106 protein-coding genes and 1 tRNA gene (1 of these 107 only partly in view) are annotated in these 115,343 nt (G+C 51.1%); 67 read left to right on the top strand and 40 right to left on the bottom strand.

Translation table 11 applies throughout. The features are described from left to right. Together ALIPUT_RS01280 and ALIPUT_RS01275 are read right to left on the bottom strand one after the other, a co-directional pair. A protein-coding gene (locus ALIPUT_RS01280; RefSeq protein WP_004327783.1) for a TonB-dependent receptor crosses the window boundary here: on the bottom strand, positions 1-1,470 show its 5' portion. 285 nt of this gene lie to the left of the window's left edge; the window shows 1,470 of its 1,755 coding nt (coding positions 1-1,470); it begins with the start codon at positions 1,468-1,470; its stop codon lies off the left edge, out of view. Between the two features lie 4 nt (positions 1,471-1,474). Further along, positions 1,475-4,462 carry a tetratricopeptide repeat protein gene (locus ALIPUT_RS01275; protein ID WP_004327782.1) on the bottom strand — a complete coding sequence of 996 codons (2,988 nt, stop codon included), beginning with the start codon at positions 4,460-4,462 and terminating at the stop codon, positions 1,475-1,477. Between the two features lie 570 nt (positions 4,463-5,032). Between ALIPUT_RS01275 and ALIPUT_RS01270 the strand changes: the two genes are divergently transcribed. After that, the gene (locus ALIPUT_RS01270; RefSeq protein WP_004327780.1) at positions 5,033-5,428 is read left to right on the top strand and encodes an OsmC family protein; all 396 of its coding nucleotides are present in this window, start codon (positions 5,033-5,035) and stop codon (positions 5,426-5,428) included. Between the two features lie 358 nt (positions 5,429-5,786). Here ALIPUT_RS01270 and ALIPUT_RS01265 read toward each other — a convergent pair whose 3' ends face one another. The 6 genes from ALIPUT_RS01265 to sufB all read right to left on the bottom strand — a co-directional run bounded on the left by ALIPUT_RS01265 (position 5,787) and on the right by sufB (position 12,351). Beyond that, positions 5,787-6,911, bottom strand: a complete 1,125-nt coding sequence (locus tag ALIPUT_RS01265; protein ID WP_229089913.1) for a BT_3928 family protein — start codon at positions 6,909-6,911, stop codon at positions 5,787-5,789. A gap of 419 nt (positions 6,912-7,330) precedes the next feature. Then, positions 7,331-8,008, bottom strand: a complete 678-nt coding sequence (locus ALIPUT_RS01260; protein ID WP_004327778.1) for a nucleoside/nucleotide kinase family protein — start codon at positions 8,006-8,008, stop codon at positions 7,331-7,333. A gap of 7 nt (positions 8,009-8,015) precedes the next feature. Then, positions 8,016-9,233: an aminotransferase class V-fold PLP-dependent enzyme gene (locus tag ALIPUT_RS01255; RefSeq protein WP_004327777.1), complete on the bottom strand. Its 1,218-nt coding sequence runs from the start codon at positions 9,231-9,233 to the stop codon at positions 8,016-8,018. 4 nt (positions 9,234-9,237) lie between these two features. After that, positions 9,238-10,068 (bottom strand): SufD family Fe-S cluster assembly protein, encoded by an 831-nt coding sequence (locus ALIPUT_RS01250; protein WP_004327776.1) that lies wholly within the window; start codon positions 10,066-10,068, stop codon positions 9,238-9,240. Between the two features lie 2 nt (positions 10,069-10,070). Next, a complete protein-coding gene (gene sufC, locus ALIPUT_RS01245; RefSeq protein WP_004327775.1) occupies positions 10,071-10,823 on the bottom strand; it encodes a Fe-S cluster assembly ATPase SufC in 753 nt (250 codons plus the stop codon). A gap of 82 nt (positions 10,824-10,905) precedes the next feature. Beyond that, the gene (gene sufB, locus ALIPUT_RS01240) at positions 10,906-12,351 is read right to left on the bottom strand and encodes a Fe-S cluster assembly protein SufB (protein WP_004327774.1); all 1,446 of its coding nucleotides are present in this window, start codon (positions 12,349-12,351) and stop codon (positions 10,906-10,908) included. A gap of 141 nt (positions 12,352-12,492) precedes the next feature. Here sufB and ALIPUT_RS01235 point away from each other — a divergent pair, with 141 nt between their 5' ends. From ALIPUT_RS01235 to ALIPUT_RS01090, 29 genes are all read left to right on the top strand, one after another. Then, positions 12,493-14,559 carry an LTA synthase family protein gene (locus ALIPUT_RS01235; protein ID WP_004327772.1) on the top strand — a complete coding sequence of 689 codons (2,067 nt, stop codon included), beginning with the start codon at positions 12,493-12,495 and terminating at the stop codon, positions 14,557-14,559. A 102-nt stretch (positions 14,560-14,661) separates the two neighbouring features. Further along, positions 14,662-14,749: transfer RNA gene (locus tag ALIPUT_RS01230), tRNA-Ser, on the top strand. A 1,193-nt stretch (positions 14,750-15,942) separates the two neighbouring features. Beyond that, positions 15,943-16,488 (top strand): UpxY family transcription antiterminator, encoded by a 546-nt coding sequence (locus tag ALIPUT_RS01220; RefSeq protein ID WP_004327770.1) that lies wholly within the window; start codon positions 15,943-15,945, stop codon positions 16,486-16,488. A gap of 189 nt (positions 16,489-16,677) precedes the next feature. Beyond that, positions 16,678-18,609 (top strand): polysaccharide biosynthesis protein, encoded by a 1,932-nt coding sequence (locus ALIPUT_RS01215; protein WP_004327769.1) that lies wholly within the window; start codon positions 16,678-16,680, stop codon positions 18,607-18,609. A gap of 33 nt (positions 18,610-18,642) precedes the next feature. Further along, positions 18,643-19,536 carry a glucose-1-phosphate thymidylyltransferase RfbA gene (gene rfbA / locus ALIPUT_RS01210; protein WP_004327768.1) on the top strand — a complete coding sequence of 298 codons (894 nt, stop codon included), beginning with the start codon at positions 18,643-18,645 and terminating at the stop codon, positions 19,534-19,536. Then, positions 19,536-20,108 (top strand): dTDP-4-dehydrorhamnose 3,5-epimerase, encoded by a 573-nt coding sequence (gene rfbC, locus ALIPUT_RS01205; RefSeq protein WP_004327766.1) that lies wholly within the window; start codon positions 19,536-19,538, stop codon positions 20,106-20,108. The genes rfbA and rfbC overlap by 1 nt, the downstream gene beginning before the upstream one ends. Then, a complete protein-coding gene (rfbD, locus tag ALIPUT_RS01200; RefSeq protein ID WP_004327764.1) occupies positions 20,101-20,961 on the top strand; it encodes a dTDP-4-dehydrorhamnose reductase in 861 nt (286 codons plus the stop codon). Before rfbC ends, rfbD begins: the two co-directional genes overlap by 8 nt. Positions 20,962-21,023: 62 nt before the next feature. Beyond that, a complete protein-coding gene (gene rfbB, locus ALIPUT_RS01195; protein WP_004327762.1) occupies positions 21,024-22,082 on the top strand; it encodes a dTDP-glucose 4,6-dehydratase in 1,059 nt (352 codons plus the stop codon). A gap of 78 nt (positions 22,083-22,160) precedes the next feature. Then, positions 22,161-23,471 carry a UDP-glucose dehydrogenase family protein gene (locus ALIPUT_RS01190; protein ID WP_004327760.1) on the top strand — a complete coding sequence of 437 codons (1,311 nt, stop codon included), beginning with the start codon at positions 22,161-22,163 and terminating at the stop codon, positions 23,469-23,471. Between the two features lie 133 nt (positions 23,472-23,604). Then, a complete protein-coding gene (locus ALIPUT_RS01185) occupies positions 23,605-24,639 on the top strand; it encodes an NAD-dependent epimerase (protein WP_004327759.1) in 1,035 nt (344 codons plus the stop codon). 321 nt (positions 24,640-24,960) lie between these two features. Further along, positions 24,961-25,215, top strand: a complete 255-nt coding sequence (locus tag ALIPUT_RS13340) for a hypothetical protein (RefSeq protein ID WP_004327757.1) — start codon at positions 24,961-24,963, stop codon at positions 25,213-25,215. Beyond that, on the top strand, positions 25,212-26,438 hold the full coding sequence (locus tag ALIPUT_RS01175; protein WP_004327756.1) for a lipopolysaccharide biosynthesis protein: 1,227 nt from the start codon (positions 25,212-25,214) through the stop codon (positions 26,436-26,438). Before ALIPUT_RS13340 ends, ALIPUT_RS01175 begins: the two co-directional genes overlap by 4 nt. Further along, positions 26,431-27,405: a WaaS/CpsH family glycosyltransferase gene (locus ALIPUT_RS01170; protein ID WP_004327755.1), complete on the top strand. Its 975-nt coding sequence runs from the start codon at positions 26,431-26,433 to the stop codon at positions 27,403-27,405. Before ALIPUT_RS01175 ends, ALIPUT_RS01170 begins: the two co-directional genes overlap by 8 nt. 34 nt (positions 27,406-27,439) lie before the next feature. Next, on the top strand, positions 27,440-28,279 hold the full coding sequence (locus tag ALIPUT_RS01165; protein ID WP_004327754.1) for an NAD-dependent epimerase/dehydratase family protein: 840 nt from the start codon (positions 27,440-27,442) through the stop codon (positions 28,277-28,279). A gap of 3 nt (positions 28,280-28,282) precedes the next feature. After that, positions 28,283-29,389, top strand: a complete 1,107-nt coding sequence (locus ALIPUT_RS13335; protein ID WP_004327753.1) for an EpsG family protein — start codon at positions 28,283-28,285, stop codon at positions 29,387-29,389. A gap of 3 nt (positions 29,390-29,392) precedes the next feature. Beyond that, complete coding sequence (locus ALIPUT_RS01155) at positions 29,393-30,550, top strand: acyltransferase family protein (protein WP_004327752.1); 1,158 nt, start codon at positions 29,393-29,395, stop codon at positions 30,548-30,550. 88 nt (positions 30,551-30,638) lie between these two features. Continuing rightward, complete coding sequence (locus tag ALIPUT_RS13330; RefSeq protein WP_367400423.1) at positions 30,639-31,652, top strand: acyltransferase family protein; 1,014 nt, start codon at positions 30,639-30,641, stop codon at positions 31,650-31,652. Between the two features lie 16 nt (positions 31,653-31,668). Continuing rightward, positions 31,669-32,676, top strand: coding sequence for an acyltransferase family protein (locus ALIPUT_RS13325; RefSeq protein WP_040293051.1), 1,008 nt, complete (start codon positions 31,669-31,671; stop codon positions 32,674-32,676). Continuing rightward, positions 32,673-33,806, top strand: a complete 1,134-nt coding sequence (locus ALIPUT_RS01140; RefSeq protein WP_004327749.1) for a CapA family protein — start codon at positions 32,673-32,675, stop codon at positions 33,804-33,806. Before ALIPUT_RS13325 ends, ALIPUT_RS01140 begins: the two co-directional genes overlap by 4 nt. A gap of 194 nt (positions 33,807-34,000) precedes the next feature. Continuing rightward, complete coding sequence (locus ALIPUT_RS01135) at positions 34,001-34,792, top strand: ATP-grasp fold amidoligase family protein (protein ID WP_004327748.1); 792 nt, start codon at positions 34,001-34,003, stop codon at positions 34,790-34,792. 150 nt (positions 34,793-34,942) lie between these two features. After that, the gene (locus tag ALIPUT_RS01130; protein WP_231290529.1) at positions 34,943-35,734 is read left to right on the top strand and encodes an ATP-grasp fold amidoligase family protein; all 792 of its coding nucleotides are present in this window, start codon (positions 34,943-34,945) and stop codon (positions 35,732-35,734) included. Position 35,735: 1 nt separating this feature from the next. After that, positions 35,736-36,845: a sugar-transfer associated ATP-grasp domain-containing protein gene (locus tag ALIPUT_RS01125; protein ID WP_004327746.1), complete on the top strand. Its 1,110-nt coding sequence runs from the start codon at positions 35,736-35,738 to the stop codon at positions 36,843-36,845. Between the two features lie 4 nt (positions 36,846-36,849). Continuing rightward, a complete protein-coding gene (locus ALIPUT_RS01120) occupies positions 36,850-37,947 on the top strand; it encodes a glycosyltransferase family 4 protein (RefSeq protein ID WP_004327745.1) in 1,098 nt (365 codons plus the stop codon). Positions 37,948-37,955: 8 nt separating this feature from the next. Then, positions 37,956-38,993, top strand: a complete 1,038-nt coding sequence (locus ALIPUT_RS01115; protein WP_022460537.1) for a glycosyltransferase — start codon at positions 37,956-37,958, stop codon at positions 38,991-38,993. A 5-nt stretch (positions 38,994-38,998) separates the two neighbouring features. Further along, positions 38,999-39,820: a glycosyltransferase gene (locus tag ALIPUT_RS01110; protein ID WP_004327743.1), complete on the top strand. Its 822-nt coding sequence runs from the start codon at positions 38,999-39,001 to the stop codon at positions 39,818-39,820. 11 nt (positions 39,821-39,831) lie between these two features. Beyond that, positions 39,832-40,440, top strand: a complete 609-nt coding sequence (locus ALIPUT_RS01105; protein ID WP_004327742.1) for a sugar transferase — start codon at positions 39,832-39,834, stop codon at positions 40,438-40,440. A gap of 6 nt (positions 40,441-40,446) precedes the next feature. Then, positions 40,447-41,586, top strand: coding sequence for a DegT/DnrJ/EryC1/StrS family aminotransferase (locus tag ALIPUT_RS01100; protein ID WP_004327741.1), 1,140 nt, complete (start codon positions 40,447-40,449; stop codon positions 41,584-41,586). 253 nt (positions 41,587-41,839) lie between these two features. Further along, positions 41,840-42,823: a nucleotidyltransferase domain-containing protein gene (locus ALIPUT_RS01095; protein WP_050751430.1), complete on the top strand. Its 984-nt coding sequence runs from the start codon at positions 41,840-41,842 to the stop codon at positions 42,821-42,823. Positions 42,824-43,106: 283 nt separating this feature from the next. Next, positions 43,107-44,813, top strand: coding sequence for a glycoside hydrolase family 13 protein (locus ALIPUT_RS01090; RefSeq protein ID WP_004327739.1), 1,707 nt, complete (start codon positions 43,107-43,109; stop codon positions 44,811-44,813). 152 nt (positions 44,814-44,965) lie between these two features. On the opposite strand, the gene guaA is transcribed toward ALIPUT_RS01090, so the two are convergent. From guaA to guaB, 3 genes are read right to left on the bottom strand one after another with little or no spacing between them, the layout of a single operon-like run. Then, positions 44,966-46,501 carry a glutamine-hydrolyzing GMP synthase gene (gene guaA / locus ALIPUT_RS01085; protein ID WP_004327738.1) on the bottom strand — a complete coding sequence of 512 codons (1,536 nt, stop codon included), beginning with the start codon at positions 46,499-46,501 and terminating at the stop codon, positions 44,966-44,968. After that, positions 46,502-46,744: a hypothetical protein gene (locus tag ALIPUT_RS01080; protein ID WP_004327737.1), complete on the bottom strand. Its 243-nt coding sequence runs from the start codon at positions 46,742-46,744 to the stop codon at positions 46,502-46,504. 14 nt (positions 46,745-46,758) lie between these two features. After that, on the bottom strand, positions 46,759-48,231 hold the full coding sequence (guaB, locus tag ALIPUT_RS01075) for an IMP dehydrogenase (protein WP_004327736.1): 1,473 nt from the start codon (positions 48,229-48,231) through the stop codon (positions 46,759-46,761). A gap of 387 nt (positions 48,232-48,618) precedes the next feature. Here guaB and ALIPUT_RS01070 point away from each other — a divergent pair, with 387 nt between their 5' ends. Next, entirely contained in the window at positions 48,619-49,521 is a 903-nt protein-coding gene (locus tag ALIPUT_RS01070; protein ID WP_004327734.1) for a hypothetical protein, read from the top strand. 58 nt (positions 49,522-49,579) lie between these two features. Then, positions 49,580-50,910, top strand: a protein-coding gene (locus ALIPUT_RS12270; RefSeq protein ID WP_390384717.1) for an IS3 family transposase whose coding sequence is annotated in 2 segments (ribosomal slippage) — positions 49,580-50,024 and positions 50,024-50,910 — 1,332 coding nt in all. Because the reading frame shifts where the segments join, the coding sequence is not laid out codon by codon here. A gap of 65 nt (positions 50,911-50,975) precedes the next feature. Here the strand turns inward: ALIPUT_RS12270 and ALIPUT_RS01055 are convergent. The 3 genes from ALIPUT_RS01055 to ALIPUT_RS01040 form a co-directional block, all read right to left on the bottom strand. Beyond that, complete coding sequence (locus tag ALIPUT_RS01055) at positions 50,976-52,496, bottom strand: hypothetical protein (RefSeq protein WP_004327731.1); 1,521 nt, start codon at positions 52,494-52,496, stop codon at positions 50,976-50,978. 459 nt (positions 52,497-52,955) lie between these two features. Beyond that, positions 52,956-53,771: a 3-methyl-2-oxobutanoate hydroxymethyltransferase gene (gene panB, locus ALIPUT_RS01045; protein ID WP_004327730.1), complete on the bottom strand. Its 816-nt coding sequence runs from the start codon at positions 53,769-53,771 to the stop codon at positions 52,956-52,958. Positions 53,772-53,849: 78 nt separating this feature from the next. Beyond that, positions 53,850-54,386, bottom strand: coding sequence for an RNA methyltransferase (locus tag ALIPUT_RS01040; protein WP_004327729.1), 537 nt, complete (start codon positions 54,384-54,386; stop codon positions 53,850-53,852). 160 nt (positions 54,387-54,546) lie between these two features. Here ALIPUT_RS01040 and ALIPUT_RS01035 point away from each other — a divergent pair, with 160 nt between their 5' ends. Further along, positions 54,547-55,593, top strand: coding sequence for a hypothetical protein (locus tag ALIPUT_RS01035; RefSeq protein ID WP_004327728.1), 1,047 nt, complete (start codon positions 54,547-54,549; stop codon positions 55,591-55,593). Positions 55,594-55,640: 47 nt separating this feature from the next. Then, positions 55,641-57,323 carry a glutamine--tRNA ligase/YqeY domain fusion protein gene (locus ALIPUT_RS01030; protein ID WP_004327727.1) on the top strand — a complete coding sequence of 561 codons (1,683 nt, stop codon included), beginning with the start codon at positions 55,641-55,643 and terminating at the stop codon, positions 57,321-57,323. 159 nt (positions 57,324-57,482) lie between these two features. Here ALIPUT_RS01030 and ALIPUT_RS01025 read toward each other — a convergent pair whose 3' ends face one another. The 7 genes from ALIPUT_RS01025 to ALIPUT_RS00995 form a co-directional block, all read right to left on the bottom strand. Then, positions 57,483-57,944 (bottom strand): GNAT family N-acetyltransferase, encoded by a 462-nt coding sequence (locus tag ALIPUT_RS01025; RefSeq protein ID WP_004327726.1) that lies wholly within the window; start codon positions 57,942-57,944, stop codon positions 57,483-57,485. Between the two features lie 75 nt (positions 57,945-58,019). Then, positions 58,020-58,739 carry a polyprenol monophosphomannose synthase gene (locus tag ALIPUT_RS01020; RefSeq protein WP_004327725.1) on the bottom strand — a complete coding sequence of 240 codons (720 nt, stop codon included), beginning with the start codon at positions 58,737-58,739 and terminating at the stop codon, positions 58,020-58,022. Positions 58,740-58,992: 253 nt separating this feature from the next. After that, the gene (locus ALIPUT_RS01015) at positions 58,993-60,006 is read right to left on the bottom strand and encodes a glycosyltransferase family 2 protein (RefSeq protein ID WP_004327724.1); all 1,014 of its coding nucleotides are present in this window, start codon (positions 60,004-60,006) and stop codon (positions 58,993-58,995) included. Next, a complete protein-coding gene (locus tag ALIPUT_RS01010) occupies positions 59,985-60,953 on the bottom strand; it encodes a lysophospholipid acyltransferase family protein (protein ID WP_004327723.1) in 969 nt (322 codons plus the stop codon). Before ALIPUT_RS01010 ends, ALIPUT_RS01015 begins: the two co-directional genes overlap by 22 nt. Then, on the bottom strand, positions 60,946-62,343 hold the full coding sequence (locus ALIPUT_RS01005) for a TIGR00341 family protein (protein ID WP_004327722.1): 1,398 nt from the start codon (positions 62,341-62,343) through the stop codon (positions 60,946-60,948). The genes ALIPUT_RS01010 and ALIPUT_RS01005 overlap by 8 nt, the downstream gene beginning before the upstream one ends. Beyond that, positions 62,344-63,054 (bottom strand): 16S rRNA (cytidine(1402)-2'-O)-methyltransferase, encoded by a 711-nt coding sequence (gene rsmI / locus ALIPUT_RS01000; protein WP_004327721.1) that lies wholly within the window; start codon positions 63,052-63,054, stop codon positions 62,344-62,346. 2 nt (positions 63,055-63,056) lie between these two features. Beyond that, positions 63,057-64,550: a hypothetical protein gene (locus tag ALIPUT_RS00995; RefSeq protein ID WP_004327720.1), complete on the bottom strand. Its 1,494-nt coding sequence runs from the start codon at positions 64,548-64,550 to the stop codon at positions 63,057-63,059. Between the two features lie 223 nt (positions 64,551-64,773). Between ALIPUT_RS00995 and ALIPUT_RS00990 the strand changes: the two genes are divergently transcribed. Next, positions 64,774-65,160, top strand: coding sequence for an MmcQ/YjbR family DNA-binding protein (locus tag ALIPUT_RS00990; RefSeq protein WP_022460554.1), 387 nt, complete (start codon positions 64,774-64,776; stop codon positions 65,158-65,160). A gap of 24 nt (positions 65,161-65,184) precedes the next feature. Here the strand turns inward: ALIPUT_RS00990 and pnuC are convergent, their stop codons facing one another. The 12 genes from pnuC to ALIPUT_RS00925 form a co-directional block, all read right to left on the bottom strand. Beyond that, on the bottom strand, positions 65,185-65,763 hold the full coding sequence (gene pnuC, locus ALIPUT_RS00985) for a nicotinamide riboside transporter PnuC (RefSeq protein ID WP_004327718.1): 579 nt from the start codon (positions 65,761-65,763) through the stop codon (positions 65,185-65,187). A 3-nt stretch (positions 65,764-65,766) separates the two neighbouring features. Then, a complete protein-coding gene (locus ALIPUT_RS00980; RefSeq protein WP_040293039.1) occupies positions 65,767-68,013 on the bottom strand; it encodes a TonB-dependent receptor in 2,247 nt (748 codons plus the stop codon). A 404-nt stretch (positions 68,014-68,417) separates the two neighbouring features. Further along, complete coding sequence (locus ALIPUT_RS00975; protein ID WP_004327716.1) at positions 68,418-69,473, bottom strand: aldose epimerase family protein; 1,056 nt, start codon at positions 69,471-69,473, stop codon at positions 68,418-68,420. A 2-nt stretch (positions 69,474-69,475) separates the two neighbouring features. Beyond that, positions 69,476-71,008 (bottom strand): glutamate--tRNA ligase, encoded by a 1,533-nt coding sequence (gene gltX, locus ALIPUT_RS00970; RefSeq protein ID WP_004327715.1) that lies wholly within the window; start codon positions 71,006-71,008, stop codon positions 69,476-69,478. 6 nt (positions 71,009-71,014) lie between these two features. After that, positions 71,015-71,287, bottom strand: a complete 273-nt coding sequence (locus tag ALIPUT_RS00965; RefSeq protein WP_004327714.1) for a hypothetical protein — start codon at positions 71,285-71,287, stop codon at positions 71,015-71,017. A gap of 5 nt (positions 71,288-71,292) precedes the next feature. Continuing rightward, positions 71,293-72,024 carry an SIMPL domain-containing protein gene (locus ALIPUT_RS00960; protein WP_004327713.1) on the bottom strand — a complete coding sequence of 244 codons (732 nt, stop codon included), beginning with the start codon at positions 72,022-72,024 and terminating at the stop codon, positions 71,293-71,295. A 134-nt stretch (positions 72,025-72,158) separates the two neighbouring features. After that, positions 72,159-73,259, bottom strand: coding sequence for a redox-regulated ATPase YchF (ychF, locus tag ALIPUT_RS00955; RefSeq protein ID WP_004327712.1), 1,101 nt, complete (start codon positions 73,257-73,259; stop codon positions 72,159-72,161). A gap of 585 nt (positions 73,260-73,844) precedes the next feature. Further along, the gene (locus ALIPUT_RS00945; protein ID WP_004327709.1) at positions 73,845-74,837 is read right to left on the bottom strand and encodes a diacylglycerol/lipid kinase family protein; all 993 of its coding nucleotides are present in this window, start codon (positions 74,835-74,837) and stop codon (positions 73,845-73,847) included. Positions 74,838-74,852: 15 nt separating this feature from the next. Further along, entirely contained in the window at positions 74,853-76,316 is a 1,464-nt protein-coding gene (locus tag ALIPUT_RS00940; protein ID WP_004327708.1) for an aminoacyl-histidine dipeptidase, read from the bottom strand. Positions 76,317-76,345: 29 nt separating this feature from the next. Next, entirely contained in the window at positions 76,346-77,329 is a 984-nt protein-coding gene (locus ALIPUT_RS00935) for a PhoH family protein (RefSeq protein ID WP_004327707.1), read from the bottom strand. Between the two features lie 3 nt (positions 77,330-77,332). Beyond that, positions 77,333-77,974 (bottom strand): outer membrane beta-barrel protein, encoded by a 642-nt coding sequence (locus ALIPUT_RS00930; protein WP_004327706.1) that lies wholly within the window; start codon positions 77,972-77,974, stop codon positions 77,333-77,335. A 4-nt stretch (positions 77,975-77,978) separates the two neighbouring features. Next, the gene (locus ALIPUT_RS00925) at positions 77,979-79,157 is read right to left on the bottom strand and encodes an MFS transporter (RefSeq protein WP_004327705.1); all 1,179 of its coding nucleotides are present in this window, start codon (positions 79,155-79,157) and stop codon (positions 77,979-77,981) included. 428 nt (positions 79,158-79,585) lie between these two features. On the opposite strand from ALIPUT_RS00925, the gene ALIPUT_RS00920 reads away from it, so the two are divergent. The 15 genes from ALIPUT_RS00920 (at position 79,586) to ALIPUT_RS00845 (ending at position 97,257) form a co-directional block, all read left to right on the top strand. Continuing rightward, a complete protein-coding gene (locus tag ALIPUT_RS00920) occupies positions 79,586-81,643 on the top strand; it encodes a cation:proton antiporter (RefSeq protein ID WP_004327703.1) in 2,058 nt (685 codons plus the stop codon). Positions 81,644-82,024: 381 nt separating this feature from the next. Beyond that, positions 82,025-83,329 carry a ribosome biogenesis GTPase Der gene (der, locus tag ALIPUT_RS00915; RefSeq protein ID WP_040293038.1) on the top strand — a complete coding sequence of 435 codons (1,305 nt, stop codon included), beginning with the start codon at positions 82,025-82,027 and terminating at the stop codon, positions 83,327-83,329. A 116-nt stretch (positions 83,330-83,445) separates the two neighbouring features. Further along, complete coding sequence (locus tag ALIPUT_RS00910) at positions 83,446-83,892, top strand: hypothetical protein (protein WP_004327700.1); 447 nt, start codon at positions 83,446-83,448, stop codon at positions 83,890-83,892. A 623-nt stretch (positions 83,893-84,515) separates the two neighbouring features. Then, positions 84,516-85,142 carry a terminase small subunit gene (locus ALIPUT_RS11970; RefSeq protein WP_004327699.1) on the top strand — a complete coding sequence of 209 codons (627 nt, stop codon included), beginning with the start codon at positions 84,516-84,518 and terminating at the stop codon, positions 85,140-85,142. Next, a complete protein-coding gene (locus tag ALIPUT_RS00900; protein ID WP_004327698.1) occupies positions 85,123-86,541 on the top strand; it encodes a phage terminase large subunit in 1,419 nt (472 codons plus the stop codon). The genes ALIPUT_RS11970 and ALIPUT_RS00900 overlap by 20 nt, the downstream gene beginning before the upstream one ends. Before the next feature lie 3 nt (positions 86,542-86,544). Further along, a complete protein-coding gene (locus ALIPUT_RS00895; protein WP_004327696.1) occupies positions 86,545-87,960 on the top strand; it encodes a phage portal protein in 1,416 nt (471 codons plus the stop codon). 281 nt (positions 87,961-88,241) lie between these two features. Next, complete coding sequence (locus tag ALIPUT_RS12950; RefSeq protein ID WP_004327694.1) at positions 88,242-88,925, top strand: hypothetical protein; 684 nt, start codon at positions 88,242-88,244, stop codon at positions 88,923-88,925. 12 nt (positions 88,926-88,937) lie between these two features. Beyond that, entirely contained in the window at positions 88,938-89,501 is a 564-nt protein-coding gene (locus ALIPUT_RS00885; RefSeq protein ID WP_004327693.1) for a hypothetical protein, read from the top strand. Positions 89,502-89,503: 2 nt separating this feature from the next. After that, positions 89,504-90,616, top strand: a complete 1,113-nt coding sequence (locus tag ALIPUT_RS00880) for a major capsid protein (protein WP_004327691.1) — start codon at positions 89,504-89,506, stop codon at positions 90,614-90,616. 11 nt (positions 90,617-90,627) lie between these two features. Further along, positions 90,628-90,942 carry a DUF6706 family protein gene (locus ALIPUT_RS00875; protein ID WP_004327689.1) on the top strand — a complete coding sequence of 105 codons (315 nt, stop codon included), beginning with the start codon at positions 90,628-90,630 and terminating at the stop codon, positions 90,940-90,942. Positions 90,943-91,289: 347 nt separating this feature from the next. After that, complete coding sequence (locus tag ALIPUT_RS00865) at positions 91,290-91,691, top strand: hypothetical protein (protein WP_004327687.1); 402 nt, start codon at positions 91,290-91,292, stop codon at positions 91,689-91,691. Between the two features lie 4 nt (positions 91,692-91,695). Beyond that, on the top strand, positions 91,696-92,256 hold the full coding sequence (locus tag ALIPUT_RS00860; RefSeq protein WP_004327686.1) for a hypothetical protein: 561 nt from the start codon (positions 91,696-91,698) through the stop codon (positions 92,254-92,256). Between the two features lie 75 nt (positions 92,257-92,331). Further along, on the top strand, positions 92,332-92,685 hold the full coding sequence (locus ALIPUT_RS00855; protein ID WP_004327685.1) for a hypothetical protein: 354 nt from the start codon (positions 92,332-92,334) through the stop codon (positions 92,683-92,685). Then, a complete protein-coding gene (locus ALIPUT_RS00850; protein ID WP_004327684.1) occupies positions 92,678-93,247 on the top strand; it encodes a hypothetical protein in 570 nt (189 codons plus the stop codon). Before ALIPUT_RS00855 ends, ALIPUT_RS00850 begins: the two co-directional genes overlap by 8 nt. Beyond that, positions 93,244-97,257 carry a coiled-coil domain-containing protein gene (locus ALIPUT_RS00845; RefSeq protein WP_004327683.1) on the top strand — a complete coding sequence of 1,338 codons (4,014 nt, stop codon included), beginning with the start codon at positions 93,244-93,246 and terminating at the stop codon, positions 97,255-97,257. Before ALIPUT_RS00850 ends, ALIPUT_RS00845 begins: the two co-directional genes overlap by 4 nt. Positions 97,258-97,527: 270 nt before the next feature. Here the strand turns inward: ALIPUT_RS00845 and ALIPUT_RS00840 are convergent, their stop codons facing one another. From ALIPUT_RS00840 to ALIPUT_RS11960, 3 genes are read right to left on the bottom strand one after another with little or no spacing between them, the layout of a single operon-like run. After that, on the bottom strand, positions 97,528-97,707 hold the full coding sequence (locus tag ALIPUT_RS00840; RefSeq protein WP_004327681.1) for a hypothetical protein: 180 nt from the start codon (positions 97,705-97,707) through the stop codon (positions 97,528-97,530). Positions 97,708-97,709: 2 nt separating this feature from the next. Beyond that, positions 97,710-97,985 (bottom strand): hypothetical protein, encoded by a 276-nt coding sequence (locus ALIPUT_RS00835; RefSeq protein WP_004327680.1) that lies wholly within the window; start codon positions 97,983-97,985, stop codon positions 97,710-97,712. Further along, on the bottom strand, positions 97,982-98,725 hold the full coding sequence (locus ALIPUT_RS11960) for a phage regulatory protein/antirepressor Ant (RefSeq protein ID WP_004327679.1): 744 nt from the start codon (positions 98,723-98,725) through the stop codon (positions 97,982-97,984). Before ALIPUT_RS11960 ends, ALIPUT_RS00835 begins: the two co-directional genes overlap by 4 nt. A 279-nt stretch (positions 98,726-99,004) precedes the next feature. On the opposite strand from ALIPUT_RS11960, the gene ALIPUT_RS00820 reads away from it, so the two are divergent. Then, positions 99,005-99,256, top strand: coding sequence for a type II toxin-antitoxin system HicA family toxin (locus tag ALIPUT_RS00820; protein WP_004327678.1), 252 nt, complete (start codon positions 99,005-99,007; stop codon positions 99,254-99,256). Beyond that, positions 99,253-99,597 carry a type II toxin-antitoxin system HicB family antitoxin gene (locus tag ALIPUT_RS00815; RefSeq protein ID WP_004327677.1) on the top strand — a complete coding sequence of 115 codons (345 nt, stop codon included), beginning with the start codon at positions 99,253-99,255 and terminating at the stop codon, positions 99,595-99,597. The genes ALIPUT_RS00820 and ALIPUT_RS00815 overlap by 4 nt, the downstream gene beginning before the upstream one ends. A 99-nt stretch (positions 99,598-99,696) precedes the next feature. On the opposite strand, the gene ALIPUT_RS00810 is transcribed toward ALIPUT_RS00815, so the two are convergent. After that, positions 99,697-100,269, bottom strand: a complete 573-nt coding sequence (locus tag ALIPUT_RS00810; RefSeq protein WP_004327676.1) for a hypothetical protein — start codon at positions 100,267-100,269, stop codon at positions 99,697-99,699. 112 nt (positions 100,270-100,381) lie between these two features. On the opposite strand from ALIPUT_RS00810, the gene ALIPUT_RS00805 reads away from it, so the two are divergent. The 15 genes from ALIPUT_RS00805 to ALIPUT_RS00735 all read left to right on the top strand — a co-directional run bounded on the left by ALIPUT_RS00805 (position 100,382) and on the right by ALIPUT_RS00735 (position 113,114). Further along, on the top strand, positions 100,382-100,777 hold the full coding sequence (locus tag ALIPUT_RS00805) for a hypothetical protein (RefSeq protein WP_004327675.1): 396 nt from the start codon (positions 100,382-100,384) through the stop codon (positions 100,775-100,777). Further along, positions 100,774-101,202 (top strand): hypothetical protein, encoded by a 429-nt coding sequence (locus tag ALIPUT_RS00800; protein WP_004327674.1) that lies wholly within the window; start codon positions 100,774-100,776, stop codon positions 101,200-101,202. Before ALIPUT_RS00805 ends, ALIPUT_RS00800 begins: the two co-directional genes overlap by 4 nt. 368 nt (positions 101,203-101,570) lie before the next feature. Continuing rightward, complete coding sequence (locus tag ALIPUT_RS00795) at positions 101,571-102,365, top strand: DUF3825 domain-containing protein (RefSeq protein WP_004327672.1); 795 nt, start codon at positions 101,571-101,573, stop codon at positions 102,363-102,365. Positions 102,366-102,589: 224 nt separating this feature from the next. Continuing rightward, positions 102,590-107,749 carry a hypothetical protein gene (locus ALIPUT_RS11955; protein ID WP_004327671.1) on the top strand — a complete coding sequence of 1,720 codons (5,160 nt, stop codon included), beginning with the start codon at positions 102,590-102,592 and terminating at the stop codon, positions 107,747-107,749. 5 nt (positions 107,750-107,754) lie between these two features. Then, a complete protein-coding gene (locus tag ALIPUT_RS00785) occupies positions 107,755-108,276 on the top strand; it encodes a phage holin family protein (protein WP_004327670.1) in 522 nt (173 codons plus the stop codon). Further along, complete coding sequence (locus tag ALIPUT_RS00780; protein WP_004327669.1) at positions 108,273-108,677, top strand: hypothetical protein; 405 nt, start codon at positions 108,273-108,275, stop codon at positions 108,675-108,677. The genes ALIPUT_RS00785 and ALIPUT_RS00780 overlap by 4 nt, the downstream gene beginning before the upstream one ends. Positions 108,678-108,692: 15 nt before the next feature. Further along, positions 108,693-109,280 (top strand): DUF6808 domain-containing protein, encoded by a 588-nt coding sequence (locus ALIPUT_RS00775; protein WP_004327668.1) that lies wholly within the window; start codon positions 108,693-108,695, stop codon positions 109,278-109,280. A 20-nt stretch (positions 109,281-109,300) separates the two neighbouring features. Then, a complete protein-coding gene (locus ALIPUT_RS00770; protein ID WP_004327667.1) occupies positions 109,301-109,489 on the top strand; it encodes a hypothetical protein in 189 nt (62 codons plus the stop codon). Between the two features lie 182 nt (positions 109,490-109,671). Further along, entirely contained in the window at positions 109,672-109,974 is a 303-nt protein-coding gene (locus ALIPUT_RS00765) for a hypothetical protein (protein WP_004327666.1), read from the top strand. A gap of 96 nt (positions 109,975-110,070) precedes the next feature. Then, complete coding sequence (locus tag ALIPUT_RS00760) at positions 110,071-110,967, top strand: hypothetical protein (RefSeq protein ID WP_004327665.1); 897 nt, start codon at positions 110,071-110,073, stop codon at positions 110,965-110,967. 19 nt (positions 110,968-110,986) lie between these two features. After that, on the top strand, positions 110,987-111,328 hold the full coding sequence (locus tag ALIPUT_RS00755) for a hypothetical protein (protein WP_004327664.1): 342 nt from the start codon (positions 110,987-110,989) through the stop codon (positions 111,326-111,328). 71 nt (positions 111,329-111,399) lie between these two features. Next, a complete protein-coding gene (locus tag ALIPUT_RS00750) occupies positions 111,400-111,906 on the top strand; it encodes a hypothetical protein (RefSeq protein ID WP_004327663.1) in 507 nt (168 codons plus the stop codon). Then, complete coding sequence (locus tag ALIPUT_RS00745) at positions 111,903-112,163, top strand: hypothetical protein (protein WP_004327662.1); 261 nt, start codon at positions 111,903-111,905, stop codon at positions 112,161-112,163. Before ALIPUT_RS00750 ends, ALIPUT_RS00745 begins: the two co-directional genes overlap by 4 nt. Before the next feature lie 48 nt (positions 112,164-112,211). Beyond that, positions 112,212-112,619, top strand: coding sequence for a DUF7841 family protein (locus ALIPUT_RS00740; RefSeq protein WP_004327661.1), 408 nt, complete (start codon positions 112,212-112,214; stop codon positions 112,617-112,619). Between the two features lie 66 nt (positions 112,620-112,685). After that, positions 112,686-113,114, top strand: coding sequence for a hypothetical protein (locus ALIPUT_RS00735; RefSeq protein WP_004327660.1), 429 nt, complete (start codon positions 112,686-112,688; stop codon positions 113,112-113,114). A 1,091-nt stretch (positions 113,115-114,205) separates the two neighbouring features. Here the strand turns inward: ALIPUT_RS00735 and ALIPUT_RS00720 are convergent. From ALIPUT_RS00720 to ALIPUT_RS00710, 3 genes are all read right to left on the bottom strand, one after another. Then, positions 114,206-114,607, bottom strand: a complete 402-nt coding sequence (locus ALIPUT_RS00720) for a mediator of RNA polymerase II transcription subunit 21 (protein ID WP_004327656.1) — start codon at positions 114,605-114,607, stop codon at positions 114,206-114,208. 47 nt (positions 114,608-114,654) lie between these two features. Further along, positions 114,655-114,990: a hypothetical protein gene (locus ALIPUT_RS00715; RefSeq protein ID WP_004327652.1), complete on the bottom strand. Its 336-nt coding sequence runs from the start codon at positions 114,988-114,990 to the stop codon at positions 114,655-114,657. Further along, on the bottom strand, positions 114,987-115,343 hold a 357-nt coding region (locus ALIPUT_RS00710; protein ID WP_004327655.1), incomplete at its 5' end, for a hypothetical protein. The genes ALIPUT_RS00715 and ALIPUT_RS00710, both read right to left, overlap by 4 nt.

Genomic DNA, 115,343 nt, shown 5'->3' with positions numbered 1-115,343 from the left:
GACCGTACCCTCGAACTCCGGCAGGCCGATGCTCAAGGTCTGATGCTCGGTATAGGTCAGTCCCCGCCCGCCGATGGAGAACGTGAAATTGCTCACCGGACGGAACTCCAGCTCACCGTTGAGCGACATGACATTCAGCCGTCCCTGTACCAGACTGAACCCCTCATACCGGGTAGTCGGCGTATAGCAATACCAAAAGTTATGATTCTCGATGAAAGAATAGCCGACGAACAATCGGTAAATCAGCTTATCCTCGACGAGACGCCCGCTCACACCGACACGGACCGAATAGTCCACCGTATTGCGGGGCATCAGGTCCGTATAACGAGGCACGTAATAAAGATTGGTTTCCATAAGCTCCCGCATATCGTTGTGCTTCAGGGTTCCGTCCAACTCGACATAAGGTACGAAACCGCCGCCGCCCAGATCGAAACGCAAGTGAGCGTAGGGAATGAAATAATTCGCCGCATCGCGCCCCGCCACATCGTCCCGGTAGTAATCCAAACCGAACTCCATATCGACCGACCGGGCACGATAGGCATAACGGAACGCTCCCGAATAGGTCCGGTTGTAATAGTCAGAAGGAGCGGCCCAAACCGATTCGCCCTTGCGGTCGCCACCCCACCGGCCCTCGAATCCGGCCCGGAAGACGAGCGTATGGCGGCCGAAACGTCGTCCAACGGCGGCATCTACCCCCAAATTCCACTCGTTTTCGTACGGATAATCCAACACCGGAACGACATTATCCTCCAGATAGAGTTTCGAATCCAGCGGATTCCACCAGTTGCCCGCCGTGACCTCGACATTGAAATTCGTCCGCGAGAGGTCGTTGAAATCGTCGCCGATCCGTATCTTTCCCTGCAAATCGCCGATCACGCGGCGATTTCCGTTGTCGAAAGTCGGAAAGTCCGGATCGGGGAAAAGGCCGTAACGGTCGATGATCCGGTTCCGGTAGCTCACCTCGCCCTCCAGCACATGACGCCCGATGTATTTCCCGGCGGCGACACCCACCCGATTGTCCATCCACAGGGCGCTATGGTCCCCGTCGGGCGTATAGGGAATCCGTCCGTACCGTCCGTCGTGGTTGATATAGCCCAACGCATAGCCGATGTCGGGGTTCTGTGTCGATACATACAGATCGAGCGCCGAATTGAGCGGATAACCCGCTCCGGCCTTCAGGTAAAAAGGCAGCGGACGGTCGAACTCCCAATAGGTGATCGTCGCAGGACGGATCGGGCGCGTGGCGAGCTGCGTTTCGAGCGTGAGCGGCGTGATCGAATAGTCGATTTCCGGCTGTATGGCCGCCGTATCGACCATATTGGGGCGCACGGCAAGTTTCGTCGCATGCTCCACGCTCGGCACATAGGCTTTGGATACTTCGACACGCTTCTCGACCTGGGCGTTGAGCACCCCGGGCACCGCAAGCATCCCGGCGATAAACATCAGGGACAGAATAGCTGATCGCTTCATATCGTTAATTGAGTTTCTTGATTTTCTCTTTCGCTTCCGCAACGATTCCGTCATCGGCGGGGGTATAGCCGTCCACGATACTCTGGTAGGTCGCCCGGGCCTGGAACATGTCGCCCTTCTGCACATAAATATCACCCAGCACAAGGAAGGACTTGGCCAGCCAGAAGGCATGAGGCGTTCCCTTGTCCGAGAAATCGAGCACCAGTTTTTCGGCACGAGCCGTATCACCGGCCCGGAACGCGGACTCGATCACCCGGTAGGCCGACTCGGCTCCCTCGGATGTTTTCACATTGGCGCTCAAAACCTTGTAGATCTTTTGCGCGGCAGCAGCATCTCCCCGGCGATCCAGAATCCCGGCCTTCGCAAACTGGGACTCTCGCCATGCCAGGTCCCCCGCAGCGGTGTAGGATGCCACATCGTCGGCCATGGACAGAATCCGCTCCTCGTCCCCCGCCGCGATCGTCGCACGGACGTAGCCGTTCATGGCCTCGGCTTTTCCGGCAGCGGTGCTTTCGGCATCGGCCAATTTGCGGTAAGCCGCCGCAGCTTCCGTAAAGCGTTCATCGGCAAAAGTCATTCCAGCCAGCGTCTTCAAAGCCCGATGCGTGTACTGATTCTGTCCCGCACCGGCCAGAGCCGCGAGCGTTTCGATCGCACGGGATCGTTCGCCCGTCTTCAGGTAGCAATCGCTCAGACAATAGAGCGCATCGGCCGTATAATATCCCTTGGGATAACTTTCGAGATAACTGCGCAGCGACTTGGCCGCCGACGCAGGCTCGCCCGAAAGATAGATCCGGCGGGCGGCAGCGAACGAAAGCGAATCGCGCGACATGGCCGTAAGGTCCCCTTCGACACCGCTCTTCCGGGCATAATCGAAATAACCGCCGGCATCTCCTTCGGAGACGTAAATATCCCGAATCCCCTGCAAGGCATCCTTGGCATCGGAGGATTGGGGAGCGGTCTTCACCACCATATCATAGTAGGAAAGCGACTTTTTCTTGTCGCCCAGGTTCAGGTAAGCCAGTCCCAACTCGGACAACGCGGCACTCCGGTAGGGCGAATAAACATAGGTTTCGACGAAAGGTTCGAGCACTGCAGCCCCCTCGCGGTAGCGCTCCTGCGCTACGAAAGTACGGCCCAGTTCGTAAGTCGCATCGTCGAGGTAATCTCCCCTGCCGTCGCGGATAATCTGCTGCAACGCCTTGATTTTTTCAGATGTACGTCCCAGAATACCGAGCGTAACGGCCCGCTGGTAGCGGGCGTAATCCGCTCCGTCGTCGGACGCGGCCGCAGCCTGTCCGTAATACTTCAACGCCTCGTCGAACTGGCGATCCGAATAGTAGGTGTCGCCCAGACGATTGCGGGCATCCGTGCGGTAACCGTCCTGAGTGGGATACAATTCGATGAAGCGAACGAACGACTCCCGCGCCCGGGGCATATTCTCCTTCGAGAAGTGGCAATACCCCGTATTGTAGAAAGCCATCGCATATTCGGGCTCGGTTTTCGGCGCCCGCTTCAGGTAGGACTCGTAATCGCGCAGAGCAACGTCGTAATTTCCCCTGCCGTAAGCGATTTCACCCTGCCAAAAGGTTGCCAGCGCATTGTATTTGGGACTGATTCCGATACGGGCGGACTCCGCCAGATAACGCCCGGCCCCCTGCGTATCGCCCTTTTCCAGTGCGCTCAAGCCGCGGAAATAGGCGATCTTCTGCTTGGCGGCCAGCAGGTCGCCGTCGGGATCGGGATAGGAGGCGATGATCTCGTACGCTTCGTCGTAATTGTGCGAATTGTAATAGGCCGCCGCCAACAGCTCTTTGGCCGTGCGTACACGGGGCGACGACGGATACTGGGCGACATAGCGGTTGAGTACCTGAATCGCTTCGTTGAAACGTCCGCCCCCCAGTTCGTATTGCAATTTTCCATAGTTGAACAGCGCGTCTTCGGCAATCGCGGAATCGAATTCGGCATTCGAAGCCATGGCGAACGACTGCATCGCCTGCTGCTTGTCCCCGCCGCGCAAGTAACAGTCGGCCAGGTGGTAGGAGGCGTTCTGCGTCAGAGCGTCGTCGGCTCCGCACGCCTTGCGCAGATACTCTGCGGCATCGTCGTAGCGGGCCGTACGGTAGAGGGAGAATCCGTAGAGATAATTTTCATCCCGGCCCATTTCTCCGCCGGCCTGCACGAAAGCGTCGAGGTAATCCAGCGGTTTGGAATATTCGCCCAAGCGAAACCACGCTTCGGCCATGACCCGCGAGAGTTCGGCCCGCTGGCGGGGCGATGCCCGGCGGATCAACTCTTCGCCGTTCTCGACCACGTAGCGGTAATTCCCCTGCTTGAACTCGATTTGCAGCAGGTAATAGGGCGCTACCTCGCCGTAAGCCTCGCTTTTAAGCAATCGTTCGAACCCGCTTCTGGCCCAGTCGTACTGTTCCCGCGCATAGGCGATGTAGGACTTATAATAGAGAGCGTGATCGTAAAATTCGCTTTGGGGATTGATCCGGTCGAAATAGGTCATCGCCCGGTCATAGTCATCCCGGCCGAATTCGATATATCCCATGCGCAGGTCGTACTGCTCGCGCCGGGTTCTGTCCAAAGCCCGGTAGTTCACCCGTCCGAAACATGCGAGCGCCTTGTCATACTCCGACCGGCTGCAATAAAGCAACCCCTGGGCGAACCGCAGGTCGTTGTTGTAAACCGACTCGGGATAACGCTTGGAAAAGTCGGCGAGCATCGCCTCGGCATCCCGGCTGCCGAGCTTCAAGGCACAAACCGCCAACTGATAATCGATCTGCTGGAGCGTAAGCCGGTCGTCCCGGTCCGCTCCCTCGCGGGCCTTCAGCAATTCATAACGGGCATCTGTCCAGCGCCCGTGATCGAAAAGCGAACGCCCCCGCTCCAGATGCGCCCGGGTTTCCGGTGCCGCAGCATGGCTCCCGACACAAGTGAACAGGCAAATGCCTATCGACAATAAATACAGGATGTTTCTCTTCATAACGCACACACAATAATTCGAACGCAGATAGCGAACACCCGGTGGTAAGTCCGACCTGTTCAGCGCTGCCCGAGGCGCTTCCTGCCCGAATCAAAATATTTTTTCGGTAAAGATAGTGAAAGCCGAGAGAAAAATGGAAACTTGTTCCCAATTTTCCGAGGCGCATCCTATCTAAGACTATGTCAAAGATCGTGAAAGGTGAGGGCAATCGTGCGGGCTTGCACGCAAAGATTGCCGAACCGCCTCCGATCTTTTGCAAAGATAGTGAAAAGCGAGGGTAACCGAGAGAACTTGCTCTCGAAAATTGCCGAACCGAATCCTATCTTCTACAAAGATAGCGAAAGCCGGGCCCAGCGCCAAATTTATTTAGCCCCAGTCCCGTGCATTCGTTCAAATCGGAGTCATTTCCCGTAAAGATAACGATTTCCCGGGGCAGACGCACCATTTGGGAACGATTGTTGCCCGACAGAAAAGAAAAAAGAATCTTTTCGACGAACGAAGGCAAAACCGCCCGCATATTCTGCCGGATAAAAACAAAAAAAAGAAAATTCAACCTAAAAATTTATCGTTATGATCCAACAGGTAACTATACAGATGACTTCGGCACGGACCTATGTCCTCGAAGGAAACAAGAAATGCGACCAACTAAATCCCAAAGAGCTGATGTTGCTGGCCGGCGTAACTTGCGCAGGCATGACCGCGATGGCGATCATGGAAAAGGAGCGCGTATCTCCGACCCGCTTCGAACTCAGCATATCGGGTGAACTCGACACGGAAACCGTACAATCGAGCAGCGTCTTCAAATCTTTCCGCATCGTCTATAACGTACAATGCGAATGCGAAAACGACCAGATGAAAGTAAGCCGGGCCATCAACCTGGCCCACGACAAACATTGCGGCGGCGTGCAGATGCTGCGCAAGATCGCTCCGGTAGCCGACGAAATCGCGATCGTCAATACGAAATAGGCCGAAGCACTACAAATTACGAAAAAGCAACGAAAGGGCTGTGTCGAAATGAAAGTTCCAGGCACAGCCCTTAAGGTTGTCAGAATGGATGCAATGCAAGGCATTGAAGGTAAAGGCGACAGGAATTTACTGCCGTAAATGACTCGCCCGCTCCCGATAATGACACAACAGTGCGCCTTTATGACACACGGTCTTTTATCGGAAGGAATCGCCCTTCCGCATATTCTCTACTTCCGACAATACCCGGAACGTCTGTCCCGGTACTCCGTCAGGCAGGAAACCGGAACTCACCCCTCGCCTCCGCAGCCCGGAGCAACCCCGGCTTCCGCGCATAGCACCGGAAATACTGACGCCCGATTCAGTCTATGTCCCGACAGTTCCGCTTGTCGGCGATTACCCCGTCGTCGAGCACGACAATACCCGTATGAGCCCGCAACATGGTCTTGAGCGTCGATCCATCGATGTTGTAGCAAGGAACCGGCGTGCTTTTCCCGAACGAATGGATGCCGTTTCCCTGCAAGGGTTCGGGCGTGATGCAGACGACATGCGCCCCTTCCTGCAACGCACGCTCCACGAGCCGCTCCAAACGATCCTCGCACCTGCGGCCGATGCGGTCGAAACGCGTCACACAGATCAAATAGAGCCGTCCCGGAGTAGCGAGCACCCGGTCGGTCACATCTTCCGCGCCATTGCGCAGAGCGAACTCCTCGATCATCGGATTCATCTCCGGTACCTCTCCCAGAATTTTCGTATCGACCCACTCCCAGACCGTATCGTCCTGCCACTCCGTATCATCGAGCGCAAACTCCCGCTCCTCCCCCGTCATGCGATTGCGATAAACCAGTACGGTCTGCAACTCGCCCTCGGGACCGGCCGCAGAAGAGGCGTGCATCTCCTCGCGGATATTCACCCCGATCTTATACGGCAGAAAATCGATCAACGGAAGATGACAATAGCAATAGAACCCCAGCCCCATCGTCAGAAGGAAGAAAAAAATCGTCAAAGCGACCTCCGAACGGCGGAAGGCAAGAATCTTATCGTTCCGGTAATAAGCCCACACGACGGCCGCCATCGGCAGCAAGGCCAGGTTCTTGAAGAATGTTTCCCAGGGGGAGAGTTTGATCGCCTCACCGAAACAGCCGCAATCCTCGACCGGGATGAACGTCGCACTCAAAAAGGTAAGGATCGTAAAGAAGAGCATCGACGCCAGAGCGAAGATCGATACCAGCCGGATACGCACCTTGCAAAGCAGCATGCAACCCATCATCATCTCGGCGCCGCACAGCCAAATCGAAAAGACCATGCTGGCCGGAATCAGATAATCGAACCCGTAAATCGTGAGGTATTCGTTGATCTTGATCGACGTTCCCCAGGGATCGATCACCTTCGTAAAGCCCGACACGATGAACACGACGGCCAGCACCAGGCGGCAAACTCCGGTAATCAGGCTCCGGGCCCGTTGCGACAGCATAGGTTTCATCATTTTCGAACAGGTTATATACGATCTTTTCTTCATTTTCTCCGCAGGCATCCCGCACTCGTCCGGAGTCGTTCTCATCGTTAAAACTCAAAACTTCCCGCCTTTCGGTCTGCGTCCGAGCGTCCCGCAAAGCCGTTTCGGATTGCCGACTTTTTCCGGACTCCCTTTTCGCTCAACGCTCCGCATCCGTCGGGACACGGACAAAACGACTCATCCGCTTATCGAATATACCGAACCGCCCCTCCGGGCACTTCTCCGGCATCATTCGAAAAGGCGCTCATCTCATACACTAATTCCACGCTTCGTTTTCTCCACCCGGCACAATCCACACAAATTCGGCTCTGCCCCGCTTACCGAAAACGTTGAATTGACTTCTTCGTTTTCTTCGCTCGGCAGAGACCGCTTGCGGGCTCTGCCCTCGCTTACCGAAAACGTTCTATCTCGGTGCGGATGCGGGCGAAAATCGCATTGGGAGAGTCCATCCCGCCCTGCGCATCGCTGCAATCGATAATCCGCAGGCGGTCGTCCGCAGCAGCGGCTGCACGGTAAACCTCCCGCACACGACGCTGCAAGTCGAGCGATGCCTCATGGATGTCGCGTTCCCCTTTCAGGTATTCGCGGTCGTCGCCTTCGCGTACCTCGGAGAGCTTTTTCTCCGTAAAGGCGAAAGGCACATCCAGAAACAGCGACACGTCCGGACGGGGAATTCCGTAATAGCCGAACTCCAGGTCGAGGATCCACCGCCGCAGCTCCTCCTGCCGGTCCCCGGCAGGCAATTTGGCGCACTGGAACCCCACGTTCGAATAGACATACCGGTCGAGCACGACGGCGTGGCCCGCATCGAGCCAACAGCGCAACTGCGCGGCAGCATCGGCCCGGTCACCGGCGAAAAGCAGAGCGACCAGATAAGGATCGACCTTGTCCACAGCCCCGAGTTCACCCCGCAGGAAGCGGGCGATCAGCTCGCCGTACACCGGCGCGTCGAAACGCGGAAAATGGAGAAAATGGCTCTCCACCCCCTCTTGGGCAAACATGCGGCGCACAAGTTCCACCTGGGTCGATTTCCCGGCGCCGTCCAGTCCTTCCAATACTATCAGCATATCCTTGCTATTTAAGCATCTTCACGGCCCGCTCGACCCCGGCGACCAGGGCGTCGGCTTCCGCCAGCGTATTATACATCGCGAACGAAGCCCGGCACATACCCGTAACTCCGTAATGCGTCATCACCGGCTCGGCACAGTGCTGTCCCGTACGAACGGCGATGCCGAGCTTGTCGAGGATCATGCCCATATCATAGGGATGCACCCCCTCGACATTGAACGATACGATCGCACACTTGTCCGGCGTCGTACCGTAAATCCGCAGGCCGGGGATTCGCTCCAGCCCTTCGGTAGCACGCAGCAGCAGCGCCCGTTCATGCGCCTCGACCTCCGCCGCATCGAACTGCCGGACATAGCGCACCGCTTCGCCCAGCGCGATCGCCCCCACGAAATTGGCCGTACCCGCTTCGAATTTCAACGGGACAGGTGCAAAAGTCGTCTTTTCGAACGACACCCGATCGACCATGTCGCCGCCGGAGAGAAACGGGGGCATCCGGTCAAGCAAATCCCGCTTGCCGTACAGCACGCCGATACCCGTCGGGGCATAGAGTTTATGACCGGAGAAGGCGTAAAAATCGCAGTCCAGCGCTTTCACATCCACACCGCCGTGCACGACACCCTGACATCCGTCCACCACCACGACCGCACCGACCCGGTGAGCCTCGTCGATCACCGGACGCAGATCGGGCCGCGTGCCCAGCGTATTGGAAGCCTGCGTCACCGCCACCACGCGGGTACGAGCGTCGAGCAGCGCCGGCAGGCGCTCGGTCATCAGGCGCCCCTCCTCGTCGAAAGGCAGCACGCGGATTTCGGCACCCTTGCGCTCGGCGACAAGCTGCCAGGGAACGATATTGGAATGGTGCTCCATCTCGCTGACCACGATATTGTCGCCCGCCCGGAGAAAACGTTCGCACCATGCATACGCCACCGTATTGAGCGACGCAGTAGCTCCGGCCGTGAAAACGACCTCCTCCCGGGCTTCCGCACCGATGTACTCGGCGATACGAGCCCGGGCAGCCTCGTACATCTCGGTAGCCTCCTCCGAAAGAAAATGAACCCCCCGGTGGATATTGGCATTCGACTCCCGGTGCAGGCGATCGACCGTTTCGATCACGCACTCGGGTTTCTGCGCCGTAGCGCCGCTGTCCAGATAAACCAACGGCTTGTCGTACACGCGCACCCCGAGAATCGGGAAGTCCCGCCGGACTTTTTCCACATCGAACATAACGCTATATTTTATCCAAATGCCGGACAACGGCATCGGTCAATATCTCTTTCACGGCCTCGATCCGGCAGCGCCCGACCACGTCCGCCGCGAAACCTTCGATCTGCAGACGGCGTGCCTGTTCCTCTTTCAGACCGCGCTGACGCATATAGAGGATCGCTTCATCCTCCATCTGCCCCACCGTCGCCCCGTGACTGCAACGCACGTCGTCGGCGTAAATTTCCAGTTGTGGACGCGCATCGATGCGCGAAGTGCGGCTCAACAGAATATTACGGCACTGCTGCTGGGCATCGGTATGCTGGGCATCCGGTGCCACATAAACCAATCCGCAGAATTCACCGCGGCCGGTCCCCGAAGCGACGCCCTTGATGAGCGACCGGCTCGTGCAGTCCGGGACCAGATGGTTGGTACGCAGATCGACCACACAGTGATCCTGCTCCAACGCGAGAAACAGCACGTCCAACTCATTGGAAGCCTCCCGTCCGTTCAGATCGAACCGGTAACGCACATTCGCACTGGTGAACTGGCACGCCGTCATGCGAAACTTGCTCCCGGCGGCCTGCTCGACCTGAAAATCGACGAATGCCTCGGCCGAGAAAAGCTGGACGAGCTCCGCATCCGCCCCTTCGAGCAGCTTGATACGAATCTCCGCCTGACAGGGCTTCGTATGCAGTACGACCAGCCGGAGTGCGGCTCCGCCCGCGACCTCGACGGTCAGTTTATCGGTATCCCGCACCACCAGCGGACGCGACAGGTCGCAATCCTTTCCGAGGTGCAGTTCGCGGCTCTTGACCGGCTCGAAAGCCGGACCGCTGAAAATATCGGTCCACTCCATAGCTACTCCTTATAATCGTTGATAAGCCAGTCGTACCCCTCTTTCTCCAATTTGAGCGCCAGCGAACGGTCGCCCGAATAGATGATGCGCCCCTTGTAGAGCACATGCACGAAGTCGGGCACGATGTAATCCAGCAGACGCTGGTAGTGGGTGATGACAATCGTCGCATTGTCCGACCGGTGCAACTTGGTGACGCCCGTACCGACGATGCGCAGCGCATCGATGTCCAAACCGCTGTCCGTTTCATCGAGAATCGCCAACTTCGGTTCGAGCATCGCCATCTGGAAGATCTCGTTCTTCTTCTTCTCGCCGCCCGAGAAACCTTCGTTCACCGAACGGGAAATCAATTTGGAGTCCAGTTCCACGATGGCGCTCTTCTCCCGCACCAGCTTCAGAAACTCGGCCGGCGCAAGCGGTTTCTCACCCCGGAACTTGCGCTGTTCGTTCACGGCCATCTTCATAAAGTTGGCCATCGACACGCCCGGAATCTCCACCGGGTACTGAAATCCGAGGAACAGCCCCATGCAGGCACGCTCCTCGATGGGCAGCGACAGCAGATCCTGCTCCAGGAAGGTCGCCTCGCCACCCGTGACCGTGAATTTCTCGTTCCCGGCCAGCACCGAAGCCAGCGTGCTCTTTCCCGAGCCGTTCGGTCCCATGATGGCATGCACCTCGCCGGCCTTCACCTCGAGGTCGATGCCCTTCAATATCTCTTTTCCGGCGACTTGCGCCCGTAAATTCTTGACTGAAAGCATATCTATTTTACTTTTTTTACATTCATAAACGCACCGCCGACTCCGTTTCTACCCGGAAACCGGCGGAAATTCTTCCGACAAACTACCCTACCGAACCTTCCAGACTGATGGCCAGCAACTTCTGGGCTTCGACGGCGAACTCCATCGGCAGTTTATTGAGCACCTCCCTGGCGTAACCATTGACGATCAGCCCCACGGCATCCTCGGTCGTAAGCCCCCGCTGGTTGCAATAAAAAAGCTGTTCCTCGGAGATTTTCGAGGTCGTAGCCTCGTGCTCGACCACTGCCGTCGGATTGCCGCTTTCGATCACCGGAAAAGTATGTGCCCCGCACTTGTCGCCGATCAACAGCGAATCGCATTGCGAATAGTTGCGGGCGTTCTCCGCCGCTTTCGCCACGCGCACCAGCCCCCGGTAGGAGTTCTCGCTGCGACCGGCCGAAATACCCTTCGATACGATGCGGCTGCGGGTGTTACGCCCCACGTGGATCATCTTGGTACCAGTATCGGCCTGCTGGAAATGGTTGGTCATCGCCACCGAATAAAACTCTCCGACCGAATTGTCGCCCGCCAGAATACAGCTCGGGTATTTCCAGGTGATAGCCGAACCGGTTTCGACCTGCGTCCACGACAGACGGGCGTTTTCGCGGCAAATTCCGCGTTTGGTCACGAAATTATAGACGCCTCCCTTTCCCTCCTTGTCGCCCGGATACCAGTTCTGGACGGTGGAATACTTCACCTCGGCATCCTTCTCGACGACGATTTCGACCACGGCGGCATGCAACTGGTTCTCGTCCCGGCGGGGCGCCGTGCACCCCTCCAGATAGCTGACATAAGCCCCTTCGTCGGCCACGATCAGCGTCCGCTCGAACTGGCCCGTACCCGCCGCATTGATGCGGAAATAGGTCGAAAGCTCCATCGGGCAACGCACGCCTTTGGGAATGTAACAAAACGAACCGTCGGAAAAGACCGCCGCGTTGAGCGCCGCATAAAAATTATCGGTATAGGGGACCACGCTTCCCAGATATTTCTGAATCAACTCCGGATAGTCCCGGATCGCTTCGGACATCGAACAAAAGATGATTCCCTTTTCGGCCAGCGTCTCCTTGAAGGTCGTCTTGACCGATACGGAGTCCATTACGGCATCGACGGCGACACCCGCCAGCGCCATCTGTTCCTCGAGCGGAATACCCAGCTTGTCGAACGTGCGTTTGAGTTCGGGATCGACCTCGTCCATCGACGCGAGTTTCTTGGAGGGCTTCGGCGCCGCATAATAGATGACGTCCTGAAAGTCGATCGGAGGGATCGTCAGATGCGCCCACGAAGGAGACACCATATTCAGCCAGTGACGATAAGCCTTCAGGCGGCGCTCGGTCATCCACTCCGGCTCGCCCTTCTTGGTCGAGATCAGGCGCACCACCTCCTCATTGAGGCCGCGCGGAATGGTTTCGGTTTCGATATCCGAAGTGAAACCGTACTTGTACTCCTGCTTCTCGATATTTTCTATAAGTTCTTTATCTTTCTCTGCCATTGTATGCGAAATAATTATGCAAAATTACAAAAAAAATGCAAATCCTTCCCGCCCGACCGTTTTTTTAGCCCCGCAGAAAGCCCCCGCGCATCAAAAGCGGTTAAAATATATATATTTGTGCCGACTTAACAAGCAAACTCCATGCAATCCGGCATCAAACTCATCTCGAGAATCTACCTCAAACTCGTTCTGCTGCAAGTAGCCGTCGGCACGCTGCTGCGCATCGTCCTGCTGTTCAACGAACAGACCTCCGACATCTCGTTCACTTTCGGCCAATGGCTGAAAATCTTCCTGTTGGGCGCCGTGAACGACTGGTGCGCCCTTACGATCGGATTCGCCGTACTGTGGCTCTTCGCCTTGAGTATCGCCCCGGGCAAATACGCCCGGCCGCTGGGCTACATCCTCTTCGGCATCCTTTCGGTCGCATGGATTTACGTCACGTTCTTCAATACGATCTTCGACGAATACGGCAGCGTGGTACCCCTGATCGCCTCGATCCTCTTCGGCTTCTGGGCCGTGAGTTTCGGACTCAGACTGTTCCTTCCCCAAATACGTCCGGGATGGAGACGTACCTGGCTCGCCGTTCTGACGGGACTTTACACGGGCGGCATTATCCTGAACGCCGTTTCCGAATGGTTTTTCTGGAGCGAATTCGGCGTACGGTACAACTTCATCGCCGTCGATTACCTGGTCTATACCAACGAAGTGGTCGGCAACATCATGGAGTCCTATCCGGTCGTTCCGCTCTTCGCCGGCGTGCTGCTGCTGACCGTAGGATGCACCTGGCTGCTGTTCAGACGGGAGATCCGCCGTGCCGGAGAGTTCGGCACCTGGCAATGGAAAGCGGCCGTATCGCCCGCCTACCTGCTGCTCACCCTGGGCTGCTGCCTGCTCCTGCAGTTCAACACCCGATTCCAGCAAAGCGCCAACACCTATGCCAACGAGCTGCAAGCCACCGGAGCCTACAAGTTCTACGACGCATTTATGAAGAACGAACTCAGCTATCCGCAGTTCTACCTGACCCTACCGCAGAAAGAGGCCGAAGCCAACGTACACGCGATCTACGGGAGTACCGGCGACAACCTGCGCCACATTCCCGGCAACCCGGATACGCTGCGCCGCAACATCGTGCTGATCACCATCGAGAGCATGAGCGCCTCGTTCATGCAGCATTTCGGCTATCCGGACGCGATCACGCCCCACCTGGACTCTCTCTACAAAATGGGGATCGCTTTCGAACAGTGTTTCGCCACAGGTAACCGCACGGTGCGGGGACTCGAAGCCGTTACCCTCTCGCTGCCGCCCTGCCCCGGACAGAGCATCATCAAACGTCCCCGCAACGACAACATGCACTCCACGGCGGCCGTACTCCGGGAGAAGGGTTACGATGCCTACTACTTCTACGGAGGCAACAGCTACTTCGACAACATGGAAACCTTCTTCGGCGGCAACGGCTACCGAATCATCGACCAAAAAAGCTACAAACCCGAAGAGATCACCTTCGCCAACATCTGGGGCGTTTGCGACGAAGACGCCTACGACAAAGTGATCCGCTCGCTCGGCGAGCGGGCCGATACGACCGCAGCGCCCTTCTTCGCCCACGTCATGACGGTCAGCAACCACCGGCCCTACACCTACCCGGCAGGCCGGATTCCGATTCCGAACGATGCGAAACTGCGTTCGGGAGGCGTCATGTACACCGACTACGCATTGGGACGCTTCTTCGAAGAGGCCAGCCGCCAACCCTGGTTCGATAACACGGTTTTCGTCATTACGGCCGACCATTGCGCCTCGAGTGCCGGCAAAACCGAAATCCCGCTGGAGAAATACCACATTCCCGCCCTGATCTTCGCTCCGGGACTCATCACACCTCAACAAGTAGATAAGGTGATCTCTCAAATAGACCTGATGCCTACGCTCTTCTCGCTGCTGGGGATGGATTACGACTCCCATTTCTTCGGTCAGGACGCATTGTCCGACGATTTCCGGGAACGGGCCTTCGTCGCCACCTATCAGGACCTGGGTTATCTCGAAGGCGACGTATTCACCGTACTTTCACCCGTCAACCGGGCGGAACAGTACCGGATTTCACCCACGGAGGAAGACCGCTACAACCTCGTGCTGGAGGAGGGCATCCCCTCGCAGGAGCTGCTCGACCGGGCGATCAGCCTTTATCAGACTTCGTCGGCGTGGAATACCCGGCCGTAGATAGTCGAAAGCGGGAACCTGCATGATTTTTGGGTTGTTTTATTTTGGAAGTCCGCAAAATTGTCCTATATTTGCACCACTCTTTGAGAAAAAAGAGGGTTTGGAGAGTTGGGTGAGTGGCTGAAACCACCAGTTTGCTAAACTGACGTACGGGATTACTGTACCGGGGGTTCGAATCCCCCACTCTCCGCAAATTAAGATTTTACAAATAAAAAAGGTTACGACAGATGCGTAACCTTTTTATTTTTCCAGAGCGTCTGCAAGCGAGTTCCCGCACTCCGGAAAAGTGAAAAAGTATCCGTGTAAAGAGCGGATTCCGTTTATTCATCGACTTTGCAGGGACTCTTCCATTATGGGAAGGACGAGCGGCACGTGGTAACACGAAGTCAATCCCCTTCTCTCCGCAGAACAAAAGATACCCGGATGGACCGGGAAAACGATAAAACAGGATTGAGTTTACTCCGACCCTATTTTTTTATTCGAACAACGACGTAAAGTTATCTTCTCAACCGGTGCAAAAAGCCCACGCACGCCAACGGAAAAAAAATCAAATCCGATCGTTGTCATTCATCTCCCGGCCATAGCGGATTGCCTGCGCCCGGATCCTCTATTCGAAGATACTTTCGCTACCTTCCGATAAAATCGGGAAATAGGGTTTCCAATACAAACGCAGGCTATTCAACCGAAAAACAGAGGGATAACCTCAACAAACCAGATCGGATAATTACACAGACCGTTCCAAAACCAGGCTTGTCAGGCGAAATAGCGGAGACAGAAGCCAATAGAACAAAAAACCCATTGGATTGCATATTAAGACACAACAAATGCGTTTTTCAGTCGTAAAAGCTTGAAATATAGACTTTTTTCCGGGGGGGGGAAATTGCGCTTTTTTGTTTGGTTATTACGCGAATAAACTCTACTTTTGTAATCGGAAATGACCTGCCAGGCAAGACAGGCTTCTGTTTCCAGAGGTTCGGTGTCGTTTCTGGGTCAGAAACAGAGATCCCGGGTGCCGAAAACAGAATCGCACACGATTCGTTCTGCGGCCAACCTTTAGTTGCTGCGCGGTGGAAATCACACAAAAACCGCGGGGGATTGTGGAGTATGCCCTTTTCACAAATACGGTACATACTTTTAGCACACCGCTCCTCCGAGAAAACAGACACAGGGCAGCGAATCGATACGCCACTGAATCCTCTTCCGACCTCGAAAGATCTGCAAAAGAGTTTTACGGTCGGATTCGGCAAAACCGGCGCACCTGCCTACGGCCGCAGGAGAAAAGGAATCGGACCTGCAAACAAGATCGACAGACGAAGGGCGCCCCCGGAGCGATGCAATTACGATTTCGGGACATTCGGCGGGACCTAACACCGCCTCCAAATTATGTCAGACAAAAACGGCGAAGAGTGCTGGTATGCACTGAAAGTATTTTATAACCGGGTATTCGAACTCGAAAAACAGCTCTCGCAGGAAGGAGTGCGGAGTTATATTCCCCTGCTCCACGAAGACACCGTCGCCGGGGACAAAAAGATACGGAAACGCAAACCGGCCGTTTCGTCCCTGATGTTCATCCGCCAAAGCGAACACTATCTGCTCGAATTGCAGGACCGGATGAAAGCGAGTTGTCCGTTCATGGCCTACTTCGACCGGGAAACGAAAAAACCGGCAGTCATTCCGGACCGGGAAATGGAGCTGTTCATGCAGATCACTTCCGCCGACACTTCCGACCTGGAATATTTCAGCGACGAAGCGATCGACTACCGTTCCGGCGACAAGGTCCGGGTCACGGGCGGCCCGTTCAAGGGAGCCGAGGGGTACATCAAGCGGATCCGGGGCAACCGCCGCCTGGTCGTCGCTCTGGAAGGCATCATCGCCGTAGCGACGACCTACATCCCGGGACGTTTCCTGGAAAAAATGCCCGAAAACTGACCTTCGCGCCTCGAACAATGAAAGTTGCACGGTAATTGTCGGAAAACGGGACAGCGGTCCTGCGGGTCTTAAACCCGACGCCCTGTTCCGTTCCGAATACGGCCCGCTTCGAAAATCGACAGATTACAACATACACGACAAGAGCTGACGAACAATCAGTCCTTTGCAAAATATTTATTCTAACGAACCATGTACCGTCTGATAGAAAAATTGCACTTGGAACGCTATCTGAACTCCAGATTGATCCTTGCCATCGACCTGGTCGTATCGGGGGTAGCTTCGCTATGCGCACTGGTGTTGGTGAGATTGCTGCTTCCTCCCCTCTCCAACATTTCGAAATTCGCCCTGTTATGGATTGGCTGCGCGGTCGTATATTCGTTCATCACCTTTTTCCTGCTCAAGACCTATCGGTCGGTCATCCGCCACTCCACGTTGCGGGAAATCGCAAAATTCGTCGTGGCGGTCATCGGCAAGGAACTCCTGTTGGGACTGACCATTCTGCTCTACCCGCCTACACCGCTGTTCGGTATGCATATGCTGGCTCTGCTGCTGTTCGATCTGCTGCTGACCCTTTGCGGCCTGATCCTGATCCGGGTAGCGATGATTATCGTGTACGACCTGGTCAAAAACAACCTGAAATCCCGCAAACAGCACCAGTTGGTGTTGGTTTACGGATTAAGCGAAAAATCGGTATCGCTGGTCACCCGCTTGCAAAGTTCTCCGCATTACAAGGTCGTAGGGTTCCTGACTTTCGGCCGGAGAATGAAAAACCACACCATCGCGGAGTGTCCGGTCTATTATTTCGAAAATGAATACAGCATTCGATACCTCCGGCAACGATACGACATCGATGCCGTGCTGTTCCCCACCAACGAAGAGGCACAGGCCGAGCAGGAGCGCCTGATCCGCTACTGCGTCGAAAGCAATCTGAAAATCCTGATCGCACCGCCTATCGACGAAGTCATCGACGGCAAGATCATGCGGCAGTCTATCCGCGAAATCAAGATCGAAGACCTGCTGGGCCGCCCCGAAATCAAGATCTCACTGGACGAAATCATCGCCAATTTCCGGGAAAAAACCGTCATGGTCACCGGAGCCGCCGGTTCGATCGGCTCGGAACTGTGCCGCCAACTGGCATCGTTCGGAATCGAGAAATTGATCCTGTTCGACAATGCAGAAACCCCGATGCACAACCTGCGGCTCGAACTCGAAGAGCGCTTCCCGAAGCTGGAATTCGTCCCCGTGATCGGCGACATCCGGCTGCCCAACCGCCTGGATTTCGCCTTCCGCACGTTCCATCCCCAGGTCGTATTCCACGCCGCCGCTTACAAACACGTCCCCCTGATGGAGGAAAATCCCTGCGAAGCGGTGCTGGTCAATGTCATCGGCACACGCAACGTCGCTCTGAAATGCCTGGAATACAACGTCGAAAAGATGGTGATGATCTCGACCGACAAAGCCGTGAATCCCACCAATATCATGGGCTGTACCAAACGCCTGGCCGAAATTTACGTACAGTCGCTCGGGCTGGCCATCGAACAGGGTACGATCGAGGGGGCCACGAAGTTCGTAACCACCCGTTTCGGAAACGTCCTCGGCTCGAACGGCTCGGTAATTCCGCGTTTCCGCGAGCAGATCGCCAAGGGCGGACCGGTAACGGTCACCCATCCGGACATCACCCGTTTCTTCATGACCATTCCCGAGGCCTGCCAGTTGGTCATGGAGGCCGCAACGATCTCCACAGGCAATCAGATCTGCGTTTTCGATATGGGTAAATCGGTGAAAATCGCCGACCTGGCCAAACGCATGATCGAACTGGCCGGATACGAACCCGGCGAAGAGATCAAGATCGAATACACGGGATTGCGTCCGGGTGAAAAACTGTATGAGGAGGTACTCTCGAACACCGAAAATACGATCCCCACGACACACGACCGGATCCGTATCGCCAAAGTGCGCGAATACGACTACGCCGAAGCCTGCGCTGCGACCGAACAGCTCGAACAATTCGCCAGGATGGTAAACGTCCCGGACACGGTTTGCCTGATGAAAAAGATCGTTCCGGAATTCAAATCGAAAAACTCCGAATTCGAACAGTTCGACAAAGTGCAGCCCGCATAAAACAGAAATCACCACTATCCCCGATAACCAACCATGAAAGGAATCGTTCTGGCCGGAGGCTCCGGCACCCGTTTATACCCGATCACCAAAGGAGTCAGCAAACAACTGCTGCCGATCTACGACAAGCCGATGGTTTACTACCCCATCTCCGTCCTGATGCTGGCCGGAATACGCGATATTCTCATCATCTCCACGCCGGCCGACCTTCCGGCTTTCCGGCGTCTGCTGGGCGACGGATCGGATTACGGCGTTCGGTTCGAATACGCCGAACAGCCTTCGCCCGACGGACTGGCCCAGGCGTTCCTGATCGGCGAGAAGTTCATCGGCAGCGATTCCGCCTGCCTGGTGCTGGGCGACAACATCTTCCACGGCTCGGGCTTCTCGACGATGCTCCGGGAAGCGGTCCGAACGGCCGAAGAGGAGAACAAGGCCACCGTATTCGGCTACTGGGTCGATGATCCGGAGCGTTACGGCGTGGCGGAATTCGACGGAAACGGCAACTGCCTTTCGATCGAGGAAAAGCCGGCCAATCCCAAATCCAACTATGCTGTAGTGGGACTCTACTTCTATCCCAACAAAGTGGTCGATGTGGCTAAAAAGATCAAACCTTCGGCCCGAGGCGAACTGGAAATCACGACTGTAAATCAAGTCTTTCTGCAAGACAGCCAACTGAAAGTCCAAACCCTCGGACGCGGCTTCGCATGGCTCGATACGGGCACGCACGACTCGCTGGCCCAGGCCTCGATTTTCGTCGAGGTGATCGAAAAGCGTCAGGGGCTGAAGATCGCTTGTCTGGAAGGCATCGCCTACCGCATGGGCTGGATCTCGGAGGAGAAGATGCGAGCGCTGGCACAGCCGATGATTAAAAACCAATACGGACAATATCTGCTCAAAGTAATCGACGAATTAAAACGCGAACAGAAATAATGAAAGTCATTGCCACCGCAATCAAGGACGTGGTTATCATCGAGCCGCAGGTGTTCGGCGACGACCGCGGCTATTTCTTCGAAAGCTACTCCCAGCAACAGTTCGACCAGGCCGTCCGGCCCGTACACTTCGTGCAGGACAACGAATCCAAATCCCGCCGGGGCGTACTGCGCGGACTCCATTTCCAAAAGGGGGCCGCAGCCCAATCCAAACTGGTGCGGGTCGTTCAGGGTCGGGTTCTGGACGTCGCCGTCGATATACGGCGCGGATCGCCCACGTTCGGCAAACACGTCGCAGTCGAGCTGACCGCCGAGAATCACCGCCAGCTCTTCGTACCGCGCGGATTCGCACACGGTTTTTCCGTATTGAGCGACGAGGCCGTCTTCCAATACAAATGCGATAACTTCTACGCGCCCCAGTCCGAAGGAGCGATTGCCTGGAACGACCCCGACCTGGGGATCGACTGGCAACTCCCCGCAGAAGAGGCGATCCTCTCGCCCAAAGACCGGGCACATCCCCGCCTCAAAGATGCCGACGAACTTTTCGACTATGGAATCGACTACTATGCATAACATACTCGTAACCGGTGCCGACGGACAGTTGGGCCGCGAAATGCGCACGCTCGGCGCAGCTTCGCGGCACCGCTATTTCTTTACCGACGTCGCCGACCTGGACATCACCGATGCGAACGCCGTACGACGGTTCGTCGAAAACGAGCGGATCGACGCGATCGTCAATTGTGCCGCCTACACCAATGTAGATAAAGCGGAAGAGGAGGCCGAAACGGCCGACCGAATCAACCACGAAGCCGTGCGGAACCTGGCCGAAGCCGCCAAAGCGTGCGGCGCCACGCTGTTTCACATCTCGACCGACTATGTGTTCGGCGGCATGGGAAATATTCCCTTCCGAGAGGAGGATCCGACCGCACCGCTGGGCGTGTACGGCAAAACCAAGCTCGCAGGAGAAGAGGCGATCGTGGCTTCGGGATGCAAACACCTGGTTTTCCGCACCGCCTGGCTCTATTCGCCCTACGGCAGAAATTTCCTGAAAACCATGTTGCAGCTCACGGCCGACAAACCGGAATTACAGGTCGTTTTCGATCAGGTGGGAACTCCGACCTGCGTCGCCGACCTGGCCTGCGTGATCTTCGACCGCATCGAATCCGGCGACTATGCCGGACGGGAGGGCTTCTACCACTTCTCGAACGAAGGAGTCTGCTCCTGGTTCGATTTCGCCCATGAAATCGCCGCACTGGCAGGCCATACCTCCTGTAAGATCCGTCCCTGCCACTCTGCGGAATTTCCGTCCAAGGTGCAACGACCGAACTATTCGGTACTCGACAAGACCAAAATCAAAACGACATTCGGAATCGACATCCCCCACTGGCGGGATTCGCTCGTACGCTGTATGGCAACCCTCCGGTAAGCCGAAGCGAACCGCCGGGATCATCCCGAACAACGAGAAATAAAAACAGAAAAAGCAAATACATGAAACGCAACATCCTCATTACCGGCGGCGCCGGATTCATCGGCTCGCATGTGGTGCGGCTCTTCGTAAACAAATATCCCGACTATCGGATCGTCAATCTCGATAAACTGACCTATGCCGGCAATCTGGCCAACCTGCGAGACATCGAAAATGCTCCGAACTACACCTTCGTCAAGGCCGACATCTGCGACTACGACACCATCCGCGAAGTGTTCTGCAAGTACGATATCGACGGAGTGATCCACCTGGCCGCCGAAAGCCACGTCGATCGTTCGATCAAGGATCCGTTCATCTTCGCCCGCACCAATGTCATGGGCACGCTTTCCCTGTTGCAGGCAGCCAAGGAACAATGGAACGGCAACTGGGAGGGGAAACGCTTCTATCATATTTCGACCGACGAAGTATATGGTGCGCTGCAATTCGACGGCACGCTCTTCACAGAGGAAACCCGCTACGATCCCCACTCCCCCTATTCGGCGGCCAAAGCCTCGTCCGACCATTTCGTGCGGGCCTACCACGACACCTACGGTCTGCCGACGATCGTAACCAACTGCTCGAACAACTACGGGCCCTATCAATTTCCCGAAAAGCTGATCCCGCTGTTCATCAACAACATCCGCCACGGCCGGCCGCTGCCTGTCTATGGCAAGGGCGAGAATGTCCGCGACTGGCTCTACGTCGAAGACCACGCCCGCGCCATCGACCTGATCTTCCACAAAGGCCGCATCGCCGAAACCTACAATATCGGCGGATTCAACGAATGGAAGAACATCGACCTGATTAAAGTCATCGTCCGCACCGTCGATCGGCTGCTGGGCAACCCCGAAGGCGAGAGCGAGAAGCTCATCACCTACGTCACCGACCGTGCGGGGCACGACCTGCGGTATGCCATCGATTCGCGCAAACTGAAAAACGAGCTGGGCTGGGAACCCTCGCTGCAATTCGAAGAAGGCATCGAAAAGACCGTGCGCTGGTACCTCGACAACCAGGAATGGATGGACCACATCACCTCGGGCGAATACGAGAAATACTACGAATCCATGTATAAAAACCGGTAGTAAGCCCGGCAGTGCATGATTCTGACACACAAGACAACCCCCTTTTGCAAACATCAATAAATCTAAAAAACAAAATCAATGAATATAGCAATCGTCGGCACAGGCTACGTGGGTCTCGTATCGGGAGCCTGCTTTGCCGAAATGGGAATCGATGTTACCTGCGTGGACATCAACCCGGAAAAAATCAAGTGCTTGTTAAACGGTGAAATCCCTATCTATGAACCGGGACTGGACGACCTGGTAAAACGGAACGTCGAAGCGGGCCGGCTCCATTTCACCACGGACCTGACCACCTGCCTCGACAACGTCGAAGTCGTTTTCTCGGCCGTAGGCACGCCGCCGGACGAAGACGGTTCGGCCGACCTGCAATACGTACTCGAAGTAGCTCGGACATTCGGCCGGAACATCAAAAAATACACGATTCTGGTCACCAAGTCCACCGTACCGGTAGGTACGGCAAAAAAAGTCAAGGCCGTCATCGAGGAAGAGCTGACCGAACGCGGCGAGCAAATCGATTTCGAAGTGGCTTCGAACCCCGAATTTCTCAAGGAAGGCGCAGCGATCAAGGACTTCATGTCGCCCGATCGTGTGGTCGTCGGCGTAGAGAGCGACCGGGCAAAAAAGGTCATGGAACGGCTTTACCGTCCGTTCCAAATGAACAACTACCGGCTCTACTTCATGGACATTCCCTCGGCCGAGATGACCAAATACGCGGCCAATGCCATGCTGGCCACACGCATCTCCTTCATGAACGACATCGCCAATCTGTGCGACCTGGTCGGAGCCAACGTGGACATGGTGCGCAAAGGTATCGGCGCAGACACCCGCATCGGTTCGAAATTTCTCTATCCGGGATGCGGATACGGCGGCTCCTGCTTCCCGAAAGACGTGAAAGCCCTGGCCCGTACCGCCCGCGAATACGGCTATACGATGGGAGTGATCGAAGCGGTCGAAGCGGTCAACGAACGCCAGAAAGAGATCGTAGTCAAGAAACTGCAAGATAAGCTCGGAACACTCCGGGGCAAGACGATCGCCTTGTGGGGCCTGGCCTTCAAACCCGAAACAGATGATATGCGCGAAGCACCGGCTCTGGTCGTTATCGAAAAGCTGCTCGAAGCGGGAGCCTCCGTGAAGGTATATGACCCGGTAGCGATGGACGAATGCCGCCGCCGAATCGGGGACCGGGTCGTCTATTGCAAAGATATGTACGATGTGGTGATCGACGCCGACGCTCTGGCGGTATTGACCGAATGGAAGGAGTTCCGAATTCCCTCCTGGTCGGTCATCAAACGGGTTATGAAACAATCGGTATTGGTGGACGGGCGCAACATTTACAGCAAGGACGAAGTGATTGCCGAAGGATTCGAGTACGCGGCGATCGGCAAATAGCTTTCGAACGACGAGAAGTCACAATCCGTTTTTTCGAAATTTCGGCCTCCTGTACCGTAAAATATAGAAGGTCGATTTTTGAACATACAGCCTAAAACCGAAAATCGTAAGGCCGGTAAAAAGTCCGAAAACCATGAAAATATTAGTGACCGGTTCTGCCGGATTCATCGGCTACCACCTATCCAAACGATTGCTCGAAGCGGGCAATCAGGTCGTCGGCATAGATTCTATCAATGACTATTACGATGTCCGGCTCAAATACGCCCGGCTCGAAACGGCAGGCATTCACCGGAATCTCGTTGCGAAAGGACAACCGGTGCAGAGCGATCGTTATCCCGCTTACAGGTTCATCCAAATGCACCTCGAAGACCGACAGGCCCTGCAGAACCTGTTCGGAACTGAAAAATTCGATGCCGTCGTCAATCTGGCGGCACAGGCCGGCGTACGCTATTCGATCGAAAACCCCTATGCCTACATCGACAGCAACATCGTGGGATTCCTCAACCTGCTCGAGTGCGTGCGACACAATCCGGTCCGGCATTTCGTTTACGCCTCCTCGAGTTCGGTTTACGGCGGCAATACGAAAACACCCTTTTCGGAGGAAGACCGGGTAGATAACCCCGTATCCCTCTATGCTGCCACGAAAAAATCGAACGAACTGATGGCGCACGTCTATTCCGGATTGTACGGAATTCCGACCACCGGTTTACGGTTTTTCACGGTATATGGTCCCTGGGGACGTCCCGATATGGCCCCCATGCTATTCGCCGGAGCCATCCGGGAGGGGCGACCGATCAAAGTATTCAATCACGGCAATCTTTCACGCGACTTCACCTATATAGACGACATCATCGAAGGGATGGTCCGCGTCATCGGCAAAGCCCCGGCCCCGACACAAGACCGTCCTATTCCGGCCGAAGTCTATAACATCGGATGCGGACATCCCGTTCAACTGATGGATTTCATCCATACGCTCGAACAGGCCCTCGGCAAGAACGCCCAACTGCAAATGATGCCCATGCAACAGGGAGATGTACACACGACCTACGCCGACACGACAAAACTCGAACGCGATTTCGGCTATCGGCCGCAGGTTTCTCTGGCGGAAGGGATCGCTATTTTCGCCCAATGGTACGAAAAACAACAAACAACAGGCAACAATGATTAACTCCCGAAAAGACCTCGAAAATTACATTCGAGCCGACCGGCAGCGCAATATCGGATCGATCGGCTTTCTGAAATACAGGCTCGGACTATTCATGAAATCGGAGTCCTGTATTGCCTTCCATTATCTGACCGCATTGAGACATTGCGAATATTACCACAATACACGAGCGAATCTTTGGCACCGGCTACTGGCCTGCTATTGGAAAATCCGACTTTCCCGTCGCGGAGGTAAATACCAAATCGCAATCGGCCTGAATATGGTCGGCCCCGGCCTGCGCATCCCGCATTCAAGGGGGGGGGAGTGATAGTAAATTGTCTGTCAATGGGATGTAATTGCCAGATAAACAGCGGTGTCGTCATCGGATTAAATAAGACGCCGGACAACCGCCCTATCATCGGCAACAACGTATTATTAAGTCCCGGTGTCAAGATAACCGGAAAATGTAAAATAGGCGACAATGTAGCTATACAGCCCAACTCCGTCGTATTCCGGGATATTCCCGATAATTGCATCTGCAGCGGTATTCCCGCTCAGATCATCAAAAGACGCAGCGATAGTTCCCAATCGGTTCCATGAAATTCACGAAACAGACAAAACAAGTCGTCATACTCTATGCCTCGACCCTGTCGGGCGTTCTATTGGGCGTCGTCGCCTCGATAATCAACACCCGATTTTTATCTCCGGCAGATTATGGCGACGTGAGATACGTACAAAACATCATCAATTTCATCGCTTCGCTGCTGCTATTCGGGTATTTCCTGTCCGGCAGTCGATTGTTGGCATTGAGTAATAATGAATTGCGGTCCCGCACAATCCGGGGAACAATGCTACTCATACTCATCATGGCTTGTGTCGTATTGAGCCTTTCCATGTTAGTATGTTATTTTGCCCATAGTCCTGCTAATCCCGCCATAGCACAACTATTTTTAATTTCGATTCCCGTATGTTACTACCCTCTACTTCTCAACTATATCAATACCGTTTCACAAGGAGACAACCACATAGGACGTTTATCAATAGCACGCTTGTTACCGACACTCCTGTATATTCTTACAGCCGTCTTTGTTTATCAGCAATGGGGAGCTGATTCGGAATCGGTGATATCTATTCAATGGGGAATCTATTCTGCAGTACTTTTAATTATCATCCTCTCCGCTCATCCTAAGATATCCAACGTAAAACACATATTTACAGAACTCAATGACGAAAATCATAAATACGGACTACAATTATACATAGGATCATTATTTATGGTAGCATCCAATTACCTGGCAGGAATCACATTAGGAGTGTTCAACGAAGACAATACTGAAGTTGGGTTCTACACTTTAGCACTGACCGTAACTACACCACTATCAACTCTTCCTGCCATCATTGGCACCACCTATTTCAAACAATTTGCAACACAACCACGTATTCCCTCCAAAGTTCTCAAAAATTCCATTCTGCTTACTGTCGGTACTTGTATCCTGTTTATCTTACTCATCAAACCGCTAATAGCATTCCTTTATTCCGAAGAATACCATAGCGTCGGTAATTATGCAGTATGGTTAGCGGCAGGATTCAGTATCCATGGATTCGGAGATATGATCAATCGCTATCTGGGTTCTCATGGACAAGGTAAAGCCATTCGAAACAGCAGCATTGCCAATGGAGTATTCAAAATATTCGGCTATACGACATTTGTCTATCTCTTTAATACCGAAGGGGCATTATTAACTAATGTATTATGCTCCATAATATACTGTACCACATTGATCTATTACTACCAAAAATTTATCTCTGTTCAAAATGGATAAATACAACTATGTGATATTGGGATCAGATTGGGATCTGTATAAATTTTCGTATTCTGATCTCTATCAATTCAACAACGTACAGTACATTCCAGGGCCATATCCCCCTATCAACTCATTAAAAGGGTTATTATATAGGATTCATTTTAACCCCACAATCAACCGTTTGGTCAAATTACCGTTCAAAACAGCTTGGAACGATTCTTATTTCAAACATAGGTTTCCAGTTTCAAAACCGTTCTGTTTCATCGTATTTATGAATTGGATCAAACAGGACGTAGGTATTACAACATACTTAAGAGAAAAATTTCCCAATGCAAAACTCGTATGCATTTTACAAGATCTGGCAAGCACTCATCCATTCTATTGCAACAATTTAAAGAAGCAATTCGACTTGGTTCTGTCCTTCGATCCAGGAGATTGTGCAACATACGGATTCATCTATCACCCATTGGTGTACTCATCCTATCACGGAAAAATAAAAAAAATGCCCTATAGCGACGTCTATATGTTGGCCAAAGCCAAAAATAGATTAAATGATATTTTCAAAATATACACAATTCTCAAAGACAACAACTTAAAACCCAATCTGCTATTAGCCGGCGTCGATATTCAGGACCAGAAATATAAGGATGAAATAACTTATTTAAATAAGTCGATCCCTTATGAAGAAAACTTGCAATACATCTTCCACACCCATTGTATCTTGGAAGTAATGCAAAAAAATGGCATCGGCTTTACACAAAGAGCTTGCGAAGCGGTCTGCCTTGGAAAAAAACTTTTGACCAACAACCCGCATATCAAAAATGAACCGTTTTTCAATCTGGAATATATCTCTACATTCACCTCTCCAAACGATATTGACTCCGATTTCCTCAAAAAAATCAAAGACCCGATCGATATAAATTATCATTATAAAGAAAAAATGTCCCCGATCGAGTTACTTAATTTCATCGAAAATTACTTATAATCAATTTATTGACACATTTTAATCTTCCTTCAAAATGAAAATATTAGTAACCGGAGCCAACGGATATATAGGTCTTCATATAGTAAAAACATTACTTGATAAAGGAATCCAAGTCATAGCATGTGATCTTAATACCGACGAAGTAGACAAACGCGCCGAACGGAAAAACATCGACCTTTTCACCCTTCCCGATACAAACATATATACATTATTAGGAACCCCGGACGTATGTCTACATCTGGCTTGGCGCAATGGATTCGTACACAATGCCTCAACTCACCTGGGAGATCTATCGGCCCATTACCGATTCCTTACTCGAATAATCGATGACGGATTACCTCAGCTCGCTGTTATGGGAACAATGCACGAAATAGGCTACTGGGAAGGGGCAATTGACGAAAATACACCCTGCAACCCTCTTTCCATGTATGGCATCGCCAAAGATGCTCTCCGCCGTTGTATGATGCAATACGCCCAGCAAAAAGGCTGTATTTTACAGTGGCTACGGGGATATTATATTCTCGGCGATGATAAAAAGAACAACTCCATTTTCTGCAAGTTACTCCTCGCGGACGAAGAAGGAAGAGAAACATTTCCATTCACTACGGGAAAAAACAAATACGACTTTATTACCGTGGACAAGTTGGCGGAAATAATCAGTGCCGTCATTATGCAACGCGAAGTTACCGGTATCATAAATTGCTGCACAGGTCAGCCCATAAGCCTGGCCGAGCGCGTAGAACAATTCATCCAAGAACATGGTTTGAAAATCAAATTGGAATACGGTGCATTTCCCGACCGTCCTTACGATTCACCCTGCATCTATGGGAATCCGAGTAAAATCAATCAGATACTCAACAATCTTAACCGATAATTTATGGAAGGAGCCTATCTGTTCCTGTTGATAATCATCCTGTCGGGATATCTGTTCACGAAGAACATCGGAATAAATATTCTGCAATGCGTCATCGTATGCGCTCTTTTTGGAGGTAGTCAAGATCCTTTAGACTTTTACAATTATGAAGACATCTACAATACTGTAAAACAAGGTTATGATGTTTCCTATGAAATAGGATATGTCTGGTTAAATGATATTTGCGGAAAACTTGGATGTAGTTATATAGAATTCAGATATATCGCGGGTATTTTATTTTGTTCCGCCTTATCAATAATCATAAGAAAACTGACGGTACATCCGAATGCAGTATGGAGTTCTTACCTTATTTTCTCAGCGATGTTCGATGCCTGCCTATTACGTAATTCAATGGCTTTGATCATAGCAATAATCGCCATATTACTTCTTGTCCGAGCAAGATCGACGAAAGAATATTTATTTTCAGCTGGCCTGATCGCACTCGCAGCTTTGTTCCACAGCGCATACTGGGTTCTACTATTTTTCATTCCATTATGGATCCTCATCAACAGAAAAAACGGAATCAAGCTTGTTCTCCTAATCATCGTTATTATCTATATGGTTTCTATATTTAGTGACAATCTATTATTCCGCATATATTCACATTTTCTTATACGCGAAGCAACAATCGACAAATATATGACCGGACATTATGCCAATATGACAGGCGCATTGTATAACACCGTCAAATACCTATTCATAATTTTCCCGGTATTATACTACTACAGCAGGCATTCCAACAACCAAGAAATCAGTAGTCCGAAACAGAAATCACTACGTTCTGTCTTCAATCACAAAATTCTCAAACTGAATATCATTTTCAGCCTTGTGCTGGTACCTCAATTTTTTGCCGTAAACTTCAGTCGGCTTTTTTTCATTCTCATCATATTCAATTACATTTATATAGCGAACCAAATCGGAGTATCTCGAAAAATTATCAAACCACGACTATTCAGTATCGCCTATGCAAGTTCACTATTATTACTAATGCTACTTTGGGAATCGGAAACAACTTTGGATGATGTCTTCTTTATGCATTTCGAAACGAACAAACTTCTTAATCTATTCTAAAATATGAAGCACGTAGGAAACCTGCAATACATCACATTCCTAAAAGGCTTGGCCATATTGGGGGTTATTTTAGTACATGCACCCCAACTAATTAAAGAAATAAATCCCTTAATTAGGGAATTTTTACATGCAGGTGCTTTCGGATGCCAGTTATTCTTCGTCATTTCAGGTTTTCTCGCAGTCAAATCCTGGGAACGATTATTGGCTAAATACGAAAACTCTACAGAAAAAAATAGAACCACTTATAAAACGTTTCTCAAAAAAAGATATTTGAGCATAGCACCAATTTATATTTTATTCATTCTGTTCTATCAAATTATCTCTTACTACATAGCTACATTCAATGTAGAGCCATTCTACAAAATATCGCATAATCCATTAAGTATTCTTGCAAATATCTTCTTACTGAATGGATTGGACTACCAAGCTTTCAACAACATCGTCCCGGGCGGATGGTTTATCGGAACCATATTTTTATTTTATCTTTTGTTCCCGTTAATTTATAAATTATATCGATACATCAAAACATATAATCCCCGACTACTCTTCCTGCTGCCATTAGGTGGAGTCATCGTTTCTGCTATTTTTCAAACCGGTATTTTCTTCATTATCGGCGACTGGACTCTATCTAAACCAGGTAGTTTCACTTACTACAGCATCATAAATCAACTTCCCTGTATGCTGATCGGTGTAACGCTAAACTATTATCTGAAAAATACAAAACTGTCTAAAAATAACCTGCTGCTCTGCTTTATCTGCCTTGGACTTATCGGGAACTTACTATGGTATGCATTGAGATTACATTATTGGATCTATGCGCTTATACCATCTATCATCGGCTGGTCTTTCTTTTATTTATTCCTATACGTACAACGAAAATCTGAAGAAATAAGGGGGGGGGAAACTGTAAACAACCAAACGCGCAATTATATTACAAAAAAAATAGAACAGATTGGGAAAGTTTCTTTTTCCGTATATTTCACAAATTTTATCGGAACATTCATTTTTCCGTGGGGCATTCAGCTTCTATTGGTGCACTACGGATATACAATCAACGGGACTCTGTTGTTTTTCCTGCTTTTGATACCTATATTTCTTATTACCTTCCTCTTTGTACCTCCGGTAGATTATATCATATCCCGCATAAAAAGCCTGCTATAAATATATAATTTTATTGACAATAATTTTTTATCAATGATGCAATCCCCGAATTTTCCCCCCCCCCACCGTCCGTTCAAGTAATTTCGAGTTGCTCCGCATATTCTGCATGCTGTCCATAGTCGCTGTTCATTATGTTTGGCATGGAGGATCAGCAGCAAGTGGTAGCAATATAGCAGCAGCTTATTTCCTCGGAAATTTCGCCCAAATTGGAGTAGCATGTTTTGTACTAATAGGCGCATGGTTTCTAATAGACAAAGAATTCAGCATTACCCGAATATTCAATTTATCCAAACAAATCACATTTTATTCATTAAGCATTGCTTTATTACTTTTCATTATTGGCATGGCATCATATACCGACATCATCAAAAATGCAATGCCTATCATCTTTAAACGATATTGGTTTCTGACCCCTTATGTATTTTTACTATTTTTACACCCATTTCTCAACTACGTATTGAATGCCTGCTCGAAAAAACAGATACGTTTTCTATGCATAAGTCTATTCATAGCCGTATCCGTTATTCCAACGATATTTATCGTAACAGATCCATTCGGATTTAATATTTTCAGATTTATCCTATTGTATTTGATAGCCTATGCAATTAAAAAAGAATGCATTCGAATCGAATTCAAAAACAACCTATTGAATTTTATAACATCGATAACGGTTGCCTTTGGTATGTACAGCCTCTCTTTATTGGCCCTTCGATGGAATTATACTGATTTTGCATCGCTATACCCCAAACAGATGTCGAGTGTACCAGTTATGATAAGTTCCGTTTATCTATTCTTAGGAATAAAACATCTAACTTTCAAATCAAACTTCATAAATAAATTATCGGCACATACCCTAGCTGTCTATCTTATAAGCGAACATACTTGCTTATTCAAATGGTTTTGGACAGACATTCTAAGAACAGATAAATTATGGAATGCGGGAATATTCGAATATTTGGGATACTCCTCTCTTATTATATTAAGTGTATTCGTTTCCTGTATATTGATAGACTATATAATTAAAAATACAATATATAAAATACTTCCAAACACCCCTAAGTTCCTTATAAATATCGAACACTATTTCAAGATCAAAACATAATAACAAGCGCCCCAGTATGTATGTATCATTAGGTATTTTCACTCAATACCGCAGAGAGTTAATGGGAGTAGCCACCGTACTCATCCTATTATGCCACTCCTTATTACCTCCCGCCATACATTGTCCGAACGACATACTGCGATGGATCATAATCACCGGCAACCGAGGAGTCGATATCTTCCTGTTTCTATCCGGATTGGGCATGTACCACTCCCTACGCAAAATGACCAAATGGAATCGGGGGGGGGTAATTCGGTGGTATGCAAAAAGATACAGGCACATTTTACTACCTTATCTACTCATTTGCTTCCCCTACTACCTGGTATTGGGTTGTGTAAACGACGGACATTTTTCCATTTCTATATTTTTATACCGCCTTTCCACATTGAACTATTGGTTGGAGCACAAAGGTTTTTGGTATATCGCCATGTTGATTCCGCTATATTTCTTAACTCCCTTTTATGCCCGAATAATAGATAAAACAAAATATCAAACTCTGCTAACCGTGACTTTATGCATCATCTTACTGTTAATCAGTACCATCAAAATCGAAAACAACAATTTGTTTTCGCATGTATGGAATAATACTGCTTTCGTACTGCAACGAATTCCTTCCTATCTCATAGGATATTATATGGCTCCCAGTATTCTAAAAGGCAAGAAAGTCAATCTTTTGAAATTGACAGGAATAATAGCAGGCTGTTTTCTCGTCATAAAAATTATCTTTCCGGCAAATACGTTCTGGGAATGGTTGGAGATATATCCGATTATGCTCGTATCGTACTTCTTCATCAAAAAAAGCGTATGGATCAAACGGATATGTACTTTTATGGGGCAAATCTCGTTAGAATCCTATTTGACCAATGGTTGTATGATATTATTGATCGGTTTATTACCCTGGGAAACCACACTTGACCATTTGAATTACGGTAATTACCTGCGCTATACATTGATTATTGTAACAGGTATAACGACAGCATATTGTGCCAATAGAATAATCAACAAAATAACAGCTCGCTTATGAATGTTCTGATAGCAGGCGATTTTTGCGATAGATACCGAATATCAGATCTTATCGCCCGTGGCAACTACGCTTCGTTGTTCGACGACATTAAATACCTCACGGAGCAGGCAGATGTCAGTATCATAAATTTCGAATTCCCAATCGTTTTGCACGCAGGAGTTCCAATTACCAAAAGCGGTCCCACATTACAAGGGCAGCCCGCCGCAGTCGATGCCGTCAAGTATGCCGGTTTCAATGTTTGCACACTCGCCAACAACCACATCCTCGACCAAGGTACAAAATGCTGTATTGAAACCCGCGAACTGCTTGAAAACGCCGGAATAAAGACAGTCGGCATCGGTAAGAATTCGGCTGAAGCAGCAACTGTTCTGTACATAAATCAAAAAGAGAAGGGAACATTAGCGATCGTGAATTGTTGTGAACATGAGTTCTCTATAGCAACGGCCACAACCGCCGGCGCCAATCCATTAAATCCGATACAACAATATTACAATATACAAGAGGCACGGACAAAAGCCGATTATGTTTTGGTCATCGTGCATGGAGGACACGAACATTACGCGTTGCCATCTCCCCGCATGAAAGAAACTTATCGTTTTTTTATAGATGCCGGCGCCGACGCAATAATCAACCACCACCAGCATTGTTATTCGGGATATGAAATATACCACGGAAAACCTATTTTCTATGGCTTGGGAAATCTGCTTTTCGATCATAAAAGCGAACGTCACGGTCCCTGGAACGAAGGTTTCATGGTATCGCTTCGACTCGACAAACAGACATTACCTCAATTCGAATTATACCCGTATACACAATGCAACGAACGACCTTCCGTTATACCGATGAACGAAGCCGAACGTAAAATTTTCGCAGAACGCATCGACAAGTTGAACCAAATAATCTCGAACGAAGACCAGCTGAACACAACATTCGAAACGTGGGCACAAAAAACAAGTCGCAATTTTCTGGTTCCATTCCAGCCCTATTGCACCCGCACAGCCAAACGACTTTTCGTACACGGCCTACTGCCGTCGTTCATTACCCGAAAAAAGAGATATCAAATACTCAACTATCTCAACTGCGAAGCCCATCTCGATAAATTGAGGACAGTCGTATCGAAATTGAAATAAAATTATTTCTTATGTATCATCAAGATCCTATACCATCTGAAAAAGCCCGTTTCGAATATCTTCACTCCTTTTATTCGAAAATAAACCGGGGTATCTCCCGTCCATCCCTGTTGGTACATAAACTACTCAACTTTCTATACGGATGTAATCTACTATCTGACAAGCTATTTCTGTCGTTAAAGTTTCGACTAAAAATGGGGGGGGGAATCAATTGGAAATCCCCCCACACATTCAACGAAAAATTGCAATGGCTCAAACTATACAATCGCCGCCCGGAATATACTATTATGGCAGACAAAATAGAGGCAAAAAAGTGGGTAGCCGAACGTATCGGAGAAAAATACATCATCCCGACCTTGGGAGTATGGACAAAAGCGGAAGAAGTGGATTTCGATACTCTGCCCGACAAATTCGTCATCAAATGCAATCACAACAGCGGAACGGGAATGTACATTTGCAAAGACAAACAGCAAATGGATGTGCAGAAAGTCCGTAACGGATTACGCACCGGATTGCAGGAAGACTACTTCCATCATAATGGAGAGTGGCCGTACAAAAACATAAAACCCCGCATCATCGCAGAACAATACATAGAAGATAAAAAATCCCATGAATTATACGACTATAAATTCTTCTGTTTCAACGGAAAAGTAAAATTATTCAAAATAGATTTTGATCGTTTTACGGAACATCATGCTAATTATTATACCCCAACGGGAGAAATCCTTCCGTTGGTCGAAACAGCATACCCACCACAATTCGATCGCATTATTTCTATGCCTTCAACTCTACCTCAAATGATATCGTTGGCAGAAACACTTAGTTGTGGAATCCCATTCCTCCGAGTCGATTTTTATACGATCGGAATGGATATTTTCTTCGGAGAACTGACTTTCTTTCCCACTAGCGGTATGACTCCGTTCGAACCGAAAGATTGGGATAAAAAACTGGGCGACATGCTAATCCTGCCTACAAAAAACAAATGACAAAATAATCAACATCCGCCGACTAATATGTCCCATTCGATAACAGATATTATAAAAAATCCAGCCTTATTGCTGCTTACATTGGGCCACCGAGAATATTTCAACTGGGTAAGTGATAAATCATATCTGAAGATTGCTTTTTGGGCGCGTATGCATAAAAAACTCGATCTGGAACACCCGAAATCGTTCAGCGAAAAACTGCAATGGCTCAAACTCTACGACCGGAATCCACGATACACACAGTTGTGCGACAAATACGAAGTAAAGGCCATCGTCGGCGATATCATCGGGCACGAATACCTCATCCCCACACTCGGTGTATGGGAGAAATTCGAGGATATAGATTTTTCGAAACTACCCGAACGTTTCGTGCTGAAATGTACGCACGACAGCGGCGGTGTGATCGTTTGCAAGGACAAATCAAAACTGAACTATAAAAAAGTCCATCGCAAAATCAACGCTTGCCTGCGGCATAATTTTTTCTGGGGAATGCGCGAATGGCCATACAAAGACATAAAACCCCGGATCATTGCCGAGCAATATATGGAAGACAATGCTTCCGGAGAGCTGCGTGACTATAAATTCTTCTGTTTTGACGGAAAAGTGAAAGCACTCTTCATTGCCTCCGATCGAATGACACAGGGAGAAGAAACAAAATTCGACTTCTTCGATGCCGATTACAACCACCTTCCATTCCGTAACGGCCATCCCAACGCCTCCGTATTACCGAATAAACCTCTGAATTTCGACAAAATGAAAGAATTGGCAGCCCAGTTATCCGCAGGTTATCCGCAGGTACGTGTGGATCTGTACGAAGTCAATGGTAAAGTATATTTCGGCGAATTGACTTTTTTCCACTGGAGCGGTATGACTCCGTTCGAACCGGAAGACTGGGATTACAAATTCGGAGAATGGCTTACATTACCACCTAAAACAAGATAAAATGGGCACTGTACATACGATAGAAAATCATCTGACGGCAATCAGCCGAACGATCCGGCGAGTACTCGTATCCTATTCGGAAAGGCAGAACATCCAAAAAAAACGAAAATTGATCGATAAAGTTTCCCTGACTGAAACCCAGAAGCAGGAGATAAAAGAATTCTTCCGAAAAAACTACGGAAAATCGTTATCTACGGCCTGGCACAGACTGTACCAAAGCTACACCGGCATATACTGCAAAGATTATTTCCCCGAAATTCTATTTTCGACACGATTGGAGCCGAAACTCAATCCATACAGAGAAGCAGAAATATTGGGCGACAAAAGTTTTTTGCCGCTATTGTTCTCCGGAATAGAAGGCCTTCACATCCCCCAAACCTATCTATCCTGCGTAAAAGGCATATACAGAAACGGGAACAATGCTCTGTTATCCCCAGCCGAAGCCTATATGTCATTATTCGACCGAGGCAAATGCGTGGTGAAAAAGACGATAGACACCAGTAGCGGACGCGATGTGCAGATATGCAACTTTGTCGGAGGACAAGACATCGGCAGCTCTTTGGCCGTTCGGGAAGTACTGGAAAAATTCGGAAATAATTTCGTTGTACAGGAATTAATCCATCAAGCGGACGTTCTTGCCACATTGAATCCATCGTCTGTAAATACGTTTCGGGTCATAACCTATATCCTCGACGACCGAATCCATATTTGCCCCATCGCATTGAGGCTGGGCCGATCTTCATCCGATCGTGATAACATCCATTACGGAGGAGTATGTATCGGAATAAACGCAGACGGTACACTAAAAAAAGAAGCATTTTCGGAACAAGGAGAACATTTTGTTTTTCACCCGGATACAAAGGTCAAATTCTCAGGCTACAACATAGGGGGGGGGAATTTGACTCGAATAAAAGAAACTGTACTAAAAATGCATGCGAATCTACCGTACTTAGGGATTCTGTCCTGGGATCTGTCTCTCGATACAGAAGGAGCCGTTGTTCTTATAGAAGTCAATACGACAGGGCAAAGTGCTTGGTTTTGCCAAATGGTCAACGGCGAATCCTTGTTCGGAGAGAACACCGGCAAAATGTTGCAATTGATTCGTAAATAATAACATGAAGATCGTTTTCTTTACAAGCGGACTTTCGGGCGGAGGAGCCGAACGAGTTTGTTGCAACCTCGCCAATTTTCTCTGCCAACGTGAACACGATATCGAATTTATCACCATATCCGATGACGAGGCGACGTATCCGCTTTCGACAAAAATAAGTCGCCAAGCACTCTTGCACCAGCAAGAACGGAGCAACTTCCTGCACGACAATCTGCTTCGTTTCTACAGAGTATGCAAGCTCATCCGCAAAACCCGATGCGACTGTTATATAGTTATGTTGCCGATACCGACAATCCTGCTATTATCACTTCGATTCCTCACCAAAGCCAAAATTATCGCTTCGGAGCGTGTCGATCCCTCCACGTACCCTCCTTCGAAACAAAAGCGATTGAAGAAAGTTGCCCATAAAGCCGATGGCTGGGTGTTCCAAACCGAAATTCAAAAAAACTGGTACGGGAATTCCATCGGCAGCGCAGCCGTAAAAATCATTCCGAATGCGATCAACAAGGAGTTCATCACCGCAGAATACTCAGGTCCGAGAAACAAGCAGATCGTTTCCTCCGGCAGGCTGACCGAACAGAAAAATCATGCTCTCCTGATAAAAGCATTCGCGGGTATAACAGCCAAATATCCAGCCTACAAACTGGTCATTTACGGCGACGGTCCGCTGCGGAAAGACCTCGAATTATTGGCCTCAAACTTGGGAATTGCCGACAAAGTCAGCTTTCCCGGTTACACGACAGAAATCCGGAAGAAAATCGAACGTTCTTCACTGTTCGTGCTTTCATCCGACTTCGAAGGTATGCCCAACGCACTGATGGAAGCGATGGCTTTAGGAGTACCCTGCATATCGACCGACTGCAAAGGTGGGGGCGCGAGATTTCTGATAAAAAACGGGACAAATGGATTGCTAACCCCCATTGGCGACGTGGAAGCATTACAGACCGCAATGGAGAAAATACTATCAGACCAATTTTTCGCAGACAATCTTAGCCATAATGCGCATAAACTCTGCGAAACACACTCTCCCGAAAAAATATACGCAGAATGGGAAAACCTCATAAAAAAGGTTGTATGCCTTCAACCATCCGATAAAAAGTAATCCTTTTGATGAAAATAGTATTCGTAACGGACACCCTATCCTCCGGTGGATCAGAACGTGTCCTCTCTACCCTTGCTAATTCTCTTTGTAAAACCTACGAAGTAAGCATCGTATGTTTAAGAAAACGGATGATTGCATACGACATAAATCCGGCAATAAAACTCGCATTTGCAGATGATCATCACCGGGACATCACGGCTAAATTATTGTGGCTACGCAAATATTTACGGCAATATGACCTTGTTATCGCCTTCATGTTACCTGTGTTTGTAGCAACATTGGCTTGTATGCTGTTTACCCGGACACCTATTATTGTTTCCGAACGAAATGACCCAGGAAAAGCCAGCCTATTCCGAAAAATAATACGGAGAATGCTCTTATTCAGAATGCAACATATGGTTGTACAAACCCCGGAGATTAAGAAATATTTTCCAGCAAAATACCATAAGCGCATATCCGTAATCGCCAATCCCATATCAGAACAATTCGAATGGCAATCAGCATTAAGCAGCCACAAAGAAAAGAAAATAATCTCCGTCGGACGACTCGATCCTCAAAAAAACCAGAAAATGATGATCGATGCTTTTGCACTTTTCAGTAAAACCCATCCTGATCACTGCTTAGATATTTATGGAGAAGGCCCTATGCGACAGGAACTCGAAGAATATATAGAACGAAAAGGATGTCGTGTCAGGTTACAAGGCAGGTCTGCTAACATAGCTTCACAAATGAAATCGGCACAAGTATTCGTCCTATCTTCCGACTATGAAGGAATGTCGAATGCAATGATAGAAGCAATGTACCTCGGATTGCCTGTAATCAGTACAAAAGTATCTGGTGCAAAAGAACTAATTATAGATCACATAAACGGATGCTTCGCCGACGATGCAAACTCGATCGCACAAGCATTTTCATATCTATCGGAAAATGAAACGGCTGCACGCGAGATCGGACTTCGCGCATCCAATACAATCAAACACTTAGTCGACAAAAATACCGTTTTGCAGCAGTGGATGGACATAATAGAAAAATATACAAAACTCTAATCACGATGAATTATCCTGTTGCCGTCATTATCCCCGTTTATAAAAACGATACGCCCCAATACGTCCGCCCCGCTATTGACAGCATCATAAAACAGACTTATTCCTGTCGAATATATATAGGAGTAGATGGTCCCATAGGAAATTCCTTAAATTCATGTCTGGAAGCGTATGAAAATAACAAAAACGTATCGATTGTACGTTTTGCAGAGAATCGGGGACTCGCCTGCGTCTTAAACGATCTGCTCCAAATATGTTTCGACAACGGTTACGAATACATCGCCCGTATGGATGCAGACGATATCTCGTTGCCGGATCGCATCGAAAAACAGATCTGTTTTCTGAATGAACACCCCGAAATAGATGTCGTCGGAGGGGCTATCAACGAAATCGACGAAGAAGGTTGCGAATCCGGGAAAACAATCGTTTATCCAGCGACTCCCACCGAATGCAAGAAATTTTTTGCGAAAAGAAATCCCCTCGCCCATCCCGCCGTTTTATTCCGCAAAAGTTTTTTTGATAAAATCGGACATTGTTACCGCCCTGAATATCGGAAAAACCAAGATACGATGCTTTGGTACGACGGCCTAATGCATGGAGTGAATATAGCAAATCTTCCGAACGTAGTATTGAAATTCAGAATGACCGAAGCCTTGTTCAAAAAGCGCCGGAATGGATGGGTTTTTGCAAAAAAACAATTGGCGGACAGATTGCAAATCAACAAAAACTTGCACTACGGCCATACCGCCGACTTATTCGCCTATGCCATGTTCTGTCTGCTCATCGCCCCTGCTTGGGTAAAAAAAATCGCGTATAAAATTTTTCGATAATTGTCATTACAATGGACGCAAAGTGGATTTTCGACCGCACGGCATCATTCTTGGGGTTGATTTGTTTATGTCCGATTCTACTAATCATAGCTATTTTGATCAAAATCAAAATGCCGGGAGGCCCTGTCATTTTCCAACAGGTTCGTGTCGGAAAAGAGGGAAAGCTCTTCACGATGTATAAATTCCGTTCGATGCAAGTAATCCATTCAGGCTCCAGTATTTCCATTGCAGGAGAGAGCCGAATCACCCCTTTGGGTGCCGTTTTGAGAAAATATAAACTCGATGAACTCCCCGAATTATGGAATGTATTGATCGGTGACATGAGTTTCGTCGGACCACGTCCCGATGTACCCGGATATGCGGATCAACTAACTGGAGAAAATAAACTCATTCTGAAATTACGCCCAGGAATAACCGGACCAGCCTCGCTCAAATATGCCAATGAGGAAGAGCTACTGGCACAAGTCCCCGATCCTGTAAAATATAACAATGAAATAATTTTTCCGGACAAAGTTCAAATCAATCTCGACTACTATTATACCCACACTTTTCGAGGAGATCTGAAACTAATTTTCCAAACGATTTTCCACACGTATCCGACTCCGGAAATTCAAAAATAATTCGTTATGAAACAACGCATCCATCTCTCGCTGGCACGTATGAGCGGCTGTGAGCAGCAATTCATTCAAGAAGCATTCGATACCAACTGGGTCGTTCCGCTCGGCCCCAACGTTAATGCATTCGAAAAAGATCTAGAAACTTTCATCGGACAGGGCAGACATATCGTTGCCCTCTCATCCGGTACAGCAGCCATTCATTTGGGACTTTTGCAATTGGGAATAGGTCCCGGAGACGAAGTGATTTGCCAATCGTTCACATTTTCGGCATCAGCCAATCCGATAACCTACCTGGGCGGAACACCCGTCTTCGTCGATTCAGAAGAGGAAACTTGGAATATGTCGCCACAATTTTTGGAACAAGCCATCCACGATCGAAAAGCTAAAACCGGAAAATATCCTAAAGCCATCATTCCGGTACATCTGTACGGCATGCCAGCCAAATTAGACGAAATATGCGCCATTGCCGAAAAGTACAATATTCCAATCTGCGAAGACGCAGCAGAAGCTATCGGATCTGAATACAAGGGGCAAAAATGCGGCACTTTCGGAGAATTCGGAGCGCTGTCGTTCAACGGCAACAAAATGATCACTACTTCTGGCGGAGGCGCCCTGATTTGCAGAACCGAAGAAGAGGCGAAACGCACAATTTTCTACGCTACGCAGGCACGTGAAGATCGCCCCTATTACTACCATAAACACATCGGTTATAACTACCGATTATCCAATATTTGCGCCGGTATAGGTCGAGGTCAAATGACTGTTCTCGAACAATATATCGCACGCCGCCGGGCAATACATACACTTTATTCCGAAAACTTCGCGGACACAGAAGGAATTCATGTCAAGCAGAATCCATCCTCCGAATACGATTCGAACTTCTGGTTGACCTGCATCGAAGTCGATGCGAAAAAATGCAATAACAAAACAGCGAATGACATTCGCATACATCTCGAACAGGAGAATATCGAATCACGTCTGCTTTGGCGTCCGATGCATATGCAGCCAATTTTCTCACGCAACGCATATTATGGAAACAAAATTGCGGAAACCATCTTCGAACGAGGACTATGTCTTCCTTCCGGCCCCTCTTTAACCGACGAACAGATTCTCGAAGTTGTTTCATCCATAAAAAAATTTATCCGATAAATCGAATCGTACTATTTATGCTTCGTATTAAGGATATACATTAGAACCATCTGTCAATCAAGCAGCCATAAACAACATCCGGATATAAAAATTACAAGTTGATAACATGAAAAACAGCAAAGTATATGATCGACCAATAAAGCCATTTCCGGAATATGTGCAAAAAGATATTACGTATAAACTTCATACTTTGCTGCTTGCATTGTTGCGCCCAACCATTACCCCTAGCATATTACAGCCAAACATACTGAACTTGTCTGAAGAAGACTGGACCCGTCTTTTTACCCTTGCGGCCCAACACGGCGTTACGGCCCTGCTCTTCGACACGATTCTCCGGCTCCCGGAACAGCAACAGCCCTCCAGAGCCCTCAAAATCCGTTGGGCCCTGAGTTCGGAAGCCATCGAGAAGCGCCATGCCCAACAGACCCGTGCCGCACACGAACTGACAACGCTCTTCGCTTCGCACGGCGTCCGTACGATCCTTTTGAAAGGGCTGGGCCTCAGCATTTACTACCCCCGGCCGGAGCACCGCGAATGCGGCGACATAGATCTGTGGCTCGACGACTGCGACAAGGGCAACCGTTTGATCGAAGAGCTGGGGATTAAAATCAATTACGATAGTGAAAAACATGCCGTTTTCCATTACAAGGGCGTCATGGTCGAAAATCACAGCCATCTGCTTATGCCGTCGCACCGCCGGACGGAGCGTGCCATAGACGATTTTCTCGTGGGTGAAGCAGAGAACAGCCGATTAGCGCCGGCGGGCTATTACACCCCATCCCCGATGTTCAACGCACTCTATCTGCTGCGCCACATGGCCCGGCATTTCGGGACGGAAGGCATCAACCTCCGACATCTGCTGGATTGGGGCCTTTTCCTGCGCAGCGAGCAATCGGAAATCGACTTCGAGAAAATCCTTACGCTTTACGCTGCAACCGGTTACGACACGGTCTATAACATTTTCACGGCATTGGCCGGCGAATTGCTCGACGAGGATTTCACACCGCTGCTCTCTGCCGTTCCGGATCCACAGCTCAAACAGCGGGTACTGAACGACATTCTCGGCTTCGGAGTGTACCGCACTCCGTCAGGTAACCGCCTGACCCGTATCGGCCGGAAAACCCGCAAACTCTTCTCATGCCGCTGGAAATACCGCACCTTACTGCCCGAGAATTTTTGGCGGGACGTAATCCTGCCTTCGCTCCTGTTCCACCTGAAAAATCCGAAAAATATCTGAATCGAAGCATTCCGCACGCCATCGGCAGAGCAGAACCGCATCTCGATTGCCGCGGAAGGGTGTTCCCATATCTGCACGAAGGACATCTGCAACCGCCTGTCGAAAAAGTCCGCTCGTTTCGTTTTTCCGTCCGCCAGGGAGGTAGCCTGTAAAATCCGATTGCCATAAAAATATGAATCGAACGACAGGGAGTCTTTGACTCCCTGTCGTTTTTTCCTCCGATAAGAACCTTCTACTTCTCTTTTTTCTTATCTTGCGATCGTATAACAGAATCCTGAACAATATGCCCATATTCACTCCTCCATCCCCTGCCTTGCAAAAAGCCTGGTGGAAAGAAACGATCGTCTATCAAATCTATCCCCGCAGTTTCAAGGACAGCAACGACGACGGCATCGGGGACCTGAACGGAATCACCGAAAAACTCGACTACCTGCATGGGCTGGGAATCGAAACCCTGTGGCTCAATCCGATCTTCGCATCCCCCAACGCCGACAACGGCTACGACATCAGCGATTACCGGCAGATCATGCCTGACTTCGGCACGATGGAGGATTTCGACCGGCTCCTGAAAGAAACACACGCACGGGGCATGCGTCTTCTCCTCGACCTGGTGCTGAACCACACCAGCGACCAGCATCCCTGGTTCTGCGAGGCCCGCACCTCGCGGGAGAACCCCTACTACGACTACTACCTCTGGTGGCCGGAGGAACAGGGCCACCCGCCCTACCGCAAGAGCCATTTCGACGAGAAGGGCGATGCCTGGTGTTACAACGCCCCGACACGCTCCTACTACCTGCACTATTTTGCCCGGCAGCAGCCCGACCTCAACTGGCAAAGCCCCAAGGTGCGGGCCGAAATCTACGACATTCTGCGTTTCTGGCTCGACAAGGGGGTCGATGGATTCCGTCTGGATTCGATTCCCTACATCGCAAAAGACACGTCGTTTCCGGAGATCGACCTTCGCAAATACCCGGACGTATTTCCCTATTACTCGCTGGGACCGCACCTGCACGACTACCTGCACGAAATGAACCGCGAGGTATTCTCCCGCTACGACTGTACGACCGTCGGCGAAGGCTCGAAAACCGCCCCCGAAGAGGGGTGGAAATTCATCGCACCCGAACGGCAGGAGCTCGACATGCTCTACCACTTCGGCGCGGCGGACATCCGCAACGAAACGGAGGCGGACGATCCCGCAACCGGTATCCCGTACAGCCTGCTCGCCCTCAAGCGTATGTACGCCGAATGGGACGCAGCCGTAGGCGACGGCTGGCCTACGATCTATCTGGGCAACCACGACCAGCCGCGCATGGTTTCGCGCTTCGGCAGCGACGCCCCCGAGTGGCGCGACCTGTCGGCCAAAATGCTCACGATGTTCCTGCTCACGATGCGGGGAACCCCCTATTGGCTGGCCGGCGACGAACTGGGCATGACCAACATCCGATTCACCCGCATCGAAGAGTACGACGACATTGACACGCGCAACCACTACCGCAAACTCCTGCGGGAAGGCGGCGATACGGAACAATTCCTGCGCGAGCAGCAGGAAATCGGACGCGACAACGCCCGCACGCCCTACCAATGGGATGGAACGCTCTACGCGGGATTCTCCACGGCGAAACCCTGGCTTCGCGTCAATCCCAACCACACGGAGGTAAACGCCGCCCGGGAGCTATGCGACCCCGATTCCGTATTGAACTTCTTCAGACGGGCCGTAACGCTGCGCAAAGGACATCCGGACCTGGTTTACGGCTCGTTCCGGCTGGTCGATGCAGACAACCCGCAGGTATTCGCCTACCTGCGGGAAGGGACAGGCCGAAACTACCTCACAGTCCTGAACTTCAGCCCGAAGGCTGCCCGGTTCGACCCGAAAACGGATTTGACCGAAGCCATGCCATTGCTGCATAACTACCCTGCCCCACCGATAGCCGAAAAAGAAGGCCCGATCGAACTACGGCCTTACGAAGGGATACTGTACCGGCTCGCATAACAGCGAACCGCACCGAAGCTGCGTTTAACCCATTCCGAACGCCCCCACAAGTAAAGGCCGGCCGCCAAACTCCCGCCAAAGAACCGACATTTTACAAATGCAAAAGACGGAAACCGCAGGGTTTCCGTCTTTTGCATTTTCGACCTAAATTCCTATTCCCACTCGATCGTTGCGGGCGGCTTGGAAGAGATGTCGTACACTACGCGATTGACCCCGCGCACCTTGTTGATGATGTCGTTGGACACCGCAGCCAGAAAATCGTACGGCAGGTGCACCCAGTCGGCCGTCATGCCATCGGTCGAAGCTACGGCACGCAGCGCCACGCAGCTCTCGTACGTGCGCTCATCGCCCATTACGCCGACGCTCTTCACGGGCAGCAGAATCGCTCCCGCCTGCCATACCTGGTCGTAAAGTCCCCACTCGCGCAGGGCATCGATATAGATTTTATCCACATTTTGCAGAATTTCCACCTTCTCCGGGGTAATATCGCCCAGAATACGGATCGCAAGGCCCGGACCGGGGAACGGATGCCGCCCCAACAGCTGCGGATCGATGCCGAGGGACTTACCCACGCGGCGCACCTCGTCCTTAAAGAGCAGGCGCAGCGGCTCGACGATTTTCAGGTGCATCTCTTCGGGCAGGCCGCCGACGTTGTGGTGCGACTTGATCATCGCGGCAGGTCCCTTGACCGATGCCGAAGCGGACTCCACCACGTCGGGATAGATCGTACCCTGCGCCAGCCACTTTACGTTCTCGATCTGCTTGGCCTCGGCATTGAACACCTCCACGAAATCGCGGCCGATGATCTTGCGCTTCTTCTCGGGATCGGTCACTCCGGCCAGGTCGCCCAAAAACCGGTCGTGGGCCTTGACACCCTTGACATTCAAACCCATCCCCTTGTACGATTCGAGCACGCTGTCGAACTCGTTCTTGCGCAGAAGCCCCGAATCCACGAAGATACAATAAAGGTTTTTGCCGATCGCCCGGTGCAGCAGCACGGCAGCCACCGACGAATCGACACCGCCGGAAAGACCGAGCACTACACGGTCGTCGCCCAACTTCTCACGCAATTCCCGGACGGTCGTTTCGACGAAACTCTCCGGCGTCCAGTCCTGTTTGCAGCCGCAAATGCCGACCACGAAATTCCGAAGCAGCGTAATGCCGTCCGTCGAATGATACACCTCCGGATGGAACTGAATACCCCAACTCCGCTCTCCCTCAATACGGAAGGCGGCATAGCGCACGTCCTCCGTGCTGGCGATCACCCGGTAGGTGTCGGGAACCGAGGTAATCGTATCTCCGTGCGACATCCACACCTGCGTAGGCGACGGAACTCCCTGCATCAGCGGATCGGACGGCTCGACGACCGTAAGCATCGCACGTCCGTACTCCCGGCTGGGAGCCGACTGCACTTCGCCGCCGTAGAAATGAGCCAGGTATTGTGCGCCGTAGCAGACGCCCAGCAACGGCAGACGACCTTTGATCGCCGTCAGATCGGGCTTCGGGGCTTTCTCGTCCCGTACGGAAAAGGGACTTCCCGAAAGAATGACGCCCCGCACCGAAGCATCCAGTTCAGGGATCTTGTTGAAAGGGTGGATCTCGCAATAGACGTTGAGTTCACGCACGCGGCGTGCGATCAACTGCGTGTACTGCGATCCGAAATCCAGAATGACTATTTTTTCCTGCATCTATCCTAATTTGGTTTTATTTTCTTCACTCGCATTTTCCGAATTATCCTTTTTCATACGGTACAGATTCACGGCGATACGGACGACGAAAAAATAGAAAAGCGCCGATGCCAACACCAGATGGCGCATCCATGCGTACCGACAGCCCGTAAACCACCAGATCGCCAAAAGCGTCAGAACAACGAACACCGCCGCCCAATCGTATCGGGTCGTTCGCAACCGATTTCTTCGGAAATTCGACATAGCGGGTCAGGAGTTTAGCGCTCGCTGCTGTAATTCGGCGCCTCGCTCGTGATGGCAACATCGTGGGGATGGCTCTCCTGCATACCTGACGAGGTGATGCGGATGAATTGAGCCTGCTTGAGCGCCTCGATGTCCCGCGCACCGCAGTAACCCATACCGGCGCGAATACCGCCGACCAACTGGAAAACCGTTTCCGAAAGCATTCCCTTGAAGGGCACACGGGCCACGATACCTTCCGGGACCAGTTTATTGATATTCACATCGCCCTTCTGGAAGTAGCGGTCGGCCGAACCGGCTTTCATAGCGTCCAACGACCCCATGCCGCGATAGCTCTTGAACTTGCGGCCGTTGTAAATGATCGTTTCGCCCGGAGCCTCCTCCGTACCGGCGAACATCGAACCGATCATCACGCAGTCGCCGCCTGCGGCAAGCGCCTTGACGATATCGCCCGAATAACGCAAACCGCCGTCGGCAATGACCGGAATGCCGTACTTGCGGGCTACGGACGCAGCGCCGTAAATAGCCGACAACTGCGGCACGCCCACGCCCGCAATGACGCGGGTCGTACAGATCGAACCGGGGCCGATACCCACCTTCACGCCGTCGGCACCGTTGGAAATCAGGAACTCGGCGGCTTCGGCCGTGGCGATATTGCCTACGACCACCTCCAGATCCGGATAAACCGCCTTGATCTTGTGCAGCGTATTCTTCACATTGACCGAATGGCCATGGGCCGTATCGAGCACGACGGCATCGACATCCTCATCGACGAGCGCCTTCACGCGATCCATCACGTCGGGTGTGATGCCGACCCCCGCCGCAACGCGCAGACGGCCTTTCGCATCCTTACAGGCGTTGGGATGGTCCTGCACTTTCGTAATATCCTTATAGGTAATCAATCCGACGAGCTTGCCGTCGGCATCGACTACGGGCAACTTCTCGATTTTGTTGCGCAGCAGAATGTCGGCCGCACGCTGCAAGTCGGAGTTGTGAGTGGTCACCAGCCCCTCCTTGGTCATCACCTCGTCGATCTTGCGGTTCATATCGCGCTGGAACCGCAAATCGCGGTTGGTCACGATGCCGATCAAATGCTGATCCGGAGCCACGACGGGAATACCGCCGATCTTGTTCTCCTTCATCAATGCCAGCGCATCGCCTACGGTATCGTCCTTGGAAATAGTGATCGGGTCGTAGATCATACCGTTTTCGGCACGCTTCACCTTCCGCACGTGAGCCGCTTGCTCGGCAATCGACATATTCTTGTGAATTACGCCGATACCGCCTTCGCGGGCCAGGGCGATAGCCAGAGGCGCCTCGGTCACCGTATCCATGGCGGCCGATACGATCGGGATGTTGAGTTGGATGTTTCGGGAAAAACGGGTCACTACGCTGACCTCACGCGGCAACACTTCGGAGTATGCGGGCACCAAAAGCACATCGTCGAACGTAAGTCCTTCGGGTTGCACCTTCTCATTGATAAAAGACATAGGAGTGAGATTTTGTTGCCTGCAAAAGTAATCATAATTTTTGGATTATTTTTCGTACACGCCCCGAATTTCCAAAAAATCGGCTCCACAGCAAGAAAAACATCCTTACAGCAGGGCGACCGTTTCAAAATCACGGGCATCAAGCCACCACGACGCTGCCGAAGCGTATTGTTTGCCTCTGGGGAGCGAGGTCTCGGCATCCAAGTATCACCTTTTTCAAAAAACGATTCCCGTATGAAATTTTATTACAATTCTATCGTTTAATTAATATAGTGCGCTTGATTTTAAGTTTTTACTTCATAAAAATATAGGCGGCGCATCGGCAAACTATCGTCCTGCAAGCCGAATCACCGAAAAGATACATGATACGTTAGACACTCTTCTATCATGAAAAGAATTCTGCTTTTTATTACGGCAACGCTTTTGCTCGCCTCCGGAACCTCCTGCTCGGACGACAATACCAATTTCGATCCGATCGGTGACGAACTGGGAATTCCTTATAAAGATGGTCACGATGTCTATGGCGTGGAAGTTTGGGAAGAAACATCAGTAATTCTTACAAACTATTATTCCTTAATTGAAGAAATCATTCAAGAAAAAACAGCAAAAATCCAATCAATCTGGTGGCTTTCTCCTGCCAAAGAAAAGTGTAATGTCCGTTGGAACTGTTCGGCTCCTATTATGGGGAAAACAGATCATTCATCCTCATATATAATCAATCCCGATTACAATATGAATTCATCGCAAATTACGATTGACTTAACAGATGTAACGGACAATTTTACCGTCGAAGCAATTGTTTCCATTGGGAATCTATCCATACGTCGATTCCAAACTATCCCAATTGTGACAAATGAGATTCGATGCGATGCATTTTATTACACCTTCGGGACACCACTCATGCAATTAGAAAATAATATAGACAATGAAAATACACTCAACTCTGATATATTAAAGGCGACCTATTATGCAAGAACTCGTCCGGTCAATTTTCTCGGATTTACGAATTTACCGGGACAAAGATTAGAAAAATTATACTGCACGGCCACAATTGCAGATCCGAATCCTCTACATGATTTACAATATGCGTGCAAGATATGTTTATCTCCTGAAGAACCGGAATTTGAATTACAAAGCGGATCGGAGAATGTATATCGCGTTCTGAATCCCCAACAGTGGGAAATCAACGGTTTGCTCTGCACACTCGAAAATACGACCTGGCAACAGTTAGGTGCTTCAGAAAATACGGACGATACAGAATTTGCATGTTTAACTATCAAGAAACTATAAAAAGAGAGGAAAATATGAACTGCACCCCAAAAGTTGGACATAACTTTTGGGGTGTTTTATGAAGTACAGTTATGAGGAGAAATTAACAGCAGTTTTGTCTGTTGTCAGAGGGCAACATTCCGTATCGTCCGCCTCCAAGCATTTTGGAATAAGCTATACGCCTTTGTCGCGTTGGATTGCGCGTTATAAAGAGTTCGGCGAAGCAGGTCTTCGTATACGGCAATATACTTACAGCGGCGATTTTAAGTTGTCAGCTATCAGGCACATGCACGAGAATCACTTATCTTTAACGGAAACAACGGCAAAGTTCGGTATTTACAATGAGAGTACGCTGAGCAAATGGGAGCGTATCTATTATGAAGAAGGTGAATCCGGTCTTTACCGTGATAATCGGGGTAAGATGAGAACCAAACCTAATAAACAGGAACTACAACCACAGGAAGAAAATGACTTGCGAGTCGAAAACCAACGTCTTCGCGCCGAGGTTGCTTACTTAAAAAAATTGAGGGTCTTAGTCGAGGAACGCATCGTCCGCGAGAACGGGAACGGGCAAAAGCCATCGAAGAACTAAGACCGGAACATACCCTTCCCACGCTATTGGAAGTTACGGGGATGGCGCGTAGTACGTTCTATTATCATCTGAAGCAGTTAAAGTTCCCCGATAAATACAAACAAGAGAAAAACGAGATTGTAAGTATATACCACGATCATAAGGGACGTTATGGTTACCGCCGTATCACAGTAGAGATGCACAATCGCGGATATTCTATAAACCATAAAACGGTACTGAGGTTAATGAACGAATGTGGAGTTAAATGCCAGGTGCGCCTAAAAAAATATCGTTCATACAAAGGAGAGGTTGGTGCCGTGGTGCCCGACTTGCTGAAACGTAATTTTATGGCGGAACGTCCTAATCAAAAGTGGGTTACAGACCTTACTGAATTTTCTCTGTTCGGCAAGAAGCTTTATCTGTCGCCTATTATGGACTTATATAACAGGGAAATAATAAGTTATAATATAGCTGAACATCCGACCTTTTACCAAACAATGAAAATGCTTGAAGATGCCATAAAGGATCTGCCCGATGCTCCGGAACTTATACTTCACTCGGATCAGGGTTGGCAGTACCAGATGAAACGCTATCAATATCGGCTGCGTGAAAAAGGTATTAGTCAGAGCATGTCTCGTAAGGGAAACTGTTTGGATAATGCGGTTATGGAAAACTTTTTCGGACTGTTAAAATCAGAATTATTATATTTGCAGAAGTTCGAGTCTGTCGATCATTTCCGCAAGGAACTGGAGGAATACATAAATTACTACAATAACAAGCGAATAAAGACCGCTTTAAACAACATGAGCCCGGTACAATACCGAACTCATGCTATCTGAATTATTAATCAGTCCAAACTTTGGGGTGCACATCAATAATTTTCCTCTCTTTTCAGTGAATATCGTTATAGTTTGATACCTAAAGGGTAAAATTTACCAAATTGATTTTCTGCAAAAGGTTCATCTGTATTGATAAAAATATGATTAGTGGGTAAGGTTTGAATCCGAGAATCTTTAGGGCCGCCTTGTGGAAGATTATGGAGACGGATAACCGTGTATAGATTACCTAAAGTTGATAATTCAATATATGTAGTATTATCCTTTTTCAATACAATTCCATTCGCAGACAAATTACCTGCTAATGCGGGTCCTTTACAGGTGATTCCTTCTTGATTTAATATAATGTTTTTATCTTTCACTGTAACGGTATCGAACTCTCCATTGAGAGCTTTCACAGTCCCCGAAGCCGTAACGGTATTAACCTCCAAGTCATCCGGTATATCCATGGGGAAATCGCCCTCGATCTTTGAAGCGGTCAGGGTTCCCTTCGTCGTGATATTGCCTGTGGCGACGATGGTCCCCGCATCGATCCGACTCTTGACATTCAACGTATCGGTTTCCAAGCTATTTGCTCTCATATTTACGACATCGAGCGCTCCATTGCCGATATGGATGCGATCTTTTCCAGTCGTACTGTATGAGTTGACAGCATCGTACCATACAATTAGGAACTGTCCGCTCGATGCGAACTCTTGCACTATGGCCGACTGGCGTTTGACATCGCTGCGATTACCGAACTGGGCGATCCAGTCGCCCGGCTGGGGCTCGCCGGTTCCTTCGGAATCAGTACTCGAAAACTCGATCCAATCTTCTCCCGCAGCTGTTACCAGTTTCCAATATTGACGAATCGTACTTCCAGTTGCCGGATTTTTCTGCACAAAAAAGAATTGATCGTCTTCTGCGAATTCGTTATTGCCACATGGAAATTCCAAATCGGCATGCCAAATATTATCCTGGGCTTGCGGCGTATAGAGTGTCGGTGAAGAGGAAAACTCGACCTTCGCATTCCGGAAATATACAATGGCTCCGGCGGTATTATTATATATCTGAAAATTCCGCATACCGGTCGGTGTCAAAACCGTCGATATCCGAATCCATCGCCCCACTTGATATTCCGCAAGCTCGACGATACTTTTCGTTTCATCCGCAGCTCCCAGGCGAATCTGCGCCGGAGCCTCGGCGAAGACATCGACCGAAGTCGCCATCGGCCGTCCCTGGGAACAAAGCGGGGCATCTTCGAAATAGTCGAGCCAGACCCCTGCCGATGATCCGGCACCTACGGTTTTCATACACGATTTACCGTGAAAATTTCCGAACGAAAGGTTGCTGCCGTTCGTCGTTTTCCAATTGGCAGCCGATGCCAGCGAAGTGTCCGCACCCGGCTTCATCGCTGCGATTTTGTTTCCCTTTACCTGTTCCGCAGCGACGATCCGGGCGGATGCCGAAGAAAAAATCACGCGGTCGCTCATCATAGTACTGAATGTTCCGGGACGGGATGCCTGTTCGGAACGGTCGGCAGACAACGCCCTTGCACTTGCGTTCTCCAGTCTGGACGGATTTTCCGTCGCATCGATCTGTTTTTCCATAAACGATACAGGTTTAATTATTTATTTACTCGGGTCGGCAGCGGGAATCTTCGCCAGAAGATACCCTTCCGCCATTCATTCTCAATCGATCTTCACCTGCGGTCAAAACCCGAATCGGCCTGTCTGCCGGGATTTCGGCCTCATTCTTTTATAAAGACAGCAAATAATATTGCATTCCAAACGAAACGTGTGCTATTTTCGAAGATCGGGACAAATCCGTTCCCGTCCCTTTCCCGAACCTTCGAGATCGGCAATCCCCGTAATGGATCCGGCACTCTCACCCCGCCGCCGACATATCGCCGTACATACAGCGGTGAAAGCCACAATACGGTCTCGCGCCGTCCATCCGGCACGAAAGCCTATTCCCCTCAAGCATCGAACAGGACATAACGAAAAAATATCGGAAGCTCCGCCGGGAACTTCCGATACACATAAAAGAGGATATAAAAACCCGTATTTCTAATATTGCTCCGACTCATTCGGGAAATCGCCCGATTTGACGTCCTCAACATAAGACGTGACCGCACCGGTCATCACCTCGTGCAAATCGGCATAACGGCGCAGGAAACGCGGCGAGAAACCCTTATTGATCCCCAGCATATCGTGAATCACGAGCACCTGTCCGTCCACACCGCCCCCGGCCCCGATACCGATGATCGGAATCCGCAGTTCGGAGGCGACCCGGGTCCCCAGCGCCGCAGGAATCTTCTCGAGCACGATGGCGAAACATCCCGCGTCTTCGAGCAGATGAGCGTCCCGCACCAGCTTCTCGGCCTCCTCCTCGTCTTTGGCCCGCACGTTATAGGTACCGAACTTATGAATCGACTGTGGCGTCAGGCCCAGATGCCCCATCACGGGGATTCCCGCCGAAAGGATACGGTTCACCGATTCGAGGATCTCCTCGCCGCCTTCGATCTTCACCGCATCGGCCTCGGTCTCCTTCATGATGCGGACGGCCGACTCGAGCGCCACTTTCGAATTTCCCTGGTACGTACCGAACGGCAGATCGACCACCACCAGCGCACGGCGCACGGCGCGTGCGACCGAGCGGGCATGGTAAATCATCATATCGAGCGTAATGGGCACCGTCGTTTCGTAACCCGCCATCACGTTGGCCGCCGAGTCGCCCACCAGAATCACATCGACCCCCGCCGCATCCACGATGCGGGCCATCGAATAATCGTACGAAGTCAGCATGGCGATCTTCTCCCGGCGCTGCTTCATCTCCCACAGACGATACGTCGTGACCGCCCTCACTGTACTCTCTACTGACATAGCATTATATATTTTCAATTTTCGAATCGGGAACCCTCCGGGTATTCCTCCTTTTCCCACCGGTAACCCGGGGCAAATTTAGCGTTTTGGCCGGACTTGCCAAAAAAAGTTCCACAAAACGACTCCTCCGGCCACCGAAACGTTCACCGAATGTTTGGTTCCGGCCTGCGGAATCTCGATCGCCCCGTCTGCCGCATCCACGACCTCCTGCGCCACGCCGTCCACCTCGTTGCCGAACACCAGGGCGTATTTCTGCCCCGGTCGAGGCCGGAATTCATCCAGCATGACGGCTCCTTCGACCTGCTCCACGACGTAAATGAGATACCCCTGCGCACGCAGCGCAGCGATGCAGTCGGTCGTCGCGGCGAAATAGTCCCACGCAACGGTCAGCTCGGCTCCGAGCGCCGTCTTGTGGATCTCCCGGTTGGGCGGGGTGGCGGTGATGCCGCACAAGGCGATACGTTCGACGGCAAAGGCGTCCGCCGTGCGGAAAAAGGCCCCGACGTTCTGCATCGAGCGTACGTTGTCCAGCACGACCGCCACCGGCATTTTCTCCATACGGGCGAACTCCCCGGCAGAGGGACGCCCCAGCTCTTCGTTGGTAATCTTTCTCATCGTTACAACTTCCCTGTTTTCACGGCAAAAGTAAGCAAATCCGAATATTTTAGCTAACTTTGGCGACCTAAATACACGCAAAAGCGTCCCGTTCCGCAGACGGCTCCGCCCGGCGGACCGGCAACCGGACGGAACGCGCGACAAACGACTACGATCGCCTATGAAGCAAATCGCACTTATCCTGACACTTCTGCTGGCTGCCGCCGGCGCCTCGGCCCAGGAGGTTTTCATCGGAGCCGACTTCGACACCCGGTTCGACAACCGCGAACACTCGGACTGCAACATCGACGATTCGCACACGTTCTTCAGTATGCGCCTGACCCCGAAAGCGGGTGTTATCTGGTCCGAAAAGAACCGGCTGGTGGTAGCCGTCGATCTGTTGCAAGACTTCGGCGACAAGGAACACAAGTTCTTGAGTAAAGTGGACCCCCAGATCTACTACCAGTTCAACTCGAAGACGGCACAGGCCGTAGCCGGTATTTTCCCGCGCTCCCTGCTGCTGGCCCGATACGATCCGTTCTTCCTGGGCAGTGCCTACTCGTTCTATAATAATCGCATCCAGGGCCTGGCCGCCCACTATAAATCCCAAACGGGCTCCTTCATCGAGTTCGCCATCGACTGGGAGGGAATGCGCTCGTACCAGACGCGCGAGAAGTTCCGCATCCTCTCGGGCGGCGAATACAAGGGACGCCATTGGTACGGCGGCTATGTCATGACCCTGCTCCACTACGCCAAAACCGACAATACGGAGTTGGACGAAGGGGTCGTGGACCACATCCTGCTCAATCCCTACGTCGGCTACCGCTACGAAGGAGCCTACACCTTCGATGCCCGGCTGGGTTACCTGCAAAGCCTGCAGCGCGACCGCCGCACCGAAGAGGGCTGGAAAGCGCCCAAAGGCGGGCGCCTCGCCCTGTCGGTAAGCCGCTGGGGTGTCTGTCTGCTCAACGAACTCTACGTCGGCGAGAACATGCTCCCCTTCTGGGACATCTATGGCACCGGACTCTATGCCAGCGGCCCCTTTTACGCAACCCCCAAGAAGATCTACAACCAGACGGCCGTCACCTACAACCGCCGCTTCTTCAACAACACGGTGGGCGTTTCGGCCGGATTCTATTTCCATTACGACGGCGTGGGCCTGGGCCTGCAACAGATCCTGAAAGTATCGGTCAATCTGCAAAAAACCGTTTACCGTCCCAAAAAATAGACGCAAAGGCGGAAAAAAGTTGTAATTTTGTGAAAAATATACCTGCTATGGCAATCGCAACCAACGACACCAATACCAAGGAGAAAGCCGCGAACTTTCTCGAAGAGATCATTCAGGAGTCTATCGCCAAGGGCGACACGCGCGTACAGACCCGTTTCCCGCCCGAACCCAACGGCTACCTGCATATCGGCCACGCCAAGAGCATCTGCATCAACTTCGGCCTGGCCAAGAAATACGGCGGCAAGTGCAACCTGCGTTTCGACGACACCAACCCGGTGAAGGAGGACGTGGAGTACGTGGATTCGATCAAGCGCGACATCCGGTGGCTGGGTTTCGACTGGGCGTTGGAACGCTATGCGTCGGACTATTTCGACCAACTCTACGACTGGGCCGTCGTCCTGATCAAGAAAGGCTTGGCCTATGTCGATGACCAGACGCAGGAAGAGATCCGCCTCACGCGCGGCACGGTATCCGAGCCCGGCAAGGAGTCGCCCTGGCGCAACCGCTCGGTCGAGGAAAACCTCGACCTGTTCGAGCGGATGAAAAAGGGCGAGTTCGCCGACGGCGAGAAGGTGTTGCGAGCCAAAATCGACATGGCGCACCCGAACATGCTGTTCCGCGACCCGATCATGTACCGCATCCTGCACGCCGAGCATCACCGCACGGGTAACAAATGGTGCATCTATCCGATGTACGACTATGCGCATGGCCAGTGCGATTCAATCGAACGGATCACCCACTCGATCTGCACCCTCGAATTCGACGTGCACCGTCCGCTCTACGACTGGTTCATCCAAGCGCTCGACATCTACCCCTCGCACCAGTACGAATTCGCCCGTCTGAACCTCACCTATACGATGATGTCCAAGCGCCGTCTTCTGAAACTCGTGCAGGAGGGCGCCGTGATGGGCTGGGACGATCCCCGCATGCCGACCATCTGCGCCCTGCGCCGCAAGGGTTATACGCCGGCTTCGGTGCGCAACTTCGCCGAAATGGTCGGCGTAGCCAAGCGCGACAACGTGATCGACCTGGGCAAGCTGGAGTTCTGCGTGCGCGAAGACCTGAACAAGGTCGCCGAACGCCGCATGGCGGTACTCAACCCGCTGAAAGTCGTCATCACCAACTACCCCGAAGGCAAAACCGAGCTTTTCACGGCGATCAATAATCCCGAAGACGAAAACGCCGGCACGCGCCAGGTGCCTTTCTCGCGCGAGATCTATATCGAACGCGACGACTTCATGGAGGTCCCGCCCAAGAAATACTACCGCCTGAGTCCCGGTACGGAGGTGCGCCTGCGCTACTCCTACCTGATCCGATGCGAAGAGGTCGTCAAGGATGCAGAAGGCAACATCACGGAGCTTCGCTGCACGTACGACCCGGAGTCGGGCAACGGTTCGTCGAGCGACGGCCGCCGCGTGAAAGGCGTGATCCACTGGGTATCGGCGGCCGATGCGATCGAAGCCGAAATCCGGCTCTTCAACCCGCTTTTCACGACCGAAGATCCCGACGACGTGGCCGAAGGCGGCAGTTGGGAGGACAATCTCAACCCCGATTCGATGATCGTCACCCGAGGCTATCTGGAACCGTCGCTTGGGGAGGCTCCCATCGGGCAGCCGTTCCAGTTCGAGCGCGTAGGGTATTTCTGCGCCGACACGGACTCCAAGCCCGGACACCCGGTATTCAACCGCACGGTGACCCTCAAGGATTCGTGGGCCAAGATCAACAAATAGATATTTCTTCTACGGTAAAATGAAAAAGCCGGAGCTATCGAAGCTCCGGCTTTTCGATTGATAAATCGTGTTTTCAATATTCGCCGTAAACTCCATATCGGACATTCACGGAAAATTTCCGACGCCCTGTCGTTGCTGTATTCAGGAGTAAAATATATCTTACATTTTAAAATACAGAGGGGTTCTAATTTCCTTCATACTCCAATCGATACCTTTGGCCCAATAGTCCTTATGCGTCGCTTTCAACACAAAGCCTTGCTTCTGATAGAACTTATAAACCAACTGCGAAGTTCTGACGGTTATCTTGCGGACACGATCAATTGATTTCAACTTGTCGATTCTATATTCGAGCAGTTGCTTCCCAAGCGATTTTCCCTGATAATCGGGATGTATGATGTCCCAACTTATTTTGCCGACGGTTTTATCATCGGCAAAATTTATTCCGCCGCAACCAACGATCCTGTCATTCGTGACCAGCACATAATACAACTCTATTTCTCGATCCAGATAATCACTCAAATCAATTTCTTCTTCCGCCGCAAAATATTCTGGTGTATTCCGCCGGATCAATTCCATCACATCATCCTTGTCTGTCGTCCGATATTCCCTTATCGTAACCATTTCTCCGTTTTCCCTCTCAACACTCTATTTACCGCCCGCATAAGAGGAATACACTTCCCGGCAACGCAACGATCGTTATTTCTTCCGGGCGATCGTTCGAAACGGCAGGGCCAGCACCCCGAAGAACGCTTCGCCGAAGATACCGCCCGACATCTTGGAGGTTCCTTCGGTCCGGTCGGCAAAGATGATCGGCACCTCGCCGATGCGGAATCCCATCTTCCAGGCCGTATATTTCATCTCGATCTGGAATCCGTACCCCACCATCTCGATCCGGTCGAAATCGATCGCCGCAAGGACTTCCCGCTTATAGCCGACGAATCCGGCCGTCGCATCGCAGACGGGCATCCCCGTCACGATCCGCACATACCGCGAGGCGCAATAGGACATCAACAGCCGCGACATAGGCCAGTTCACCACCGTCACTCCTTTCGAATACCGCGAACCGACGGCGACATCCGCTCCGGCCTCCAATTCGGCGGTAAGCCGCAGCAGATCGTCGGGATTATGCGAAAAATCGCAGTCCATTTCGAACACGGCATCGTACGGGCGAGCCAGCGCCCAGCGGAATCCCTCGATATAGGCAGTGCCCAACCCCAGTTTTCCCGAGCGTTCCAACAGAAACAGACGATCCGGAAACTCCGCCTGCCGCTCCTTGACGATCGCTCCCGTTCCATCGGGCGAGCCGTCGTCCACCACGAGCAAATGGTAACCGCCCTCGAGCGACATCACCTTCGAGATCATCTTCGAAATATTCTCCCGCTCGTTATAAGTAGGTATGACAACCAATTTTTCCATCCAAATACTTTCTTCAGGGTAATTATGTATTTCAGCGTACCTTTATCCGACAGTCACAGCTCCGAATCCGGCAGCCGCTTATTTGCGATTCGCAGCCGCATTTATAATTCTGCCTCTCCGGATCTCCTCTCGGAGAGGACTTGGGCCGCTACACACCCCCAAAGGTACACAAAAGTATATTATCGCCAGCTTAAATCGCCCCCGTCCGAACATCGACACATAAGGCAGCGGTCGCATTCGAATCGCCGCCCCTTTACAGCAACTTGCCGAACCGTCTGCGACCTAATAAATAACGCAGAACGATCGACCCGCAGTATATGCCCCGGGGCTTTCCCTTCACCGCACCGCGAACAGCCCGCCGCTTGGCGGCCAGCGCCTTGTGCGCCCGCAGAAAATCCCGCCACGCACGTCCCACGGCCCGCACGTAATCCGGACGCCCCTGCATCAGGTACGACAGCGCCGCGCACGAGTCGAGCACCGGACGCACGATAGCCACGACGCTCCGCTGCACCGGCGACGCACACTTGTAGAGCATCGCCAGATTATTGCGATGGTTGTAAAACACCTTCGAAGGCGATCCCTGCGCCAGACTCCCCCCGCCGAGGTGATAAACCCGGCTCCGGGGCTCGATCCGCACCCGGTAACCGGCCAGTTGCATCCGCCAGCAAAGGTCGATCTCCTCCATGTGGGCGAAAAAATCCTCGTCGAAACCGCCCAATGCCCGAAATACTTCGGCCCGGCAGCAGAAAGCAGCGCCGCTCGCCCAAAAAACATCGCGGGCATCGTCATACTGCCCTTCGTCCCGTTCGACACACTGCAAAATACGACCTCGGCAGAAAGGATACCCCAAGTAGTCGATGAAACCGCCCGAAGCTCCGGCATACTCGAACCGCGCAGGCTCGACGAGCGACAGCAGCTTGGGCGCTACGGCAGCCACGGTCCGATCCCGATCGAGCGTTTCGACGAGCGGTTCGACCCATCCGGCAGGCGTTTCGACATCCGAATTGAGCAGAATGAAATAGTCCGCATCGAGATACTCCAACGCCCGGTTATAACCTCCGGCGAACCCGTAGTTACGGTCCAGTACGATTCGCCCCACAGCGGGAAATTCGCGTTCGAGCACGCCGAGCGAATCGTCCGTCGAACCGTTGTCGGCCACGACGACGCCGACCCCTTCGGGAACCGATGCGAGCACCGAAGGCAGGAAACGGCGCAAATGCCCGGCACCGTTCCAATTCAGGATCACTATTTCTGTTTTCGTTCGCATTCCATGCGGGCCAGATCGGCCGGGGACTTGTGTTTCCACCGCTTGTGCGACCACATCCACAGGTCGGGGTATTCGCGGATCTTCTGCTCCAGACGCCGCACGTAGCGTTCCGTTATTTCATGGGGAGCCACCTCCTCTTCTCCGTCGTAAATCCGGTCGAAATCCATCTCGTAATAACCCGGTTTGACACGCCGCAGCCAACAGCAATATACGGGCAGACCGCAACGCAGCGCCAGCTTCTCCCCTCCGTCGAAAAAGATCGTATCCCGATTGAGGAAGCGGAACCAATGGCTGTCGGGACGGCGCGGCGGATTCTGATCGGCAATCAGTCCCATCACGATATTCTTGCCGTCGATTCCCTTCTCCCGATTTCGCAGATAGAAGCGCAGGGACTCAGCCATCGGTACCGGACAGATATTCGCATGGCTGCGCAGACGTTTGTACAATTCGTCGAAAACGCGACTCCGCAGGGGATGATAGACCGCCACGACCACCTGCGAAGGGACGATAATCCCCCAGAACGAACAGTATTCCCAGCACCCCAAATGAGCCGTCAGAGCGATCCAGTCCCGGCCCTCGACCGCAGCCATCTGCTTTTCCAGATCCTTTACGACGACGACCTGACGGCATTTCTCGTCGGTGAGTCCGGCCAGACTGAAGGTATCTACGAAAATCTCCGCCAAAGTACGGTAAAAACCTCTCCGGATAGCATGCAACTCCTCCAGGCTTTTCTCCGGAAAAGAGTTCCGCAAATTCTCCGTCACGACCCGATAACGGTAACGCAACAGGCGCAACGCACCGAAAACGGCCGGTTCCACCACGTAATAGCGAAACCAATACGGCAAAATGGAGAAAAACTTACAGAAAATCCAGAGGCTTTCCAGTCCGATCCTTCCCCAAAAACCCAGATTCGGGCTTTTCTGTCTTTCTACCTCCGGCTTACTCATTCGATTTCGGTTCTACGAACAGTTTCACATTATCGACCTTCGTGCGGACCGAAAGCCACTTGCGCAACTGCTCCCGGTCTATCTGGCGTTGGAAATCCTTCGGCGTAATAACGCAGACCAACAGCGTATCCAGCGGTTTGCCCGCAACGTCGAACATCACCCCTTTGGTAAGCGACATCGACTCCACGTTATCCGACATCACGCCCACCTCCTGCGAAATATCGCCGATATCGACATTCGTCACCTGATAGCGAGCCAGTCGCTGTTTCATCTCGGCGATTTGCCGATTCTTCTCGTCCAGCAGCTCCACGTAACTCGACTGCAGCGACTGCAAATCGACTTTATCCGAGGTCGATGCCTGGCGCACCACCAATTCTGTCCGGGGCAGCCCGTAGCTGGCAAGCTGTCCCCGCGCATTCTCGATCACATCTTCGCCGAGCGGCTCCCCGACCAACAGCAGTTCGATACGGGGCGATTCTCCGCCCCGGCGGTAGATCTTGCTGGATTCGATCACACGGGTCTGCGGGAAATTGAACACCTGGGCGATATACTTATCGGCCTGCACCTCGAAAATCGAAACCCGCACCATATGCAAGCCGATGAATACGCTGGGAATAAACGTAACGAGCGTAATCGCCAGCATCGTCCGCTTCACGAAACGCTCGCGGGATTTGTTGAGAAACGTCTTCTTCCTGTACTTCAGAAACCGGGTAAAAATATAAGTAGCCAGGGCGATAAAAACCGTATTGATGAAAAACAGGTAAAACGCCCCGAAGAAAAAACGATACTGTCCCGTCGCCAGACCGAACCCCGCCGTACAGAGAGGCGGCATCAACGCCGTAGCGATCGCAACGCCCGGAATAACGGTCGAATTACGATCCTGGCGCGATTGCGCCACGATACCGGCCATACCGCCGAAAAAGGCGATCAACACGTCGTAAGTCGTCGGAGTGGTACGTGCGAGCAACTCACTGCTCGCATTCCCCAGCGGGGAGATGAAAAAGAAGAGGGTCGAAGTCGAAATCGCCACGACGAACATCAGGACGAAGTTCCTGACGGATTTTTTCAGCAGGTCGAAATCGTTGATCCCGAGCGAAAAGCCGATACCCATAATCGGCCCCATGATCGGAGAAATACACATGGCGCCGATAATTACGGCGGCCGAATTGACATTCAGGCCCAGCGACGCCACCATCGTAGCGCAAATCAGGACCCACAAATTGACGCCGCGAAACTCCGTACCCTTGCTGATGTTGGCAGCTACTTCATCCTGCGAGGCCTTGTCATCCTCCAGACTGAAACGGTCCCGCATAAAAGCCCGGAACTCCGCCCAAAGTCGGAACGAATGACGGGACTGCTCTTTCAATTCACTATTTTCCATATCACTCATTTACTCTTCTTCGGATTCTGTATCCATATTCTTTCCCGGTTTCGGAAGCCCCGCCACCACGATCACGAACTCTCCTTTGGGCGTATGTTCCCGGAAATAGTCCGCAACCTCGGCAAGGGTTCCCCGCACGGTCTGTTCGAACTTTTTGGTCAGTTCCCGCGACACGGCCGCCATCCGCTCCGGACCGAACACCTCGGCGAACTGTTCGAGGGTCTTGACCACCCGGAAAGGCGACTCGTAAAAAATCATCGTACGCGGCTCCGACGCAAGGCTCTGCAAATGCTTGTTGCGGCCTTTCTTCTGGGGCAGAAAACCCTCGAAGCAAAACCGGTCGCACGGAAAGCCGCTCTGCACGAGCGCCGGAACGAAAGCCGTAGCTCCGGGCAGCGTCTCCACCTCGATCCCCGCTTCAAGACAGGCCCGCACCAGCAGGAATCCCGGGTCGGAGATTCCCGGCGTGCCCGCATCCGAAATCAGAGCCGCTGAACGGCCCTGGGCGATGTTGTCGGCCACCAGACCAACCGTCGCATGTTCATTGAACTTGTGGTGGGCATACATCTTTTTCTCGATGCCCAGATGCTTGAGCAGCACCGACGAGGTGCGCGTGTCTTCAGCCAGAATAAAATCGACTTCGGAAAGCACCCTGACGGCCCGAATCGTGATGTCGTCCAAATTTCCGATCGGCGTAGGAACGATATAGAGCTTAGCCATCGTCAGGAGAGTTTACGTTCCAGCAACTCCATCAGGAACCTCACTCCGTCGGACGAAGGGTTCCAATCGTAATTCTCGGAGATATAGATAATGCAGTCGTCCAGGTCGTCAAACTCGTTCAGACGGTCGATCGTCCGTTCGTACCGCTCGGTATCGCCGCCGAACAAGTCCCGCAGCAACAGGAATTTGTCGTTGATACCGATCGCCTGCTTCAGGTCGGTGATCCGCTCCTTGCGCACGATTTCGGAAGCCATGTCCTTCGGCGCGGCGATCGTGTCGGCCAGCGTATGCACGTCACCGCCCAACACCTCGCCCAGCACCGGCTCCGGTTCGGCGGCAAACGGGTATTTCGGGGCATCGGTTTTAGCCGAAGTCGTTTCGGCGACGACCGTCTTTTGCGAAGCGGCAACGGAAGCATCGGCATCCGCCGCATTATCCGCTTGCTCCGAAATCTCTGCAGCGACAGAGTCGGATTCCGATGTTTCGGACTGTGGCTCCGGCATTTGCGACGTTACGGACTTCTTCGGTTCATCCATTTTATCGAGGAGTGTTTCCGGCTGCGGAGCCACTGCATCGTCCTGCTCCTTTCCGGCGGTTGCCCGTTGCTGCGGCGCCGCTGCATGCCCCGGCTTCTGCCCGATTCCGACCGGAATCTTCGAAGCAGCGGCTTCCTGCGGCCCGTCCGTTTCGTAGAGGGACATGATGACCCGGCGCTTCTCCCTGTGACGGATCACCAGATCGTCCAGATCGAACAGACTGTCCGACACGACGACTTTCTGCTTCGATTCGGTATCGGCTTCAGAGGAGGGGGCAACCACCTGTCCGGCAGACGATCCGGCAAGCCCCTCCTGACCGATCCGAGCCGCAGCATCGCGCCCGGTTCCCGGCGCTTTGCCGGCCCGCCCTTCCATCGAAACGTCCTGCCGCGAAAAACCGGCCGCCGCAGACAGCGACACCTCGACGGCCGCAGGCTCCGATACAGGAACAGACTGCACAGCGGGTACAGATTCCGATACAGGCACGGGTTCAGGGGCAGTTCCGACGGCAGGCGCCGGATCCGGCTCGGGTACAGAAGCGGGAGCAACAACAGGCATCGGTTCCGACATAGGTTCTGTAACGGCAGACACTGAAACCGGCTTCTCGGAAGACGCAGGTTCCGGCACAGCCGCAGACTCCCCGACGGGTGCATCCAAAGCTTCGGGCATCGCAGCCGACTCCGGCAGGAAATCGCGGACAGGCTCCGCCAGCAAATCGTCCAGGTCGATACTTATTTCGGACACCGGCGCAACTTCGGCGACGGACTGCTGCGCAGCGACGGACGCGGAAGCGGAGGAATCCCCTTCGTCGAAATTCGCAAACCGTATCGCTTCATACAATTTTTTGAGCTTGTCCAAAACCAAATCCCGCTCGATGCCGGGGACATCGTGCGAACCCGCCCAGCCATCGACCAGTTCGATCAAACGGGCAAGTTCTTCCTGTATCTTGTTCACCTCCATAACAAAATCGGTTTATCAGAGCCAAAGGTACGAAAAATATCGGATGCGGGAAACGGTTTGTCCGCAGATTGCCAAAAATTCACCGATGCAGCTCGACGATTATTTTCCGAATCGGAAAAACTATGTATATCTTTGCTTCGGATGCAAAACCGAACGAAAAACCTTCGAACGGACACCGCACCCGCTTTGCTGCATATACCCACACTAAAAAAATCATCCTGAAATGGATATTCTGGAACTGCGCCGCTATTGCCTCTCCCTGCCGCTGGCAGAAGAGTGTACCCCGTTCGACGAAACGACCCTGGTCTTCAAAATCGGGGGCAAAATGTTCTGTTACACCGATATGGTGGAATTCCGATGGATCGCTGTAAAGTGCGATCCGGATCGGGCCGTTCTGCTTCGCGAACGCTATCCGGAACTGGTCACTCCCGCTTTCCACAGCAACAAACGCCACTGGAACGGCATCCGTACGGATGGTGATCTGCCCGACGCCTTTATCCGCGAGCAACTCCGCCACTCCTATCTGCTCGTCGCGGCAGGCATCACCCCCAAAGCCTTGCGGCAGGAAATACGAAACCAGATCGAAAAAGCCGGGCTCCCCGAAGAGTAACCCGGCTTTCGCCTCTTTCCCGAATCAGCCCCGCATCTGCCGCCGCATCATCCGACGCCAGCGGAAATACCCGGCCAGCGACATCGTCAGGTAAATCGTGTAGAGCAATGCGGTGAGCGGGATCTCCTTGTAGAAATAGAGCCCGACCGTCACCAAATTGACTACAAACCATACAAACCACTGTTCCAGATACTTGCGCGAAAGCATCCACATTCCCACGATGCTCAGCGACGTGGTCAGGCTATCCCAGAACGGCACGGTGCTGTTGGTAAAGGTCACGAGCACCCAGTAGATGAACAGATGGATCGCCGCATACGCCGCCGCGATCATCGGCCAGCGGCGTGCGGGCGTACGGGAAATACCGCCGCCCTTTTCGGTTTTGGGAGCGTTGCGCCATACCAGCCACCCATAGACACTTGCCAGAAAATAATAGACGTTCATGCCGAAATCGGCATAAAGCCCCGTCTGGAAGTAGAGCGTACCGTGCACGACGGGCATCACCAGCCCCACGAGCCAGAGGTAGATGTTGGCCCGGTATTCGAGCCACAGATAGAGCAGCCCCAGCGTAAAGCCGACGATCTGCAGGATGAGTTTGAGTTCCATCGCCTAAAACCGCACCGTTACGTTGGCCAGCACGTTGAACATCGCCTGGGGAAAATAGAAGGCCGAATCTTCGCGCACACCTCCGACAATCGACGAATAACCGTAGCCGTTGTTACAATACTCCGTATTGAAAAGATTGTTGATCTGCACGCCGAAACGCACGCTTCCGATCTTCGAGGCAGCCAATTCATACCCCAGGTTCAGGTTGGTGACACAGTAGTCGTCGAGCGACAGCGCATCGTTGCGGCCGTTGGTAAAGTATTGTTTGCCGACATACTGCGTATGCAGCAGGGCGCTGAACCCTTTGACATGGAAATCCAATAGCACTCCGGCGATGACCGACGGAGAGTAGGAAAGGGTCGAGGTCCCGAGATACAGCTCCTTTTCGCCCAGGTAGTTCCAGTCGGCGTCGTACTCCGAAACATATTCCGTATAGTTCTCGATCCGGTTCTGGCTCAGGGTCGCATTGGCTCCCAGCGAAAACCAGCGGGCGATGTTCAGCGAAGCCGAGAGTTCGATGCCCCGGCGGTAACTGTCTGGAATATTGCGGGACAGCTCCTGCCCCGTGTCCGAGAGTTCGCCCGTAGCGACCAGCTGATCCTTGTAGGACATATAGTAGAAGTTCACGCCCGCCTCGAAACGGTCGTTGTGGAAAAGATAGCCGAACTCCCAGTCGTACAGCCGCTCCGAGGTGGGATACTCCCCGTTCTTGGTATCGGTGAAGTTGCTGCGCGTAGGCTCCTTCTGCGCCACGGCGAACGACACATAGACCTTGTGATTCCGGGCGAAAGTGTAGTTCACGCCCGCTTTGGGGTTGAAAAAGTGATAGGTACGGTGAATATCCAACTCCTGAAGCGCCGAAGTGGTGCTGTTGAAATTGTCGTTGGTGCCCGTAATGTTATGCCGGATGAAACGGTACTGCAGGTCGGCATAGAGGTTCAGCCCCCGCGCAGCCTCCCAGTTGATCTTGGCGAAGACGTTGGCATCGTACTTGGTCGAGGCGTTACGATAATATTCGTGACGCGGGAAGCCGGGTGCATCGACGACCGACATCACGTTTCCCCAGTGGCCGCCGTCATATACGTTGCCCGCACCGCCCAGGGCCAGTTGTACGCGACCACGAGTATAGTTGGCCGATGCCACCACGCCGCCGAAATGGTTGTCCATCGACTTGCGGCGAATCAGATTGCTTTCGGTAATCGGCTCGTTCGGATCGTCCGTAGGGATCGGCGCGATACCGTACTCACTCAACGTCTGTCCGTTCTTATACTGGTTGTAATAACCCGAACCGTAGGTGTAGTGGCCCGTGACATTCAGCGTCCAACGGGCGTTGAAGCGATGATTGACGATCAACTGATTGTTGATCTGGGTATAGTTATCCGTCTGGTTATCATAAAACGAAATCGATCCGTCGGCATGTTTGACAAGCCCCTGCGAATTGTAGCGCCGGTCGGTTTCGAGCTGCTCCTTCGTCACGCCGTCATAAGCCAGTCCGACTCTGGCCACACCGCCGAAGGAGATCAGCTTCACGGCCGTACCCCCATCGTAGTACCCGACCTGCAACATGTAGGACTCCAGGTTGGTGAAGGCCCGATCGACATAACCGTCCGAGGAGATATGCGAAAGCCGGGCATCGACGGTCCAATGGCCGCCCATGAGTCCCGAACCGATCTGCAACGACTGTTTGTTGGTGTTGTAGGAGCCATAGGAAAGGGACGCTTCGCCAGAAAATTCGCTCGACATCGGGGCGGTGGTCATATTCACCGAACCGCCGAAGGCTCCCGTACCGTTGGTCGAGGTTCCGGCACCGCGCTGTACCTGGATCGTTCCGACCGAAGAAGCCATGTCGGGCGTATCGTACCAATAGACCGAGTGGCTCTCGGCATCGTTCATCGGCACGCCGTTGGTTGTGACATTGATGCGCGAAGCATCCGAACCGCGCAGACGGAACGCCGTACCGCCGATGCCGTTGCCGGCATCCGAAGTGGCGACCACCGACGGAGTCATTTGCAACAACGTCGGCATGTCGCTGCCGAAATTCCGGCGAGAAATCGCTTCTCGGCCGATATCGGCATATGCCACCGGAGTTTTGCGATCGACGCGGGTAGCGGTCACCTCGATCTGCTGCAATTCGTACAGTTTCATGGAATCCGGAGTCATGGAGTCCGTTTCCACCGGTTCGTCCGCGTGCACCGGCATCGCGCACCAGACAGCCGCAGCCGTAAGCGGCAGTAAGAAAATCCTTTTCATAACTTTAATTGAATTAAAAGAACAGAAAAGGGGTATGTCGTATCGATTATAGATTCCCGGTTTCAGCATTACCCGTATCCGGTACAATGGGTATAATCTCAGCCTGACAGTAAGGCACCCCTTCAAGAATACGGGCGCAAAGATAACATTAAATTTCGGAAAATCGCACCGCATCACAAAAAGAGTACGCCACCCGGCTCGACCCCAGGAATGGCGCACAGCTTTGTTCGAACAACTCACTCCGAATGCGGCGGACAGCGACGAAAAACCGACTGTTCGGATATTTGCCGAAAAAAACGTTTACAACCCGGAACCAGGCAAAACCCGGGACCGTTTTCCGGCTCCGACAGTTGAAAAATCCGGTATCTTCCTCGGGACAGGGCAAGCCTGGGGAGAGTCATCACCTACCGGAAAGTACCGAACCGATAGACGGTCTTCTGGCAATAAAATCCGTCAGGCGCAAGCAGCGGAGAAGGAAATTCCGGCCGATTGACCGCATCGGGATACCCCTGACAGACGACGGCGACCCCTTCGTAATCCCGGTAGCGGCCGCCCGACTTCGTTTCGGGGCATCCGCCGCCCAAGCGATTGCCGGTGTAGAGCGTCACGCCGGGCTGCGAAGAGAGAATCTCCACCCGGCGTCCCGAACGTGCATCGCGCAATTCGCCGACTTCGGTCAGGATATTCTGCCGCCAACCGTCCACGGGGAAGAAGTGGTCGTACCCCCGCAGCATCCGGATCCGGTCGAAATCGGAATCGACGCCCTCACCCAAGCGGCGCAGTGAACGGAAATCGGCGGGCGTACCGGCAACACCGAGCAGTTTCCCGGTAGGAATCAGACGATCGTCCGCTTCCAAAACAGTCGAAGCATCGAGCCGCAGCTCGTGGTCGAGTACCGACCCGCTGCCCTCGCCGCCCAGATTGAGCAGCAGGTTGCAGGCCATGTTCACGGGCGTCGTCCGGTCGGTTCGAGCGATATAAGTTATTTCCAGCGCATTATCTTCGTCGAAATCGAAAGCGGCCTCGACCTGCAAATTACCGGGATACCCCTGATCGCCGTCGTCGGAAGAGAGCGACATCACGACCCGGTTGGTTTCGACACGGCTCTCCCACAAGCGCCCGGCGAAGCCCTTCACACCGCCGTTGAGATGCCCGGCCATGCCGTTTATATCCAAGCGGTATTCTTCGCCGTCAATCCGCATCGTCCCGTAAGCGATGCAACCGGCCACGCGGCCGATGCTTTTGCCGCACAGGGCCGGATCGCCGAAATAACTGCGGAAATCCTTGTAACCCAGCGCCACATCCGCCAAATGTCCGTCACGATCGGGAACCAGAATCGACACGACAGCCGCGCCGACATTGCAAAGCCGCACTTCGGCACCTGCGGCATTGCGCAGCGTATAGAGCACAACGGCCTCGCCCTCCGAAGTGGCGCCCCAGATCTGCTGTTCGATCTCCATCCCTATTCGCCCGGCTTCAGATTACGCAGCAGGTTGTCGATACGACGCAGGGTCTCCTCCTTCCCGATGAAAGAGGTAACGTCGTACATACCGGGACCCTTGCCGGCTCCGACCAGCGCCAGGCGCAGCGTGTTCATCACCTGTCCCAGCGAATAGCCCTTCTGCTCGATCCAGCCGTGCACGATCCGCTCGGTATTTTCGAGCGAAAAATCGTCGATGCCGGCCAGCACCTCGCGCAGTTCGCGCAGCATAGCCGGATTATCGCCCTTCCAATACTTCTTAGCCTGCTTCTCATCGTACTGAGTCGGAGCGACGAAGAAGAACGAGGTCAGATCCCACAGATCGGTGATGAACGTGGCCCGCTCTTTCATAATGCCTGCGGCACGCCCGGCCAACTCGTCCGAAACCTCGATGCCGTGCTCGCGCAGGATCGGCTGATACAGTGCGGCCAGTTCCGCGTCGCTCTTATGGTGCATATACTGGGCGTTGAACCACTTGGCCTTGTCGGGCTGGAAGCGGGCGCCCGATTTCGAAACGCGCTCCAGCGAGAAGTTGTCGATCAGCTCCTGCATCGAGAAGATCTCCTGCTCGGTGCCGGGATTCCACCCCAGCAACGCCAGCATGTTGATAAACGCCTCGGGGAAATAACCGTCCTCGCGGTAACCGCGTGCGGTTTCGCCCGTCGGGGATTTCCAGAAGAGCGGGAACACGGGGAACCCCATCTTGTCGCCGTCGCGCTTCGAGAGTTTGCCACCGCCCGTAGGTTTCAGCAGCAGAGGCAGATGCGCGAAGCGGGGCTGCAGGTCCGTCCAACCAAAGGCCCGGTACAGCAGATAATGCAGCGGCAACGACGGCAGCCACTCCTCGCCACGGATCACGTGCGACACCTCCATCAGACGGTCGTCCACGATATTCGCCAGATGGTACGTAGGCAGCGCATCGGCCGACTTATAGAGCACCTTGTCGTCGAGCGTCGAAGTGTTCACCTCGACATGCCCCCGGATCAGGTCGTCCATTTCGACGATCTCGTTTTCGGGCATCTTGAAGCGAATGACCCACTGGTCGCCCCGCGCGATGCGGGCTGCGACCTCCTCTTTCGAGAGAGAGAGCGACGTAGGCAGTTTCTCGCGGATCGAATAGTTGTATGCGAAAGTTTCGCCGCGCGCCTCGTACTCCTTGCGCAGGGCGTCCAACTCCTCGGCAGTATCAAAAGCGTAGTAGGCCCATCCGGACTCCACGAGCTGTTTCGCGTATTTCAGGTAGATGTCGCGCCGCTCGCTCTGGCGGTACGGCGCATGAGGGCCGCCGACGCCGACACCCTCGTCGATCTCGATGCCGCACCACTTGAGCGACTCGAGGATATACTCCTCGGCACCCGGCACGAAACGCTGCGAGTCGGTATCTTCGATACGAAGAATCATCGTACCGCCGTGCCGACGCGCGAACAGGTAGTTATAAAGCGCCGTACGTACGCCGCCGATATGCAGAGGCCCCGTAGGGCTGGGTGCGAAGCGCACCCGGACAGGTCTTTCCATATTTCGTTACTCTTTGTTGATTTCCTTTTTATCGTCATGTTCGGATTCGGCCGTCTTGCGACCGGCCGCATCCTGCGCCGCTGCACCCCCTCGGGCAGGTTTGCACAAAGTCGGCGCCACGGCCCACAGCGCACACATCACCCACACTACGAAGGCACCCGATACCACGCGCCAGACCGCATCGTTCCTCAAAGCGACCACTGCGAGAAGCAGGACGAAAAATATCCGTTCCGTCCATCGGGAGGTAAGCGCCCGGGCGATTTTTGCACGATTTCCCATACCGTTTACTTAATGCGGTATTCGACCCGCATGGTGATACGGGCTTTTTTCTGCCGGCTCGAGGTGTTGAACGATCCTCCGGCCGAGAACTCCTCGTTGGTATTGGCACCCGTGATCTGGAACACGCCCATACGGGCCGAAGCCACTCCGCCGAGCTTCGCTCCGGCATTGACCGCGATCTTCTCGGCACGGACACGGGCATCGGCCGATGCTTTCTCGATGAGCGACAACTTCACGTCGTCGAGCTTCGTATAGTAATAATCGGGCTGCATAGCCTCGATCGAAACGCCCTGGGCGATCAGCGAAGAGATTTCACGCGAAACATTCTCGACGGCATCGACACTCTTCGACTCGACGGTGAAGCCCTGCGAAAGCCGGTAACCGGTAAACCGCTGTCCGGCCCAACTGCCATTGGCCGAATAGACCGGCTCGTACTGCTTGGTGACGTTCACGAACTGGAAGACCACGGCTTCAGCAGCGATCCCTTTCGAGAGGAGGTAGTCGTACACCTTCTTCTTGCTGGATTCGATCTGCGCGTATCCCGCTTCGACGTTCTGCGCCTCGGCGGTGATGAAACCGTTCCAGACGATCAGGTCGGACGAGAACTCGGTTTCGCCGAGGCCCGTCACCACGATCGTCTCCTGCGCGTGGTATTTATATGTGTACGCCCTTGCGAGCAACCAGGCACTGACGACGATCGCCGCACCGATGATGAGGTACTTCCAATACGCTTTCATAACCGTAATATTTTAAGAATTATATTTGCTAACCCGCCGCAATTCATCGGCCGCTTCCGGTCCGGCGTTTTCAACAGGACACGATCACCGCATCCGGCGGCGCCCCGCCCGCTACCGTAAACGGCAGCGCGGCACTACACGTTGAACAGGAAGTGCATGATGTCGCCGTCCTGCACCACGTACTCCTTACCCTCAACCCCGATCTTGCCCTGGTCGCGGCAGGCCTTTTCGGAACCCAGCGCCACATAGTCGTCGTACTTGATGACTTCGGCACGGATGAAGCCCCGCTCGAAATCGGTGTGGATGATGCCGGCGGTCTGGGGCGCTTTCATGCCCCGGCGGAAAGTCCAGGCACGGCTCTCGTCGGCACCGGTCGTGAAGAACGTCTGCAAATCCAGCAATTTATAGGCCGCTTTAATCAGACGCGCCACGCCCGACTCCTTCAGGCCGATCTCTTCGAGGAACATCTGGCGCTCCTCGTACTCGTCCAGCTCGGCGATGTCGGCCTCGGTAGCTGCGGCGACGATCAGCATCTCGGCCCGCTCGTCGGCAATGGCGGCCTCGACGGCCCGGGTATGTTCGTTGCCCGTCACGGCGCTCTTCTCATCAACGTTGCAGACGTAGAGCACCGGTTTGTCGGTCAGCAGGTTCAGGTCGGCGACCAGCTTGCGGTCCTCTTTCTCGAGCTCCACGGTCCGGGCGCTCAAACCCTGCTCCAGGACGGCCTTGTACTGCAACAGGATCTCCACGGCACGTTTGGCCTGCTTGTCCCCGCCCACGACAGCCTGCTTCTGGGTCTTGGCAAGGCGGTTCTCGATGGTTTCGAGGTCCTTGAGCTGCAACTCGGTATCGATGATACCCTTGTCGCGCACAGGGTCGATCGAACCATCGACATGGGTAATGTTATCGTTCTCGAAACAACGGAGCACATGAATAATGGCGTTCGTGTTGCGGATGTTGGCCAGAAACTTGTTGCCCAGCCCCTCGCCTTTCGAGGCACCTTTCACCAGTCCGGCGATATCGACGATCTCGATAGTGGTGGGAACCACCCGCTTGGGATTGTCGATCTCCGCGAGCCGAATGAGCCGCTCGTCGGGAACGGTGATGACGCCCACGTTGGGCTCGATCGTACAGAAAGGAAAATTCGCCGCCTGCGCCTTGGCGTTGGACAGGCAGTTGAAAAGGGTCGATTTACCCACGTTGGGCAGCCCCACGATACCGCATTGTAAAGCCATTGAATATCTTTCGTTTTTAATATTATCCGTTCGACAGGCATCGGCAAAATGCAGGTGCCCCCGCGAAGACGGTCGATATACCGTCGTTCGGAAATGCAAAGATACGAATAAGCCGCGTGCAAAAGCAAATTTATTTGCATTTTGCCCAGGCGAAGTATTTTAGACGAAGTCAAAGATACGAAAATCTCCCCGATAACTTGCGTTTGACGAAGACTTTGTTCGTTGATTCCGAACAGACAAGCCCGGCACAGGACCCGGGACTAAAGACCGAACAACAGCTCCGGTATAAATTATAAAACGGTAAAAACAGCCGGGTTTCGACAAGACGACAAGCGCGGAGCAAGAGGGTAACCGATTACAATCTTGTCAGGTACGCAACCGATGCGCCGATAAAAAACCATACTCACCCTTTCGCATTCCGAGAAAGAGTTCCGCAGCGCCACAGGAGGCGGCAATTTCAGCAAGAGTGCGCAGCAACGCCGCCCGCTGCGGGTGCAAACCGTCCCCGTTGCAACGGCGATGGAATATGCGACGAAGGCCGGAAATCCATGTGGATTCCGGCCTTCGTCGCATAATACGATCAAATCAGACGATATTGCACGAACACAACGGATAGCTCTCCCGCTTGAGGAACTCCTCCGAAACCACGATCCGAACAGCTCGGTGCAATACGGAAAACTCCAACGGAGACTCCCCCAACAATTCGCCATCGACCTCGACGCTGATCTCCGGCGAAGATTCGATGCGGATACGGCTGCCCCTCTCCTGCAGGATATGCCGAATCCGGTAAATCCCGCCGTTGAACAGATAACGGAAGCGGAACAGGATATGCCAGAAATGGACGGGACGGATCAGCGACACGTCCAGCAGTCCGTCGTCGGCCACCGCCTCGGGCAACTGCTGCATACCGCCGCCGTTGTATTTGCAGACACCGATGGCGATGCTCATCAACAGGTTGTTGTAAACCAGCCGGTCGTCGATCCAAACCTTCACGCCCGTCGATTTGTAGCTGAAGAACGAACGGATCATGCACCACGTATAGAGCCACTTGTTGCTGTGTCCTTTCTTCTTGAGATGGGCGTATTTCTTGACTACCATCGCATCGAACCCCATACCGGCCACATTAGCCATATAACGGTGCTGACGGTAGTGAGCCTCTTCGTAAGAAACGACTCCGACATCCTGTAAAAACGAATGTCCCTCCTTGATAGCGCGGATCGCATCCTGATAGCGATTCGGCACGCCGAACGTGCGGATCCAGTCGTTCCCCGCTCCCACGGCGACAACGGCCAGCAGCACCTCGCGGGGATCGACCGTCTGCTGAATAAAAAGACCGTTCACGACTTCGTGCAGCGTACCGTCGCCCCCTACGGCGATAATGCGGCGGAATCCCTGCTTCACGGCCGACACGGTCAGTTCCGTCGCATGGAACTTATGTTCGGTGAAGACCGGTTCGGTCTGGATTCCGGCATCCCGCAGGAGCTTGGAGATCAGGGGAAAATGGTCAAGCCCGCGGCCACCTCCGGCCACGGGATTGACAATGACGAACCAACGCCGACCACCGCCGGGCAAGGACATCTCCTCCAAAACGACTTATTTTAGGGGAGCGTTCTTCAGCGTATCGACCAGGAATTCATAGAACTTGCCGACGGAAGCGATGTTCACCTTTTCGTCCGGAGAGTGGGGATAGCAAATGGTCGGGCCGAAAGAAATCATATCAAGCTTAGGGTAATTCGTACCGATGATGCCGCACTCCAGACCGGCGTGAATGGCCGTAACCGCAGGTTCCTTGCCGAAAAGCGCTTTGTAGGAAGCCTTCATCGCAGCCAGAATCGGCGAATCCAGATTGGGTTTCCAACCGTTGTAGGCACCCGTGAGTTCCACCTTAGCGCCGGCCAGCTCGAACACGGCGGAGATCGCCTCGCCCAGCTCCTCCTTCTCGGAGTTCACCGAACTGCGGAGCAGACACTGCAACTTCACCGTCTTGCCGTCGGATACCACGCGGGCCAGGTTGCTCGACGTCTGCACCAGTCCGGGCATCGACACCGACATCTTCTGCACCCCGTTCGGGCAGCCTACGACCGCACGGATCAGATTCTCCGCCACCTCCTTGGCGATCATCGTTTCAGGGGCTTCGGTTTCGGTCAGTTTGATGGAAACAGCGTCCTCGATCCCGGCGAACTCGGCCTTCACGACCTTTTCATACGCTTTCAGCTCTTTGGTCAGCTGCTCGAGATCCTTGGTGCGGACCATCAGCGTAGCGGTCGCCTCGCGCGGAATCGCATTGCGCAGACCGCCGCCGTCCACCGAGCAAAGCAGGATGTCCATCGACTTCTTCTGCTCACGGATGAAACGGAACAGCAATTTGTTGGCATTGGCACGCTGTTCGACAATCTGGATACCGGAGTGCCCACCCTTAAGACCTTTGACAACCAGCTTCACGGCCCGGTAATTCCGTGCCGGAGTCGGCTCCGCCTTATACTTGAACGTGATGTTGGCATCCACGCCGCCGGCGCAGCCTACATACAACTCGCCCTCCTCCTCGGAATCGAGGTTAAGCAGGATGTCACCGTGCAGCACCCCTTTCTTCAGGCCGAACGCACCGTCCATACCCGTCTCCTCGGTCGCTGTGAAAAGCGCTTCGAGAGGACCGTGTTCGAGCGTATCGTCCTCCAGGACGGCAAGAATAGCCGCCGCACCGATACCGTTGTCCGCACCGAGCGTCGTACCGTTGGCCGTCACCCATTCGCCGTCGATATACGCCTCGATCGGGTCCTTGGTAAAGTCGAACTTCTTATCGTTGTTCTTCTGAGGAACCATATCCAGATGCGCCTGCAGAACGATACCTTTGCGGTTCTCCATCCCTTTGGAGGCAGGCTTGCGGACATAGACATTGTGGGCCGCATCCTCCTTGCACTCCAGGCCGAGACTCTTGGCCACGCCGATCACGTACGCACGGATCTTCTCCTCGTGGGAGGAAGGACGGGGTATTTTGGCGATTTCTGCAAAATGCTTCCAAACCAACGCGGGTTTCAAAGCGGTCAAATTCTTATCCATAGTAGTTCTATTTTAATTGGTTATCGTTTCTATTTTCCAGTTTCCGGAGCAGGTGCCGCTTCGACGGCAGCGCTGCGGTCGAAAGCCTCGACGATCTGCTTGACGAGCGGATGCCGCACGATGTCGCGGCGGTCGAACTCCACGATGCCGATCCCCTCGACACCGCGCAAAATCTCCATCGCCCGCGTCAATCCGCTGTCGGAACGACGGGGCAGGTCGATCTGCGTCACGTCGCCCGTGACGATGAATTTGGCATTACGTCCCATGCGCGTAAGGAACATCTTGATCTGCGGCAGGGTCGTATTCTGCGCCTCGTCCAGAATGACGAAAGCGTTGTCGAGCGTACGGCCGCGCATGTAGGCCAGCGGCGCGATCTGCACGGTCCCCTCCTCGATGTATTTTTGCAGCTTGGCGGGCGGAATCATATCGTTGAGCGCATCGTACAGAGGTTGCAGATAGGGATCGAGCTTCTCCTTCATGTCGCCCGGCAGGAAACCCAGCTTCTCGCCCGCTTCGACGGCCGGACGCGTCAGGATGATCCGCTTGACGTGTTTTTCTTTCAAAGCCCGCACCGCCAGGGCGATGGCCGTATAGGTCTTGCCCGAACCTGCGGGGCCGATGGCCAGCAGCAGGTCGTTGCGGTCGTAGGACTGCACCAGCTTGAGCTGATTGACCGTGCGGGCCCGGACGATCGTGCCGTTGTTGCCATAGACGATCACGTCCTTATCGACGGGAGCGTCGTGTTCGATCACCCCGGTCGAAAAAGCCTGTTGTACCGACTCTTTGGAGATATAGCCGTATTTGAGGTAGTAAGCGATCAACCCGTCCAGTCGTTTCCGAAACTGTTCGGAATCGCTTCGGGGGCCGAGCACCGTGAGCGCAGATCCGCGAGCGATGATTTTGAGGTTGGGATGCAACTCCTGCATCTGTTCGAGGTAAATATTCTGGGGGCCGTACAGCTCCCGGGGATCCACCCCCTCGATGTCGATCTTCTTATCTTCGGAATCCATCATAAGCTAAAAAACAAATCCTACGCTCAATGCCAGGGAGTAAGAGCGCATGTTGAACCCGACCGCCTCTTCGGTGGGATAATAACACTTTTTCGAATCGAACTGCCCGTTGTAACGGAAGTCGATCAGTGTATGTCCGAAATTCAACCCCAGGCCCAACATATAGGAAACCGTCGGGCGCATACTGCCGAAGAACATCTCGTTGTTGCCCTCGGCATACTTGCAATCGTTCATCACCGTAAAGACGGGACCGACGTTGATCCGCAGCATCGGAAGCGCCCGAAGCGAGAAGATGAGGGGAATATCGATCGAATTGGTTTTGATTTTCAGAGTTCCGTAGTCGGCATGGCTCAACTTGATCGACTGCCGCACGTAAAGCACCTCGGGGCCGATGGTGAAATAGCGGAATTTCAAGCCGATCTGGAGTCCGGCCTGCCAACCGAGCCGGTTATCTATACCGAAATCCGGACCGGAAGTCGAAAAATGGGGAAAGTTGAGTCCGGCCAGTACGCCCCACTCCACTCCCTTGATCGCCGATCCGCTGCGGCTGCTGCGTCCATAATCGTCGTATCTGCGGGACTGACCCGAAGAAGGGAGAGTCAAAATACTAAACAACAACGCTATAATCAGTAATTTACAGTTTTTCATAACTCTATTTCTTGGTATCGGATTTCAATACGGTTGCGGCCCAGAGCAGGTAGCAGACACAAGCCGTCACCCAGATCAAGCCCGCCTGGGGATGACCGAAACTGCGGATCAGCGCACCGCAGATCGGGCCCGAAAGGGCACCGGCGGAAATGGCCAGGATCATCAGTCCGGCGACTTCGTTCGAACGGCCCGGAGCACTCTTGGTCGCCACGGCATAAAACGTGGCGAAAACGCAGGCCATCGTGAAGCCGAGGATGCCGACCAGCGCATAAACGACCGCTTCGGAACGCACCGCGAAAAGGGCGATGCAGAGCGCCAATGCCAGCAGCATATTCCAGCGCAAGTATTTGACATCGACGACACGAATCAGCACCCAGGCACCGACGAGCGTACCCACGATGCGCAAAGCGTAAAATCCGGTAGTCGTAAGAATCGAATCGGGATTGTCGATCAGCCGCACCGAAACGAAGCCGATACCGACATCCGCAGCGATGAAACAGGCCACGCCGAGCGTACATAGCAACACGGTGCGATTGCGCAGCAGACGGAAACACTCGGCCATACCGACCGCACGGGACGATTGCGCCGGTTCTGCGACCGCAGTCACCTGTAACCAGACGGCCCCGACGAGCGTAAGCCCCGCATAAATCGGCAACAACAGACGCCAGTCGCCGAAAAGCGAAACCAGCCCCGTGATGATCGGGGCGAGCAGCAACAGAGCAGTATTGCGGAAGATCTGTCCGACGGTCAGGTAGCTGGTCATCCGCTCCTCGGGCACGATGGTCGCCAGCAGCGGATTGACCGCCACCTGGATAGCGGTATTGCCGATGCCCAGCAGACCGAAGCCGATGAAATACCAACTCAAGGCACTGCCGACGCCCGCAGCATAGGGCACGAGCAACCCGGCGATGGTAAAGGCATAGCCGATCATTGCCGTTCTCTTGCGGCCGATGCGGTTCATCAGCGCCGCGACAGGCGTGGAAAGAAGCAGGAACCAAAGGAAAACCATCGACGGCAGAAAACTCACGGCACTCTGCTGGCTCTCGGCAAATTCACCGCTGATGATGTTGGTCACCGGAGCCACGATATCGCAGAAGCCCATGATAAAGAACCCCATCAGCACAGGTGCCAGCAATCGTTTGTCCACTCTCCTTTCCGTCATAGCACGTCCTTCAACATTCATTATTTGGTCAAAGTTAAGTTTTTTTCTCGGAATACACAGAGAAAACCGTGCATTTTTTTATCCGGAATCCCTGTTTTTCGGCAAAAAAAGCATTGCTATTCCCCATTTTTTGTTATTTTTGTAGAAAATAGGATACGCCTCTGAAAACTGTGAGCAAGCTCCCGTTTTCTTTTCGGCTTTCACTATCTTTGTTTCCGTTAAATTTTCATGCAGCCAGGTCGCTCCCGACAAAACGAATGCCGTCCCGGTCGGAATACGATCAGCCCGCACGAAAACAACTTCAAGCCAATAGCCCGCCGAGCCTTACGGATTTTTCCGACAGGCGGGCACTTTGAGAAATATTACCCGATCGGCCCCCGCTCCGGCGAACACGAACACGTCCCGGTTCGCAGACGGTCCCGATCACTTAACCCTAATTCCGACTCCGCATGATGCTTCTATTCGCCGGCATAACCCTCCCGCTCGAGGATCCGATTCTCAAATTCCTGCTGATTCTGGTCATCATCCTCGCCGCTCCCCTGCTGCTCAACAAGCTGAAAATTCCCTACCTGCTGGGGCTTATCATCGCCGGTGCGGTGATCGGACCGCACGGCCTCAACCTGGTGTTGCGCGACAGCAGCATCATCCTCTCCGGTACGGCCGGACTGCTCTACATCATGTTCCTCTCCGGCCTGGATATGGACATGTCGGATTTCCGCAAGAACGGCACCCGAAGCCTCGTATTCGGACTCTATACGTTCTGTGTTCCGCTCCTGCTCGGTATTCTGGCGGGATATTACATCCTGGGATTTTCGATCTACTCCTCGATCCTGCTGGCCGGGCTCTTCGCCTCGCAGACCCTGATCGCCTACCCCATCGTCAGCAAACTGGGCATCGCCCGCGACAAAGCCGTCACGATCGCCGTCGGAGGCACGGTCATTACCGATACGCTGGCCCTGCTGCTGCTGACGGTCATAGTAGGCATGGTCACCGGAAACACGGACGACATGTTCTGGTACCGGCTCGGCATCTCGGTCGTGCTCTGCATCGCATTCATCATGCTGCTCTTCCCGCTGATCGGGCACTGGTTCTTCAAGCATTGCAGCGACAACATCTCCCAATACATTTTCGTGCTGGTCATGGTCTTTCTGGGCGCCTACCTGGCACATCTGGCCGGACTGGAGCCGATCATCGGCGCCTTCCTCGCGGGTCTGGCCCTCAACCGCCTCATCCCGCGCACCTCGCCCCTGATGAACCGCATCGAATTCGTCGGCAACGCCATCTTCATCCCCTTCTTTCTGATCGGCGTAGGCATGCTGATCGACTACCGGGCTTTCTTCCGCGACTGGGAGAGTATCAAGGTCGCTGCCGTGATGATCGTCCTGATCACCGCCGCCAAATACATCGCCGCGCTGCTCACTCAAAAAACGTTCAAACTCTCCAGCGACCAGCGGACGGTCATCTTCGGCCTGAGCAGCGCCCACGTAGCCGCCACGCTCGCAGCCGTGATGGTGGGCTACAACGTCATCGTCGGCCAGACACCCGACGGAGAACCGATCCGTCTGCTGGGCGAGAGCGTGCTGAACGGCACGATCCTGATGATCCTGGCCACCTGCACCATTTCGACCTTCGCCACCCAGCGCGGCGCTCACAACATCGCCATCAAAGGGGTCCGCGAAAACGACGAAAGCACCGAACATCAGGACGAACACATCCTGATCCCGGTGTCGAACGAAGAGAGCGTCAGGGAACTCGTAACTCTGGGCAACGTGCTCAAATCGAAGAAAAACCACAACGGATTCTACGCGCTGCACGCCATAGACAACAAGGTGGAAGACAGCGGGCTGGAAAAACGGGCCCGCAAAATTCTCGAAACGGCGGCGACGGCCGCTGCCGCATCGGACATCTACCTCCACGAGTTGCTGCGCTACGACGTCAATATCTCGAACGCAATCGCAAGCGTCGCCAAAGAACAGAGTATCACGGACATCGTAATGGGACTCCATCGGGACAAATCCCCCGCGATCTTCCTCGGCAAGATCACGGGCGACCTGCTGGGCGAAAGCAACGTCACGACCTACATTTACAAACCGGTACAACCGCTGGCGACCATAAAGCGACATATCGTAATCATTCCCTCCCAAGCCGAAAAAGAGGCCGGATTTCTCATGTGGCTGCATAAAATCGGAAATCTGGCCCGCAATACCGGGACCAAAATCGTCGTCTATGCCCCGGAAACAACGCTCAAGTACATCGAACCGCTGCGGCGCAAGCAGACCGCAACCGTAGAAACGGTACTTTTCAAAGACTGGGAAAAACTGCCGGCCCTGCTGCGCGAATTGCGCACGGACGACTGTCTGTGGCTGGTAATGAGCCGCCGCGAACGCATCTCCTACCAACCGGCGATGAACAAGATCCCGGCTTACCTGGATCAATACCTCGGGCGAAACAGTTTCGTGCTGATCTATCCCGTACAGGCCGGTGATCCGGAAAGCCGCTATTTATAACCCATAATACGTGCCGCATACCTCCTGTACGAACCGCTCCCTTTTACCGCTGTAACGGAGACATCCGCCGGATGTCGGAACATGGCCTGTCCGCAGACGAAGAGACGCTGCACCCCCGTTGAAAAGGCATCGCGGCTGTTCGGAAAACCTTCGGAAGCCGCATCTCCCGATCGGAAAAGGATAAGATGTGCACATCCGGCCCCCACCCCTTATGCACCGACAATCGGGTAAAATCGACACCGGGTTTGGTTTTACCCGTAACTTGCACTATCTTTGACCTTGTTTTAGACCGGCCGCATCCATCGATGTCCGAATAAATTCGGCCTCGCTCTCGGCCCGCACCGCATAATTCGTTTCGCATAAACATAAACGTAAAATAACATTATGAGTCTTGTAGCGATCGTAGGACGCCCGAACGTGGGCAAAAGCACACTGTTCAACCGCCTGGTCGGGCAGCGCAAAGCCATCGTCGATGCGACGGCAGGCACGACACGCGACCGCCATTACGGTAAAACCGACTGGAACGGACGTGAATTTTCGGTGATCGACACCGGCGGCTATTCGGTCAATTCGGACGACATTTTCGAAGACGACATCCGCCGTCAGGTGATGCTCGCCATCGAAGAGGCGGACGTCATCCTGTTCCTGGTCGAAGTCAATACGGGCATCACGGATCTCGATCAGATGATGGCCGACATCTTGAGGCGCACTTCGAAAAAAGTGCTGCTGGTCTGCAACAAGGTCGATAACTACGACCTGATCTACTCCTCGCACGAATTTTATTCGCTGGGACTGGGAGAACCCTACTGCATCAGCTCGATGAGCGGCAGCGGCACGGGCGACCTGATGGACGAAATCGTGCGCGACCTGCCCCCGGAAACCAAGAACGAGGAAGAAGAGCTGCCCCGCATCACCATCGTAGGCCGTCCGAACGTGGGCAAGTCGTCGCTCACCAACGCCCTGCTGGGCGAAGAGCGCAACATCGTCACGCCGATCGCCGGCACCACGCGCGACGCCATTCACTCGCGCTACAACAAGTACGGACTCGATTTCTACCTGGTCGATACGGCCGGCATGCGCAAAAAAGGCAAGGTGACCGAAGACCTCGAATTCTACTCCGTGATGCGTTCGATCCGCGCCATCGAGGAGTCCGACGTCTGCATCCTGATGCTCGATGCGCAGCAAGGCCTCGAATCCCAGGACCTGAACATCCATAACCTGATCGTCCGCAACCGCAAAGGCTGCGTGATCGTGGTCAATAAATGGGATCTGGTGGAGAAAGGCAACAACACGATGAAGGAGTGGAAGGAGGCCCTGGCAAAAAAACTGGCGCCCTTCAACGACATTCCGATCATCTTCACCTCGGTACTCAACAAACAGCGCATCCTCGAAGTGCTCCAGACCGCCATCCGGGTTTACGAAAACCGCAAGCGGCGCGTGGCCACCTCGGCGCTGAACGACTACCTGCTGCCGATCATCGAGAACTACCCGCCCCCGGCGACCAAAGGCAAATACATCAAAATCAAATACGTGATGCAGCTGCCGACACCCACGCCCCAGTTCGCCTGCTTCGTCAATCTGCCCCAATATATCAAGGATCCCTACCGCCGCTTCCTGGAGAATAAGATTCGGGAGGAATGGGATTTCTCGGGAGTACCGATCCAGATCTATTTCCGACAAAAATAGAGATCACCGGATATCCTCGACACCATATTCAGGGATCCGGCGGCGCACCCATAAAGAATAATTTATCTCATTTACAATCGATAAAACCTTTATTCCAAACCGTTTATCTTTTCGCTATGAAAAAATTCTTACTATTCGCTTTCGCGGCCGTAATGCTGGGATTCGCGGGATGCAACGACGATGAGAACAAGGACAACATACCTCCCACTTTGAGGGAATACGAAGCTCCCGTATTCATGTACGGCAAGACACGGGAGGAAGTGAAAGCTTCGGTGCCCTACGCCTACAGCGGAGCATCGGAAACCTCGCTGTATTTCGAAGGCAAGGGCATCGTTAAAGAGTACATATATATATTCGAAGACGACAAAGTATATTCCTGCGGATCGATACTTTCAGACCTGTACATCGACGACCTGCACACCTACCTCTCGCAGCTGTACATCTACCTCGAATACCGTCCGGGACAAAGAATGTACGTATATGAAAGCGAAGACAAATCGCTGAGCATCGGCCTCTATCCCCTCAACGACGGTCTGGCGGCAGTAGAATACCTGAAAAACTGACCCTCGGGATCAGCCGGGAAAACTTCCGACGGAAGCGTCCGAACTCCGCCCATAAAAGACATACTATCAAACAAGAAACAGCCGCATGAAATCATGCGGCTGTTTCTTGTTTGGTGGAGAATACGAGGCTCGAACTCGTGACCTCTTGCATGCCATGCAAATAGCCACATACAATTACATCAATATAATACTTTAATTAATAGGCATTTATAATTACATTACACAAAATGCAAATTTCAACGTAAAACATTCACAAAACACATTATGAATTTATGATATAGGAAGATATTTCGTTGTCTCAAAGATATAAAAAATTTACTCCAGCATTGTTATAAACTCCGTATTGACACGGCGCGAAAAGCACGATTGTAAAATTTGGTTGCAGAGTTTTACGCACTTCGCATATCATCATATCTACCAATCCAAAGTCTTGACAGGTCCTTACATCTATGCCGTAAATTAAATTTATTGATCAAGCGATCTGAAGTCAAGTGACCGTATAAATCAATTAATGTAAAAATCTATCATTATTTTTCTCCCCAGCCCTTGCACAATGTGCCGAAGCATCGCACCTTTGCCTCTGAACCTATGAAGATATAGGAAGCAGATCCAGACGAAATAACATGGCAAATGCAAAAAAGCTGACGATCAAACAGGAGAAGTTTTGCAACAAGTACCTCGAATACGGTAACGCTTCCGAGGCGTATCGCTTTGCATACGACTGTTCCCGAATGACAGACAAATCTATCTGGGAAAAAGCGTCGTCACTTCTTGCAGACGTCAAGGTTGCGGCAAGGGTGAAAGAACTTCAAACTCAATTATCGAAGAAAGAACTAATTACCAAAGAGGAAATCGTCCGGCTCAATCTCTCGATTATCAATGCTGACATACTTGATTTCGTCAATGCCGATATGGTTGAAGAAAATACCGAGTTCGGTATCCGGCAAGTTTCGTCCATTACATTTCAAGACCTGAAATCACTTCCTCCCGAGAAGCGACGTTTGATCCAATCCATAAAAATCGACCGATCGGGATGTCCCGTCGTAGAATTGATGGACAAGAGCAAAGCCATCGAAACCATCAATCGCATGCTCGGATATAATGCACCGGATAAAACAGAACATACAGGGAAAGACGGCAATTCCATTGAGATCAATACCACTATGGACTACTCCGGATTATCCAATGCCGACCTACTCGCAGCGCACGCCCTAATCCATAAAGCAACCAATGGTAAATCCGATAAATAAACTTATCGCAGACCAAGTTAAAATCGAATGCGAAATGTTCCGTAGGGGAATTTTCGACTTTATTACCTTGTCGGAACGAGGGCATCATGTCAAACAGGAAGAAGCGCTGTGCATCCTTACCGATAAAACCCATACGGAATTTCTATACGGCGGAGCCGCCGGAGGCGCAAAATCGTGGACAGGTTGTACTTGGTTAGTCTTTATGTCACTATGCTATCCAGGGACAAAATGGTTTATCGGGCGCGAAGAGTTAAAGCGCCTTCGAGAATCTACGCTTATCACCTTCTTCAAGGTGTGTACCCAATACGGTATAAAGCGCGACAAAGATTTCAAATATAACGGACAAGACCACTACATTCAATTTGCCAATAACAGCAGGATTGACCTGCTCGATCTGCGTTATCTCCCTTCCGATCCGCTCTATGAGCGCTATGGTTCAGTGGAATACACCGGAGGATGGATTGAGGAAGGAGGCGAAGTAAACTTTGGAGCTTACGACACACTCAAAACCCGCATCGGGCGTCATTTGAACGACAAATACGGAATCCTACGCAAACTGTTCATTTCTTGTAATCCGAAAAAGAACTGGATGCACTCAACATTCTACAAACCAGCGAAAGCTGGGACGCTCCCGGGCCACCAAATATACCTTGCCGCACTTGTACAAGACAATCCATTCATTGAAAAGGATTATATAGAAGCATTGAAATCTACCACCGATAAGGTCAAAAAGGAGCGATTGCTGAAGGGAAACTGGGACTATGACGACAATCCAAATGCCCTATGTTCCTATGATAATATTCGTGAGATATTCTATCCTAAAATTCACACCCGTACCGGCATCAAATACATCACGGCGGATATTGCCCGCTTTGGTTCCGACCGGGCGCGAATCCTCGTATGGGATGGCTGGGCGATCATCGAACAGGTGTCGTTCGACCGAAGCGCCACTACGGAAATAGCCGCCTGCATCGAATCATTGGCCGCCAAACACCGCATCCCCCGCTATCGGATCATCGCTGACGAAGACGGAGTGGGCGGCGGAGTGGTCGATATGTGCCGGATTAGCGGATTCGTCAATAACTCGCAATGTCTCAACGGAGAAAATTTCTCGAACCTCCAGACGCAATGCGGATACAAGCTGGCCAATAAGATCAACTCTTTTGCTATATCCTTCGACTGCGAACTGTCGGATGGTCAAAAAGACGAGATTACCGAAGAATTAGAACAACTCCAGACCTGGAATGTGGACAACGATCGCAAACTGTTCCTGAAACCCAAAGACGAAATCAAACAGGACATCGGACGCTCTCCCGACTGGAGGGATGCGCTACTGATGCGGGTATGGTTCGACTACAAACAAATAATTCCGCTTTCAAAAGAAGATTTAGGACTATAAAATATGACAACGATCAAACAAATCACTCAAGCCCTCTCCAATCAATTCAACGCGGTTTTGGGGCGCAAACAGAAGTTCGTCGAGCTCATACAGAACGGCGACATCTCCCGGTTGTTGAGTAAAATGACGACCTGCAACGATAAAATCACCAAAGCTCTTGCAGAATACGATCCTACGAAACACGAAGTGACTAAACGCCCGAATCGTCATCGAAAAGGCAAACCGGACATCATCACAGCTAAATTACCCATCCCATTCCAAAAAGTCATTAACCTACAAGCCACGGCTTTCCTGTTCGGCTCTCCTATCCAGTTCTCAGATATTTCAGATGTAATAGAAACCAGTATCAATGGAGAACTTAATCGAAAAAGCAAAGCAGAAGATGCCTACAGTCGTTTTCTACAAATATTAAAAGATACCCGCTTTGATTCCAATATCCGTGAGTGTAAAATGAAAGCCGGGTCAGAAACACTTTGTGCTAAACTATATCATCTTTACCTATCAACCAATGGCGAAATTCAGGTAATGGTAAAGATACTCGCAAAATCGCTCGGGGACGACATATACTACAAATTCGACGATTTCGGACGGCTAATGCTATTTATCCGCCAATTCACCATACAAGACGACGAGGGAAACGACGAGATTCATTGTGACATTTATACAGATGAAACTATCTTTCGTTGTACACAAAAGGCAATCGGGTGGGAAGTCCTCCCGGAAAAGAACTTTATCGGGAAAATCCCGGTTTTACTTTACAGACAGGAGCCAGAATGGGCAGATGTTCAAAAACTAATCGAACGTCGGGAAGATATTCAGTGCAGGGACGCTGATATGAACGATTACTTTGCCAATCCCAAAGTGGTAGGGGAAGGCATTGTGGATGGCTCCCTCAATCCCGACGATCCGGCACAAATCATCCAAACACAAAACAATGGAAAAGTCTATTATCTGACATACGATTCTGCTCCCGAAAATCGGAAACGGGAATGCGACACACTCGATTCATTCATTTATGGCATGACCTGTTCCGTAAATCCAGCATCGGATGTCATTAAGGAAATGAAAATTCCGAGCGGTGTAAGCTGGGAATATATGTTCTTTTTTCCGATGTTAAAGGCAAAAAACTACCAAGACTACTACGGAGCAATGATTGATCGGGAAATTAATGTGGTAAAAGCTGTCATCGGTGTACTTTATCCTGAATTAAAGCTCAACGGGCAGCTCGAAGCACTCAAAATCGGCTACCAGTTCTCGACACCTATGCCGGACAATGTTTCAGACACGCTCGACATTATCCAAAAATCCATTAACACCGGAACAATGAGCCAAGAAACCGCCATTTACCAAAATCCACGTATCAAAGATCCAAAAATAGAGATAGAGCGGCTGAAATCGGAAAAAGGTCATCGGATATAGATATACCAGATAATCAAAAGAAAAATTTAGAATCTTTAGCCGAAAAATAGTCAATTATCGGCGAGAATTATTCTCCTCTTTTTATCGAATTTTTCCTTAAAATAATTTGCATAATGTGCCGAACATACTGACTTTTGTCGCAGAGGCTGTGAAGTCGCAGCCCACCAGTTGCAGAACGATATAACCTTCATGTAATTGTTAGTGGGTCTGTTGGCGTCGGCTGACAGACCTTTTTTGTGCGAATATGATGATTTATTCGAAACCATATAGAACGAAAAAACATGAAAGAAAAACTTCTCGCACTACTCAAAACCAAATTTGTTGGGGTTGATAGTGCAATCCTCGACCGAATCGCAACGAATAAGGCCGAGGCTATGACGGATGAAGCCCAATTACCAGCCATCGTAGAGGGGATTGGATTTCAAGACGTGTTACAAAGCTACGGAGACTACCGTGCAGGGGATGCCACACAGACCGCAGTACGCAACTACGAGAAGAAGCATAACCTCAAAGACGGAAAGTCCGTAATCCCTGCGCCCGGGGGCGGAGAGCAGCAACTCGAACCCGGAAACAAGAATAATTCCCAGACTTTCGATCCCGAGGCATTTGAGGAACGGATAAAATCTTTTATCCAAAACACCATGAAGCCCTATACGGAGAAAATCGAGGGATTCGAAGCAGCGCAGACGCAGGCACAACGAGCTGCGACAATCCGTGAAAAGGCCCACGCGCTGGGACTTGACGATGACACGCTTTCCATCATCAAAATCGACGACAATGACGACGTAGATCAGGTTCTTTCGAAAGCGGCCAAAATGTTCGTCAAGAGTGGAATCGGGGTAACACCGCCTCTCTTCGGAGGCGGAGAAAGTGGAGATAAAATGTCTGCGGCAATGGCAGCCCGACTGGATCGCAAGAAGGCTGCCGAGGATTACAAAACTTCGGCGATCAAAGGTCTAAATTAAAAAACAATCGACATGAGTTGGCAAAACAAATTCTATGATGCCCCCGAACCCGACAAGGTGGTGTTCGAGGTCGTATTTTCCGAAAAAGAAGGTGGCGGTACCGTCGATGTAACCGAGCTCGACGGAGATCTGCCGGCCGGTTCCGTTGTGGGACTGGCAACCGGTAACATCTACAAACCGATTAAAGGTGCAACACTCGTGAAAGCCATCGGAGCTGAAGACACTAACATCGAAATCGCCAAAGGCTCCGGTTTCAAGCAAGGTGAGTTCATCGCTTTCGGTGGAAAAGCTGTCGCCATCACTGCGATCAACAGCTCAGACGCATCGAAGGATGTACTAACGACCGCAGCATTCGGCACAACCGTCGCTATCGGGGCAAAAGGTTACCAGGCAAAATCAGCGAAAGCGTCGGGTGCTGAAGCCATTTACACCCCAGCCTATCTGACGGGGAACAAGCTCGAAGGCGGTACGGTAAACAATTTCGTACGTCTTGTTAATGGAGCAAGTGTCCGTGCCGTGACGACCAATATCGCTCCCGAAATTCTCGCAAATCTCAAATCCATTAATCTCGTTTAACTATGGCAGACATGAGAAAACCCCTTTTCGACCTTTCGCAGGTCGATATGCAGGCCGAATTGAACTCGTACATGCCGGGGTCCGGTCTGGCATGGCCGACGCTGTTTCCCCTGCGTTACACCCCGACACTCGACATCAAGTCTCTTGAAGGGAACGACGGAATCCCCGTGAGTGCAGACGTGATCGCGTTCAACGCGAAGGCGCCGCAAAAAACACGCAAAACCATCGGCACTTGGAGCGGACAAGTTGCGAAAGTCGCAATTTCTCGCCAAAAAGACGAGAAACAGATCAAAGAGTATCAAATCCTCCGCAGCTATGCGCAGTCAAGCGGCAACCCCAATGTAGCACTGCAACTCGTAGATATGGTCTATGAAGACGTACAATTCTGCTACGAAGGTGTGAACTATCTCGCCGAAGACCTGGACCTTCAAGTCGGATCGAAATCTGCCATCGTGCTGAAAACCGAGAACAACAACGACGTGGTGACGCAGAACGCGCTAAACTTCAACATCCCTTCGGCACACAAAACCGGCGTGAAAAACAAGTGGAGCGCATCGTCTGACAGCGATCCGCTCGGTGACATCATCGCCGGGCAGAAAGCCATCCAGAAAGAAGGATTCAGCCGTCCCATGTACGCTATCATGGAACAAGCGGCTTTCGACAAACTGCTGATGAGCGAAAAGACCGTCAAACGGGTTTCGCCTGTCGTCCTCACTGCGACGGGCCTGGCAAGCAGCGACACGCTCACAATCGACCTCGTGAATACCTACATGCGTTCAAAAGGGTATCCGCAGATCATCGTGATCGACTCCTACGTCAAGCGGGAGGCACGCGACGGCAGTCAGACGACCTACAAGCCGTGGGCGGAGAATGTCGCCGTGCTGTCGCCGACACCGCAGCTCGGCTGGACCTGGTGGAGCGACGTCCCGCAGGTTTCGGACACCGATGCACTGCAAGCATACCGCGAGAACGTGAAGATCACGCGCTATTCGGAGCTGAACCCAATGCTCGAAGTTACTCTGGCCGAAGCGTACATCATGCCGGCACTCATCAACCGGCAATCCCTGTACTACATCAACACAGAGAATACCTCGTGGAACGAAGGTAACGCTTAAACTTATCGTCAATGAAGAATTCGGAAGTAATATCGGCACGGCTCTATCCTTATGATGTGGACGACAACCTGGTTGCAGTAGCCTGCATGGATGCAGGGTTGTCGGCAGACGGAGAGTATTCGTCAGCCAACAAGGTTTCGGTAGCGAAAGCCGCCATTGACATCCTGAAGCAGCTTATCGTTCTGGCGTCCGAAGGCAACGGCGGATATTCTATCGGCTATAATGTAGAGGAATTACGCCGCCGCATACATGCTCTCGCAAAGGATAACGGCCTAACCGATATTGCCGACGAATTCAATCTTCAACCGACCGTAAAGTTCTTATGATCCGATTTCCCTATATACTTCAACGTTGGAATCACAACACGGATGAATGGCAAACGGTGAGCCGCTGTAATGCTCGTTACGACGGCAAAGCCCGGTTCATTGAATCGCCTAACGGAAAAGTGATCGAATATACCTATGAGGTAGTTATGCCGCAGAATGTACTCCCCCTCGAAGAAAATGAGGAGGTCCGCATCCTCGATAGATGCGGCAAAAATATATTCGACCATCGTCTCGGTGCTCCTATCGGTTCCACGTTAGAAGATTCGGTGTCGTACCCAGTGCAAGGCTTCTACAAAAGCGGACAAAGGTATGAATACACGAAAATATGGCTATAAAAGGATTGCACAATGATAACCACCAACGATGCACAGGACATTTTGATTCGTGATTGCACTGATTTCGGGATTAAAACATTTCCTACCTGGGATGTTCCGGAAGGCAGAATAAAAAACGAGCGAATCGTAGTTGTAACGCCATCGGAACAATCTCCGGCGACTTACTGGGAATCCTGTTACATCTCGGTGAATCTATGTATCCCGGACATCAAGGGAATTGCAAATCGAAACCGGCTTAAAGAACTCGAACGGGCTGCAAAATCAAAATTCAAATCATGGACCTATGGGCAATATGATAATACGGCATATCACTACCGATACGAAAATATAGGTTGTGAAGAGGATAAAGACCTCGGGTGCCACTATGTCTATGTCCGGGTTCTGTTCAGAGTGTTAAACGTAAAAAAAGATTAAAAATATGGCAACTATTACAGCCGTAGGCATCAAAAACATCTGGTATGCAGACCCCGCGAAAGTCACGGGCGATCTGACAGGAACGCTGTTGGGAACCATCCTCAAAGACCCTACCACCAAGAAGGTGCCGAATGTCCATCAGGACACGTGGAGCCTCGATGAAGCCGAGTCCTCCACAACACAATACAAAAATCAGCTCACCGACGGCGTATATCGTCAGTCAAAAGAGATGGGTGAAGTCACCATGAACTTCGCCATCGGCCAATACGACTACAAAACGAAGGCGGCATTCATGGGTGGCACAGGAACGGAAACCACCTGGAAGCGGGCACGTGGCGTCACTAATATCGAGAAGTGCATGGTTGCACTTACAGAAGACGACCAATACTGCGTCTTCCCAAAGGCTTCCATCGTGGCGCGAAATGCCGAAACAGACGATGCCGTTGCTATCAGTGTCGTCGCAACAGCACTGGAGCCCGACAATACGGATGTATCGTCTGAATATTGGTTCGATGCATCTGAGGTTACGGATGCCGCTTCGATAATGAGTGTATCAAGCAAATAACAGCCTTATATCACATCGACAAAGGGGCGGGAGGCGTAAGCCCCTCGCTCCTTTTTATTTATAAGCTTTCAAGATATGGATTTCATCAGCTTCCGCATAGCCGGAAAAAGTTATAGCATATATGGTATGTCCCCGCTGACCGCCATACGCATTATGCAGGCGCGGGACATAAAAAAAGAGCTGGATAAAAGTATCGGATGCCTTAAGGCAATGACCCAAAGTGTAGCTTTAGGTATATCTGACAGCAAAAACATATTCAATATATTAAAACGCATCGTGCTCCGGCGAAAATTCCTAAAAAAAGCCTCACTCGACGAATTGTTTGACGCCTATAACAAAACTCTAAAAATGATTCCTTTGGAGGATATGGCTGGTATCAGCGCCGTTATGGAGCAGCTCTCACAATCAATCGCAAAGGATCATGAGTAAGTCCGCCAACATCGTCGCTGCATCATTGCTGAACAAACATCATGTAATAGTACGGATCGGGCGACTTAATTTCCGGTTTTACCAACCCTATATCAAGGATCTCGCACGGGCTTTCGCAGACGAACGGCTGGACCTTTCCATTGACGGGCGACAACGATATTCGCTGAAAACTATGTCAAAGCTACTATTTCACTGCCGTTGGCAACAACGACTGTTCTTATGGTACGCCGGACGCTACAGCGATTACCGACAAATCCGAATCGCAGCACAGAAAATCGCCGACATCACCACAGGAAAAGATCTGCTGGAATCAGTCAAAATCGACAAAACACGCAAGAAAACCATCACAGAAACTATTGGGAACAACTCTATTGCGGGCATCATGGCGACTATGATGAAACACCTGAACATCAGCTACCGTGACGCCTTCGAAAAAGTGAACTACCCCACTATGATGTTGATGATGATCGACAAGGTGCGATCGCTCGTGGGCGATGAAAAGAAAATAGTCAAGGGCAGCGGCAAGGAGATGGCCGCAAGAAGAAGACAAAAGAACAAATGAGCGCATTATCATTCAAAATAAACGCCGAAACCGATAAATTAAACAGTTTTATCACCTCTCTGGAGCGATTGAAACAGGTTTTGGCTACTATTCCTTCAGGAACAAAGGAGTTTGACGTTGTAAATAAGAAAATCGCTGAAATGGAGGCTCGTGTCGAGCAATCAATAAAGCGAATTACTCAAATGCAGAACGAGGCGGCAAAAACAGTCTCACAAACAGAGCCCCAATCACTATCTACCCCATCGTCAACTGCATCTACCGCAGGAGCACAGGCTGCCAATGCGGAAGCCGAAGCATGGCGCGGTTTGCTGGATGAATTGCACGCTGTAAGTCTTGCAAAGCGTGAAAATATCGAACAAATAGAACAGTTAAAAGCCGCAAACCGAGGTCTGAAAGCACAATATGATGCTTTGAATAAAGCCGAGCAGAATGGCTTCGCCTTGACGGACAAACAAATTGCCCGTCGAACATCCTTATCTTTGACTTATGAAGAAAATAAGCAAGCTATTTCACGAATGCGCCAAGAGGTTGCGAACCAAATCAAACTGGAGCAAGTCGCACATGGCTCTATAGATGAAATGTCGCAAGCCCTCGCTCGGATGCGGACCGTTTACAGATCGCTCAATGAAGGAGAACGCGGGAATACATTCGGTCAAAACCTTCTCAAAAACATTCAGGCTCTCGACACAAAGATCAAAGAACTTGACGCTTCGATGGGAGTTCATGCCCGCAATGTCGGTAATTATGCTTCCGGTTGGAATGGACTGTCGTTCTCAATCCAGCAGGTCGCTCGGGAACTACCGTCGCTGGCCATAAGCCCGCAAACCTTCTTCCTCGCCATATCCAACAACCTGCCCATTTTAGCCGATCAGCTCGCCTTAACAAGACAACGGGTGAAAGAACTCAAAGCCGAAGGCCAATCATTCACACCGGTTTGGAAGCAGGTTATTAAATCGATCATTTCTTGGCAAACGCTTCTGGTTGCCGGAATCACGGTTTTAACCCTTTACGGCAAGGAAATCACCGAATGGGTTGGCTCGCTGTTCAAGGGGAAACAGGCTTTTGATGCCGCAAAACAAGCCGCAGAGCAATTCCACGCGACAATGACTGAAGGGGCAATTTCCGCTCAAGCCGAAATTACCAAACTCGATTTGCTGTACCGGGCAGCAACAAATGTAGCTAAACCCTACAACGAACGAAAAAAAGCGGTCGAAAGATTACAGGAAATATATCCCGCCTACTTCGGAAATATGTCCGAAGAGCAAATTATGGTCGGGAATGCTATTAGCGCTTACAACAATCTACGGGATGCAATTATTGAAGCTGCACAAGCACGGGCAGCGATGGATGACATTACAGAACTTCAAGGGCAAAAAATAACTATTGAATACTTACCTGAATACCAACAATTATTCGGCACAAAGCAACAATATAACGCTATTTTAATGCGAGGACGCTTAAAAGGGCAAACAGATGAAGAATATACGGCTTTATTACAATCATACGTCAAAGCCATGGATGAAGCCCAAAAAGCCGCAGAAAAAACATTAGAAAAAAATAACAATGAGTTATATAAAAAATTCAAAGAAAGCGGAGCTAAATATCTTACAGAATATGTTGATTCATTAAATCAACAAAGTGAATATCTTCTTCACACTGCTGAAAAACTCTACACTTCATCCACTTGGGAAGAGAACAATGCCGAAGCAGAGGCAGCCCGCCGCAAAGCTGAACAAGATGCCCAAAAAGCGGCTTCACAACAGGAAAAAAATTTGAACGATCTCGCAAAAGCCATCCAAAAGCTGCGCGATGATGCTCTTCAAGCCGAGATCGATTCAATGAAGGATGGGACAGAGAAAAGGGTTGCACAAATAGAACTCGATTATCAACGGCGGGCAGAGGCGATCAACGAAGCAGAACAACGCATCATAGAGCTCCAGGGAAAACTAACCCAAAAACAAGAAGAGCTATTCGCTCAACTTCGCCAGGTAAACGACAATCGCCGCAAAAACGAGCGACATGAAGCGATCGCAGGTCCACCCATAGACACAAACTTTGCCGAATACTGGAAAAAAGAACAAGCCGACTGGGACGAATATTATATGAAATACGGCACTTTCCGTGAGAAAATGCAGGCCACCAAAGATTATTATGACCGTAAGATGGCCGAAGCGACCACTGAAGGTGCGCGAGCTGCAATCCAAGCCGAACGAGATGCGGCTTTGGCTGTATTCGAAGTGCAAGCCTCCGACTGGGCAAAGGAAATCGTAAACTTGTCAGTCAAAAATCTTGAAGAATTGCTTTCGGAAGCCGAAGCGCAATTAGCAGCCGCTGAAGCGGCTTATGACGCGCTCGCATCTTCCGGCACACAGGAAGCTGCCGGATATATTGATACGATCAACAAGCTCAAAGCGCGAATTGCCGTATTAAAATCACTACTCGGAAAAACAAAAAAAGAGGTATCCGACAGTAATTGGGCCGAAGGAGCCAGATTACTCAATGAATTATCCGCAACCGCCCGCGAAGCGGCAAATGCCTTGAGCGAATTTGATGAAGGATTAGGAAAAGCTGCGACTTTCATCGCAACAATGGCAAGTGCCGCAGGAAACCTTATCGCTACAATAGAAGGCGTAACAGACGCAGCAAGCGCAGCAGGTGCTGAAATGTCCGCATTGGAAAAAGCAAGCGTCGTTCTCACAGCCATATCCGCCGGCTTTCAATTAATACAAGGTGCATTTAGTTTATTTGGTGGTGGGGAATCTTCCTGGGAAAGAAACATCCGTTTAGCCCATGAATTTAATGAAGAGTTGCGCCTCATGAATGAACGAGTCAAGATCAACGCCGAAGAATTTTCTAATATATTCGGGAAAGATGAATATGGCGCTTTTATACAAAATATAGAGGTAGCGCGTAAAGCCCTTAAAGATTATGAAGAATCACTGGAGGAAATTAAAAAGCGAGGTGAAGAAAAAAACGGATTTCCAGGTGAGGGTACAATTAGTTATACAGGTCTATCCCAGTTATATAAATATGAAAAAGAATGGGAATCAGCCGCAGAATCCATTGCGAATATGCAAGTACAAACACGCCACTCGACTTGGTTCCGATCTGCCAAATACGCATCTTTGGGAGATTTGATCCCTGAACTATTCGACGAAAACGGCTCGTTAAATATGGAGGCACTGAAAAAATTCGCAGAGGAAGGAGGCGCCACATTCCAACATTTATCCGGGGAAAATCAGGAGATGATACAAAACTTGGTTGCAAACTGGGATACCTATCAAGAGGCTTTGGAAGCATCTAATAACTACCTCTCTGATTTATTCAACAATTTAGGCAATACTTTGGCTGATGCCCTTGTCGATGCCTGGGAAAGTGGCGCGGATGCGGCAGATGCTTTCGGGGAGGCTGCAGGGGATATGTTGAAACAATTAGCCAAAGATATTATATATACTGCAACAATAGCCCCAGCTATTGAAAAAGCTAAAGAACAGATAAAATCAATCAATGAAAATGAATCCCTATCGGACGAAGAACGCTTTGGGGCAATAACAGAAACAATCAATACGATTCTTGATGATGTAATCGCCCAGCAAGCCATAGGTGAAGAGTTGTGGGAAACATTAAAAAAACTTGCTGCCGAAAAAGGATTAGATTGGGAAGAGAGTGTTTCAACTCAATCGGCTACATCACGAGGATTTCAAGCTATGTCGCAAGATACCGGGAGTGAGCTTAATGGACGTTTCACGGACATTCAAGGAAAAGTTACCGACATCCGAGGATATGTTATGACCGAAACACAGTCTATTATCGGACTTATATCGTCTATAACAAGCATTCAGATTGCTGTTATCCGAAATGTGCAGATCAATAATGAACTGTTGCAATACGCCGTAAAAACCTATCTTGAAGTCGCTGAAATCAATGCTACAACCCAAGCAATGAACGATACATTAACCTATATAAGGGAGGACATAACGGCAATAAAACGGAATACGGCAAATATATAGCGAAGAAACTCACAGAATGAGATAAGGGGCTATAAAGCCCCTTTCTGATTATCGATTTTTTGTACACCCTCGACATCGAACGATCTCCACAAGAAGTTTGTCGCCATCCAAGACGATCATTCCGTTTCTCCGATTGCCCGATCCCGGCTGGTGGCAATCACACGCCGATATGATCCGCAGGCAACGGAATCCGGCCGTTTCAAAGGCTTTGCCGATCATCGTTATTTCCGACTTTTTATTTACATATATCCTGTTCATAATGTGCAAATTTTAGTTGTTAATCTCACGTTCTGAATTAACCGCTGTATCGAATATCATAAACTCACCGTCAATCGCCCACTCTCGAATTTTGTAGCATCCCTTCGGCAGGTAGGCTGCGTGATGAATAGCTTCGGCTTCGCTGGGGAATAACCCCAGCCGATAGCCGTCCGAAGACAATTCGTAAATCATAGCTAACAAAGTTTGGAGTTCGACTTATTCATAAATTGCGCGTATTGCGATTCTTTTCTGGCCGACAGCATCCGTTCAAGCTGTTCATTTCGCGCTTGGCTCTGTTGTTCTGTGAGGCGAATCCACTTATCAAAAAGGGCATCGTAACTTTTTTGCAGGCTCATATATGCCTCGGTGCATTCTATGACTGCCTTCTGGGATTCTTCTACTGCCGCTTCAGCCGCCCGGAGGCGATCCTCAAGATCGGAAATCGTTGTATTAGCTATTGAGCCTCTCATAACGACACCTCCTTTCCGATCAAGGAGTGAAGAAACTGGCGGCCGCTCTCGGTAATTACCGTAGTCATGCTGGTTCCGATGGTATTGTCCGACTTAACGAATTTGGCCGTGCGGGTATCGAAATAGCCCTTGTCGGCGACCTTGGCTGTAGGTTGCCATTGTCCGCTCTGACGGTAGAGCATCTTCTTCTCCATGAGTATGCGGGTCAAGGCGTGGACGCTACGTAATCCTAAATCGTGGGCGATTTGAGTTAAAGTATAAGTCGAGGTGGATTGTAATACCTCGTCGGTGTACTGGGCTTTCGGGGTAAGTGTCTTGATTGCCTCTTCCTGCTTCTCGATTGTACCCTGCGCGATTTGCAATTGCTGTTCGGCTAATTTAAGGCGGTTGTGCAGAATCTCCTGCGAGCGGGCGAGAATGTAATCGTCGTTTTTGAGCATCGCCTCGCGTTTGTTGAATTCAGCAATGAACATTTCTTTGAATTGCCCCGCCTTTGCGCCCGTGTAACCCATCACAAGGAACGAGAAGCCATCTTTGGTCATTTCATAGGCTTTCTGAATACGACCGCGAGTGTCGGTGTACTCAATGACGCCAAAATTGGCGACATTAAAATTTGTTGAACAAGAGAGGCTTTCAATGTCTCTTACGACCTTTGCGTGCTCCTTGCCGAACACCTGCGAAACAATTAAAGAGGTGGTTACATCACGACCATTACCTCCTTGAATGACTAACGCATTCATAACATTTGAATTTTAGCAATAAAAAACTGCGCTACGTGTTGCTAAAGCTCCAAATGCGAGGCTTTCGGGGCGTTTCCGCTTACCGACACGGCGCAGTAAATTTCTTTACTTATACTATGTATGGGTACAAAAATAGCCGAACAAGTCGGCGGCATCTGTACCGCATTTGGAATTTTAGCATTACAAATATACGCAATCTTTTCTAATTCGCAAAAAACTCGGTAAAGAATTTGCTTTGTAACTAAAAAATAGTTACATTTGTATTGTAAATAAATAACAATGGGAACAAAAGAAAAACTGATACAACGTTTTATTTCACAGCCAAAGGATTTTACCTGGGATGAGCTTGTTAGGTTATTTGGCATATTCGGGTATGAAATAGGCAACAAGGGAAAGACAAGCGGCTCACGTGTGATTTTTGTTAAAGGGGAAAGTTCTTATACGGCACACAAGCCTCACCCTGACAGCATAATCAAAGGTTATGTCATAAAACAAGTATTAGAGTTCCTAAAAAATAATGAATTGATATGAATACGATGAATTATAAAGGCTACATAGGTAGCATCGAGGTTAGCGAAGAAGACAACCGTCTTTTTGGAAAGGTGCTTGCCTTGCCACACGATACGATGATTACTTACGAAGGAGAAACCATAGCGGAGCTTCGAGAGGATTTTCACGGTGCGGTAGATGATTATTTGGAACATTGTAAAACGATGGGCATAGAGCCCCGGAAAAGTTATTCCGGGACTTTGAATGTGCGCATATCTCCTGAAACCCACAGAAAAATAGCCATACTTGCCAAACAAGCGGGGATTTCCATAAATGCATTCATCAAAGCTGCGGTAGAAAAACAGATTGCGACAATGCTGTAAATTGAGTACTATTATAGATAGAATGAAACACCCTGACCTTTTATGTAGTCTCAGGGTGTTTCATTTGATGTAAGAAACATTTGAGGAGAATAGTGCTTACTAAATATCATCAAGTGCTTCTTCTTTTTTCTCCATTGTATCAATAAGAGAATTTTTACTATCGTTGTAAAATATAAAAATTTCTGCGGATTCATTCACCATGATCGCTATCTCTCCAGATTCAACTTCAAAACGAGTCATATAGTTACAGTAGCCAGCTTTTAATGCACTCATCTCCAATCCATCACCCTCCTTGAAGGGAGATGAGAAAAAGTGATGATCGTCCTTTGGCTTACCATATTTTTCAATGTACAACCGCTTTAATTTATTGAAATCAAATCGAATATCACTCCAATTATAATATTCGGGTGTACTTATTCCAATTGCATAAACTTTTTTCGATTTAGGGGTTGTAAGTATGGCTATATTACAATTTTTACCGGCAAAATCACCTTCCAACAAAACAGAATCATGTTTGTTGTATTTACACTGATATCCCTTTTGTTCTAAAGCAATCCGAACATCATTTGCACTTCCATCAATAGGGATTCCCTGAAAACAGAGATGGCCTTCTTGTGATTTAGCACTTACGGCTCCAAGAATCATTACAAAAAGGAGTAAAAAATTTTTCATAGCACAATAAATTATTGATTACATATTGCAAAAGTACAAAATTCCCCCCCCCCCGCAAAATTTTGAAAGAAATTTTTGTTCAATGTGCCAATAATAGTGTATTTTGCACTATATGAAAATAGAGAAAGACATAGCCGATTTGGACTCATTCATCAAAGGAATCGAACCCGAAGTAGTGGGATTCCTCGACGAGCGAGCACATCAGGCCGTTGCTCTCCAACAGGCAAAATCCGATTATCAAAATCATACATGGAACCTTCGGAGCGCGGTCGGATATGTCGTAACTTATAACGGGAAAGAGAAAAAACGATTCATAGGAGATCAAAACCACCCTGACCCGCGAGCTGCCGAAGCCACAAACAAACTGCTGAACGAAGAAAATAAAGCAGGGACCGGTATTATTTTCGGAGATGGAATGTTCTACGCCTCCTTCGTGAGTTCGAAAGGATATGATGTCATAGATACAGCAGAATTATATTTAGCCAAAGCCTTAAACGATAAAAAATGATCGGAGATTTATTGATAAACGGATCGGACGCCTACGCGAAAGGGATTGCGATGGGCGACGATTTTCTGGGAAATATACTATCCCCCTCTTCATTGAAAAGTTTTGTCGAGAATGACGATCCGACAAAAAACGGTAAAGAGGTTATTTATCCTCAAACACCGAAGTTGGCATCACGGGATTTGACATTAACTTTCACAATATTTGGTAATACTACGACAGAACACCTTACCAATTACAAAAATTTCATCGCTCTATTGCAAAAAGGAGAAATTTCCCTGTCCATACCGGCATTAGGAACGGAAGTGTATCATTTGACCTACGTCGGCGATTCAGGCAGCTACATGATAGAAGCCGATCGCCTGGCATCGAGATTAACAGTGAAATTTAACGAACCCAACCCCGCAGATCGGGCAGCACGCGAATAGGAAAGGACGGGAATCTATCCCAGCCTTTTACTCGCTTCTGCTATTCATCGTAAAATGATGCGTTAGCCCCTCCCCATCCTTATCAAATCAATTGCAGTTCTTCTCCAATCTTACGAATTTCGCTCTTTATCATTTCCATACGTTAGGACAATAAACGTGTATTCGGCTACGTTTTCATAGTGCAACTAAAAAGTTGGCAAAAAATTTGCACCTCGAAAAAACGTGTATTATATTTGCATCATATAATGAAATATAGACGTACGGGTCTATCCGTAACCACGAATATCGAACATAAAGGATACAATAAGACCGTCATAATATTACATGGCGGTCTTTTTATTTATTGACAATATAAAAAACTTACGTTTATGAAAAAATTTCATTCGGCTCTTTTTGACTTTTGTTGGTTCCCTAATTATGACGCATCTATTGAATATCTTGCGAATAATATAGCAGATCCGGAACCATGGGATTTCTCAGATGCTACGCAAGCCAAATATTCCATTTTGAAAAGTTATATCGAACATACTTTCCGCAAAATTAAATCTGAAAATAAAATATCCTTTTCTTCTGATAACAATTTTGCATGTTTCAATACTGGACTTGTAACTGCAAATTTGGAAAGCATATTTGCTCTTGCTGAACGCAACAATAGGCCAGATGTAGCCGAGAAAGGTTTATCGCCTTATGTTTTCAAGGCATTTGTCAGGGAAAGCGATATTCAGCTAATTAGCAAATTCGGCGATAATATTCCGGACATTGCTGATTTTTTCCAGAAACCCGAGGATTTGATTTTCAATCCTCAATGCAGGGTAGTCCCTCAAATCGACCATATCATTGCGGACAACATGGACAGATTTCCTGCACACATGCAAGGGCTGAGTTCAGACGAAATGCGCAGAAGACTCGTTGGCGCGATTAATGAAGCCCAAAAAAAAGCAAGGTCAAATTACAAAATAGCTGTCCCCCAGTATTACGAAGGGAAAATACAACTTCTGTTGCCCTTATGCCTTACCCCTGGATCACCCAATCCGGATTTAGCTTTAGCCACGCATAAAATAGGGAATAATACCTATACAGCGCGCACATGCTTAACATTGAAGATGGCATATAACAACGCTCGTCTAATCGTTAAGCCGCAAAGTTCATGGCTTAAACCTTAAAATACGGATGGAAGCAACCCCCTCTTGCCCCGGTCAAAAGACCGGGGCGTTTTTCTGTATTTTTTCTTAAAATTACTTGCATAATGTGCCGAAACCCCACACTTTTGTATCGACCCTGTGATGGCACAGGATACATATATCGACGAAATGACAATATACAACCTTCCGGTAAAGCGATATACGATGCGCCCGTAACAACGAGTGCCATTATCAAATACGCACTTATGGGGGATTATTACATCGAACTCCCCTTTAGTTTGCTTACCCCGCTGGATTTCCCCCTCGGATCATACATCACCTACAAAGGCCGCAAATTCGAAATCATGTCGGAGGTTTATCCGGATTTCGACAACAAAACCGGCGGCTACAAATACACGCTTCAGTTCCAGGCGCAGCAAAACCACATGAAAAATTTCATCTGCTTCTGGCTGGGAGGCGATAATCCTGAAGCTGTATTCCACAACACGACAGACTTGGCATCCTTCGGGGCGCTCATCGTCGCCAACATGAACAAGGCACTGGGAGGAAACAACTGGCAGATGGGAAGTGTAAATGTCGAACATCCGGAAACCAACAAGCTCGTATCGTTCAATGGCGATACCTGTTGGGATGCCTTATCATCCATTGCCGAGACTTTCGATGTCGAATGGTGGACCGAGGAGAACGGCAGTATCGTAACCCTGCATTTCGGAAAACTGAACTTCGGAACGCCGGAAACATTCAAACGCGGAGAAGTCGTCAAAAGCATCCCGGCCAAGAAAGGGGACGATTCCGAATACGGGACCCGTTTCTATGTATTCGGCTCCACGCGCAACCTGACGAAAGAATACGGACAATCCGAACAGGGCGGCGTAACGAACCACGTTTCCGAAGTCCGGTTACGGCTTCCGGATGGGCAGCAATACATAGACGCACGTCCCGGACTTACAAAAAACGAAATCAAGGAAGTCGTAGTGTTTTTCGACGACATCTACCCGAAGAACACGGAAACCGTCACTTCGGTAGAAACTATCGATCGGACAATCATTGAAGGGCAGACCGACAAGGCATACGTCATGGTATGCAACGACACGCCATTTCTACCTTCAGACGTAATCGAAGGAGAAACGCTGGGGGCACATTTTACGAGCGGCGATTTGATCGGCTGGGATTTCGAACTCGCCCTTATCGACGACAATGGCGACAATATCGACCCCGCGACCTGGAAACCCGAAGACGGATTCAACAAGAAATTTGAAATCATCGCCCAAGTCGAAACGTCCGGCGAAAGTCAGCAGATTATACCGAATGAAAACATGCGTCCTCGTGGAAAAGATGATGACCGAGGGCCTGACACTTTCGTACTCACAGGCGTCAAACTCCCCCAGCAACGCATAGACGAAGCAGAACAAGAACTTCTTGAGGTCGGCACTTCCTATGCTGCCAAACATAGCAGCGACACGACAGTCTATGACTGTGAAACGAATCCCGTGTATTGTACACACAACGAAAAAAACTACGAAGCAGGACAGGCTGTACGATTAATGGGTCCTCAATTCGGTATAGACGGTCGTCTTTCCCGGATTCAAGGTTATGAAAAAAAACTATACAACGAGTACATCGCAACCTATACGATAGGCGACAATACTCCTTATTCCCGCCTGGGCAGTATTGAATCGGACGTGAAAGCATCGCTCTATTCCCAACGTATAGGCATTGCGGAGAATGGAGCGGCTATATATCTAATCACCCGATACGATAATACTTTCCCGACCGATACAAATGCTTATTCTGCACGAAGGGCAATATGGGAGTTTGCCAACAAGCAGGCACCCGATACGTTCAAAGGTAGAATGACTTTCAACGCAGGGGCACAATTTGGACCATCATATGCCTCCGGTATTACCGGAGTGGGCGGGTTTATAAGTGAAAAAGGCGCCGGCGAGTTGGAGAGCCTCTTCATCCGTCGTTTTCTGGAGGTTCCGGAGCTTCGGTACAACCGTGTGGGCATCAGCGTCGGGGACGACTGGAGCGCTCCGGGCGCCGGGGTGATCGAGAGCGTGGACAAGGAGCAGAAGCTCGTAACGCTCAAACTCGAAGAGGGAGAGATCGGCGCCGTAGCTGTCGGGGATATCTGCATGGGTATCTTCCACGACTTCGACCCGTCGAACAATGCGACGGCAGATTCCGACGACGGCCGGGGCAACTTCTCTTTCGCAGGCTTCGCAACGGTCTATTTCCGTATCACGGAGGTCCTGGGCGACCGCAACGAGCGGTTCCGCTACGAGCTGCGCCCCCTGTCGGCCACCTTTACCAAGCAGATCGATCCGATGGAATCGATGACCTTCGTAGCCTACGGATCGTTCACGAATCCCGCCCGGCAGAGCTCGCGCTACTCGACGCGCACCTACCAGCGTTATCTCCGCAATGTCAGCGACTGGGAGTTTACGGCCGAGAATATCGCCGCACAGTTCGGTGACCTTACGAACCTCTCCGTCTTCGGGATCCAAATGTCGGGCTATTCGGCCTATCTGGATAATATCTACCTGCAAGGTATGATCAGCAGCCTGGACAAGAAGGCGCTGCTGGACACCCGGAGCAAGCTGTTCCGGCTTGTCGGCGACAACGGCGTCGGCGTGGCATTCACCCCGGAGGCAGGCTGGAAGCAAGGCAAGCTCTACGACCCCGCGACGGGACAGTTCCAGAAGGAGTTCGACATCGAACAGATCGATCAGACGGCCACCGAAGCCCAGGCCACTGCCAATTCCGCCGATCGCAAAGCTCAGCAGGCTAAGGATTACATCGATAACACGCTGCCCGGCGAATTGTCCGAGATCAACAAACGGCTGGACGGTGTCGTGGAAAACTGGTTCTATCCCTATACCCCCTCGCTTTACAATGAACCGGCCCAAACATGGATAGCGGACGGCGAGCAGGAAAACCATATCGGCGACACGTTCACCAATACGCTGCCCGCGAATTTCGACCCGACGGACGCAGGCTGTTGGGAGCAGGGAAGCATCGTTGCACCCTATATCGACGGCATTAAGACCTGGGATCAGATCAAAATCGCCGACAGCACCCGCATCCGGCTCAAAACTCCGGTCGGAGGAATACCCAAAGGCGCCGTATTGTCGGTGGGTGAAGGCTATACGATGGGTTACAATCCGATAGCGTCATCCGGAGCGGTTATAGCAAGTTACGTATGGAGCCAGAGCTATACCGTCGGAAGCGACAATCCCTACATAGCTTTTGTCATCCGCAAAACCGATAATGCCAAAATCACTCCGGCGGAATACCCGCAGATTCACTTCACCATATCGAGCGACGAGACGACGAACCCCGATGCGGGCAAATCGTGGCGGTGGGTAAAAGAAGAGGACGGAACCTATAAATGGACGCCGATCGCCGACAGCGATGCGGTAAAGGCCCTGCAAGAGGCGGCGCGGGCGCAGGACACGGCTGATGCCAAACGTCGTGTATTCGTCGTAACACCGACTACACCTTACGATGTGGGTGACATCTGGACGCAGGGCGAAGGTGGTGACATCATGCGCTGTATCGAATCCCGTGCAACGGGCAATTTCGAGAGCTCGGATTGGGACAAAGCATCCAAATACACCGATGATACGGCAGCCAACGAAGCCAAAGACGAGATTGCGAATCTTCAGTTCGGCGCCCGCAACTATATCGCTAAACAATTTATCCGGGAATGGAACAGTGTCAAAGAGGGCGTTACGGATGTCGTAACTTCGGGGGCGGACGCGGACGGAGCATATTTGTATGTCAATTGGAGCAAACTTATACAAGCCGGGCTTGCCGCAACCAACGCCTCCCAGGTTTCGACGGTCCCCGACTGTTTCGGCGGCCAGATAAAATACAAGCCGAATACTCCGTACGTCTTCAAAGCCCGAATCAAGCAGGGTGCCGAAATTACGTTCCGTATCGTATACGAAGACGGCACCAAAGAAGTGCTTTCCGCTCCTCCGGCGGGAACGGAAGGAGTATATGAAGTGGTCCACACCATCGATGCTTCGCGTGTGGTACAGAAGATATACATGTATGTCGGCAAAGGTGTTTCCATGTATCTCTACGACATTCAGCTTACGGAAGGCAACAAGGCCCCCACGGGGTATATCACGGCCGAAGAGGATGTGCAGGCGCAGATCGAACAGGTGAAGTTGGATGTGGACTACATTGCCTCGGATTCGAGCCTGACACCCTCCGATAAACAACAGGTGGCCAACGAATGGGTACGCATACAGAACGAATACTGGAGCATCATGGCGAATGCCGAAAAGTATGATGTCCCCACGGATTCATTTACGGTCTATTTCCAGGCACTCGAAGATTATCTCACGCCCCTGCTGGCCGATATGAGTACGACATCCGAGATAACCGGCACCGAGTTCAGAAAAGTATTCTCCGATTATTATGAAATAAGCAGCAACATGTCGGACTTGATCGACGACGCGATAGACGAATCCATCAAATCGACAGAGTACCTCAAGAAGGCTATGGAAGACGGAAGTACCGAGGTGAAAGGCGGTCTGATAATGACCAATGTGATGTTGCTGAAAAATGCTGAAGGCGACGTGACGGCCGGCGTGAGCGGCTTGCAGGAAGACGATGTGCCCTTCTGGTCGGGAGCCGACTACACAAACCGGAAAAAAGCCGTGTTCAGAGTACACGCCGACGGGGAAGTACACGCAACCAAAGGAACCGTCGGAATCCTGCAGGTCAAAAACAATTCCGTAGAGGTGAGCGATGCGACCGCAAGCGGAAACAAGATCATACTCACTACTAACAACATAAACAGCGTAAGCCAGGTTTTGGGCTCTTCCGAAGTCCCGTCGAGCCAAACGACGGAAAGTATAGCGGTCATAACCTCTCAAACGAAGCCTTTCGCCTCGGATTCCAGAAACTCAAGTCAATTCAAATGCGGAGCGGAGGTGCAGATGTCGGCACAAGTCAAGGGGACGATCCGGGGCGGAGGAAGCGTGAAGATCGAAATTATTAACCGGACAGCCGATACTACCGACACGATATTCCGGCAATCTTCCGCATATGACGACACGGGATCGATACAGATCAACAAGAACATTAGGTATCGTTTTACGACCCCGGCATACTACTACATAAAAGTAACAGTGGAAGCATCCTATCCCGGAGGACTCGGAAACGCGGCATCCGCAGCTGTCGAGGCTATTACTTTTTCTTTCGTGACCGATGTCCGCAAGAACCTGATCGCTCCCAACGGAGTAGCCGTCGTGAAAGGATCCAGCAACTATGCGATCTTCACCGGAGATATTTTCGAGGTCAGGATCGGAAATGGAGGGTTACGCATCCAAAACGGGAAAGTCTATAAGACCAACAGCAGAACAGGTGGCTGGACCGAGATATAATAATTATGGACAAAATATTTAATAAAACGAAAAAGGTGTTGGAAGGTATTGCTACAAAGCTGTCCGAAGCGCTTATGACCGTGCAAGGATGGCTTATAGGACTATTGATCGTCATCGTGAATTTCTTCGCTGGGTACCAGCTCGTACTTTATGGGGTGCTTATTGCCGTAGCCTTCGACGCTTTGTTTGGAATATGCGTTGCTCGAAAGCGCGGAGAATTTATCCTGTCAGAACTCCTGCGGGCTACGATATTCAAGCTGGCAGTTTACTTCAATCTGATCGTAGTATTCGTTTTCATCGATAAATTCGTTACGACAGGAGGTATCGAAACGAAGATTACGACCGTGATCCTGGGTTCTGCCATTTGCCTGGCAGAAGCATGGTCGAGCTGTGGCAACGCTTTAATCATCAATCCGAACTTTCCATTCTTACGTCTGTTTCGAAAAGCATTGACCGGAGAAATAGCCCGCAAACTCAATGTAAATCCTGAAGATGTAGAAAACATATTAAACAGCACAAAAAAATGACCAGAGGACTTCGTAACAACAATCCCGGGAATATCCGCAAGGATGGAACCCATTGGAAGGGAGAGGTGGAACCTTCCCGCGACGCTGCATTCAAGCAGTTCGAATCTATGGCGTGGGGATACCGCGCGATGTTCAAATGCCTGAACACTTACAGCCGAAAATACGGGCTCGACACCATTCGGAAGATGATTTCACGCTGGGCACCCCCGAGCGAGAACGACACGGATGCATATATCCGTACGGTATCCGAATTGTCCGGCGTCCCGGAAAACGGATGGATCACGGCAACCAACCGCGATGTGATGATCCCGATAGTCGCAGCTATGTCGCGCGTAGAAAATGGCGTTGATGCCTGCATGACGGACGTGATGGCCGGCTGGGATCTGTTCATCAACGGTTGATAGCTCGTACTCATTATGGTACTGCGGAAAATAATCCTGATTCTCCTTCTGACCGGCTTGTTCTTTGTCGGATGGTGGCTCGGCAGGCGATCCGTCGATGTCCGTATCATCGAGCATACTCGAATCGATACGGCCTACTTCGAAAGACCGCAACCGCATAAAATACTGTCCTCGGCTATTTCGGTAGAGGTGCCGAAATGGTTGTTCGCCCCAGCGGATACCACCTTTACCACCGTAACAATAAATCCCAACCGGGACAGTGTGCCGGTACAGCTGCCATTCGAACGCCGGGAATATCGCGACAGCAGCTACTTCGCCATAGTGAGCGGAATAGCCCTGGGCGACTGCCACCCTACCCTTGAACACATCGAAACATACGGACGTACTATCACGCAGCAGAAAATAATCCGAACGCCCTACCGATGGCAACTCGGGCCTGCCGCAGGCGTCTATTACGTTAATCGCACGGGTGGCGTATGGATCGGAGGGCAACTTCACAGAAACATCGGAAGGTTCAATATCACGGCATCCCTCGGCTGGGACCCACGCGATAACGGCCCCTATGTTCAAGGAAGCATAAGTATGGATTTATGGCGGAAATAACTTTTTAACGAATTATAATTATGGAAACAATTAAAAAAATCGGACTGCTTTTCCTTGCCTTCTTCTCATTCGTTTGTATTGTGGGTGGGATAGGAACACTCTACTATTGCCAGGTCGAAAGCAGCAACTTGTTCGCAACCGGGTTGATTCCCGTCGGGGCAATCTACTTCTACCTGCTTTGGCCGACATTGAAAAAGTATCTGTTCTAACAGCTTTCGCCCGTCAGGGGTGGGCGTAAAAAAAGCCCCTGCCTTTATTAGCGTCTCTCTTACCTTCCGCTAATAATAAAGGTGCCAACACACCACGACAGGGGCTGTAAAGCCTTTGCAAGTGTGTTGGCACTTATTTTTATTTGGTAAGAGAGTGAACAAAGGTAAGAGAAATATCCTATATGTGCAAATCTGAACTTTACCGACAAATTCTCGGCACGGTATCGCAAGAAACGGAGATTTCGGAAGAGCGAATACTATCCAAAGCCAAAAACGCCGAGATCGTGGATGCCAGGTATTTACTGGTCTATTTCCTCTGGAGGCAGGGATTTCACGCCCCGGTCATATCCTCGCTGATGAACTTCTCACGACGGCCCATAGAGAAGATGATTTCCCAATTCGATCTTCGTCGCAAACAAAGCGGTAAAATGTTCGAAATGCTCCTCGTCCGTATTGCGTCCAAACTCCGTCCCACCTGCGACTGATACGATTGATTCTCCCATCGTTCATGTCGATTTTTGCATTGTGAGCTCAACGGCAGCGTCCGCCGAACGGACGCAACAATGTAAAAGTCTAAAACAATGAACGAAAAAACTTTAGTGTTCGACAACGGTGGCGCAATGGACGGCAACCTCGTGGCCGCGTTGATGAACGGAAACAACCGCAATAACGGCTACGGCAATGGCTACGGCTGGGAGTGGATGTGGATGATCCTGCTCTGGGCTCTCTGGGGCGGCAACGGATGGGGTGGCTTCGGCGGTCGCGGAAACGGACTCTCGAATCTTCCCGCCGAGCTGAACGGCGACGCAGGGCGTCAGCTGCTGATGAATGCCATTCAGGGAAACGGCACCGCCATCAACCAGCTCGCATCTTCGCTCAACTGTTCCGTACAGCAGATTCAGACCGCTCTGTGCAACATCCAGGCACAGTCGGGCCTCTCGGCGCAGCAGATCATCAATGCCGTGCAGTCCGGCAACGCACAGGTGCTTTCGCAGATGGCCTCCTGCTGCTGCGATGTCCGCACCGCCATCGAGCGCCAGGGCTACGAAAGCCAGCTCGCAACGCTCAATCAGACCAACACCCTGACGAGCAACGCCAACACGCAGTTCAATGCCCTCGGCTCGAAGATCGATGCCCAGACGCAGGTCATCAACGACCGTTTCTGTGCCCTCGAGATGCGTGAGATGCAGAACAAACTCGACGCCGAGCGTGCCAAGAGCGCGGCATTGGCCGGGCAGCTCTCCCAAGAACATCAGACGGCGACGATCATGCAGTCGCAGGCCCAGGCCGTAGCGCCCATCAACGCTGCGATCGGCGATCTGAGCAACCGGCTGGCAAAGATCGAGTGCGGCCTGCCGCCTACGACCGTGGTTCCCAATCCGCAGGTGTACGCGATGCCCGCCTGCGTAGCCGCCCAATACGGGCTGGGCTTCGGTGCCGCGTTCGGACTCGGCGGCAACGGCGGATTCTGGGGTTAATACGGAAAGGAGGTATGCTATGGCAGTATTCCCATTTCAGTATGTCAATCGCAGAGGTATCCCGGTCATCAAAACTACGGGTGTGACGGTCAATGCCGCCGATGTCGTGTTCTCATTCCAAAACCACGCCTTTGCCAATTCCTGGTACAGGGGGATAGTCCTGGTCGAGCTGTCGCAGGCAATACCCGCAGGCACGACAGGCACGCTTCCCGTGTTGTTCGAAACCAACGGCGTGACCAAGAATGTGACCACGTACAACGGAGCCAATGTCACCGTGTCCGATATTCCGGGGACGGGTGTATTCCAGCTCTTCTACGACAAACAGACCGACACCCTGCAACTGATGACAGGGGCCGTTTAACCAATAATAAACCGAAGGCTTCAGGAGGGGAAACCGCCCCTCCGGAGCTTTCAAAAAACAATTAACCGAAGATGTTTGCGAATTTAACCAAAGGCGCTCCGGTATATGTACTCGATATGCGCGGAACTCCCAAATACTACATGGCGACGCTTGAAGAGGCGCCACAGCCCTATTTCCCCGCTCCCGGGAACTTTCCCCCGGCGCAGCCTTCCGTCAGCTTCCCGGTAGGGGACCAGAAATGGGTCGTCCCGGTAAATGCCGATATGGTGACAAAGGACGGACTCACGGTCACGACATCCCGCGAACGGCTCATAGACGCCATCAATGCGGCAAAGCAGCAGAGCCAGTCCGTTGTGGATTCCTACGAAAAACACAAGGCCAATCTGGAAGTTTTCGATCAGATCATGCGCGAAGTGAATCCCGCGTACGCGGGTCAGGCGCAACGCGACAAGGAGCTCCAGGAGCTGCGGGCAGAGGTGGGACAACTTCGTCAGATGCAAACGGAGTTCGCCTCCATGAAGTCATCGCTGGACGCCTTTCTTAAATCGCAAATGTCTGCTAAAACAAGCAAATCATGAGAATGTGGGAAATCGAAGGCCGGTACCGCGGTGACGGGTACGGCGAGCGTGAAGAAATCGAACGCAAGATGCGCGAAGCCTACGAGTGTGGCTACGAGGATGCCAAACGCGAAATGCGCGACGGCTACGGGGAGCGTCACACGGGAGGCTACATGCCCGACGGCTACGGTGAGCGTGGCGGAGAATACGGCAGCGACGGATATGGCGAACGAAGAGGTGTCCGGGGAACCGGACCCTACTCCAGATTCCGCCGGTAAAACGAATCCGGAGAGGGGAGAAATCCCCTCTCTTTAACAGCGAAACCTATGGACAGAGAAAGATTGGACGCAAGGGACTCCATGCCGGCAGATATTCGCGCATACCTCGAAAAAAACGGATGGTCCTTTTCGAAGAAAATGTGTGAATTTGCCGTCAGCCGCATGAAGGACCGCGACGGGAAGAAAATAGAACCCATCACCAAAGAGCAGATCGACAAATTGCTCAAGACGAACGGTATCGAGCTCAAGCACGACAACGGCTACGACTGTGTATATGTCGCGAATATGGCCCGGGCCGATTACTGGGGATCATCCATTGCCGATGAACAACACCTGGCCCTGTTCGTCAAGGATTTCATCGACGATGAAGACGCCTATCCCGGGCTGCCCTTCACACGATATTTCGCCGATCTGATAGGGTCGGGAACAAATGTTCCGTGGGAAGATGTCCTGTAACAGAATCAAATCCAGAACGCGGCTCGAAAGACCGTATGTGAGGATTCAAAAAGTGTATTCAACGACATGAAGCTGCGGGATCTGAGGATAGAGAACTATGATTGGCATGTGCGGTTTTACTTCGCCGTACATGGCTATCACACGCGCTCTATCCTTTTTTCTTTGGAACAGATAGAGTGTCCCAGGCCAATTATGGAGCGAGTACGGGAAAATTTGGAAAAGGCCGATATGGATTCGGGATTCACCTATTCCAACAAGACCCGGCGAAGGTCTGTCGTAGTCGTAGGATTGGCGTCATCCCAGGCACAATTCCTGAACTCTTTCGAGCATGAACTGCGGCACCTGTGCGACGACATCGCCGTAGCATCCGCAATGCCGATGCAAGGCGAAGAAGTAGCCTATCTGACAGGACAGATAAATACAATGCTTTGGAAAGATATTCACCAATTTATTTGTTGCAAAGGTAAATGCGACGGTTATGGACAAACAAACTAAATATCTGATGTCATTGTTGGAGATCAGCGAATGCTGCTACCCTATTTATGTAGCCGTAATCTGCGAATTGATAGAATCGATATAATAGCTGGATAAGATCGGCTTTTATATCTTCGTCAATGTCCCGACAACGTGCGAAAGGCGCACTTCCTTCGTGTGCCCCGAAAGATACGTTATAAAGTAGCTTCACGTCCGGCTCCCGCCCAATAGAGTTCAATGCTTGAAACGACATTAACAGAATGAATCAAAAGAACACTTTTATCGTCTAATTGCAATTATGCAATAGGATGAACGGATGTAATTCTACATCATATATTCCGAATTGCACGGTTATTATCCTCTCCCTTTCCGCAAATTCATCAAAATAAAGGCAGCTCCTGCTGCCATCCGTCAATGTGTTCTCTAATATTCCTTTTGAATTTCCGCCATAAAAACGGCAAGGATTTGTGTGCCTTGAATCGATAGACGAAATCATGGCGATAACTCACGCCCATCCTTGCTTCCCGGCAGATAATCATTTCGAGCAATCGATTCCGTGAATAACTGATGTATATTTCGGAATCGTCACGTGCCCCGCTTCTGCGTTCGTTTTTCCTATATCGTCCCATTTGCAAATTCCGAATAAATCATTATATTTGTATCGGTGTGAGGGGTGATTCTTCGGAATTGCCTCTTTTTTATTCATCTTCGAAGGCGTCCGGTACTTCTCCGGAATGTTCCCGACAAAAACCGATTGGCCGGATCTCTGGGCCGCTGCAATCTTCGAAAACAATAATTGCCATGTTTCCGTCCGATCTGCATCCAATCAATTCACAACTATTCGGAATGTCGATTCTCACCTCAAATCTCCGATTCATAGCTACCTGCTTTTTGAGTATATCGCCGACCGCAACTCTCCAAAACGCGGATTAAGTGCCTCCGGTGTTCTGGTGTATCCTTATCCGGAGCAACATAAAACGTTACCCCCGCAATTCGAATTATTCTCGTACATTTATTTTCTATTGCCAGAAGTTTAGCACGATCTACTGTACCGTTTTTAGATGTATCTACTGCCATATGAATAAAAAAGGGAGCGATTTTGCCTCTCCCGGTTAAAACTTCTCTTTCCTTATTTGTTCTTCCAGCTCTCTTTCCGCCTTGCGTATGTCCCTCTGCAACTCCTCCAGCCGGGTGATCTGTTCTTCACTCATGCGTGGACACCCCGAGAGCCAGCTGCTGTAATTGGGCGTACTAATTTTGCCGCAGGCGATACTCCCCACCCGCAGACAGTAATCGTAATACTTTACAAACTCATCTTCCGGAGCGTCCCGGTCTATGTCGGTGATGATGTCATCCATCCCAACTATATAGTCCGCGCATTCGGTGATCCCGCCGACATCGCCGCCGACCCAGCTCCGCGTAGCATCCTCATAATCATAGCCGTGTTTCTCGCAAAAAGCCTGCAAATAGGCGTTGCAGGCTTTTTCGTAGTCTGATTTGAATTTCGTGTTCATAGATATTCTTGGTTAGTTACTTGGTTAGTCAAAATGCACAGAGCATCTTACTCATTTTCGTGAATCGGCCGCCAGCCGATAATCTTATGACCAATACCAGCCCATCCGGGATACACATATATCCACCATTCAGAACGGTCATATTTAACAGTGACAAATGGAAGTTTCTTATCAGAGGTTTTACACAACACGAGTTGTCCATTTTGCGGCAGCTCCTCTTTCGGATCACGCCAGCGGGTCAATTCCTCATATTCGAAATTAGCGCCAACAACACAGGCGGATGTAACGATATTTTCAAAAGTTACATGGTCTTCATTGAATTGATCAAGTTCGACCCAGGCATTGGCCACATATTCTTGTATTCTTTCCTCAATTGTTTTCATTTCTCATTGTTTTTGAAATATTCGACGATCTCCTCGACTGTAGCCTTGCGGTAATAACCTGATGGTACATCTACAAAAGAATCGAATCGCGTATGTTCGTTAAAAATAAGCCGTCTAACCCCATTTTTACTCTCATTAGTCGGATATTCCGTATATGAGTACCATTGCTCCTGATCGTTCTCGTTGTTCATCGCCGCCAGCGCCCTGAACAGCTCGATGTTGGTGCCGCAGTCTATGCAATTCAAGGCGGTGAATGTTTGTGCGTCATGAGCCACGCCGACACAATAAGTGTCACATATTACCTTATCGCCTAATCTCTCTTCTTTTGGGGGATAAATATATTCATAGCCAGA

Origin of the sequence: Alistipes putredinis DSM 17216, assembly GCF_000154465.1 — a bacterium.
GTDB classification, from domain to species: domain Bacteria; phylum Bacteroidota; class Bacteroidia; order Bacteroidales; family Rikenellaceae; genus Alistipes; species Alistipes putredinis.
The sequence above is the reverse complement of the archived record's forward strand: the minus strand, read 5'-3'. Positions and strand labels throughout refer to the sequence as shown.

What these genes read in the sequence shown, in the direction of transcription:
- ALIPUT_RS01275 (WP_004327782.1), bottom strand. Translation starts at nt 4,462, where the DNA reads ATGAAGAGAAACATCCTGTATTTATTGTCGATAGGCATTTGCCTGTTC.
- ALIPUT_RS01270 (WP_004327780.1), top strand. Translation starts at nt 5,033, where the DNA reads ATGATCCAACAGGTAACTATACAGATGACTTCGGCACGGACCTATGTC.
- ALIPUT_RS01265 (WP_229089913.1), bottom strand. Translation starts at nt 6,911, where the DNA reads ATGATGAAACCTATGCTGTCGCAACGGGCCCGGAGCCTGATTACCGGA.
- ALIPUT_RS01260 (WP_004327778.1), bottom strand. Translation starts at nt 8,008, where the DNA reads ATGCTGATAGTATTGGAAGGACTGGACGGCGCCGGGAAATCGACCCAG.
- ALIPUT_RS01255 (WP_004327777.1), bottom strand. Translation starts at nt 9,233, where the DNA reads ATGTTCGATGTGGAAAAAGTCCGGCGGGACTTCCCGATTCTCGGGGTG.
- ALIPUT_RS01250 (WP_004327776.1), bottom strand. Translation starts at nt 10,068, where the DNA reads ATGGAGTGGACCGATATTTTCAGCGGTCCGGCTTTCGAGCCGGTCAAG.
- sufC (WP_004327775.1), bottom strand. Translation starts at nt 10,823, where the DNA reads ATGCTTTCAGTCAAGAATTTACGGGCGCAAGTCGCCGGAAAAGAGATA.
- sufB (WP_004327774.1), bottom strand. Translation starts at nt 12,351, where the DNA reads ATGGCAGAGAAAGATAAAGAACTTATAGAAAATATCGAGAAGCAGGAG.
- ALIPUT_RS01235 (WP_004327772.1), top strand. Translation starts at nt 12,493, where the DNA reads ATGCAATCCGGCATCAAACTCATCTCGAGAATCTACCTCAAACTCGTT.
- ALIPUT_RS01220 (WP_004327770.1), top strand. Translation starts at nt 15,943, where the DNA reads ATGTCAGACAAAAACGGCGAAGAGTGCTGGTATGCACTGAAAGTATTT.
- ALIPUT_RS01215 (WP_004327769.1), top strand. Translation starts at nt 16,678, where the DNA reads ATGTACCGTCTGATAGAAAAATTGCACTTGGAACGCTATCTGAACTCC.
- rfbA (WP_004327768.1), top strand. Translation starts at nt 18,643, where the DNA reads ATGAAAGGAATCGTTCTGGCCGGAGGCTCCGGCACCCGTTTATACCCG.
- rfbC (WP_004327766.1), top strand. Translation starts at nt 19,536, where the DNA reads ATGAAAGTCATTGCCACCGCAATCAAGGACGTGGTTATCATCGAGCCG.
- rfbD (WP_004327764.1), top strand. Translation starts at nt 20,101, where the DNA reads ATGCATAACATACTCGTAACCGGTGCCGACGGACAGTTGGGCCGCGAA.
- rfbB (WP_004327762.1), top strand. Translation starts at nt 21,024, where the DNA reads ATGAAACGCAACATCCTCATTACCGGCGGCGCCGGATTCATCGGCTCG.
- ALIPUT_RS01190 (WP_004327760.1), top strand. Translation starts at nt 22,161, where the DNA reads ATGAATATAGCAATCGTCGGCACAGGCTACGTGGGTCTCGTATCGGGA.
- ALIPUT_RS01185 (WP_004327759.1), top strand. Translation starts at nt 23,605, where the DNA reads ATGAAAATATTAGTGACCGGTTCTGCCGGATTCATCGGCTACCACCTA.
- ALIPUT_RS13340 (WP_004327757.1), top strand. Translation starts at nt 24,961, where the DNA reads ATGGGATGTAATTGCCAGATAAACAGCGGTGTCGTCATCGGATTAAAT.
- ALIPUT_RS01175 (WP_004327756.1), top strand. Translation starts at nt 25,212, where the DNA reads ATGAAATTCACGAAACAGACAAAACAAGTCGTCATACTCTATGCCTCG.
- ALIPUT_RS01170 (WP_004327755.1), top strand. Translation starts at nt 26,431, where the DNA reads ATGGATAAATACAACTATGTGATATTGGGATCAGATTGGGATCTGTAT.
- ALIPUT_RS01165 (WP_004327754.1), top strand. Translation starts at nt 27,440, where the DNA reads ATGAAAATATTAGTAACCGGAGCCAACGGATATATAGGTCTTCATATA.
- ALIPUT_RS13335 (WP_004327753.1), top strand. Translation starts at nt 28,283, where the DNA reads ATGGAAGGAGCCTATCTGTTCCTGTTGATAATCATCCTGTCGGGATAT.
- ALIPUT_RS01155 (WP_004327752.1), top strand. Translation starts at nt 29,393, where the DNA reads ATGAAGCACGTAGGAAACCTGCAATACATCACATTCCTAAAAGGCTTG.
- ALIPUT_RS13325 (WP_040293051.1), top strand. Translation starts at nt 31,669, where the DNA reads ATGTATGTATCATTAGGTATTTTCACTCAATACCGCAGAGAGTTAATG.
- ALIPUT_RS01140 (WP_004327749.1), top strand. Translation starts at nt 32,673, where the DNA reads ATGAATGTTCTGATAGCAGGCGATTTTTGCGATAGATACCGAATATCA.
- ALIPUT_RS01135 (WP_004327748.1), top strand. Translation starts at nt 34,001, where the DNA reads ATGGGGGGGGGAATCAATTGGAAATCCCCCCACACATTCAACGAAAAA.
- ALIPUT_RS01130 (WP_231290529.1), top strand. Translation starts at nt 34,943, where the DNA reads ATGCATAAAAAACTCGATCTGGAACACCCGAAATCGTTCAGCGAAAAA.
- ALIPUT_RS01125 (WP_004327746.1), top strand. Translation starts at nt 35,736, where the DNA reads ATGGGCACTGTACATACGATAGAAAATCATCTGACGGCAATCAGCCGA.
- ALIPUT_RS01120 (WP_004327745.1), top strand. Translation starts at nt 36,850, where the DNA reads ATGAAGATCGTTTTCTTTACAAGCGGACTTTCGGGCGGAGGAGCCGAA.
- ALIPUT_RS01115 (WP_022460537.1), top strand. Translation starts at nt 37,956, where the DNA reads ATGAAAATAGTATTCGTAACGGACACCCTATCCTCCGGTGGATCAGAA.
- ALIPUT_RS01110 (WP_004327743.1), top strand. Translation starts at nt 38,999, where the DNA reads ATGAATTATCCTGTTGCCGTCATTATCCCCGTTTATAAAAACGATACG.
- ALIPUT_RS01105 (WP_004327742.1), top strand. Translation starts at nt 39,832, where the DNA reads ATGGACGCAAAGTGGATTTTCGACCGCACGGCATCATTCTTGGGGTTG.
- ALIPUT_RS01100 (WP_004327741.1), top strand. Translation starts at nt 40,447, where the DNA reads ATGAAACAACGCATCCATCTCTCGCTGGCACGTATGAGCGGCTGTGAG.
- ALIPUT_RS01090 (WP_004327739.1), top strand. Translation starts at nt 43,107, where the DNA reads ATGCCCATATTCACTCCTCCATCCCCTGCCTTGCAAAAAGCCTGGTGG.
- guaA (WP_004327738.1), bottom strand. Translation starts at nt 46,501, where the DNA reads ATGCAGGAAAAAATAGTCATTCTGGATTTCGGATCGCAGTACACGCAG.
- ALIPUT_RS01080 (WP_004327737.1), bottom strand. Translation starts at nt 46,744, where the DNA reads ATGTCGAATTTCCGAAGAAATCGGTTGCGAACGACCCGATACGATTGG.
- guaB (WP_004327736.1), bottom strand. Translation starts at nt 48,231, where the DNA reads ATGTCTTTTATCAATGAGAAGGTGCAACCCGAAGGACTTACGTTCGAC.
- ALIPUT_RS01070 (WP_004327734.1), top strand. Translation starts at nt 48,619, where the DNA reads ATGAAAAGAATTCTGCTTTTTATTACGGCAACGCTTTTGCTCGCCTCC.
- ALIPUT_RS01055 (WP_004327731.1), bottom strand. Translation starts at nt 52,496, where the DNA reads ATGGAAAAACAGATCGATGCGACGGAAAATCCGTCCAGACTGGAGAAC.
- panB (WP_004327730.1), bottom strand. Translation starts at nt 53,771, where the DNA reads ATGTCAGTAGAGAGTACAGTGAGGGCGGTCACGACGTATCGTCTGTGG.
- ALIPUT_RS01040 (WP_004327729.1), bottom strand. Translation starts at nt 54,386, where the DNA reads ATGAGAAAGATTACCAACGAAGAGCTGGGGCGTCCCTCTGCCGGGGAG.
- ALIPUT_RS01035 (WP_004327728.1), top strand. Translation starts at nt 54,547, where the DNA reads ATGAAGCAAATCGCACTTATCCTGACACTTCTGCTGGCTGCCGCCGGC.
- ALIPUT_RS01030 (WP_004327727.1), top strand. Translation starts at nt 55,641, where the DNA reads ATGGCAATCGCAACCAACGACACCAATACCAAGGAGAAAGCCGCGAAC.
- ALIPUT_RS01025 (WP_004327726.1), bottom strand. Translation starts at nt 57,944, where the DNA reads ATGGTTACGATAAGGGAATATCGGACGACAGACAAGGATGATGTGATG.
- ALIPUT_RS01020 (WP_004327725.1), bottom strand. Translation starts at nt 58,739, where the DNA reads ATGGAAAAATTGGTTGTCATACCTACTTATAACGAGCGGGAGAATATT.
- ALIPUT_RS01015 (WP_004327724.1), bottom strand. Translation starts at nt 60,006, where the DNA reads ATGCGAACGAAAACAGAAATAGTGATCCTGAATTGGAACGGTGCCGGG.
- ALIPUT_RS01010 (WP_004327723.1), bottom strand. Translation starts at nt 60,953, where the DNA reads ATGAGTAAGCCGGAGGTAGAAAGACAGAAAAGCCCGAATCTGGGTTTT.
- ALIPUT_RS01005 (WP_004327722.1), bottom strand. Translation starts at nt 62,343, where the DNA reads ATGAGTGATATGGAAAATAGTGAATTGAAAGAGCAGTCCCGTCATTCG.
- rsmI (WP_004327721.1), bottom strand. Translation starts at nt 63,054, where the DNA reads ATGGCTAAGCTCTATATCGTTCCTACGCCGATCGGAAATTTGGACGAC.
- ALIPUT_RS00995 (WP_004327720.1), bottom strand. Translation starts at nt 64,550, where the DNA reads ATGGAGGTGAACAAGATACAGGAAGAACTTGCCCGTTTGATCGAACTG.
- ALIPUT_RS00990 (WP_022460554.1), top strand. Translation starts at nt 64,774, where the DNA reads ATGGATATTCTGGAACTGCGCCGCTATTGCCTCTCCCTGCCGCTGGCA.
- pnuC (WP_004327718.1), bottom strand. Translation starts at nt 65,763, where the DNA reads ATGGAACTCAAACTCATCCTGCAGATCGTCGGCTTTACGCTGGGGCTG.
- ALIPUT_RS00980 (WP_040293039.1), bottom strand. Translation starts at nt 68,013, where the DNA reads ATGAAAAGGATTTTCTTACTGCCGCTTACGGCTGCGGCTGTCTGGTGC.
- ALIPUT_RS00975 (WP_004327716.1), bottom strand. Translation starts at nt 69,473, where the DNA reads ATGGAGATCGAACAGCAGATCTGGGGCGCCACTTCGGAGGGCGAGGCC.
- gltX (WP_004327715.1), bottom strand. Translation starts at nt 71,008, where the DNA reads ATGGAAAGACCTGTCCGGGTGCGCTTCGCACCCAGCCCTACGGGGCCT.
- ALIPUT_RS00965 (WP_004327714.1), bottom strand. Translation starts at nt 71,287, where the DNA reads ATGGGAAATCGTGCAAAAATCGCCCGGGCGCTTACCTCCCGATGGACG.
- ALIPUT_RS00960 (WP_004327713.1), bottom strand. Translation starts at nt 72,024, where the DNA reads ATGAAAGCGTATTGGAAGTACCTCATCATCGGTGCGGCGATCGTCGTC.
- ychF (WP_004327712.1), bottom strand. Translation starts at nt 73,259, where the DNA reads ATGGCTTTACAATGCGGTATCGTGGGGCTGCCCAACGTGGGTAAATCG.
- ALIPUT_RS00945 (WP_004327709.1), bottom strand. Translation starts at nt 74,837, where the DNA reads ATGTCCTTGCCCGGCGGTGGTCGGCGTTGGTTCGTCATTGTCAATCCC.
- ALIPUT_RS00940 (WP_004327708.1), bottom strand. Translation starts at nt 76,316, where the DNA reads ATGGATAAGAATTTGACCGCTTTGAAACCCGCGTTGGTTTGGAAGCAT.
- ALIPUT_RS00935 (WP_004327707.1), bottom strand. Translation starts at nt 77,329, where the DNA reads ATGATGGATTCCGAAGATAAGAAGATCGACATCGAGGGGGTGGATCCC.
- ALIPUT_RS00930 (WP_004327706.1), bottom strand. Translation starts at nt 77,974, where the DNA reads ATGAAAAACTGTAAATTACTGATTATAGCGTTGTTGTTTAGTATTTTG.
- ALIPUT_RS00925 (WP_004327705.1), bottom strand. Translation starts at nt 79,157, where the DNA reads ATGAATGTTGAAGGACGTGCTATGACGGAAAGGAGAGTGGACAAACGA.
- ALIPUT_RS00920 (WP_004327703.1), top strand. Translation starts at nt 79,586, where the DNA reads ATGATGCTTCTATTCGCCGGCATAACCCTCCCGCTCGAGGATCCGATT.
- ALIPUT_RS00910 (WP_004327700.1), top strand. Translation starts at nt 83,446, where the DNA reads ATGAAAAAATTCTTACTATTCGCTTTCGCGGCCGTAATGCTGGGATTC.
- ALIPUT_RS11970 (WP_004327699.1), top strand. Translation starts at nt 84,516, where the DNA reads ATGGCAAATGCAAAAAAGCTGACGATCAAACAGGAGAAGTTTTGCAAC.
- ALIPUT_RS00900 (WP_004327698.1), top strand. Translation starts at nt 85,123, where the DNA reads ATGGTAAATCCGATAAATAAACTTATCGCAGACCAAGTTAAAATCGAA.
- ALIPUT_RS00895 (WP_004327696.1), top strand. Translation starts at nt 86,545, where the DNA reads ATGACAACGATCAAACAAATCACTCAAGCCCTCTCCAATCAATTCAAC.
- ALIPUT_RS12950 (WP_004327694.1), top strand. Translation starts at nt 88,242, where the DNA reads ATGAAAGAAAAACTTCTCGCACTACTCAAAACCAAATTTGTTGGGGTT.
- ALIPUT_RS00885 (WP_004327693.1), top strand. Translation starts at nt 88,938, where the DNA reads ATGAGTTGGCAAAACAAATTCTATGATGCCCCCGAACCCGACAAGGTG.
- ALIPUT_RS00880 (WP_004327691.1), top strand. Translation starts at nt 89,504, where the DNA reads ATGGCAGACATGAGAAAACCCCTTTTCGACCTTTCGCAGGTCGATATG.
- ALIPUT_RS00875 (WP_004327689.1), top strand. Translation starts at nt 90,628, where the DNA reads ATGAAGAATTCGGAAGTAATATCGGCACGGCTCTATCCTTATGATGTG.
- ALIPUT_RS00865 (WP_004327687.1), top strand. Translation starts at nt 91,290, where the DNA reads ATGATAACCACCAACGATGCACAGGACATTTTGATTCGTGATTGCACT.
- ALIPUT_RS00860 (WP_004327686.1), top strand. Translation starts at nt 91,696, where the DNA reads ATGGCAACTATTACAGCCGTAGGCATCAAAAACATCTGGTATGCAGAC.
- ALIPUT_RS00855 (WP_004327685.1), top strand. Translation starts at nt 92,332, where the DNA reads ATGGATTTCATCAGCTTCCGCATAGCCGGAAAAAGTTATAGCATATAT.
- ALIPUT_RS00850 (WP_004327684.1), top strand. Translation starts at nt 92,678, where the DNA reads ATGAGTAAGTCCGCCAACATCGTCGCTGCATCATTGCTGAACAAACAT.
- ALIPUT_RS00845 (WP_004327683.1), top strand. Translation starts at nt 93,244, where the DNA reads ATGAGCGCATTATCATTCAAAATAAACGCCGAAACCGATAAATTAAAC.
- ALIPUT_RS00840 (WP_004327681.1), bottom strand. Translation starts at nt 97,707, where the DNA reads ATGATTTACGAATTGTCTTCGGACGGCTATCGGCTGGGGTTATTCCCC.
- ALIPUT_RS00835 (WP_004327680.1), bottom strand. Translation starts at nt 97,985, where the DNA reads ATGAGAGGCTCAATAGCTAATACAACGATTTCCGATCTTGAGGATCGC.
- ALIPUT_RS11960 (WP_004327679.1), bottom strand. Translation starts at nt 98,725, where the DNA reads ATGAATGCGTTAGTCATTCAAGGAGGTAATGGTCGTGATGTAACCACC.
- ALIPUT_RS00820 (WP_004327678.1), top strand. Translation starts at nt 99,005, where the DNA reads ATGGGAACAAAAGAAAAACTGATACAACGTTTTATTTCACAGCCAAAG.
- ALIPUT_RS00815 (WP_004327677.1), top strand. Translation starts at nt 99,253, where the DNA reads ATGAATACGATGAATTATAAAGGCTACATAGGTAGCATCGAGGTTAGC.
- ALIPUT_RS00810 (WP_004327676.1), bottom strand. Translation starts at nt 100,269, where the DNA reads ATGAAAAATTTTTTACTCCTTTTTGTAATGATTCTTGGAGCCGTAAGT.
- ALIPUT_RS00805 (WP_004327675.1), top strand. Translation starts at nt 100,382, where the DNA reads ATGAAAATAGAGAAAGACATAGCCGATTTGGACTCATTCATCAAAGGA.
- ALIPUT_RS00800 (WP_004327674.1), top strand. Translation starts at nt 100,774, where the DNA reads ATGATCGGAGATTTATTGATAAACGGATCGGACGCCTACGCGAAAGGG.
- ALIPUT_RS00795 (WP_004327672.1), top strand. Translation starts at nt 101,571, where the DNA reads ATGAAAAAATTTCATTCGGCTCTTTTTGACTTTTGTTGGTTCCCTAAT.
- ALIPUT_RS11955 (WP_004327671.1), top strand. Translation starts at nt 102,590, where the DNA reads ATGGGGGATTATTACATCGAACTCCCCTTTAGTTTGCTTACCCCGCTG.
- ALIPUT_RS00785 (WP_004327670.1), top strand. Translation starts at nt 107,755, where the DNA reads ATGGACAAAATATTTAATAAAACGAAAAAGGTGTTGGAAGGTATTGCT.
- ALIPUT_RS00780 (WP_004327669.1), top strand. Translation starts at nt 108,273, where the DNA reads ATGACCAGAGGACTTCGTAACAACAATCCCGGGAATATCCGCAAGGAT.
- ALIPUT_RS00775 (WP_004327668.1), top strand. Translation starts at nt 108,693, where the DNA reads ATGGTACTGCGGAAAATAATCCTGATTCTCCTTCTGACCGGCTTGTTC.
- ALIPUT_RS00770 (WP_004327667.1), top strand. Translation starts at nt 109,301, where the DNA reads ATGGAAACAATTAAAAAAATCGGACTGCTTTTCCTTGCCTTCTTCTCA.
- ALIPUT_RS00765 (WP_004327666.1), top strand. Translation starts at nt 109,672, where the DNA reads ATGTGCAAATCTGAACTTTACCGACAAATTCTCGGCACGGTATCGCAA.
- ALIPUT_RS00760 (WP_004327665.1), top strand. Translation starts at nt 110,071, where the DNA reads ATGAACGAAAAAACTTTAGTGTTCGACAACGGTGGCGCAATGGACGGC.
- ALIPUT_RS00755 (WP_004327664.1), top strand. Translation starts at nt 110,987, where the DNA reads ATGGCAGTATTCCCATTTCAGTATGTCAATCGCAGAGGTATCCCGGTC.
- ALIPUT_RS00750 (WP_004327663.1), top strand. Translation starts at nt 111,400, where the DNA reads ATGTTTGCGAATTTAACCAAAGGCGCTCCGGTATATGTACTCGATATG.
- ALIPUT_RS00745 (WP_004327662.1), top strand. Translation starts at nt 111,903, where the DNA reads ATGAGAATGTGGGAAATCGAAGGCCGGTACCGCGGTGACGGGTACGGC.
- ALIPUT_RS00740 (WP_004327661.1), top strand. Translation starts at nt 112,212, where the DNA reads ATGGACAGAGAAAGATTGGACGCAAGGGACTCCATGCCGGCAGATATT.
- ALIPUT_RS00735 (WP_004327660.1), top strand. Translation starts at nt 112,686, where the DNA reads ATGAAGCTGCGGGATCTGAGGATAGAGAACTATGATTGGCATGTGCGG.
- ALIPUT_RS00720 (WP_004327656.1), bottom strand. Translation starts at nt 114,607, where the DNA reads ATGAACACGAAATTCAAATCAGACTACGAAAAAGCCTGCAACGCCTAT.
- ALIPUT_RS00715 (WP_004327652.1), bottom strand. Translation starts at nt 114,990, where the DNA reads ATGAAAACAATTGAGGAAAGAATACAAGAATATGTGGCCAATGCCTGG.